Annotated in this window: 108 protein-coding genes, 3 tRNA genes and 1 pseudogene (1 of these 112 running past the window's edge); 68 read left to right on the forward strand and 44 right to left on the reverse strand. The window is 54.2% G+C overall.

Annotated elements, in window-relative coordinates:
* Positions 1–95: 95 nt before the first annotated feature.
* A pseudogene (locus tag BW958_RS20200) lies at positions 96–617 on the forward strand (ISAs1 family transposase); the annotation flags it as partial.
* 337 nt (positions 618–954) lie between these two features.
* Positions 955–2,364 carry a hypothetical protein gene (locus tag BW958_RS11855; protein WP_076575961.1) on the forward strand — a complete coding sequence of 470 codons (1,410 nt, stop codon included), beginning with the start codon at positions 955–957 and terminating at the stop codon, positions 2,362–2,364.
* A gap of 68 nt (positions 2,365–2,432) precedes the next feature.
* Here the strand turns inward: BW958_RS11855 and BW958_RS11860 are convergent, their stop codons facing one another.
* A complete protein-coding gene (locus BW958_RS11860; RefSeq protein WP_076575962.1) occupies positions 2,433–3,287 on the reverse strand; it encodes an EamA family transporter in 855 nt (284 codons plus the stop codon).
* Positions 3,288–3,411: 124 nt separating this feature from the next.
* Here BW958_RS11860 and BW958_RS11865 point away from each other — a divergent pair, with 124 nt between their 5' ends.
* A complete protein-coding gene (locus BW958_RS11865) occupies positions 3,412–3,882 on the forward strand; it encodes an Lrp/AsnC family transcriptional regulator (protein ID WP_076575963.1) in 471 nt (156 codons plus the stop codon).
* A 124-nt stretch (positions 3,883–4,006) separates the two neighbouring features.
* Here BW958_RS11865 and BW958_RS11870 read toward each other — a convergent pair whose 3' ends face one another.
* Both BW958_RS11870 and BW958_RS11875 read right to left on the reverse strand, forming a co-directional pair.
* The gene (locus BW958_RS11870; RefSeq protein ID WP_256701996.1) at positions 4,007–5,227 is read right to left on the reverse strand and encodes an MFS transporter; all 1,221 of its coding nucleotides are present in this window, start codon (positions 5,225–5,227) and stop codon (positions 4,007–4,009) included.
* Positions 5,227–6,120 carry a dihydrodipicolinate synthase family protein gene (locus tag BW958_RS11875; protein ID WP_076575964.1) on the reverse strand — a complete coding sequence of 298 codons (894 nt, stop codon included), beginning with the start codon at positions 6,118–6,120 and terminating at the stop codon, positions 5,227–5,229. Before BW958_RS11875 ends, BW958_RS11870 begins: the two co-directional genes overlap by 1 nt.
* 85 nt (positions 6,121–6,205) lie before the next feature.
* Here BW958_RS11875 and ptsJ point away from each other — a divergent pair, with 85 nt between their 5' ends.
* Entirely contained in the window at positions 6,206–7,516 is a 1,311-nt protein-coding gene (gene ptsJ, locus BW958_RS11880; protein WP_076575965.1) for a MocR-like B6 salvage transcription factor PtsJ, read from the forward strand.
* Positions 7,517–7,621: 105 nt separating this feature from the next.
* Here ptsJ and BW958_RS11885 read toward each other — a convergent pair whose 3' ends face one another.
* The 5 genes from BW958_RS11885 to BW958_RS11905 all read right to left on the reverse strand — a co-directional run bounded on the left by BW958_RS11885 (position 7,622) and on the right by BW958_RS11905 (position 16,025).
* On the reverse strand, positions 7,622–8,311 hold the full coding sequence (locus tag BW958_RS11885; RefSeq protein ID WP_076575966.1) for a B3/B4 domain-containing protein: 690 nt from the start codon (positions 8,309–8,311) through the stop codon (positions 7,622–7,624).
* 996 nt (positions 8,312–9,307) lie between these two features.
* Positions 9,308–10,633, reverse strand: coding sequence for a competence protein CoiA family protein (locus BW958_RS11890; protein ID WP_143233078.1), 1,326 nt, complete (start codon positions 10,631–10,633; stop codon positions 9,308–9,310).
* Positions 10,634–10,987: 354 nt separating this feature from the next.
* Complete coding sequence (gene gmtX / locus BW958_RS11895; protein WP_076575968.1) at positions 10,988–11,662, reverse strand: gamma-mobile-trio protein GmtX; 675 nt, start codon at positions 11,660–11,662, stop codon at positions 10,988–10,990.
* Positions 11,659–14,631 (reverse strand): VPA1269 family protein, encoded by a 2,973-nt coding sequence (locus BW958_RS11900; RefSeq protein WP_076575969.1) that lies wholly within the window; start codon positions 14,629–14,631, stop codon positions 11,659–11,661. Before BW958_RS11900 ends, gmtX begins: the two co-directional genes overlap by 4 nt.
* The gene (locus BW958_RS11905; RefSeq protein ID WP_179078851.1) at positions 14,628–16,025 is read right to left on the reverse strand and encodes a tyrosine-type recombinase/integrase; all 1,398 of its coding nucleotides are present in this window, start codon (positions 16,023–16,025) and stop codon (positions 14,628–14,630) included. Before BW958_RS11905 ends, BW958_RS11900 begins: the two co-directional genes overlap by 4 nt.
* Before the next feature lie 457 nt (positions 16,026–16,482).
* On the opposite strand from BW958_RS11905, the gene BW958_RS11910 reads away from it, so the two are divergent.
* From BW958_RS11910 to BW958_RS11930, 5 genes are all read left to right on the forward strand, one after another.
* Positions 16,483–16,558: transfer RNA gene (locus BW958_RS11910), tRNA-His, on the forward strand.
* A 41-nt stretch (positions 16,559–16,599) separates the two neighbouring features.
* Positions 16,600–16,683 (forward strand) — tRNA-Leu (locus tag BW958_RS11915).
* 96 nt (positions 16,684–16,779) lie between these two features.
* Positions 16,780–17,100: a hypothetical protein gene (locus BW958_RS11920; RefSeq protein ID WP_076575970.1), complete on the forward strand. Its 321-nt coding sequence runs from the start codon at positions 16,780–16,782 to the stop codon at positions 17,098–17,100.
* A complete protein-coding gene (locus BW958_RS11925) occupies positions 17,093–17,296 on the forward strand; it encodes a hypothetical protein (protein WP_076575971.1) in 204 nt (67 codons plus the stop codon). The genes BW958_RS11920 and BW958_RS11925 overlap by 8 nt, the downstream gene beginning before the upstream one ends.
* Before the next feature lie 67 nt (positions 17,297–17,363).
* Positions 17,364–19,097, forward strand: a complete 1,734-nt coding sequence (locus BW958_RS11930) for an SWIM zinc finger family protein (protein WP_076575972.1) — start codon at positions 17,364–17,366, stop codon at positions 19,095–19,097.
* A 564-nt stretch (positions 19,098–19,661) separates the two neighbouring features.
* Here the strand turns inward: BW958_RS11930 and BW958_RS11935 are convergent.
* Genes BW958_RS11935 through BW958_RS11945 form a run of 3 tightly spaced genes read right to left on the reverse strand, consistent with a single transcriptional unit; the run spans position 19,662 to position 20,874 of the window.
* A complete protein-coding gene (locus BW958_RS11935; protein ID WP_076575973.1) occupies positions 19,662–20,219 on the reverse strand; it encodes a recombinase family protein in 558 nt (185 codons plus the stop codon).
* Positions 20,213–20,587 (reverse strand): HepT-like ribonuclease domain-containing protein, encoded by a 375-nt coding sequence (locus BW958_RS11940; protein WP_076575974.1) that lies wholly within the window; start codon positions 20,585–20,587, stop codon positions 20,213–20,215. Before BW958_RS11940 ends, BW958_RS11935 begins: the two co-directional genes overlap by 7 nt.
* Positions 20,584–20,874, reverse strand: a complete 291-nt coding sequence (locus tag BW958_RS11945; protein WP_076575975.1) for a nucleotidyltransferase family protein — start codon at positions 20,872–20,874, stop codon at positions 20,584–20,586. The genes BW958_RS11940 and BW958_RS11945 overlap by 4 nt, the downstream gene beginning before the upstream one ends.
* 371 nt (positions 20,875–21,245) lie before the next feature.
* Here BW958_RS11945 and BW958_RS11950 point away from each other — a divergent pair, with 371 nt between their 5' ends.
* On the forward strand, positions 21,246–21,656 hold the full coding sequence (locus BW958_RS11950; RefSeq protein ID WP_256701997.1) for a hypothetical protein: 411 nt from the start codon (positions 21,246–21,248) through the stop codon (positions 21,654–21,656).
* 67 nt (positions 21,657–21,723) lie between these two features.
* Here the strand turns inward: BW958_RS11950 and BW958_RS11955 are convergent, their stop codons facing one another.
* From BW958_RS11955 to BW958_RS11965, 3 genes are all read right to left on the reverse strand, one after another.
* Entirely contained in the window at positions 21,724–24,747 is a 3,024-nt protein-coding gene (locus BW958_RS11955) for a DEAD/DEAH box helicase family protein (RefSeq protein ID WP_076575976.1), read from the reverse strand.
* A 1-nt stretch (position 24,748) separates the two neighbouring features.
* Positions 24,749–25,327 carry a class I SAM-dependent methyltransferase gene (locus tag BW958_RS11960; RefSeq protein ID WP_076575977.1) on the reverse strand — a complete coding sequence of 193 codons (579 nt, stop codon included), beginning with the start codon at positions 25,325–25,327 and terminating at the stop codon, positions 24,749–24,751.
* Positions 25,328–25,505: 178 nt separating this feature from the next.
* Positions 25,506–26,423 (reverse strand): BrxR family helix-turn-helix transcriptional regulator, encoded by a 918-nt coding sequence (locus tag BW958_RS11965; protein WP_076575978.1) that lies wholly within the window; start codon positions 26,421–26,423, stop codon positions 25,506–25,508.
* Between the two features lie 106 nt (positions 26,424–26,529).
* Between BW958_RS11965 and BW958_RS11970 the strand changes: the two genes are divergently transcribed.
* Both BW958_RS11970 and BW958_RS20675 read left to right on the forward strand, forming a co-directional pair.
* Positions 26,530–26,799 carry a DUF4258 domain-containing protein gene (locus tag BW958_RS11970; RefSeq protein WP_076575979.1) on the forward strand — a complete coding sequence of 90 codons (270 nt, stop codon included), beginning with the start codon at positions 26,530–26,532 and terminating at the stop codon, positions 26,797–26,799.
* A 6-nt stretch (positions 26,800–26,805) separates the two neighbouring features.
* On the forward strand, positions 26,806–27,405 hold the full coding sequence (locus tag BW958_RS20675) for a hypothetical protein (protein WP_256701999.1): 600 nt from the start codon (positions 26,806–26,808) through the stop codon (positions 27,403–27,405).
* A 75-nt stretch (positions 27,406–27,480) separates the two neighbouring features.
* On the opposite strand, the gene rhaD is transcribed toward BW958_RS20675, so the two are convergent.
* Both rhaD and fsa read right to left on the reverse strand, forming a co-directional pair.
* Positions 27,481–28,308, reverse strand: coding sequence for a rhamnulose-1-phosphate aldolase (rhaD, locus tag BW958_RS11980; protein ID WP_076575980.1), 828 nt, complete (start codon positions 28,306–28,308; stop codon positions 27,481–27,483).
* 684 nt (positions 28,309–28,992) lie between these two features.
* A complete protein-coding gene (fsa, locus tag BW958_RS11985) occupies positions 28,993–29,646 on the reverse strand; it encodes a fructose-6-phosphate aldolase (RefSeq protein WP_076575981.1) in 654 nt (217 codons plus the stop codon).
* Between the two features lie 125 nt (positions 29,647–29,771).
* On the opposite strand from fsa, the gene BW958_RS11990 reads away from it, so the two are divergent.
* From BW958_RS11990 to BW958_RS12060, 15 genes are all read left to right on the forward strand, one after another.
* On the forward strand, positions 29,772–30,668 hold the full coding sequence (locus BW958_RS11990; protein ID WP_076575982.1) for a glycyl-radical enzyme activating protein: 897 nt from the start codon (positions 29,772–29,774) through the stop codon (positions 30,666–30,668).
* Positions 30,669–30,672: 4 nt separating this feature from the next.
* Complete coding sequence (locus BW958_RS11995; protein ID WP_076575983.1) at positions 30,673–33,105, forward strand: formate C-acetyltransferase/glycerol dehydratase family glycyl radical enzyme; 2,433 nt, start codon at positions 30,673–30,675, stop codon at positions 33,103–33,105.
* A 71-nt stretch (positions 33,106–33,176) separates the two neighbouring features.
* Positions 33,177–33,920 (forward strand): DeoR/GlpR family DNA-binding transcription regulator, encoded by a 744-nt coding sequence (locus BW958_RS12000; protein WP_076575984.1) that lies wholly within the window; start codon positions 33,177–33,179, stop codon positions 33,918–33,920.
* A gap of 311 nt (positions 33,921–34,231) precedes the next feature.
* The gene (locus BW958_RS12005) at positions 34,232–34,936 is read left to right on the forward strand and encodes a metal ABC transporter ATP-binding protein (RefSeq protein WP_143233079.1); all 705 of its coding nucleotides are present in this window, start codon (positions 34,232–34,234) and stop codon (positions 34,934–34,936) included.
* 3 nt (positions 34,937–34,939) lie between these two features.
* The gene (locus BW958_RS12010; RefSeq protein WP_076575985.1) at positions 34,940–35,800 is read left to right on the forward strand and encodes a metal ABC transporter permease; all 861 of its coding nucleotides are present in this window, start codon (positions 34,940–34,942) and stop codon (positions 35,798–35,800) included.
* 20 nt (positions 35,801–35,820) lie between these two features.
* Positions 35,821–36,699, forward strand: a complete 879-nt coding sequence (locus BW958_RS12015; RefSeq protein WP_076575986.1) for a metal ABC transporter substrate-binding protein — start codon at positions 35,821–35,823, stop codon at positions 36,697–36,699.
* 179 nt (positions 36,700–36,878) lie between these two features.
* Positions 36,879–38,393, forward strand: coding sequence for an ABC transporter substrate-binding protein (locus tag BW958_RS12020; protein WP_076575987.1), 1,515 nt, complete (start codon positions 36,879–36,881; stop codon positions 38,391–38,393).
* The gene (locus tag BW958_RS12025; RefSeq protein ID WP_076575988.1) at positions 38,390–39,343 is read left to right on the forward strand and encodes an ABC transporter permease; all 954 of its coding nucleotides are present in this window, start codon (positions 38,390–38,392) and stop codon (positions 39,341–39,343) included. Before BW958_RS12020 ends, BW958_RS12025 begins: the two co-directional genes overlap by 4 nt.
* Positions 39,333–40,133, forward strand: a complete 801-nt coding sequence (locus BW958_RS12030; protein WP_076575989.1) for an ABC transporter permease — start codon at positions 39,333–39,335, stop codon at positions 40,131–40,133. Before BW958_RS12025 ends, BW958_RS12030 begins: the two co-directional genes overlap by 11 nt.
* The gene (locus BW958_RS12035) at positions 40,126–41,529 is read left to right on the forward strand and encodes an ABC transporter ATP-binding protein (protein ID WP_076575990.1); all 1,404 of its coding nucleotides are present in this window, start codon (positions 40,126–40,128) and stop codon (positions 41,527–41,529) included. The genes BW958_RS12030 and BW958_RS12035 overlap by 8 nt, the downstream gene beginning before the upstream one ends.
* A 254-nt stretch (positions 41,530–41,783) precedes the next feature.
* Positions 41,784–42,614: a glutathione-dependent disulfide-bond oxidoreductase gene (yghU, locus tag BW958_RS12040; protein ID WP_076575991.1), complete on the forward strand. Its 831-nt coding sequence runs from the start codon at positions 41,784–41,786 to the stop codon at positions 42,612–42,614.
* Between the two features lie 285 nt (positions 42,615–42,899).
* Positions 42,900–44,786, forward strand: coding sequence for a glucose PTS transporter subunit IIA (locus tag BW958_RS12045; RefSeq protein WP_076575992.1), 1,887 nt, complete (start codon positions 42,900–42,902; stop codon positions 44,784–44,786).
* Positions 44,787–44,800: 14 nt separating this feature from the next.
* Positions 44,801–46,240 carry a 6-phospho-beta-glucosidase gene (locus BW958_RS12050; RefSeq protein WP_076575993.1) on the forward strand — a complete coding sequence of 480 codons (1,440 nt, stop codon included), beginning with the start codon at positions 44,801–44,803 and terminating at the stop codon, positions 46,238–46,240.
* Between the two features lie 102 nt (positions 46,241–46,342).
* Positions 46,343–47,341, forward strand: coding sequence for a LacI family DNA-binding transcriptional regulator (locus BW958_RS12055; protein ID WP_076575994.1), 999 nt, complete (start codon positions 46,343–46,345; stop codon positions 47,339–47,341).
* Positions 47,342–47,437: 96 nt separating this feature from the next.
* Positions 47,438–48,616 carry an amidohydrolase gene (locus tag BW958_RS12060; protein WP_083687322.1) on the forward strand — a complete coding sequence of 393 codons (1,179 nt, stop codon included), beginning with the start codon at positions 47,438–47,440 and terminating at the stop codon, positions 48,614–48,616.
* Here BW958_RS12060 and BW958_RS12065 read toward each other — a convergent pair.
* The 13 genes from BW958_RS12065 to BW958_RS12125 form a co-directional block, all read right to left on the reverse strand.
* A complete protein-coding gene (locus BW958_RS12065; RefSeq protein WP_076575995.1) occupies positions 48,613–49,680 on the reverse strand; it encodes a protein-glutamate methylesterase/protein-glutamine glutaminase in 1,068 nt (355 codons plus the stop codon). The genes BW958_RS12060 and BW958_RS12065 overlap by 4 nt on opposite strands.
* A complete protein-coding gene (locus BW958_RS12070) occupies positions 49,677–50,195 on the reverse strand; it encodes a chemotaxis protein CheD (protein WP_076575996.1) in 519 nt (172 codons plus the stop codon). The genes BW958_RS12065 and BW958_RS12070 overlap by 4 nt, the downstream gene beginning before the upstream one ends.
* Positions 50,188–51,015 carry a CheR family methyltransferase gene (locus tag BW958_RS12075; RefSeq protein WP_256702002.1) on the reverse strand — a complete coding sequence of 276 codons (828 nt, stop codon included), beginning with the start codon at positions 51,013–51,015 and terminating at the stop codon, positions 50,188–50,190. The genes BW958_RS12070 and BW958_RS12075 overlap by 8 nt, the downstream gene beginning before the upstream one ends.
* A 32-nt stretch (positions 51,016–51,047) precedes the next feature.
* Positions 51,048–51,566: a chemotaxis protein CheW gene (locus tag BW958_RS12080; RefSeq protein WP_256702003.1), complete on the reverse strand. Its 519-nt coding sequence runs from the start codon at positions 51,564–51,566 to the stop codon at positions 51,048–51,050.
* 78 nt (positions 51,567–51,644) lie between these two features.
* Positions 51,645–53,276: a methyl-accepting chemotaxis protein gene (locus tag BW958_RS20790; protein WP_083687323.1), complete on the reverse strand. Its 1,632-nt coding sequence runs from the start codon at positions 53,274–53,276 to the stop codon at positions 51,645–51,647.
* 51 nt (positions 53,277–53,327) lie between these two features.
* Entirely contained in the window at positions 53,328–53,834 is a 507-nt protein-coding gene (locus BW958_RS12090; RefSeq protein ID WP_076576000.1) for a chemotaxis protein CheW, read from the reverse strand.
* Complete coding sequence (locus BW958_RS12095; RefSeq protein WP_076576001.1) at positions 53,831–56,053, reverse strand: chemotaxis protein CheA; 2,223 nt, start codon at positions 56,051–56,053, stop codon at positions 53,831–53,833. The genes BW958_RS12090 and BW958_RS12095 overlap by 4 nt, the downstream gene beginning before the upstream one ends.
* Complete coding sequence (locus BW958_RS12100; RefSeq protein WP_076576002.1) at positions 56,053–56,352, reverse strand: STAS domain-containing protein; 300 nt, start codon at positions 56,350–56,352, stop codon at positions 56,053–56,055. Before BW958_RS12100 ends, BW958_RS12095 begins: the two co-directional genes overlap by 1 nt.
* A gap of 14 nt (positions 56,353–56,366) precedes the next feature.
* Positions 56,367–56,735, reverse strand: a complete 369-nt coding sequence (locus BW958_RS12105) for a response regulator (RefSeq protein WP_076576003.1) — start codon at positions 56,733–56,735, stop codon at positions 56,367–56,369.
* 9 nt (positions 56,736–56,744) lie between these two features.
* Positions 56,745–58,001 (reverse strand): methyl-accepting chemotaxis protein, encoded by a 1,257-nt coding sequence (locus BW958_RS12110; protein WP_218641766.1) that lies wholly within the window; start codon positions 57,999–58,001, stop codon positions 56,745–56,747.
* Between the two features lie 87 nt (positions 58,002–58,088).
* On the reverse strand, positions 58,089–58,718 hold the full coding sequence (locus tag BW958_RS12115; RefSeq protein ID WP_076576005.1) for a response regulator: 630 nt from the start codon (positions 58,716–58,718) through the stop codon (positions 58,089–58,091).
* Positions 58,715–60,463: a sensor histidine kinase gene (locus BW958_RS12120; RefSeq protein WP_076576006.1), complete on the reverse strand. Its 1,749-nt coding sequence runs from the start codon at positions 60,461–60,463 to the stop codon at positions 58,715–58,717. The genes BW958_RS12115 and BW958_RS12120 overlap by 4 nt, the downstream gene beginning before the upstream one ends.
* A gap of 161 nt (positions 60,464–60,624) precedes the next feature.
* Entirely contained in the window at positions 60,625–61,761 is a 1,137-nt protein-coding gene (locus BW958_RS12125; RefSeq protein ID WP_076576007.1) for an HDOD domain-containing protein, read from the reverse strand.
* 146 nt (positions 61,762–61,907) lie between these two features.
* On the opposite strand from BW958_RS12125, the gene BW958_RS12130 reads away from it, so the two are divergent.
* From BW958_RS12130 to BW958_RS12150, 5 genes are all read left to right on the forward strand, one after another.
* Positions 61,908–63,224, forward strand: coding sequence for a response regulator c-di-GMP phosphodiesterase, NosR family (locus tag BW958_RS12130; protein ID WP_076576008.1), 1,317 nt, complete (start codon positions 61,908–61,910; stop codon positions 63,222–63,224).
* 36 nt (positions 63,225–63,260) lie between these two features.
* Complete coding sequence (locus BW958_RS12135) at positions 63,261–63,623, forward strand: response regulator (protein ID WP_076576009.1); 363 nt, start codon at positions 63,261–63,263, stop codon at positions 63,621–63,623.
* On the forward strand, positions 63,620–64,198 hold the full coding sequence (locus tag BW958_RS12140) for a chemotaxis protein CheC (RefSeq protein WP_076576010.1): 579 nt from the start codon (positions 63,620–63,622) through the stop codon (positions 64,196–64,198). Before BW958_RS12135 ends, BW958_RS12140 begins: the two co-directional genes overlap by 4 nt.
* Positions 64,199–64,205: 7 nt before the next feature.
* The gene (locus BW958_RS12145; protein WP_076576011.1) at positions 64,206–65,486 is read left to right on the forward strand and encodes an ATP-binding protein; all 1,281 of its coding nucleotides are present in this window, start codon (positions 64,206–64,208) and stop codon (positions 65,484–65,486) included.
* Between the two features lie 178 nt (positions 65,487–65,664).
* On the forward strand, positions 65,665–67,653 hold the full coding sequence (locus BW958_RS12150) for a putative bifunctional diguanylate cyclase/phosphodiesterase (protein WP_179078852.1): 1,989 nt from the start codon (positions 65,665–65,667) through the stop codon (positions 67,651–67,653).
* 316 nt (positions 67,654–67,969) lie between these two features.
* Here BW958_RS12150 and BW958_RS12155 read toward each other — a convergent pair.
* Positions 67,970–68,046 (reverse strand) — tRNA-Pro (locus BW958_RS12155).
* Positions 68,047–68,240: 194 nt separating this feature from the next.
* On the opposite strand from BW958_RS12155, the gene tadA reads away from it, so the two are divergent.
* Positions 68,241–68,798, forward strand: coding sequence for a tRNA adenosine(34) deaminase TadA (tadA, locus tag BW958_RS12160; protein ID WP_076576013.1), 558 nt, complete (start codon positions 68,241–68,243; stop codon positions 68,796–68,798).
* Positions 68,799–68,890: 92 nt separating this feature from the next.
* Positions 68,891–72,568, forward strand: coding sequence for a DEAD/DEAH box helicase (locus BW958_RS12165; protein ID WP_076576014.1), 3,678 nt, complete (start codon positions 68,891–68,893; stop codon positions 72,566–72,568).
* A 6-nt stretch (positions 72,569–72,574) separates the two neighbouring features.
* On the opposite strand, the gene BW958_RS12170 is transcribed toward BW958_RS12165, so the two are convergent.
* Entirely contained in the window at positions 72,575–73,480 is a 906-nt protein-coding gene (locus BW958_RS12170) for a DNA replication terminus site-binding protein (protein WP_076576015.1), read from the reverse strand.
* A gap of 330 nt (positions 73,481–73,810) precedes the next feature.
* Here BW958_RS12170 and BW958_RS12175 point away from each other — a divergent pair, with 330 nt between their 5' ends.
* The 3 genes from BW958_RS12175 to BW958_RS12185 all read left to right on the forward strand — a co-directional run bounded on the left by BW958_RS12175 (position 73,811) and on the right by BW958_RS12185 (position 75,620).
* On the forward strand, positions 73,811–74,020 hold the full coding sequence (locus tag BW958_RS12175; RefSeq protein WP_076576016.1) for a DUF1127 domain-containing protein: 210 nt from the start codon (positions 73,811–73,813) through the stop codon (positions 74,018–74,020).
* A 138-nt stretch (positions 74,021–74,158) separates the two neighbouring features.
* Positions 74,159–75,169, forward strand: a complete 1,011-nt coding sequence (gene astE / locus BW958_RS12180) for a succinylglutamate desuccinylase (protein ID WP_076576017.1) — start codon at positions 74,159–74,161, stop codon at positions 75,167–75,169.
* A 241-nt stretch (positions 75,170–75,410) separates the two neighbouring features.
* Positions 75,411–75,620, forward strand: coding sequence for a cold-shock protein (locus tag BW958_RS12185; protein WP_076576018.1), 210 nt, complete (start codon positions 75,411–75,413; stop codon positions 75,618–75,620).
* Between the two features lie 71 nt (positions 75,621–75,691).
* Here BW958_RS12185 and BW958_RS12190 read toward each other — a convergent pair whose 3' ends face one another.
* Positions 75,692–75,940 (reverse strand): TIGR02647 family protein, encoded by a 249-nt coding sequence (locus tag BW958_RS12190; RefSeq protein WP_076576019.1) that lies wholly within the window; start codon positions 75,938–75,940, stop codon positions 75,692–75,694.
* A 159-nt stretch (positions 75,941–76,099) separates the two neighbouring features.
* Between BW958_RS12190 and BW958_RS12195 the strand changes: the two genes are divergently transcribed.
* Together BW958_RS12195 and BW958_RS12200 are read left to right on the forward strand one after the other, a co-directional pair.
* Complete coding sequence (locus tag BW958_RS12195; RefSeq protein WP_076576020.1) at positions 76,100–76,648, forward strand: hypothetical protein; 549 nt, start codon at positions 76,100–76,102, stop codon at positions 76,646–76,648.
* Between the two features lie 88 nt (positions 76,649–76,736).
* Positions 76,737–77,132, forward strand: coding sequence for a DUF2750 domain-containing protein (locus tag BW958_RS12200; protein WP_076576021.1), 396 nt, complete (start codon positions 76,737–76,739; stop codon positions 77,130–77,132).
* Positions 77,133–77,202: 70 nt separating this feature from the next.
* Here BW958_RS12200 and BW958_RS12205 read toward each other — a convergent pair whose 3' ends face one another.
* Together BW958_RS12205 and BW958_RS12210 are read right to left on the reverse strand one after the other, a co-directional pair.
* Positions 77,203–79,014, reverse strand: a complete 1,812-nt coding sequence (locus tag BW958_RS12205; protein WP_076576022.1) for an extracellular solute-binding protein — start codon at positions 79,012–79,014, stop codon at positions 77,203–77,205.
* Positions 79,015–79,032: 18 nt separating this feature from the next.
* On the reverse strand, positions 79,033–79,935 hold the full coding sequence (locus BW958_RS12210; RefSeq protein ID WP_076576023.1) for an EamA family transporter: 903 nt from the start codon (positions 79,933–79,935) through the stop codon (positions 79,033–79,035).
* Between the two features lie 233 nt (positions 79,936–80,168).
* Here BW958_RS12210 and BW958_RS12215 point away from each other — a divergent pair, with 233 nt between their 5' ends.
* Positions 80,169–80,351: a hypothetical protein gene (locus BW958_RS12215; protein WP_076576024.1), complete on the forward strand. Its 183-nt coding sequence runs from the start codon at positions 80,169–80,171 to the stop codon at positions 80,349–80,351.
* On the opposite strand, the gene BW958_RS12220 is transcribed toward BW958_RS12215, so the two are convergent.
* A complete protein-coding gene (locus BW958_RS12220) occupies positions 80,348–81,520 on the reverse strand; it encodes a cyclic di-GMP phosphodiesterase (protein WP_076576025.1) in 1,173 nt (390 codons plus the stop codon). The genes BW958_RS12215 and BW958_RS12220 overlap by 4 nt on opposite strands.
* A gap of 138 nt (positions 81,521–81,658) precedes the next feature.
* Here BW958_RS12220 and rsuA point away from each other — a divergent pair, with 138 nt between their 5' ends.
* Positions 81,659–82,351 carry a 16S rRNA pseudouridine(516) synthase RsuA gene (rsuA, locus tag BW958_RS12225; protein ID WP_076576026.1) on the forward strand — a complete coding sequence of 231 codons (693 nt, stop codon included), beginning with the start codon at positions 81,659–81,661 and terminating at the stop codon, positions 82,349–82,351.
* Positions 82,352–82,381: 30 nt separating this feature from the next.
* Here the strand turns inward: rsuA and BW958_RS12230 are convergent, their stop codons facing one another.
* On the reverse strand, positions 82,382–83,272 hold the full coding sequence (locus BW958_RS12230; protein ID WP_076576027.1) for a DMT family transporter: 891 nt from the start codon (positions 83,270–83,272) through the stop codon (positions 82,382–82,384).
* A gap of 135 nt (positions 83,273–83,407) precedes the next feature.
* On the opposite strand from BW958_RS12230, the gene BW958_RS12235 reads away from it, so the two are divergent.
* Together BW958_RS12235 and yfcE are read left to right on the forward strand one after the other, a co-directional pair.
* Positions 83,408–85,021 carry a peptide ABC transporter substrate-binding protein gene (locus BW958_RS12235; RefSeq protein WP_372629680.1) on the forward strand — a complete coding sequence of 538 codons (1,614 nt, stop codon included), beginning with the start codon at positions 83,408–83,410 and terminating at the stop codon, positions 85,019–85,021.
* 8 nt (positions 85,022–85,029) lie between these two features.
* A complete protein-coding gene (gene yfcE, locus BW958_RS12240; protein WP_076576028.1) occupies positions 85,030–85,587 on the forward strand; it encodes a phosphodiesterase in 558 nt (185 codons plus the stop codon).
* Here the strand turns inward: yfcE and BW958_RS12245 are convergent.
* The 3 genes from BW958_RS12245 to flgA all read right to left on the reverse strand — a co-directional run bounded on the left by BW958_RS12245 (position 85,567) and on the right by flgA (position 87,059).
* Positions 85,567–85,977 (reverse strand): flagella synthesis protein FlgN, encoded by a 411-nt coding sequence (locus tag BW958_RS12245; RefSeq protein ID WP_076576029.1) that lies wholly within the window; start codon positions 85,975–85,977, stop codon positions 85,567–85,569. The genes yfcE and BW958_RS12245 overlap by 21 nt on opposite strands.
* A complete protein-coding gene (gene flgM, locus BW958_RS12250) occupies positions 85,974–86,300 on the reverse strand; it encodes a flagellar biosynthesis anti-sigma factor FlgM (protein ID WP_076576030.1) in 327 nt (108 codons plus the stop codon). Before flgM ends, BW958_RS12245 begins: the two co-directional genes overlap by 4 nt.
* A gap of 72 nt (positions 86,301–86,372) precedes the next feature.
* On the reverse strand, positions 86,373–87,059 hold the full coding sequence (gene flgA, locus BW958_RS12255) for a flagellar basal body P-ring formation chaperone FlgA (protein WP_076576031.1): 687 nt from the start codon (positions 87,057–87,059) through the stop codon (positions 86,373–86,375).
* A gap of 155 nt (positions 87,060–87,214) precedes the next feature.
* On the opposite strand from flgA, the gene BW958_RS12260 reads away from it, so the two are divergent.
* The 25 genes from BW958_RS12260 (at position 87,215) to BW958_RS12380 (ending at position 111,482) form a co-directional block, all read left to right on the forward strand.
* Positions 87,215–88,126, forward strand: coding sequence for a chemotaxis protein CheV (locus BW958_RS12260; protein WP_076576032.1), 912 nt, complete (start codon positions 87,215–87,217; stop codon positions 88,124–88,126).
* Positions 88,127–88,147: 21 nt separating this feature from the next.
* The gene (locus BW958_RS12265) at positions 88,148–88,972 is read left to right on the forward strand and encodes a CheR family methyltransferase (RefSeq protein WP_076576033.1); all 825 of its coding nucleotides are present in this window, start codon (positions 88,148–88,150) and stop codon (positions 88,970–88,972) included.
* A gap of 58 nt (positions 88,973–89,030) precedes the next feature.
* A complete protein-coding gene (gene flgB, locus BW958_RS12270; protein ID WP_076576034.1) occupies positions 89,031–89,429 on the forward strand; it encodes a flagellar basal body rod protein FlgB in 399 nt (132 codons plus the stop codon).
* On the forward strand, positions 89,429–89,848 hold the full coding sequence (gene flgC, locus BW958_RS12275; protein ID WP_076576035.1) for a flagellar basal body rod protein FlgC: 420 nt from the start codon (positions 89,429–89,431) through the stop codon (positions 89,846–89,848). The genes flgB and flgC overlap by 1 nt, the downstream gene beginning before the upstream one ends.
* A gap of 11 nt (positions 89,849–89,859) precedes the next feature.
* The gene (locus BW958_RS12280) at positions 89,860–90,573 is read left to right on the forward strand and encodes a flagellar hook assembly protein FlgD (protein WP_076576036.1); all 714 of its coding nucleotides are present in this window, start codon (positions 89,860–89,862) and stop codon (positions 90,571–90,573) included.
* Positions 90,574–90,593: 20 nt separating this feature from the next.
* Complete coding sequence (gene flgE, locus BW958_RS12285; RefSeq protein WP_076576037.1) at positions 90,594–91,916, forward strand: flagellar hook protein FlgE; 1,323 nt, start codon at positions 90,594–90,596, stop codon at positions 91,914–91,916.
* Positions 91,917–92,056: 140 nt separating this feature from the next.
* Positions 92,057–92,803, forward strand: coding sequence for a flagellar basal-body rod protein FlgF (flgF, locus tag BW958_RS12290; RefSeq protein WP_076576038.1), 747 nt, complete (start codon positions 92,057–92,059; stop codon positions 92,801–92,803).
* A 14-nt stretch (positions 92,804–92,817) separates the two neighbouring features.
* Complete coding sequence (gene flgG / locus BW958_RS12295) at positions 92,818–93,606, forward strand: flagellar basal-body rod protein FlgG (RefSeq protein ID WP_076576039.1); 789 nt, start codon at positions 92,818–92,820, stop codon at positions 93,604–93,606.
* A gap of 13 nt (positions 93,607–93,619) precedes the next feature.
* Positions 93,620–94,294, forward strand: a complete 675-nt coding sequence (gene flgH, locus BW958_RS12300; RefSeq protein ID WP_076576040.1) for a flagellar basal body L-ring protein FlgH — start codon at positions 93,620–93,622, stop codon at positions 94,292–94,294.
* A gap of 14 nt (positions 94,295–94,308) precedes the next feature.
* The gene (locus BW958_RS12305) at positions 94,309–95,406 is read left to right on the forward strand and encodes a flagellar basal body P-ring protein FlgI (RefSeq protein WP_076576041.1); all 1,098 of its coding nucleotides are present in this window, start codon (positions 94,309–94,311) and stop codon (positions 95,404–95,406) included.
* Between the two features lie 51 nt (positions 95,407–95,457).
* A complete protein-coding gene (gene flgJ, locus BW958_RS12310; RefSeq protein WP_076576042.1) occupies positions 95,458–96,528 on the forward strand; it encodes a flagellar assembly peptidoglycan hydrolase FlgJ in 1,071 nt (356 codons plus the stop codon).
* Positions 96,529–96,531: 3 nt separating this feature from the next.
* Positions 96,532–98,532: a flagellar hook-associated protein FlgK gene (gene flgK / locus BW958_RS12315; RefSeq protein ID WP_076576043.1), complete on the forward strand. Its 2,001-nt coding sequence runs from the start codon at positions 96,532–96,534 to the stop codon at positions 98,530–98,532.
* Between the two features lie 5 nt (positions 98,533–98,537).
* Positions 98,538–99,743 carry a flagellar hook-associated protein FlgL gene (gene flgL / locus BW958_RS12320; protein WP_076576044.1) on the forward strand — a complete coding sequence of 402 codons (1,206 nt, stop codon included), beginning with the start codon at positions 98,538–98,540 and terminating at the stop codon, positions 99,741–99,743.
* 207 nt (positions 99,744–99,950) lie between these two features.
* Positions 99,951–100,862 (forward strand): flagellin B, encoded by a 912-nt coding sequence (gene flaB, locus BW958_RS12325; RefSeq protein WP_076576045.1) that lies wholly within the window; start codon positions 99,951–99,953, stop codon positions 100,860–100,862.
* A 566-nt stretch (positions 100,863–101,428) separates the two neighbouring features.
* Positions 101,429–102,337 (forward strand): flagellin B, encoded by a 909-nt coding sequence (gene flaB / locus BW958_RS12330; RefSeq protein ID WP_076576046.1) that lies wholly within the window; start codon positions 101,429–101,431, stop codon positions 102,335–102,337.
* 39 nt (positions 102,338–102,376) lie between these two features.
* A complete protein-coding gene (locus BW958_RS12335) occupies positions 102,377–102,808 on the forward strand; it encodes a flagellar protein FlaG (protein ID WP_076576047.1) in 432 nt (143 codons plus the stop codon).
* Between the two features lie 26 nt (positions 102,809–102,834).
* Positions 102,835–104,217: a flagellar filament capping protein FliD gene (fliD, locus tag BW958_RS12340; RefSeq protein WP_076576048.1), complete on the forward strand. Its 1,383-nt coding sequence runs from the start codon at positions 102,835–102,837 to the stop codon at positions 104,215–104,217.
* 46 nt (positions 104,218–104,263) lie between these two features.
* A complete protein-coding gene (gene fliS / locus BW958_RS12345) occupies positions 104,264–104,683 on the forward strand; it encodes a flagellar export chaperone FliS (RefSeq protein ID WP_076576049.1) in 420 nt (139 codons plus the stop codon).
* The gene (locus BW958_RS12350) at positions 104,680–104,976 is read left to right on the forward strand and encodes a hypothetical protein (RefSeq protein ID WP_076576050.1); all 297 of its coding nucleotides are present in this window, start codon (positions 104,680–104,682) and stop codon (positions 104,974–104,976) included. The genes fliS and BW958_RS12350 overlap by 4 nt, the downstream gene beginning before the upstream one ends.
* Before the next feature lie 6 nt (positions 104,977–104,982).
* A complete protein-coding gene (locus BW958_RS12355; RefSeq protein WP_076576051.1) occupies positions 104,983–107,067 on the forward strand; it encodes a motility associated factor glycosyltransferase family protein in 2,085 nt (694 codons plus the stop codon).
* 89 nt (positions 107,068–107,156) lie between these two features.
* Positions 107,157–108,785 carry an HAD-IIIC family phosphatase gene (locus BW958_RS12360; RefSeq protein WP_076576052.1) on the forward strand — a complete coding sequence of 543 codons (1,629 nt, stop codon included), beginning with the start codon at positions 107,157–107,159 and terminating at the stop codon, positions 108,783–108,785.
* The gene (locus BW958_RS12365) at positions 108,778–109,011 is read left to right on the forward strand and encodes an acyl carrier protein (protein ID WP_076576053.1); all 234 of its coding nucleotides are present in this window, start codon (positions 108,778–108,780) and stop codon (positions 109,009–109,011) included. Before BW958_RS12360 ends, BW958_RS12365 begins: the two co-directional genes overlap by 8 nt.
* Positions 109,008–109,772: an AAC(3) family N-acetyltransferase gene (locus BW958_RS12370; protein WP_076576054.1), complete on the forward strand. Its 765-nt coding sequence runs from the start codon at positions 109,008–109,010 to the stop codon at positions 109,770–109,772. Before BW958_RS12365 ends, BW958_RS12370 begins: the two co-directional genes overlap by 4 nt.
* Positions 109,769–110,179, forward strand: a complete 411-nt coding sequence (locus BW958_RS12375; RefSeq protein WP_076576055.1) for a VOC family protein — start codon at positions 109,769–109,771, stop codon at positions 110,177–110,179. Before BW958_RS12370 ends, BW958_RS12375 begins: the two co-directional genes overlap by 4 nt.
* The gene (locus tag BW958_RS12380) at positions 110,154–111,482 is read left to right on the forward strand and encodes a DUF4910 domain-containing protein (RefSeq protein WP_076576056.1); all 1,329 of its coding nucleotides are present in this window, start codon (positions 110,154–110,156) and stop codon (positions 111,480–111,482) included. Before BW958_RS12375 ends, BW958_RS12380 begins: the two co-directional genes overlap by 26 nt.
* Here the strand turns inward: BW958_RS12380 and BW958_RS12385 are convergent.
* The 5 genes in view from BW958_RS12385 to pseF are tightly spaced (at most 13 nt apart) and all read right to left on the reverse strand, a layout consistent with a single transcriptional unit that may run on beyond the window.
* Positions 111,479–111,730: a hypothetical protein gene (locus BW958_RS12385; protein WP_076576057.1), complete on the reverse strand. Its 252-nt coding sequence runs from the start codon at positions 111,728–111,730 to the stop codon at positions 111,479–111,481. The genes BW958_RS12380 and BW958_RS12385 overlap by 4 nt on opposite strands.
* Complete coding sequence (locus BW958_RS12390) at positions 111,727–113,019, reverse strand: motility associated factor glycosyltransferase family protein (protein ID WP_076576058.1); 1,293 nt, start codon at positions 113,017–113,019, stop codon at positions 111,727–111,729. Before BW958_RS12390 ends, BW958_RS12385 begins: the two co-directional genes overlap by 4 nt.
* Positions 113,012–114,058: a pseudaminic acid synthase gene (gene pseI / locus BW958_RS12395; protein ID WP_076576059.1), complete on the reverse strand. Its 1,047-nt coding sequence runs from the start codon at positions 114,056–114,058 to the stop codon at positions 113,012–113,014. Before pseI ends, BW958_RS12390 begins: the two co-directional genes overlap by 8 nt.
* 13 nt (positions 114,059–114,071) lie before the next feature.
* Positions 114,072–115,322, reverse strand: coding sequence for a UDP-2,4-diacetamido-2,4,6-trideoxy-beta-L-altropyranose hydrolase (gene pseG, locus BW958_RS12400; RefSeq protein WP_076576060.1), 1,251 nt, complete (start codon positions 115,320–115,322; stop codon positions 114,072–114,074).
* Positions 115,319–115,343: the 3' portion of a pseudaminic acid cytidylyltransferase gene (gene pseF / locus BW958_RS12405; protein ID WP_076576061.1), read on the reverse strand. It continues 662 nt past the right edge of the window; the window shows 25 of its 687 coding nt (coding positions 663–687); its start codon lies off the right edge, out of view; its stop codon occupies positions 115,319–115,321. The genes pseG and pseF overlap by 4 nt, the downstream gene beginning before the upstream one ends.

Here is a 115,343-nt window from a genome sequence, read left to right on the forward strand (position 1 = left end):
GGCCGTCCAACGTTTGATTTCTTCGTCCATCGTGATGCTCATGTCTGTTATCTCCATTCATTATGACCTGAGCAGGATTTCAGTGGGTCATTACAAACCAGCCCACACTGTATAATGCAGTACGCGCAGCGCTGGACGAGTAGACCAAGAAGCCACTGAGTGAAGAAACGCTCAGTGTCGAGAAAGAGCACGGTCGCATCGATGGCAGCGAGTACCATGTGTTACCAGCCGGAGCACTATCAGAGCAATTTCCACAGTGGAAAGCACTGAAGAGTGTTGGTGTCGCAATATCCTATCGAATTGAAAATATGGAAAAAATTTCGATGGAGTTTCGCTACTTCATCAGCTCGGCTGAACTGACACCAGAGCAGTTTGCCTCAGCGGTACGAGGGCACTGGGCAATTGAAAATAGCCTGCACTGGGTTCTGGATGTCGTGATGAATGAGGATGCCTGCCAGATATATCGAGGTGATGCCCCTCAGATATTGGCCTGTGCACGACACATGGCGCAAGACATGCTGCGAGCCGAAACCAGCCGTAAGGCAAGCTTGCGGAAGAAGCAGCAATTTGCGGGCATGAGTAGCCCATATCTGGAAGAGGTACTGGATGCAGGTTAGCTAAACCGGCATCAATTTAACAATATATTCACGCTCTCGCCACAGTTATAGTGCAAACACCAATCATAAGATCTGCTAATGTTTAATGACTTGAATTAATTTTACTTATAAATAGGCTGGTGATATTAATTGATGGCTTAAACCAGAGGCATGCTTTGTATAAAGCACATAATAGTTAATCTCCAATGGAGAGTTAGCATCATTTGTGTTTCCCAACAAACTGGTGAAGAGTTCTATTGAGATACTCTTTGATGATAATATCTATTTAAGTGTAAATATAATTAAGATGCCATTTTTTATATCAGTAGCAATGTACTAAACTTCATTAGGGGAAAGTATGTTAAACAAAGATATAGCCAGTCATGAAATGGGACTGGGGAAATACTCCTGGCCGCAGGTAATAAGATGGCTCTTAATTTCTTTAGTTATCTATGCAATAGGTAGTGTATTAATAGCTAATCCATTCTCAATTTTTGTTGACCGCTACACACCAGTTGATTACTCAAGAATAATGTATTTCCATGGGCTGTCAGTCGGTCTTGCCGGTCTTACAGCCTTAATTGTAAGTCAAACTTACAATGTAGATGACAAGCTTAAACGTATAATTTTTTATTGCACTGTTGCGACAGTATTTTTTGGCATTACAGGTGGGGCAATAAACCGCTCAATGGAATTTACCAAGCTAATGCTATGGTATCAAATACTTGCATTTATTTCTCTTGATGTGATTTTGTTTGTAATGACATTTGGAATAATAGTGCTGAAAGACCGTGAGATTAGAAAATCATGCACTCACTATTTAGCCATAGCTGCATCATGTACTGCGGTAACTGCTGCGCTCATTGGTGACTTAGCTGGTTTCATTTTGGACTTTGGTGACGTGCTAGGTGCCTTTAGTTGGTACGCAGGTAAGATTGGATATACGTTGCCAGAGTGGCAAGATAGCCTACTTCGATCTCACTCTGATATGATTGTTGTCGCCGTTATTAGTCTAATCCTTTCCATCATAAGCAAAAAATATGGTCGAAACTTAATCGGTGTTGCATTAAAGCTGAAACTCCTTGGTGAATGGATGACAATCATTGGCTTGGTGCTGCTTGTCATCATTCTTGTTGTTTCAGGCTTTGGGGGTTCTGACTTACAGATCCCCCACATATTTACTGAAAAAGGATTTTTTGCCCTTCGTGGTCACAGTGTAGCGGGGATTGACCTCGCAGATTTTGTGATAGGCACCTTTATACTACATGGTGGTCTTGTCGTTGTTGGTGCAATATTGTTTGGAAATAAGGACACAGGCAATGAACTGACTAAGTCTGCCAAATATACCTTGGGCGGTATTTTCCTCACCTGGGGCTGCATACTGTTAACTGTTGCAGGCATGGGGTTCTTGGAGGAGTATAGAGCCGACCTTTATAACTCGGCCAAGGATGTACCGCTAGGAGACTTTGGCTTCGCGTTTAGAATGCTGCATCTTGATGTCAGTCTGATGCTATTCCCAGCGATTATGGTTGTCATGCTATTTGCACAGCATCTTTTAAAAGATAGCCATAATAAAACAATCCAGTTGTTGCTACGCATAGCGGTTGTGTTCTGTACAATCGGCTCACTAGTGTACATGGTTTTGAACCCAGCTCCTTTTGGTCCTGGATATTGGGTAGTGGCTGTTGGCGTTGTATTTGTAATTTCAGCTATGATTTATTTCTTCATTCATAGTGATAGTCGTGAGAAAGAAAAATTCAGTCAGTAGGACTTAATCAAGACAAGCATACCGCCGACAATGGCGGTATGCTCTAATGATTATCTGGTGCTATTTATCTAGTTTGTAGCAACAACATTACTCTTGAAGTTCATCGTTGCTCCCATACATGCAAGTGATATTAGAAAAATGCCAACCCATTGATAGAGGGTTAGCAGTTCATCCAAGATCACCATTCCTGCTAATGCACTAACTGCGGGTGATGCACTCATCAGAACACCAAATATGCTCTTGGGTACATACTTTAATGCAAAACTATCTAGTACCAGTGGAAGTGCTGTAGACATAATCGCAATTGTGCATCCAATAGTAAAAACATCTGTATTTATTTTTTCTATAACGCCACTATTGATGCCAAGTGGAACGATAAACATAGATGCAACAATAAGACCAAGTGAGAAGCCTTGACTTCCAAAGGAAGCGATCTTACTACCTGAACTAACGTACAGCCCCCAGAAAAGTGCAGATGCCCCCACATACACAACACCAAGAAGCTCTATAGACGTATTATTACCGCCAATAGGAAGAAGTGTTAGCCCGGTCACTGCAAACAAAATGGAAATTAAGTCTTTGGGTTGACGAGAGCTGAGCAGTGTAACAGCCAATGGGCCAATAACTTCCATTGAAATAGCAATACCTACAGGCATGTATTTGAAAGCCATATATATAAATAAATTCATTAAACCTAGTGTTACTCCAAAAAAGAGTATATTTACAAGTTCAGAGCAGTTACATCTTATTCTCCACGGTTTGGTGAAACAGCATAGTATTATTGCAGCGATTCCCACTCTGAGTGCAGACATTCCTTCTGGGCCTATAGTGGAAAATGCAGTCTTTGCTAAGGCCGCTCCAGTTTGTAGGGATATAATAGATAGAAGAGCGGCTCCGATTGGTAAGTATTGTGTGTGACGCATTTATATTAATTCCATGTTAGACATACAACACAAATTTATCAGATATCGACTTTTAGAATGATGCAAAGATAACCATAAATGGTATGATGTGCGCACGATAACTCCAATAAATCACTGAATTTGAATGAAAGCGTCAAAATTTATCACTGATACGATTGATAGACGGATCCTGGAGTTACTCCAACGTAATGCCAGAATGACTGTTGCTGAAATTGCCGAACAAGTTGGCTTGTCACCAACACCATGCGGTAGAAGAATCAAACAGCTTGAAGATGCAGGAATCATTGAGGGATATACGGCTAAGATATCGGAAGAAGCGTTAGGGCTAGGCATCTGCGTATTTGTATCAATTAAACTATCATTGCAGACACCAGAGGGACACTCTCAATTTCTAGATGCAATTAGAATGCGACCTGAAATCACAGAATGCATGATGGTTACTGGGGATAGTGATTATATGATCCGCCTATGGGTAAAGGATATCCCCTCACTTGCAGAGTTTATCCCGTCAGTGTTACAAGCAATACCATGTGTATCTGAAACATCAACTACTTTAATCTTGAAAAATATTGATGGGTTGAATTCCCTTACTTAACGTAGCATTCTTAATGCAATATGTATCTGCCAGCAATTACTCTGCATTTTAAAAAATACGGACATAACTTAGGGTTATGTCCGTTTGATTTGTGATGTTAACAACGTTATTAGTATGATGTTAGCTATGTTGGAATCTTTTTTTTGGCACTTGAACTCCAGGCTACTACTGCTCCTGTAACCACCAAAATAATCCCAGCGACAATAGGTATCTTCATATCCTTTTCAATTAAAATTCCAGCAATAGCTGTACCTGCCGAACCAGCAGAGATCTTCATTGCAGCCACCCACAAAAACACCTGTCCTTTTCCTTGTGCTGGAGCATATTCTGTTCGAGCAATTAGTGTTGCTGCAAAGAAGTATGAGTTGAGGATACCTGTGCACAAAAAAGCGATAGCAGAAGCAACTATAGAGGAGCAACTGATAATCGCAAACAACCCCCCACATATATAGATGGAGTAAGTTATCATGAGCTTGTCTGGATCACCGTAGAGTGGCTTCCTCATTATAAATACAGAGCCAGCCAAGTTACCGATCCCATATGCAGCTGTTAATACAGCTGCACTTGCTGCATGCTCACCTAATAAAGAGCTAACTTTTACCGCAGTTATTGGTAGTGCAGAAACAGCAAATGCAACTAGCATAGTCAAATATAGCGTCTGTCTAAGTCGAATATCTTTCAACATCACGCATATGATAGCCCATGTACTAGGAACCTTACTCAGATCCCCTCCATGTTGAGGGGGGGAGTAAGGTAACCTCATTATCAGAATCGCAGCTAAGATGGTTGAAATAGCCAGGCTGATAACAGCTATAGCAGGGGATGCATAAGCTGACATCCCCGCAACTATGGATGGCCCAATAGTCCCTCCAATGCCATATGACGCCACATCCCAGCCTTGGGAACGCCTTTGTAATTGCTGTGTTTCCCCAGCAACAGTCGATAGCCGACTACTAATTCCCCCTGTTAGTAATGGCCCACAGATACCAGCAATTGAAAATAATACTCCACTAAGAATCCATGATATATGCCCATAGCTTAATGCAGCAATTGTCATTACAACTGCATACACAAGGCATGCCAATGCAATCACTTTTCGCCCATCATCTGATGTATCAATTTTCCTGGCAACAAAGGGGCCAAGAAAGTGAGGGGCAGTGATACAGGCACCAAGAATGCCTGTAATCGCTCCTGATGCTCCATTTGACATGGCTAATAGGACAACACCGACAACCGCACCACCATCAGCGGCTCTCGCTAATGATGCAGCCAATACATAGTTTAAAAGCCCACGTACATTTTCAACTTCAGTAGATTTTCTTTGAAGCATATTGAATGACTTCATCAAGATAGGCTCAATGTACGAATTAACGACATTATCCTTTCTCGTTCATCACCTTGAATGGAATACAAAGGTAAGGGTAGACTAGGTGCCGAAACCAACCCCATCTCCTCCGCTATAGCTGCCACTACTCTTAAGCTTCCACCATTGTCTTTAAATGAATTCCATAGAGCTGTTAGGTTATCAGAAAGCTGAATAGCTAAAGCTGCATCGCCAGTACGCGCTGCTTTAGTAAGTGCCAAAGCTACATTGGGGAATATTCCACCAATTACAGAATACCAAATTTCACATCCGGCATTTAACCCAGTTGCAGCAAGAGCATCACCACTAATTCCAATTGTTACATGATTAGGTATTTTATCTCGTAGTCTCAATATCCTTTCTGATGCAGCTTTAGCATCTGTTGGGACTCCTGGGATTTTAATTGATGCAACATTAGGTAGATGAGCAATTCGTCCATGTAGTTCATCACTGAACGTAAAGTTGGTTGTACTAGGGTTGTCATAAACAACCAGGGGGACTGACAGATTGCAAGTTACTGTCTCATATAGACCAAAAACTTCATCATCTGTCAGCTTTTGATATGAGACTGGGGACAGTAGAACCCCCTTAGCTCCAGATCTTTGAGCATCTTCTGCCAACCTGAGAACATCATCAGTTCTCAAAGCGCCGATGCCAACAATGACAGGAATACCCGCTGCATTTTTGACTGCAAGGGAAGCAACCTTGGCTCTTTCCTCACGGCTGAGGTAGACATAGCTTCCTGTAGAACCCAGTGCTCCAATCGAGTCAACATTGGCTTGAGCTAATCGCTCTATCAGCTGGATATAGGCCCTGTCATCGATGCCATGATGGTTGACGGGCGTCAGGGGAAAAGCACTTAGTCCTGAGAACATCTCTCTTGCTCCTTCGTTGTGGATGAACGTTGTTCATAGTTCCCATATAATACTAAGACAATAACAATCTTTGGCATAGGACAAAATGAAGATCAAAGGTAAAACTGCATTAGAGATCTCTGATTGCATCCGAGAACTGGTCTTATGTGGGGAGATTGCACCAGGTGAAACGTTGCCTCCAGTGCGGGAACTTGCTGAAATACTTGGAGTTAATAGGAACACAGTATCTTCCGCATACCAACGACTGGTGAAAGCCAATGTAGCTACAACACAAGGCCGACTAGGCACGATTGTTAGTGAACCAAGAAAGGTTGGAGAGGTTGAAGGACTGACCCCCTCTTCATCGCTTGTAGATCTGGCTGATGGAAACCCGAATCCTGATTGGTTACCCAATCTACAGGAGGTATCTCCAGGATGTTTTCCTAAGGCTGTACTCTATGGAGAGAAAACCGTCATCCCAGAGCTGCTTGAGTTTGGTAGAAGGTGGTTTACTGAGGATTGTCCTTCTGAGTTTGAGCTTGAGTTGACCTACGGTGCTGTCGATGCAGTCGAAAGATTGGCAAACGCTCACTTAGTGTCGGGTGACAAGATTGCAGTCGAAGAACCATGTTTCCTTGGCACAATCAATGCGTTCAGACTGTCTGGCATGCAAATGCTGGGGGTTGAACTTGATGAGCATGGGATGAAGCCTGATGCTCTTGAACACGCTCTAAGTAATGGAGCCAGAGCCGTCCTCATTACTCCCCGTGCGCAAAACCCAACAGGATGCAGCTTAAGTAGACAACGAGCGTTAGAGATCAAGGCTGTACTATCATCGTATCCCAATGTACTAGTTATCATTGATGATCACTTTGCTCTTCTTTCGGAGACGCCGTACTTTTCCATTTTGCCATCCACAACAATATCTTGGGTTGTTATACGCTCTCTTTCAAAAGCACTAGGGCCGGATCTCAGATTGGCCATTGTGGCTTGTGATCAAACCACTGCTGGGCAGTTGAGAACAAGGCTTGCTCCTGGGGTAAATTGGGTGAGCCATATTATACAAAGGATTGCTTGGTCTTTGCTGTCATCAACAGAGATTGAGAAATCGTTGCATGACACCTGTATCAAATACTCTACCTTACGTAAGGGATTGATATGCGCATTGCAAGAGAATGATGTTTTCACCCCAAATATTCAGGATGGATTAAATGTCTGGATTCCACTTGATGTAGACTCAAACAATGTTGCCTATGAAATGGCAAAGAGAGGATGGTTAATCCGGCGTGGTTCTGCATTTGATATTCAAAAGAAAACTCATGCAATCCGAGTCACTATCTCAAAGCTAGATACTGTTAAAATAAAAAAAATTGCTGGTGATTTAAGAATGAGTATTGATGCTGTAAGAGTGAAATGACCACTAAGTAATAAGCAGCAATACTGTCTGGCAGTATGAATTGATAACAATTCAACCTCCTTCTAAGATGAAGGAGGTTGAACAGTCTACTAAAGCTATATTGGTTTAGGCTTTAGCTTCAACGTATGTAAATTCAATTTGCGCATCTGGCATCATTTTCTTGAGACCAGAGATGAGTTCATCACTGGCAGCCTGTAAGGCTTCAAGCGGCATTTCTGGCAGACTTTCTAAAATGAACCACATCTTTTTTGCATGTTCATCAAGTCGAGTTCTTACACCTTGACGCCAATTCCATCTACGGCAGGTTACCCCAGTTTCATCTCTCCAAATGACTTCACCTTTCTCTGGTGGCTCATTTGCTGGCTGACCTGATTTAACTGTATCAAATGCTTCTGTACCTTCAGCAATTGTTAGGTGTGGTATCCCTACATATGCTTCGTAGTTTTCACCACCCACAGGAATTGCATATTTAATGCTGATGGCATTATAGAGATCAACGATAGGATCTGCACTTGTGATCCCACCATCCTTTAGGACTCGATTACGTAAAGCCTCCGCAGAGCATGGCGTTCTTTTCGGTTTTGCGCCAAACTTCTTGAATGCCTCTCCCCATGCAGCAAGGTGCGCTTCGGCCCAAGTAGGATTATTCTCATGCACACATTTATATGAGTCTAAAAGTGCCTGAGTCGCTACATCAGAATCAATTATCTCTGATGCCAAGACAGTTATGCTTATAGCTCTAAACCCAGGGGCAATCTCAAATATCTTTGGACTAATCAAAGGTATAACTGACATGCAATGCCTCCATCTATCATTTCTTCTTCAACCCTCTCATATTATACTCTTCCTGAGCATTACCAAAATCAATAAGCTTAGAGTAAATCACCCTCCAATTCACTTTCAATTCATTGATTTTTTCTGTAATGAACTTTTGAATACTCAATCTCTTATCTCCAAGATTGCAGAGAGGCTGACGTTATCGAATGACCAATATATTGCATAAAAGTATTCATAAGCTCAAATGATTAAAACTAAGCTGTCATTAGTCAAACTTATTAAGTTTAGTTGGCATTGCTCAACCTAGTACCTAAACATCATCAAGATTTTGATTAAGTAATTGAAACCAAAGGGATTTATTTACGCATAAGCTTTTCTTATTTTTCATGATTTCGATTCATTATTCTTATACTTGGAGGGCAGCTATAGTGATTACACCATATCAACTAAAAGGGGATAAACTATGGTTCTTAAAATTAACTTTCCTTCGGGTAAAACGGTAACTCTCACAAGATATACCGATAGCATTATTAATGCTCTTAGACAGGTTGGGATATCTTATTCATTAGAAAAAAACATCCCGCCAGCTAATAGATCAAACAAATAGCCACACTCAGTTTGTCACTAAAAATACTATTCATAGTTTGAAACGATATCAGACCTATGGCACAAGGGCTTGCTCGACAAACAGCCTAGCTGTAATGGTGGGCCCCAGCCTGGTCACTCCCGAGATGCACATGACCTAGCATGCAATCTGGATTGAATGAACCGTACCGGTTGATGAGTGAAGACCTAATCATACTGATGATGGCTTTAAAGAGCTGGTCAAATAACTGGGGTGTATGCACCACCAGTGGTGCAAGCTGTGAAAATGTGTAGTAGCCACCGCAACGATAGGCTGGTTTGTTGTCGTTGTGAGTCGAAGGCACTCTTGAGGTCAAACTACACTTTGTGTACTGTTAGTTGATGACGGGATCTAACGCGATATTCAGGTTTTAAATAGACCAAGATAGGTTATGGGATTTTTATAAATGAACCATATTTTCGTCTTAAATCATCAATATCTCTAATTACCTTGTTTTTCTTCTCTTCTAGATTTTTTATATCTTTTGACCTTTCTTTTAGCAACTGTTCAAACATTACTTTAGCCTGCTCTCTTGATTTAATCTCCACGATGCTTGCCAAGTCTTTGGATCTTTCTGTTAGAGCACTCTCTCGTTCTTGCAATGAGGTGAAGCTATCATTCAGATTTTTCTGTATAAGGTCTAACGAGGCAGACCGCCTACGCACTTCCACCTCTCCGGCATCAAGCCGAGCCTCTTTGGATTTAATTGTTCTAGTTATATCATCCACTTGTGTATGAAACTCTAACTTTAGTTCATCTAACTTAATAAGTTCATCTAGTAAGTCTTGCTTTCTATCAATTTCATCTTGTATATGATAGAGACGACTTTTAAATTCAGCTTCAAGAGTTCTATATCGGTCTTGTAAGATAATGATACTCTCTTCTGCCTTCGAGATAGATATATTTTTATCTCTTATTATTTCATCCCACTTTTTAAGAATTGAACTTGCGTTATTTTCTGAATGCCGAGCCTGTTCAATTACTCGTTGCAGGTTGCTTAGTTCTGATTGATACGTAGTTTTTACTGCATTGTACTCTTCACTGAGTCTATTAATATCAGATTGATGTTTTTTACTTAAGGATGAATACTCAGACTGTAAAACTATTAACTCACGTCTATTATGAGTGTGCATCATTTCGGAGAAGTTGCCTACAGGAGATACTGATAGCCATTTTTTAGGGCAGCGTTTAAGATAACCCCTAATATCTTCCTTTGAGATCGTCTCTCCTTTCACTCGAAATCCACTCAGATCAAGTTCAACGCAGGTTGCATTCACCTTTTTTAATTCTTTAATTTTCCCTCGACCACAAAAGTGCGTAACTGCAATTTCGATGAGAACCTTCTCTCCCTCGATGAACCCAATAACATCAGGTATAACTCTGCCCTCATAAACCTCACATACCATCTCATCAAAGGCTATATTTTTATGTATTGGATTTATAGTTCCAATAGGCAGTAACAACTGCCTATCCGTTGCTAAAACCTCTTTAGCCAGGATATGTATTTCTGTTTCAGGCTTCCAGGTACAGGAGTTCTGTTCGATTGAATTAGGCTCATGAGCAAAATAATGGGCTTTAATTGGCCCTTTCATTGCCCAGACAGCTCCCTGACAACCAATGCATGTGCAATTGCATGCTTTTCCACTCACAACGTCTTTGACATCAACTATATGGCCGCTGTCATCAAGAGCACGAGTCATCAGGATTCTTGCCATCTCTATCCTACCCACAAATGGATCTATGTATCAAAGCGCATTAGTTTATTCAGTTAAATTGGATGCTTTAACTACATCAGTAGTTACAACACTTTCATGAAAAATCATACACTTACATTTGATTGTTTTGAACTTCGTCAAGTTCCAATTGGATTTAGATGTATGACCACTCCCCAGGTGAGCTCATTGGGCTTTAGAGGATGCGTAGGAGCGGGCTGGTAATCAGGGGGGGGGGGGATGGATGCAGTACGGTGGAAGGCTCTGAAATTGATACCAAAGGAAGGGCGCACGAAAGTAGCGTAAAAAAGACACCGGTTTGAGGTCGGTGTCTTGTGATAATTAGAACCTCACAAGTCATTTCTGCTTATAGTCTAAATCTTGACTGTCCAGAATTGCTTCCAACGCCTCTGCTAATCCTGGATCTGAAAGTACTGTTCCTGCTGGAATCGGCCGCTTAGCTATCAGACACCCATCATTGTTGAAAGACAAACTCGGGTTAGATTGATTGAGCAGGTTTGAGATAACTTCCCGATTCAACTCACTCAATATTGTTGCTACCAAATTAGTAGTCCCTATCTCCATAGATACAACTGGTAATTTCTCGATGTTTCTCAATGCGTCATTTTGAGCCTTTAGCGAACGGACTTGGCCAATGAATATCATCATTTTATGCTGAAGAACTGGATCACTAATTTTTGCTAGATCTTGTTCATCAATTTGGATTACTCCATTATCAATTGTCTCAGTAATCTTAACCTTCTTCGCCGCCAGAACCTCTATCCAAGCATCGATTAAAATGGGATAAGGATTTTGGCCATTACGTTTGTTGTAAATAGTTCTAGTCGAGATCTTATACCCTTGTGTTCCTAATATTTTTACTACAGATGCGGCAGAAGGCGTTGAACCCTGTTTTACCAGCTTTGCACAGACCTCATGGATATTCGCAAGCATTTTCCTTTGGTCTGCTTTTCTATTTTTTGATAATTCCTGATACAAATCCTCTACTTGGCTAATTGTTACGGGTGTCATTGATCATTTTCCTTGTGCAGAATCTGACTAGATAACTGTAGTCTTGCCATTTCACGCGGCATACTAGGGGTAAAGCCAAGCTCTTCTAGGGTCACACTACCTGATTGCAATGCTACTATTTCATCTCCTGTAGCTCTAGTTACAAGGAGTTTTGCCAGGCTATCTGCAACTCTCCGTTTTTCATCTATTGTCAGCGGTAGCATCATGAGCGGCTTATATCCGTTGTTTAGAAGGATAATATTCATCACCTCATCACGTTCTCGCTCATAGTTTTCATCACGGTCATTGATATAAATTCTGCTTGCCTGAACAACGAGATCTAGTGTTTTGAAATTGCTAGGTGACTCAGCATATTCTATATCGAAGTGGCTTTGTGAGTGCACAACAAGATCAATCCCCCCTTCAGGACTTCCATCTGGTATCTGACGAATTTTACTGATGAGATTATGAGTCGCATGAAGCGAACGGATCAGAGTATCTGTTTCATTACTAAGGCGCTCAATTATTGAGTGTAATTTGTTAATATCAGTCCTCAATTTTGCATCAGGCTTTTCTCCAGCCTTCACGGCGATTCTTAAATTAACCTGAAGTTTATTCACATTTTCTGTGGCATCTTGAGTTGCCTTTATCTTTTTCTCTATCTCAAGTAGTAATTTGTTTCCGTGTACTATCAACTCCATTTTCCAAGGAGAACCGGTGATGAAATGACGGCAATTAATACAGTCTTTATCTGAAACCGCTCCATAAGTATTAGTTTTCCCATTTTTACGAATAACTTCTCCACCATCGTAACACCTCGTACCACCGTATGGGCAAATTCCTAGATGGGTTGCATTCCAAATACCGACAATGGCAGTACAATTTCTGCTTAATGCGATTGCAGCATCTTCACTATTGTATGCTGCATATTTTTTCACCTCATCCCACGAAGAACTCTTAATCCACCGAGCAAAGTCCTCCTGTTCCCTTAGCAGGATATTGTGACTGGCCTCATTCAGTATTTCTGTGACGTGAGCTACCGAATGTTTTATGTAATAGAGGGTCATGGTCAAGCTTTTGTGCCCAGCAACAAGCTTACTAAGCACATCAATTGGAACCCCTTGTTCTGCCAGTGAGGTTAGTCCCGCAACCCTTAATCCATGAGGTGTAAAGAATACTAATTGGGGTTGTCCAACCTCATTCCAATTAAGAACAAGTTGGATATCCAGTCCCTCTTCATTAAGCTGTTTTTCCAGTTCAGCCATTGCCAGATTCCAATACTGAACTAGAGAACGCTCAGTTGGAGGGACCATGCTAGTTGCAGCACTTCGTTTCGAGTTTATGCCCGAACGGAAAAGATAAAAACGGTCAGGAATACTATCTGCGATAGCCTGATTGGCTGTTTGAGGAAATACAGAATCTGGAATTTCTCTGGCAGAGACAGGATTGTAACACGGATTATACTTTTCCTGCCATGCTCTTAACTCTGTTGCCAGACGGATTATTTCGGGATGCTTCCAAGGAATTTCATAACCAGAAAATTCACTAAACCCCACATCTTTGTCTGCTGTTTTATTGGAGTTTATGTAAAGAACCAGATTCTGGTCACTCTCTTCAAATGAGCGAGATTCTCTCAGTAAACCACGGTCATAAACTCTAGCTTTAGGATCATTTTTCCAAAAATTAGCGGTACTTGATTTATTTGCAATCCATTTATTTAACTCTGGTGAGAATTGCTTAGTATCGCCCTCTCCAGAATCACACCGTAGCAACTGGATACGCCGAACTGGAATTTCTAACATCATCAGGTAGATATATGTAACTGAAGGCAACCAGAGAGGCTCACCTAGTTCGTTTGTTAAATGGTCACTATATTCACTACTTAATGTTTTTGGCCATGCATAATCTTCTCCTGAGAGCAAATCCCTTAACCTCATTCTAAGCCATAATGGCATAACCTCCTTGGTAGAAGATCCTGGCACATCCAAATCACTTTTATGCGAATTAAAAAAAGATTTAAGTGCTTGCGGACGAACTAATGGGTATGCGGCAGAAAATTTATCACCATTTTCTTCGGTGTCAGATAAATAGGTTTCGATAAACCAGTTGGAAAAATTCGTGTTGTATCTTACAAAATCGCAGAGAGCAGCCTCACTGGAAAATAATTTTTCATGAAACTTTGCTTCCGACCATGCTATGAAATCTACTGGTGGTTGTGAGCTAAAGAACTCTTCTGGCGATGGTATTTGGGTGCCAAAATAGACATCTTCCAAGAAGATACGAAATCGATGAAATGCAGTATGATAAGTTTTTAGCGTATAGTTACGAGTTGATTCAATATAGTGGTTCCAACGCTCAACCCATGAAACAAGATGCTCAGGCGGCTTAGCCAGAAGATCCTCGCCTTTGTTGACTTTATCTGAGCGTTTTACGTGAATCGCCTTAGAGAAGTTATACCCTTCTACCATTAAAGTTAGTAGTTGAGCTACCCCCTTTAAACCTGCTTTATCATGAATGCTTAGATCATTAATATACCGGTCACCGTCGGCGGTTCTTATAGGAGCTAAAAACTCCTCCCAGTCCTCCATAGTGACGTCATTAAGGTATTCCCTTTCCATCAGAAAAAGAAGTTCACTCGCAGCAGTGATAATATTATTGACGAGAGTGGCTCTTGCTCGCTCGCTTTTTGGGCTATTAGCAACCCCATGAGAGGCTATATCCTTTTCAAGCCTATCTACTATTGACTTTGGGACAAGTAGCCTTCTTAAATTTTTGGGCATGTACGACTGCCCATATCTAGCGTAAAAAAATTCAGACGTTACCATCCATTTACACGTTTTGTAGTTTTTTATCAAACGCTCAAAAGCATTTTCAGCCTCTCTTGAAACCTTGGATGCAGCAAAAGGAGAAATGATCATATCAGATAGGGTTATTTCATCATTTTGTTCAATTGCGTTGCCATTTCTTACACTGATACCGCGCAATTTCATTTGACCATTCCTATATTGTTTAGTTGTGAGCTAAGTGTGTAACTGGCCAAGATCTTCTGAACCTTATCTGGCGGTAGTTTTTTGTATACTTCTTGGGCATCAATGGTTCGATGGTGCATTACATTCTGAATTATCTTGGGCTCAACTCCAGCTTCGGCCATTACATGTCCAACGTGGTGCCGTAACGCATGCGGATTGAGTCCATAATCTCGACCACGCGGCAACTTACGCCCAAGTTTTTTCTCCAACCGCCCTAGAGCCCTCTCAAAAGATTTATCGAATGCAGCCATTGAGTAAGGAGCACCTCGATAGCTGATGCTTGCCCCACGATCTTCACCATTAGATACAAATAAAAATGGATGTTCGGTTCCGTGATTAGCCTTGTAGCTCTCCATTAGTAATGGACGATAACGGTTCATGTAGAGCAAATACATTTCCCAAAACAAGAACGAGTACGACTCATGTATGAAATAAACAGGCGCTGACAGCGTTTTTTTATCTACGGCCAGAGATTTCCAGGTAGCATGGTGACTTTTGCTAGCACTACTCCGATTTCTAGGTAACATTGTCCTCTGTGCCAAGTACTGTTCTCTGGTTTGTTTGTTGCTTCTAAAGCCTGTTTGTGCGCCTGATGGATGAAATAAGGTAACTGTGCATCCTTTCGCTGGTTCAGGCATGACATCATTAAACCAGAGATGAAATGGCTCCCCTTTTCGAAGCCCACCGCCCGCAAGCAATATAGTGATCATTTTGGCCGTCATGTCCTCTCGTTCAAATGGATCAGTTGCATGAGGATCACGAATGAAGCCGTGTGTTATTAGCTGAGGAATTAGCTCTGAAGGGAAGTCGTTGACAGTTCGAATGTTACCTATCGATTCTCGGGGATCATTACCCAATTCCATACCAAAAAAATGTCTCGCTTTATCCAACCCTTCCGCCAGCATTTTGACGTCCTTGGTGTGATATAGCATGGATTTACTGGCTATTTTGCTAGCTGTCAGCAGCCTTCTTAGGCTAGGTGGGACTTCTTCTAAATATCGAAGGAAAACCGGATCCTCTTTCCTGCTGGTTTCATCTTTCCAAGCGATAAACCTAGTTATGCTAGAGCACATCTTTTTTTGCACAGAAAGCGAACTAGGGGCCCAATAAAGACCAGTCTTGTCTTGAAAGGTCTCTCTATCAATTGTGCCGTTAAGAAGAGATAGCGAGAATCGACGGAAAAGCTCTTGTCTTGATAAACCTAAACTGGCAACAGCAACGGAGAAATCATATAGCAGGCCCAGCGCTCTAGATGTTTGTCTGGCCCACGACAAGCTAGTATTCGGTCGAGCTTTGAGGTACTCAACGAGAGGCCAGAAAACAGAAAGCCCGTTTGGAGTAATCAAGTATAACATTGGTAGCTTCATGGTTGAGACATCAGCCAACTTCTGGATGACCACAACATGAGACCTACCTATAGGAGAATTCTCTTTCAACCTCAAAGCAACCACCATTTAACATGACATTCCATGTGTTAACTTGATGGTAAGATCTGTTAGGGGGTTGGTCAAATCAATAATCTATAAAATTTTGTTGATTTACGAGATTTATCAGCCTATCATCCGCACCATAAAGCGCTTAGTAGTAACCTGTGGTAACCTAAGTAAAGGGGTTAGAAGAGCAACGGCCTTCTAAGCCGTGGGTCACAGGTTCGAATCCTGTAGGGCGTGCCATTACAATCTGCTGTAAACTCAATGCCTTGGGTGATGTATTCTGGCCTGTGAAAAACGGGTGAAGCCCAAGGGAATCGTCAAAGTTGGCCACGTTTGGCCAACCAAAATGGCGAGAATTGAGATTCAAAAGAGTGCAATGGTGGCTATAGCTCAGTTGGTAGAGTCCCGGATTGTGATTCCGGTTGTCGTGGGTTCGAGTCCCATTAGCCACCCCATTATCTCTGCCGCGCGTCGTCGCGTGCGGCATCACTTCTTGGCGGAAGTGGCGAAATTGGTAGACGCACCAGATTTAGGTTCTGGCGCCCTAGGCGTGTGGGTTCAAGTCCCACCTTCCGCACCATGAAAAACAAACCCGGTACCACGCAAGTGGCACCGGGTTTTTTGTTTTAGTCCCCGCATATTCAGATGCCTTGGCACCGAGGCACTCAAGGTCACCATGGCTGAGTCGCTGCTAGACAACTCGAATCTTAAGGTGCTCTATCGCAAGTTGGCGATGGCGCTGCATCCCGACTGGGAGCAGGTTCTGGCTCGGCGGGAAGAGAAGACCTGGATCATGGGTGAGCTCAGCCTTGCCTGGGAAAATCGGGATCTTTTTACTCTGTTGCAGCTGGCCCACAGCTATTTGCCCGAGGCCGACAACCTGCTCAGTGAAGAAAATCTGGCTGCCATCAACCCAGCACTCTGGCAGAAGAAACGTGATCTCGAAATCTGCCTCTACCGTGGCCATGAGGGCGTCATGGGGGGCTGTCTTGCGTAAGTTCAAACAGGGCTCGAAAAAGAAGACTGAGCTTGCGTTCGAGGAGCACCAGCGGTATTTAAAGCGCGATATCAAGCAGCTGCATGCACAGCTTGCCACCATTACAACCCTGCAGACTCTCAAGCCTTATCTGGCCGAGCGCCAGCAGGCTATCTGGGACTGTGCACCAAGCTTTGATGAGATCTTCTTTCGATAAGTACGGTCACTCCTGTATGGTGCCTATCGCATCACAGACTCTAACTACACCTGAGAAGGAGAACGCCTTGGCCAATCAAGCCCCCCATTCTTCTGAACTGATTGATATTGCCGAAATTAAAGTACAAAGCGGTGAGGCCAGCTTTGCCAAGGGGATGAAGCTGGCCATTCAGGGCGCGGTGCAGCTGCTTGGCCAGGATGGCGATAGCATCACAGCCAACGTGCAAGGCGGCCATCTCTATCAGGTCAGGCTGGATTTGGGACGGTCGCTCGTGAGCCACTGCAACTGTCCCGCGGCTGACTATCAGACGCTGTGCAAACACGGGGTCGCCACCGCGCTGGCCTTCAATATGCAACTGAGCGGTGTGCGGGAGGAAAAGGGGACGTTGGCGAAGGTGCCCGATGAGCGGGCAAGGCTGCGCGATTACTTCGAGCGACAAGAAAAACCGGCGTTGATCGAGGTGCTGCTCGATGAACTAAGGCATGATCACAAGCGCTGGAGCTTCTGGTTGAGGAAAGTGGACCTGAGTGGACAGGATATCTCTCCTGCCAAACTGAAGAGTCTTATCAACAAAGCGCTGCCCAAGCGGGATGTGTGGGAGAGGCAGGCGGTGCGCGACTACTTTAGTGACGCCACCGAGCTGTTTGAGGATATCTGGGAGGGGGTCGATACCCTGCCCCTCGAGCCCCAATGGCAGCTGACCTATTACGTTCTCGAGCGCCTTAATGCGGTTCTGCTACATATCGATGACTCCGATGGCGAGCGCTTCGAGCTGGAGGCGACACTTTGCGAGCGTCTCCCCCCGCTCTTTATCCGTTTGCCCTGGCCAGAGAGTGACAAGGTCGATTGGCTCTTTACACATCTGCTAGAGCAGCCGCTGGATATCTTCCCCGAAGAGGAAGCATTCGGCGATCTTGTCCAAAGCCCGGCCTTTCTGGCTCGCTGCGAGCAAAAGCTCGCCAGCTTACAGGCGGTGCGAGAGCCGGACCATGAGTATAACTGGGCGCTGCGACGTTATGCCCGTCCCTTGCTGGATGCGGCCAGGGCCATAGGCGACTGGCGGCACGAGCTGACATTGCTGGCCAGTATTGCCAGCACCAGTCGAGATTGGCTCGATCTCTGCACATTGTGCTGCGAGCATGATGAGCCGCTGGAGGGGGAGTTTTGGTTCACCAAGGCACGCAAGCAGGCAGACTCCTCCTACGAGAAAAATGCCTGTGATGAGGCCGAAATTGCACTCGCGATCGCTCTTGGTGAGAAGGGACGGGCATGGCGTATCGCTCGCACACGGTTTGAGCAATCCCCCTTTTTTGACGGATTCCAGCGTCTGCGGCAGTTGCAACAGCAATTGGCTTGGCAGGACGAGACTTTGTTGCCTTGGGTCGAGCAGTGCTTCAAGGAGCAGGCTGCGATCAGGCAACCGTTCAATTTAGTCACGTCTCAGGATTCGCTGGTGCGCTTTTATCTCGATCAGGATCGGGTGCAGGATGCCTGCGACTGGGTAGCTACGCACAAGATAAGTCCGGAGTTATTGCTCACCTTGGCTGACAAGATTGTTTCGGACAACCCGTTGCTGGCCATCAGTTATACCTTCCGGGTCGCCGTCAGCTACGTGGAAACCGGTCAGAACTATGGCTATGAGCAAGCGCTGGCAGCGCTGCGAAAGCGAGCGTTGTCACTGGGGGATGACAAGGCGCTACAGGAAAACTTTAACCTGCAGCTTGGTGTCTTGGCCACCGAACATAAACGCAAGCGCAACTTTATGAAGCTGGTGAATCAGCATTTTTCCTCCCGCTTCTGAGTCTCGGCGCTTGGACTGCTTTTCTGGCCGCCTTCTGTCTGCTGGTTCGCAAGCGAACGAGTCAGCACGGCGGCCACGAAGAGGCTGGCATGTCTGCCTAACTTGTCGCAATTTAAACCGCACAACGTCAAACACTGGAGTCTGATCGGATTGACCCATCTACAGATGCTGCTATCTGCTACTGACGTGAATGTCATTGCGCGACTGCTGCGATCCACTGAATTTACGAGAAGCGCCTTCATTTTGGGCGGCAAAGATGTCACTTGTTAGCAGACAGATCTGTCGTCTCCCAAGCTGTCTGATAACGGGAACTTCGTCTTCCGCCAGCTAGTATGACCACTCCCTTTTGTGGGGGCCTTGTTGAACAGACACATATTCGAGTTATTTCTGGTAGATAAATCAGAGGATTTCTCTGTGCCGATTCATGTTCAAACACAGGATTGGGCCCTTCAAGCGAGTATGTTGAGTTTCACCAGAGAAATATGCTTTTCATTTCAATGCGGGGTTTGCAGGTCAGAATTGCCATAACAAGGGGTCGCCACAGAAAACGGAAAATAAAGCATGCTACGCGTGCGCAGAGGCAGGAATCCAACGGTATAGCGTAGGAACGGACACGCCGAGATTCTTGGCCACATCCTTGGGGGGCACTCCGCTGGCCAGTAGCTTCTTGGCTGACTCGATCTTGCTGTCGGTCATTTTCGGCTTGCGACCACCTTTACGACCGAGTTGCTTGGCAACGTCTAGCCCTGCCCGGGTTCGTTCGACGATCAAGTCTCGTTCCATCTCCGCGAGGCTTGCCATGACATGAAAAAAGAATCGGCCCGACGGCGTGCCGGTATCGATAGAATCGGTGAGGCTCTTGAACTGGACGTTTTGTTTGTGCAGAGCGCTGACCAGCTCTACCAGTTGTTTGACTGACCGGCCCAATCTATCCAGCTTCCAAACAACCAATGTGTCACCCTCACGCAGCATGTCGAGTGCCTTGCCCAAACCGGGCCGATCAGCACGACTACCACTGATAGTGTCTTCGAAAACCTTTTGGCATCCCGCTTTTGTCAACGCGTCTAGCTGAAGCTCCAGGTTCTGAACTTGTGTCGAGACGCGCGCATAGCCGATCAACATGATTCATCTCTCGCTTGATCTGCATTTTGGAGCACGTCGGACAACTGTTTGAGCAGTTCTGGCAGCCATTCCTGAATTGTGTTCCAGACAATATCGAGGTTAATGTCAAAATAGCCATGAGCCATTCGGTTCCGCATATTCCGCATGCTGCGCCACGGCACCTCGTTGTGCGCTTGGGTAAACGCGGTATAGCCATCCATTATCTTTGTGGCAGCCTCACCGATGATGATAAGGCTCATGATGACAGCTTGCTGAGTCCGCTTGTCAGCTAAGAAGTCTTCTTTGGCCAACCCCTCCACGAAACTGCGCGCATCGATTGCAGCCTGTTGTATGTGATCGAGATAATCGGGCAGTCGGTTCTCGTTCATACCGGCTTGGCCTCCGCAAGCACTTTGGCTCGGAACTTCAGTGGAAGATCGTCAGGGGTCAGCAAATCAACGTCAACACCGAGCAGTGATTTCAGTTCGTCCTCCAAATCCCCCAAATCTAACAGCGTTGCACCAGGTAGCGCATCGACCAGCAGGTCGAGGTCACTACCATCTAGGTCGGTGCCATACAGCACTGAACCAAAGACTCGCGGATTGGCAACACGGAAACGGCTTGCCGTCTCACGAATAATGTTTCGTTTGAGATCGAGCGCAACGGATGGCCTCATAATGGGTATCGCCTTATCAAAACTCGTTGAAATGATAGGAAACTGAGAATAATGTTTCAAGAATGATTTTCGAGAATCATAACCCCTTGATCTGCTGTTGTACCCGAGACCTCTTGGCGTTGCTCTTACATCAGTCAATTTTGGGGACAGTTGCTCCCGCCCACGAACTCTTCTCAGCCATAGGCACTGATGTGGCATTGATACCTCCATGCTCTGGGCATGACCGCGATGGTTTCGCACTGCGTTGTTCCCCGGCGCAGCGGCGCTTGGGATATATGCGTTAAAACGCGACATGTGCAGATGACCAGTATCGAGCGATTGCTCAATGATGGATATGCTGGCGCCATCGATTGCGTTTTACGGAGCGCGTTATGACTCGCACCCCATCCCTGCTTATGTTAACCGCACTGCTGCTCTGGCCACTGGCCGGCATGGCTGACTGCACTTATCGGCCGGATAGTCTGGGCAATACCCGCTATCAGTGTGACAACGGACAAAGCGGCACCCTGCATCAAGACGCCCTGGGTAATGTGCGTGATAGCGGCACTGACACTACGTGGCGCAAAGATGCTCTTGGCCATCTTCGCAGCAGTGAAGGGGACGTTTATCGCAAGGATGCACTCGGTAATCTGCGTGGCAGTGACGGCACCACTTGGCGCACCGACAGCCTCGGTAACCTGCGCTCCTCCGAGGGCACGGTTTGCCGCAAAGATGCGTTGGGCACGCTTCGATGCGATGGCGACGAAGCGCCGCCGGTGGTGTTTGAGGGCGGTAAGGAGTAACTAACGATCTCTTCTCTTTCCATTCATCAGCGCCCTGACCGCAGTAGCTGTGGTCAGGGCGCTTTCACTACTCGCCTTGGCTCTCGACAATAGCCTTGAGTCTGGCGAAGGTTCTCATCTGCTCGTTGGCCGGCATATCCGGGTACTGCGGGTTGTAGGCATGCAACAGATAACCGCCCTGGCTATTTTTGTGGACTACCCGCAGCAGATATTGCGGCTGGCCGGTCTCGTCTTCCTGTTCGATAGCCATGACATTGCCAGTGATGGAGCCGGCGCTGGTGGCCGTGACAAGTTCCAGCAAGAGCAGATCGCCGTTTTGAATTGGATGCTTGCCACCATTCATCGAGTTGCCACTGGCACGAGCAAAAAAATGGCGAGCGGGATCGAGCCCCGACCACTGCTCACTCACGGCGACCATTTCAGCATCACTGCCATCGCCATCCTTGAAGTGCCCACAGGCAATCCTGAGATTAGGAAAATAGGGCAAAGTGGTCGTGGCCGATGCGTCGCCATCGTCAGGTGGATTGATTGCGGTTGTGACGGATTTCTCGCTATACGGGCGTGTGGTTTGCTTAAGCGAGCGTTTTTGATCGAGCGATACCACCTCTGCTGGCGCAGCGGTTTGCGGCGATGTTCCAGCTTGCAGCTTACGGTGTTGGTACTGTGCCAGACGCAAGTCCAGCAACTCTTGCACCATCTGATGCAGGGTCTCCACCTCGGTGTCTTGCACAGTAAAACGAGGGTAAAAACGATCATCCCTCACTTCAAACCAGTAATCGACCTTGCTACCGGCACTGCCACTGCTGCTGTGCTTGATCGGATTGCTCTTCCAGTAGGACAACCATGCCGCACTGTCCGCAGCCAGCAGGCGTTGCTGTGCAGGCAGGTCGATGTTGATAAGCGCTGGATGGCGGTCAAACAGATAGCGCGAGTGGCTGGCGAGGGCTGCCAGTGTGGGAGGTCGGCGCAGGCCATCGATCTCCAGCAGGGCCTGCAGCAGGATCAGCTTGAAGCTTTTAACCAAACTGGTGGTTTCGACCCCTTTTAGCAGGAAGTCGACATGCCGGTTGAGCGTGGCTTGTTGCACCTCTTCCAGATCACCTTCGCCGGCCAGCATCTTGAACCAGCCGCCATAGGGTTTGCTATCAAAAACATGTCCGTTTTTTTGTGCCTCTTCCCACACCTGCAGTGCGGTGGGACGAAACGGCTGCCCGTCTTTCAACGATCGATAGATATCCACCAATGCCGGTCGTTTTGGCTGGCGGATTTGCTCCAATATAGGGAGCAAGCGCGGGTCGATATTGATATGGCACCCTTCGACCAGTACGGGGGGGCCTCGGTGACCGTTTGTTCTGTCTTGGCTGCGAGTCAGTTGTTCTTGCAGTAGTGCCGGCTTGAACAGACAGGCTTTGTGATTACCAACCAGATCGATCACCACCAGTTGCTGCTTGCCCGGATGCAGGCGCAGACCACGGCCCAGTTGCTGCAAAAATACGATGCGCGATTCTGTGGGGCGTAGCATCAGCACGGTGTCGATGATCGGCAAATCGGTGCCTTCGTTAAACAGATCGACCGAGAAAATGATCTCCAGTTTACCGGCGGCCAGTTCATTGAGCGCGACCTGACGATCTGTGGCCGACCCCGCATATACTGCCGCAGCGCGAATGCAGGCATCACGGAAATAGGCGGCCATAAACTCGGCATGATGGGTCGAGATACAGAACGCCAAGGTGCAGTGCTGGCGCAGTTGCTGCCACTGTTTCAGCGCGTGGTCGGCACGCTTGCGTGTGGCAAAGGCATTTTCCAGTGCTGTGGGGTCAAATTTACCGTTGCGCCATGGCAGGGCCGCGTAGTCCACCGTGTCATCCAGAATGCCGTGATAGGTCAACGGCACCAGCATGCGCTGCTCAATGGCATCGGCCAGCCCGCGCTCAAACACCAGATTGCCGTCACACAGCGCCAGAATGTCGGTTCGGTCGGTACGGTTCGGGGTGGCGGTCAGACCGAGCAGAAACCGTGGCTGGAAGTGATCGAGCAGCCGGCGATAAGAGGGGGCTGCTGCATGGTGAAACTCGTCCACTACGATGTAATCAAAGTGGTCGGGCGCAAAGCGCAGCAGATGATTGGCTTTGCCAATGGTCTGAATCGAGGCAAACAGCCAGTCAGCCTCATCTTGCTGCTGCCCCAGATAAATAGCGGTTTGTGCATTCGGCGCCATCTGCTCGAAGGTGGCGCGCGCCTGATGGAGGATCTCCTCGCGGTGAGCGACGAACAATAAGCGAGCCGCCTGCATGTGGCGCACGTCAAAGGCAGAAAGCCAGGTCTTGCCAAGGCCGGTCGCCATGACGACGACGCCGCGCTTGTAACCCTGATCGCGGGCGGCTTGCAGTGCCTCAAGGGCTTCTTGTTGTACCGAATGCGGAATGGGTGTTTCGCGCAGTTGTTCGGCATCCGATTGCTGGTCACCGGTGATTGCGCGTAAGGCTTGCAAAGGGCTGGTGCGGTAACGGACCAGATAAGCGTCGATCCAGTTGTGAGTCAGTGGGACCACGCGTGGATCTTGCGCCAGGAGTGCCACCTGTGCGCTCAGTTGTTCCAGACTGGCCCGACAATCAGCCGAACTGTTTGCATCGACAGTCAGTGACCAGTTCCACTCCAGCGACTCGCACAATGCCGCTTTGGAGACATTGCTGGAGCCGACAAACGCCCGACCTTGCAGCGGCGCGTCTGCCTTGTGGTTGATAAATAGATAAGACTTGAGATGGAAACCTCGATTGCCCTGACTTTGGTAGATCAGCATGTTGCTGCGTGCCGGATCAAATTTGAGCAACTCGCGCAGGGCCACGGGCTCGGTAACATCCAGATAATCCGAGGTAATCACCTGCAGATAGGCGCCGCGTTCGACTGCAAGGTGCAGCGCATCGCGAAGCAGCATAAGCCCGCTCTGGCGGATAAACGACACGCACAAATCAATGCGACTGCCGGCACCGCACTGGTCGATAGCTTGCAGCAGGTGATCTAACAGGGGGTCTGTAAAGTGGAACCGGGTGTCGTTGGCGTGGCCCCCACCAACCAGATGCAATCCTGCCACGTTATGCCTTCCTCAAAACAGCATTGAGCCAGCGCTCGGATTCACGGCCGGGTCGCACATCGCCGGTTTGCCAGGATTCAACCACCTTCAGCGGCAAGTGGTTGAGTAACTGGTTCAAGCCATCTTCATCCAGATTGGTAAAACTGCGGCCGCCTCGGCTGACTTCGCCGCGTCCGTATTTGAACGAGCAGTAGAACACTCCACCGCTAACCAGTTGTTGACTCAGTTGCCCCATCACGCTGTGTAGTTCGGACGCGGGAACATGCAGCAGGCTGGCGCAGGCCCAGATCGCATCGACCGGTGCCGGCGCAACAAACTGCTCAAAGCGGCAAACCTGTACTGGCTGACCGATTACCTTGCTGGCGATCTCAGCCAATTCGGTGCTGCCGTCAAAGGCCGTAACCACAAAGCCATGCTGCAGGAAATAGAGTGCATCGCGCCCCGAGCCACAGCCTGCGTCGACGATGTGGGCGCCGGCCGGCAGTAATGGAACAAAATGCTGATAGAGGGACTGCATGTCGACCGACAAGGTGCCTTCGACAAAGGACGCTGCATGCTGGTTGTAGTAGTCAATGGTCATGGTGATCCTGCTCGTCAGATGATTTCCCCACCACTGTCAGTGGTTATTGGAACATGGCATGGCAATGTGCCGATGATGGCGCGAAGCCCCGCTCGATATTGCCACACAGGTGGATGGTCTATCGGGGTGGTGACAACGAGCCATCCTGTGATGGCCCGAACGGCAGCGGCGGTTATTTTCAATCTTTCCCCAAATCCGCGCTTTTGAGCTTAAAGGTGCAGCCTTGCTCAATCAGTTCGCTGCGGTTTTGCAGCACCAGCGGGTGGTGTAGGGGGTGGGTCTCATGCCCTTCATCAAAGCTGACCTGCATCCGCTCGAGGGCGTAGTGCATCAGCGGGATGCGCTGGGTCAGACGCAGTTCGCCATTTTTCATGGCGTAATCGCTGGCGATGATCTCGCGCTGCTTCTCACCAAGGGCGGGGTTGGGCACCACCACGGCGGTCACCTGGGTGTTCCACTCCACATCCTCATCGCGGCCATGGCCGGAGGCATCAAGCAAGTCGGGTTCGCCACGAAAACGGCTCATCACAAAATCAAGATACTCGCCCTTCTTCTCGCAATAGGCGCGCACATGCCAGCGGATCCCGTCGTAGATCAGGGTATGGGGCACGATATTGCGGCCACTCTGCTCGGCTGAACTGAGCGACACATAATCCACATCGACCCGTAACTGGCCGCGGGCCGCCTGCACCAGGCCGCGCACCATCACCGGATCAATATGGCGGGCCGGCACATCCAGAATTTCGATATGGCCGTAGCGCAGATCCATCAGTGGCAGGGTCAGCAGCGCCTCTTGCTGGTGGCGGGCGTGCTGTTTTTCCCGGTGCAGCAGCATCAGGTATTCGTCCACCTTGCCAGTGCTAAAACGTGGTTTGAAGGCGTCAGTCGGACGGTAGCCCTTGAGCTTGGTGTCATACGCGAGCCCATCCGGCGCGAATTCGTTCTTGTAGCGGTTGATGTCTTTGGATGCCTGCTGTCGACCGATATTGAAGGCGGTGCAAAGGTGGTTGGTGGTCAGGCGCCCTTCCCACTGCAAGACAATCTCCAGCAGACGAAAGCGCAGGGTCTGATCCCAGGTCAGCTCGGTGGCGGTCATGAAAAGTGTGCTCCAAAACGCGACATGTGAATGTAACCAGTATCGGCATGACTATACAGGCTACATATACTGGCTGCATCAAAAATGTGTGCCAAAGGAGAACGTCATGTATAGCCAACATGCAGTGCTACGAATGCAGCAGCGGGGGATTTCCGAGCAGGTTGTCGAGCATCTGCTCGCCTTTGGCCGTACCAGCTATCACAAGGGGCGTGAGGTGGTCTATTTCGATCATCGAACGCTCTCCCGCCTGCAGCGGGTGGGGGAGGTCTGCCCGCAGATCTGCCAGAAACTGCGTCGCCACTATCTGGTGCTGCAGGATGGGGATGTGGTGACCGTTGGCCACCGCACCGTGCATTTCAAGCGCGATCGCCATTGAGGTGCCATGAGCTGTAACCATCATGACTGTGACGAGTGTTGTCCGCTGGCCGAGCAACCTGCCTGCCCACGTCAATCACCCCCTGAGCTAAGCCGCAGCGTTGCCACCGGGCAGGATGATAGACAGAGTGCAGATAGCCATCTGCTTACCACCTTGGCCGAAGCGGTGCTGTTTTGTGGCCAGGAGAGCCCGGCTGCCTCGTGGCTGCTGGCAAGGATCGAGCCGCTGCTACCTCGGTCACTCACGCTGGAGTGCCGCGATGCCCTGCGCCTATTTGCGCTGCTGTTGAACCGCCTGCAGCAAGGGGGGCGCGGCAGTCGGCAGGCCAAGCTCGATGCGTTAAGCGTGCCACGGGATGATGGCCAGGCGTTGGCGATGCAGTCACCCAATACGGCGGCGCTACTGCGTGGCAGCTGGCGCCGCAAGTCTCGTGGCGAGCTGGGACACGCCAGTTGGCTCGATGCGCTGGAGGCGGCGCTCTGGTGTTTTTGGCACAGCGATACGCTGCGTGATGGCCATCAGCTGGCGGTCACCTTGCTGGCTCACAACCGGCGCGCAGCACTGATCTATGGCTGGTTGGCCGGGCTGTTTTATTGCCGCCGCTAAACGGGGAGGGCAGGCCTTAAAAACAGCACGCCGCGGCAGCACAGGGCAGACCGCGGCGGGCAGGCGAGAGGGGGATTACAGACCGAAGGTCTCTTTGAGCTCTTGCATGTCGTTGGCACTGACCCCTTCGGGCTCAAAGCCGCTGGCCAGACACATCAGATGCAGCTTGGCGCCCTTGTTGGCCACGTCGATAAAATCGAAGGCTTGCAGCGCATCGACGCCGGTGGCGACCGCGCCATGTTTTTCCCAGATGGCCACATCATGATGACGCAGCTGCTCGGTGGTGCCATCGGCCATCTGCTGGCTGCCCGGCATGCAGTAGGGCACGATGCCGATACCGCGTGGCACGAAGGCGCGCACTTCCGGCAGCATCTGCCAGCAGGCGTGGGTGTAAGAGGTGCTGTCATGGGCATAGCGCGGATGGTGGGAGAGCGCGATCAGCTCAAGCGGGTGGGTGTGCACCACGCAGCGATCGGCGCGGCCGGCGCGCTGCTTGTCCATGACAATCTCGACGTGAGAGATAAATTCGCTGGTCGGCTTGTAGTCGGTCTGGCCACGGCCGCCCCACAGGATGTGATAGCCACGCGCCTGGTCATCAATGCGCAGCACGCAACCAGCCAGAGCCGGGTCACGCAGTTCGCGGATCCGCTCGCCGGTGCCCTTCACGAAGAACACATGACCGGCGCTGTCGGCCGGGAAGGCGCTGCTGCCACCGACCATCGACAGCGGGCAGTGGGGATACTGGTCAAGATTGGCGGGCGCCGGGCCAAAGATATCGGTCACGTCGACCGAGATATTGCCCCCGTTACGCTCGGCCCATTCGCGTTGCCACAGGTAGGCAGAGACCTCGACCACTTTTTCGATTTCAGCCTGCACGGCCGCGTTCAGTTCAATGTTGTGCATGACTACCTCTGCTGTGCCCAAAGGGGCAGTGCGGTTGTTATTGTGATGACTCTACAGTGATGGCTGGCCGCTCACCTCAATCTGTTTGCCATCAAATCAGGTGGGTTGGCAGAATTTTCAAGACGACCCTGTGATGAGCGGATCGCCCCGCACTCTTGGCAGGACGACACTCGTCATCAGGACCAGAGATGTTCAGAACAATCTGATAGGTTGTGGTCATCGATAATGTGCTGAGTTGGGGGTTAATGGGGCCTCATTTGCGTTCGCAGAATAAAGGTCGGTATGACCATGAAACACGTATAAGTCCCACCAGTGTAAGGAACTAAGCGTTGGGCTATGTGGGCGTTTATGCAGAGCCTTCGGGATAATGGCATTGCGCAGACCCCTCCAATGCGGGAGTCATTCTTGCGTAGGATGTATCCCAATGAAGAGTTCAAACGGGGAAATCTGTGTGAGCTCTCCTACTTCCGCCATACCGTGATCCAGAAACTACCTGCCCCAGAATAAGCCGTGCCGGTATTTTGAGGTTTCACATAGTCTGGGTTGATTGCAAACCTGCTGAATAATCAGCCAGCGTTTAGTCGTCAGCGACGACACTGATGTTTCCTTTTGCCTTTCTGAAAACAAATGGCCGACCTTTGCGATAAAGGTCGGCCATGTTGTCTTGCTGTTGTTGGATGCAACCTAGGCGGGAAACGCCTGATGCCACTCGTTTTCAAACTGTAGCAGTGCCGAACTCAAGGCTGGCATCGAGAGCAGTTGCTCGGTGACATCGAGCGGCAGGGTGATGGCGCTGCAACCGGCCAGCAGGCAATCGAGCGCCTGGCGTGGGGTGCGAAATGAGGCGGCCAGTACTTGGCAGTGCGGCGCATGCAAAGTGAGCAGGCGCTGCAACTCATCGACTGACTTGATGCCATCGCCGCCCTGAGCATCGATGCGATTGACGTAAGGGGCCACATAATCGGCGCCAGCGAGCGCCGCCAGCCACCCTTGCTGTGGGGTATAGACCGCCGTGCCCAGAGTCGGAATTCCCTCTTTTTTCAATCTTTTGATGGCAGCCAGCCCTTCGGCGCTGACCGGGATTTTGACCACCAAATTGCTATCCATGGCACGCAAGGCTCGGGCCTCGCGCACCATCTCCGGCTCTTCTCTGCCCAGCACCTGGGCAAACAGCCTGGCATCTGGCCCCAACACATCGCGTAGTGCCGGCAGCAAGGTTGCCAGCGCTGTTCCACCTTTCGCCACGATGGATGGATTGGTGGTGACGCCAGCCAGCGGCAGGATGCGCGCCCAGCGACGGACGGCGGCCACGTCGGCGGTATCAAGATAAAGCTCCATAAGGGTCTCCTTTATCACCCTGTTAACTGTCGTCATGGTGGCGCAAGCTTCGCTTTATTTAATTGATCGAAATCAAAACAACTTTCGTTCGAAAGTGAAAATAATGGCATTCATAAGGAGGTGGTATGATCTTCGATCTGCAACGTTACTCGACCCACGATGGTCCCGGTATTCGCACTCTGGTCTTTTTCAAAGGGTGTCCGCTGGCGTGCCGCTGGTGCCAAAACCCGGAAAGCCGCTCGCCCACGCCCGACCTGCTGCTTGATCGCCGCCTCTGTCTGAGCGGGTGCGAGCAGTGCCAGCGTCAGTGTCCCGGTGCCATCGGTCGCACTGAAGAGGGCATCCGTTTTTTGCGCACCCTTTCTTGCGAGGAGGTGGAGAGCCTGCGTGGCTGCTGCCCGAGCGAGGCGCTGACGGTGTGCGGCGAAGCGCGCAGTGTCGAGAGTCTGCTGGCGGCCATCTTGCGCGATCGTCCCTACTTTGCGCGAAGTGGCGGTGGCGTCACCCTCTCTGGTGGCGAGCCTTTTATGCAATCAGCGCTGGCGGCAGAGCTGCTGGCCGCGTGCAAACGTGAAGGACTGCATACGGCGGTGGAGAGCTGCCTGCACGTCCCTTGGTCCTACATTGAGCCGTCGCTGCCCCATCTCGATCTGTTACTGGCCGATCTCAAGCACGTTGATGACGTGCGCTTTTTGCAATGGACCCGCGGTCATGCCAGTCGGGTGCTGCGTAACCTGCACCGGCTGGCCGAGCGGGGCGTGCCGATGCAGATCCGGGTGCCGCTGATCCCGGGTTTTAATGCCGACCGTGAGAGCGTGCGCGCCATCATCAGTGAAGCTGCGAAGCTTGCCACCGTGCACGAGATCCATTTTCTGCCCTATCACACCCTGGGCATGGGCAAGTACGCCCTGCTCGGATTGCCTTACGAGGCGCCGCTACAACCGCTTGCCGACCCTGATCTGCTGGCCTTTGCCGATGACCTGGCTCGCCAGCACAACCTGACCCCTGTTTTGCGAGGATAACGCCATGACCGAACTCAACCTGACCCGCCTGAGCAATCGCATCCGGGCCCATAAGGAGAGCCTGATCCACATCATCCGGCCACCGGTCTGCACCGAGCGGGCGCGCCACTACACCGAGGCCTATCAGACTCACATGGCCAAACCGTTGCCGCTGCGCCGGGCGCTGGCATTGGCCCATCACCTGCGTGAGCGCACCATCTGGATCAAGCATGACGAGCTGATTGTCGGCAATCAGGCCAGCGAAGTGCGCGGGGCGCCGCTGTTTCCCGAGTACACGGTGAGCTGGATTGAAAAGGAGATTGATGAGCTGGCCGAGCGGCCGGGCGCCAGCTTTGCCGTCAGTGAGCAAGACAAGGCGATCATCCATCAGCTAACCCCGTTCTGGCGCGGCCAGACGGTGCAGGATCGCTGCTTTGGCCTGTTTACTGATGAGCAAAAAGCCCTGCTCGATAGCGGCATCATCAAGGCCGAAGGCAACATGACATCGGGCGATGCCCACCTCGCCGTCAACTACGGTTTATTGCTGACGCTAGGGTTAGAAGGATTGCAGTCCAAGGTAGCCGAGCGGCGCAGCCGGCTCGATCTGGCCGATCAGGGGGATCTGGAGCGCGAGCAGTTTTTGCATGCGGTGGCCATCACCTTTGCGGCCGTGAGCGAACATCTCGAGCGCTACAGCGAGCTGGCCACCCGCATGGCGCAAGAGGAGAGCCGGCCGTGGCGGCGCGACGAGCTGGTGCACATTGCCGCTAACTGCGCCCACATTGCCCACCGTCCGCCCGAAACCTTCTGGCAGGCGCTGCAGCTGTGCTATTTCATCCAGTTGATACTGCAGGTCGAATCGAATGGCCACTCGGTCTCGTTTGGTCGTATGGACCAGTATCTCTATCCCTGGTATCGCCGTGAGGTTGAGCTGTCGGAATCACTGCCGCGCGAACGAGCCATCGAACTGTTGCACGGCTGTTGGCTCAAGCTGCTTGAGGTCAACAAGATTCGCTCTGGCAGCCACTCCAAGGCCTCGGCCGGTAGCCCGCTCTACCAAAACGTGACCATCGGCGGGCAGTTGTGGGTTGATGGTGAGATGCGCGATGCCGTTAATGGACTCTCGTATGCCATTTTGGAGTCGTGCGGCCAGCTGCGCTCGACCCAGCCCAACCTTTCGGTACGCTATCACGCCGCCATGAGCGACGATTTTCTCGATGCCTGCGTGCAGGTGATCCGCTGCGGGTTCGGCATGCCGGCCTTTAACAACGACGAGATCGTGATCCCGGAGTTTATTCGTCTGGGGGTGAGCCCGGAGGATGCCTGCAACTACTCGGCCATCGGTTGTATCGAGACGGCGGTGCCCGGCAAATGGGGCTATCGCTGCACCGGCATGAGCTTTATCAACTTCGCCCGCATTCTGCTTGCGTCCCTTAATGGCGGGCGCGATGCCACCAGTGGCAAGGTGTTTTTGCCCGAGACGCGGCGCCTGAGTGAGGGGAACTTCGCCTCGTTTGACGAGGTGATGCAGAGCTGGGATCGGCAGGTGCGCTACTTTGCCCGCAAGTCCATCGAGATTGATTGCGTGGTCGATACCGTGCTTGAGCAGCAGGCGCACGACATTCTCTGCTCAGCGCTGGTGGATGACTGCATCGAGCGCGGTAAGACCATCAAGCAGGGGGGCGCCATTTACGATTGGGTCTCCGGTCTGCAGGTGGGCATCGCTAATCTGGGCAACAGTCTGGAAGCCATTCGTACCTTGGTGTTCGAGCGTCATGCCGTGGATCAGGCGCAATTGGCCAAGGCTCTGGAGAACGACTTTGCCGGTATCGATGGCGAGCAGCTGCGCCAGCGCCTTGATAAGGCGGCGCCCAAATATGGCAACGACAACGATGAGGTGGACCAGCTGCTGGTGCAGGCGTATCAGAGTTACATCGACGAGATTGCCGGTTTGCACAACACCCGCTTCGGGCGCGGCCCTATTGGTGGCACTTATTACGCCGGCACCTCTTCCATTTCGGCCAACGTGCCGTTTGGGGCGGCGACCATGGCGACGCCAGACGGGCGTCACGCCCATGCGCCGTTGGCAGAAGGGGCGAGCCCGTCGTCTGGCTCGGATCGTCACGGGCCGACCGCGGTGTTCAACTCGGTAGGTAAGCTGCCGACCGAGGCGATTTTGGGGGGCGTGCTGCTTAACCAGAAGCTCAATCCGGCCAGTCTCGAAAACCGGCAAGACAAGGCCAAGCTGATGGCGCTGCTGCGCACCTTCTTCGAGGTGCATCGTGGCTGGCACGTCCAGTACAACATCGTCTCGCGCGAGACGCTGCTGGCTGCCAAGGCCCATCCGGATCAGTATCGCGATCTGGTGGTGCGGGTTGCCGGTTATTCGGCATTCTTTACTGCCTTATCGCCAGATGCGCAGGATGATATCATCGCCCGAACCGAACATACCTTGTAATCAGGGTGATGCGATCCGGAACATGGCGCCTGCGGGCGCCATGTTGATTGTCCGTCTGTCGAGTTGAGCCGATGAATCCACGCCATCAATTGATCCTGACCCTGGTTCACCAGGCCCGCAAACTGAGTGTCGCCGAGCTGGCGCAGCAGACCGGCGTGTCGGAGGTGACGATGCGTAACGATCTCACCACCCTTGAAAAACAGGGATTACTCAAGCGGGTTCACGGCTCGGCCATCGCCCTTGACACTGACGATCCGGATGCGCGCATGAGCATCAATTTCCCGCTCAAAGAGCGCCTGGCCGAGCGAGCTGCTCAGCTGGTGGAGGAGGGGGAGACCGTCTTTATCGAAGGGGGCAGCGCCAACGCACTGCTGGCTCGGCGCCTGAGCCATCTGCGCCGGGTGACCATCATCACCATCAGTAGCTATATCGCCCATCTGCTCAAAGAGAGCGACACCCAGGTGGTGCTGCTCGGCGGGCTATACCAGCATCAGAGCGAGAGCGTGGTCGGCCCGTTGACCCGCCTTTGCATCGAGCAGGTGCACTTTTCCAAGGCCTTTATCGGTATTGATGGCTACCACCTCGAGGCTGGTTTTACCGGCCGCGACATGATGCGCGCCGATGTGGTCAACTGCATCCTGGCCAAGGGGGTGACCAATATCGCCATCACCGACAGCAGCAAGTTCGGGGTGATCCAATCCTGCGCCCTCGACGGTGGCCCTATTCATCAGTTGGTGACCGACGATGCCCTGCCTGCTGATTACCGCACCCGGCTGGCGGCCAGCCATACCCGGCTGCATCTGGTCACGGCCTAAGAGCGTCGGAATCAAGCGCCGGCTCTGGCGCTTTTGCCTATTTTCCCTCTTGTCAGTCATCTCCCCGCATCCAACGCTGCGGCGAACGAGTGCGCCCGATTGTTTGAACGATGAACAATTAAGGATACGTGTTTGCGGTTCTCATCGGTTGCGATGTGGTTTATGTTATAACGTATCACTTGCATTCCGAGACTTCTCATGTCGCGCTCTGTTTCATCGCTGCTGACGCACTCTGCCGTCAAGCGTCTGGTATTGGCGATGCCTCTGCTCGCCTTGCTTTGGGCTGCCATTTTCTGGGCGGTGCAGCTGCCATGATCACCTTGGAAAACCTCGTCACAGGGTATCAAGGGCAGCCGCTCACCCGGCCGCTGAGTGGTTGCTTCAAACGCGGTTCGCTCACTGCCATTGTCGGTGCCAACGGGTCGGGAAAATCGACGCTGCTGCGCACGCTAGCCGGCTTACAGCCTCCCGTTACTGGCCGCGTACAGTGTGACAGTCCACTGCTGGGTTGGTTACCGCAGCGCAGCGAGCTGGATCGCCACTTTCCCATCACCGTATCGGATGTGGTGGCCATGGGCTGCTGGCCGGCCACCGGATTGCTGCGAGGCTTGGGCTCAGCAAGGCAGCAGCGCATTAACGAGGCACTAGAGCAAGTTGGGTTGATAGAGATGGCGCACAGTGCGATTGCTCGACTCTCCGGTGGCCAGTTTCAGCGCATGCTGTTTGCCCGTCTGCTGGTGCAGGATGCGCCGCTGATGCTGCTCGATGAGCCGTTTACCGGCATCGATAGCCAGACCTGCGATGCTCTGCTGGCGATCATTGCCACTTTGCACCGCCAGGGAAAAACCCTGCTGGTGGTGCTACACAGCCAGCGCATCGTGCAGCAATGGTTTCCCGAGACGCTCTGGATCCACGAAGGGCACTACCACTGGGGGCAGACGCGCCAGGCTTTTGCACAGTTGGCGGCCACAGAGCTTGAGCCCGACCTGCTGAACTGCTCTGCGCTGGAGGCCTGACCCATGCTGCACGATATGGTGGAGGCGTTTGCCCATTTCGGATTTATGCGCCGCTCTTTGGTGGCGTGCGTGGCGCTGTCGATCAGTGTGACCCCGCTCGGGGTGTTTCTGATGCTAAGGCGCATGAGCCTGATTGGTGATGCGCTCTCGCACGCAGTATTGCCCGGTGTCGCCATCGGTTACCTGCTCTCAGGGATGTCGTTGCTGGCCATGGGGATAGGCGGTTTTGTGGCGGGGCTGTTGGTGGCGCTGCTCTCGGGTTGGGTCAGCACCAAGACCACCTTGTCAGAAGATTCCAGCTTTGCCGGTTTTTATCTCGGCTCGCTGGCGCTGGGGGTGACGCTGGTCTCCTTGCGCGGCTCGAGCGTCGATCTTCTGCATCTCTTGTTTGGCTCGATTCTGGCGGTGGACAGCCCGTCACTCCTTTTTATCGGCGTGATGACCAGCCTGACGCTGCTCACTCTGGCGCTTTGCTACCGTGCGCTGGTGATGGAAGCGTTCGATGCCACCTTTTTCCAAAGCCGCTCCCAAGGGGTAGCTCGCCTTATCCACGCCCTGTTTCTGGCGTTGCTGGTCATGAATCTGGTCGCCGGATTTCAGATCCTCGGCACCCTGATGACGGTCGGCTTGATGATGTTGCCCGCTATTGCCGCCAGTTGCTGGTCGAGCCGCTTGCCGGTGGTGTTGGTGCTGGCGGCGTTACTCGGTACGTTCAGCTCGCTACTTGGGCTCACCGGCTCCTGGTTTTTATCCCTGCCAGCTGGCCCGGCCATCGTGCTGGTGGCCACCCTGTTTTTCTTCCTTTCGGTGCTGTTCGGCACGCAAAAGGGCCTCTTTGCGGTCGGCGTTGGCCGCCGTGACTGATTCTCACACAAGGAGAAAAGATGAAACGAATCCAGATTGCTGCACTGACCTTGCTGGCGGTGTTAAGCCCAAGTGTGCTTGCTCACAACGTCAACGCGGTGGCCAGTTTTTCCGTGCTTGGCGATATCGTGAAGGCGGTGGGAGGCGAGCATGTCTCGGTCACCACGCTGGTAGGGCCGGATGGTGATCCGCACACCTTCGAGCCATCACCGCGTGAAAGTCGCCTGCTCAATCAGGCCGATCTGGTGTTTGTCAGCGGGCTAGGGCTGGAAGGGTGGATGGATCGGCTGGTCAAAAGTTCGGGGTACGCCCATCCGGTGGTGGTCGCCTCCAAGGGCGTCACCAGCCGGACCATGGAAGAAGATGGCAAGACCATCACCGATCCGCACGCCTGGAACAGTGCCCATAACGGCGCTATCTATGCGCGTAACGTGATGGACGCGCTGATCAAGGCCGACCCTGAAGATGCTGCCGCGATTCGCCAGCGTGGCGAAGCCTATATCCAGCAACTCGAGCAGCTTGACCGCTGGGCCAACACCGAGTTTGCTGCGATTGCAGCGAGCAAGCGCAAGGTGTTGACCAGTCACGATGCCTTTGGCTATTTCGGCGCAGAGTATGGTGTCCATTTCCTGGCTCCGGTTGGCTTTTCAACCGAGGCTGAGGCCAGTGCCAGCGACGTGGGCAAGCTCATTGAGCAGCTGAAAACCGAAGGCATCCGTACCTACTTTATCGAAAACCAGACCGATCCGAGATTGGTACGCCAGATCGCTGCCGCAACCGGAGCTAAATCCGGTGGTGAGCTCTACCCCGAAGCACTGAGTCAAGCGGATGGCCCGGCGCCCACCTACGTGGCCGCGTTCAAGCATAACGTTAACACCATGCTGGCCAGCATGCGTTAACCGTTGTTTATCTCATACCGGGCATCCGAAGTTGGATGCCCTTGTTGTTTATCCAGATGGATGATGGTGGTTGGCGTCGGTGTTATAAGTTGGCCCACATTGAATCTCCAATGAGAATTACTTGCATTCGATGAATAATGATGGAAAATGTTATGATATAACATAAATGGAGGTTCATCTTGATTCTGCTTCGTATCGCCAGCCTACTGCTGGCTTTTATTTTGTCCCCGTTAGCACTGGCCAAGCCGTTGCAGGTCGTGGCCCCGCTGGAAGTTAGCTCGCTTGAGCCCGACCAAAACGGCTATCTGTTTACTCGGCTGCAGGTGGCCGAAACCCTGGTCACGGTGGATCGCAGTGGCAAACTGATCCCGCAATTGGCGAGTGCTTGGACGGTTGAGAATGACGGCCTTACTTGGCGCTTTGCCATTCGAGACCACGTCGTGATGCACGATGGTTCAGCGCTGGATGCGAGCTTGGTTCAGCGCGCACTCGAACGTGCTCGCAAAGGCTCCGGCGTGCTGGCACTGGTCCCCATTTCACGCATTGATGCCAAGGGTCGTGAGGTGCTGATCCACCTATCTCGCCCGTTTGCACCGCTCGCTGCCTATCTGGCCAACTACAGCACTCAGATCCTGGCCGATAGCTCGTTTGACGCCGCAGGCAAGACCGTTGCCGTCATTGGCTCGGGGCCCTATCAGGTGAAGCAGATCAGTACGCCGCTCAAGGTAAGCATGGTGCGCTTCGAGCGTTACTGGCAGCGCCCTGCACACATCAAGGAGGTGGAGTATCTGGCTGTCGGTAAGGGCGAAACCCGCGCCCTGATGGTTCAGAGCGGACAGGCCGATCTGGTCTTTTCCTTGCTGCCGCTGTCGGTCAATGCCGTCAAGCGCGCCCCTAACGTGGCACTGGATGTGGTCACTTTGCCGCGCACTCGCCTGCTTAAACTCAATGCCGGCTCTCCTTTCTTCGCCGACGTGCGTGTGCGTCAGGCGCTGAGTCTGGCGCTGGATCGTCCTGCCTTGGCAAGTGCGATTTTGCGCAATCCCTCTCTGGCGGCTACGCAGCTGTTTCCGCCGTCGGTGGCCGCATGGCACGACAACCGCTTGCCGGGACTGACGCACGATCTTAACAAAGCGCGGTCTCTGCTGCGTGAGGCTGGCTGGCAAGCGGGCGCCGACGGCATCTTGCAAAAGGATGGTCAGCCGTTTCGGGTGACCCTGACCACCTTCTCCAGCTGGCCGGAACTGCCGGTGCTGGCTACTGCCATTCAGGCTCAGTGGCGTCAGATTGGGGTGGAACTGGCGGTGTCGGTCGGAAACAGCTCTGAGATCGTCAGCAAGCACCGTGATGGCACACTGCAGGTGGGATTGCTGTCGCGCAACTTCTCCTTGACCCCTGACCCGCTCGGTACACTCAGCAGCGATTTTGGTCCCAAGGGCGGGGATTGGGGGGCGATGAACTGGTCCAGCAGTGAGCTGACCTCCGCCCTGCAAACGTTAGAAAGCGGCAAGGCCAGTCAGAGCGACAATCAGCAGTTGCATGGGGTGATTTTGCGTCATCTGCAACAAGAGCTGCCGGTGATCCCGGTTGCCTGGTCCGAGTTGGTGGTGGCCAGCAGCAAGCGGTTGACTCATCTCTATGTCGATCCGTATGAGCTCAGTTACCACCTTGCCGAGCTGGAGTGGCAGCCATGACATTGCGATCTGGCCTCTGGCTGCCGCGATTGGTGCAACTGGTGGCGGTGTGCGTGCTGGTTACCACCCTCTGTTTTGCGCTGCTGCACGCCCTGCCGGGCGATCCGGCGATGCGGATTGCCGCTGGCCGTTATGGCCCGGATGGCATGAGTGCGTTGGCCGCCGAGCAGGTGCGCAGCGAGCTGGGACTGGATCGGCCGCTTGCAATGCAATACCTGGCCTCACTCGGGCGGTTGTTGACCCTCGATCTCGGTTACTCGCTGGTGACCGGTGAAGCTGTCAGCGCGGCGCTCACTAGCCAGCTGGGGCACAGCCTCATGCTGGCAGGCTGCGCGTGGTTGCTGTCGCTGCTGCTGGCTATTCCCTTGGGCTCGCTGAGCGGTTGGCGTCATGGCGGGGTTATCGACCGCGCCTCGCTAGCCGGTTCAGTGCTGCTGCGCAGTGTGCCACCTTTTATCGTGGCGCTGTTTTTGATGTGGCTGTTTGGCTATCAGTTGGGGTGGTTGCCGGTGGCCGGGTTTGGCTCTGCGCTGCATCTGGTGCTGCCCTCACTGACGCTGGCGTTGGGGCTCTCGGCAGTCTCATCACGGGTGATCCGCAGTGCCGTGCGCGAGGTAAAAACCAGCAGTTATCTGCGCTTCGCCCGCTACAAGGGATTGCCACTCGCGGCGCTGTTAGCTAGCCACACCGCACGTAATGGAGCGATACCGACGATTGCCTATCTTAGCGTGCAACTGGTCACCCTGATTGAAGGTGTGGTGGTGGTCGAATCCCTGTTTGCCTACCCCGGCATTGGTCATGCATTGGTGCATGCCATCATCGACCGGGATGTCCCCATGTTGCAGGGGGGCGTGCTGGTGATGAGTTTGCTGTTTGTCGCTATCTCGCTGACAACCGATTTGGCGAGTCGCTGGCTCAATCCACAGGAGGAACGTACTCATGGTGAGTAATGCCGTGACGATCACCCGCCTGCTGGGCTGGGGGGGGCTTATCGCCATAGTCGGCGCAGCTGCAATGGGGCCATATTGGCTGGCGCATGATCCGGCCACTCAGGACCTGTTTGCCATCTTATTGCCGCCCGGCAGCAGTGGCCATTGGCTCGGTACTGATCACTATGGCCGCGATGTATTAAGTCGTCTGGTGCATGGCAGTCGGCTCTCCATCAGTTTGGCGCTGCTGACGGTCGCCTGCGCGGCCGTGCCGGGGGTGGTGCTTGGAATAACCGCCGCCTGGCGCGGGGGTTGGCTGGATCGTGTGCTCGGTTACCTGACCGATACCGTGATGGCACTTCCGGGGTTGTTGCTGGTGCTGCTGGTGATGGCATTTGCGCCGGGCCAAGCACTGACGCTGTTTCTGGGCTTGTCACTGACGCTGTGGGTCGAGTTTTTTCGCGTTAGCCGCAGCCTTACCCGCACCCGCCTTGCTACCTCGCAGGTTGAGGCGGCTCGGCGATTGGGGTTTGGGCCTGTGTATCTCTTGCGCCGGATTGTGCTGCCTCATCTGCTGCCGCAGATCGCCATGCTGGCCGGATTTGCCATCACCACCGCCATTGTGGCGATCGCAACCTTGAGCGCTATCAGTGTTGGTTTGCAGCCGCCCACTGCCGAGCTGGGAACCCTGATTGCCGAAGCGATGCCCTATTACGCCGATGCCCCTTGGCTGGTGTTAGCGCCCTCTGTGGTGATCCTGCTGTTTGTGTTATCGATTCAACTGTTGTCCGGAGAGCGCCGCCATGAGTGAGTCGCTGCGTGTTGAGCACCTGACCATCCGTCACGGTGAGCGGGTGCTGGTCGATGATGTGTCATTTACCCTGCGACCGGGCCGCCCTTTTACGCTACTGGGGCGTTCGGGGGCAGGTAAATCGCTGACCCTGCAGGCGATCATGGGCTCGCTGCCGCCTTCTCTTTCTATGGAGGGGAAAATTTGGCTGGGAGAGCACTGCCTGTCGGCCTTATCCGCGGCTGAGCGCCAAGCGCTATGGGGCCGCACGCTGGCCATGTTGCCACAAGAGCCGTGGCGAGCGCTCGATCCGACGCGCCGCGCTGGGTTGCAGATCCGTGATGTATTTCGCTGGGTACGCGGCTGGCGCCGTCATGAGGCCAAGGCAGGCACCGATGCGCTGCTCGAGCGACTGGCGTTGAGCGCCCATCAGCTTAAATATCCGGCTGAGCTGTCAGGAGGCATGTGTCAGCGTATAACGGTGGCAATGGCGCAGGCCGCCGATTCTACCTTGCTGCTCGCCGATGAGCCGAGCAAAGGGCTCGATGAGTCGATGAAACAAGAGGTCGCGTCACGCTTGCTCGGTGCCTGTGGCGAAGATCGCCTGCTGCTGACCATTACCCACGATGTGGCGCTGGCCGAGGTATTGGGCGGCGAGATCGGGATCTTGCGTGAAGGAAAGTTGGTGGAGTGCGGTGAAGCCTCACAGCGACTGGCGAATCCAACCCATGATTACACCCGCACCTTGCTGCGCGCTGAGCCACGTCACTGGCCAGCTTGGCACAAACCACCGGCTCGCGCGCCTTGGCTTATCCGTGCCGAGCAGGTGAGTCATCGCATCGGTGACCAGAGCCTGTTTGAGCGGGTCAATCTCACGCTCAGTGCGGGCCAGGTCACGGCGCTCACGGGCCCAAGCGGTGGTGGCAAGACCACGTTGGGTAATCTGGTCACCGGATTTAGACCGCTGCAGTGCGGGGTGGTTACGCGTCAGTCAGGTCTTGGCGATTTGCAGATCCAAAAGCTCTATCAGGATCCGCCGGCTGCGTTTATTGCCTGTCTGCCACTGGCGGTGCAATTTGCCGATCTGCAGCAGCGGCACAACATTGATAGCGCCGCCGTGCATCACTGGCTGGAGCAACTGGGATTGCCCCCTGATCTGCTGGCCAATACGCCAGAGCAGGTGTCGGGCGGTGAACTGCAGCGCCTGGCGCTGGCGCGAGCGATGCTGCTCAAGCCCAAAGTGCTGTTTGCCGACGAGGCGACCTCGCGGCTGGATCCGGTCAGTCAGTTACAAGTGATGACGTTGCTCAAACAGTGTGTCGAGCGCGATGGGCTGTCGTTGCTGCTGGTGAGTCATGATCCGCATTTAGTGTGTCATATGGCCGATTCGGTGGTGACGGTCGGGAGCCGCCGCTAAGTAGATTGCGCACTGTTATTTAGAGGGCGCAGACATACTCTGCGCCTTTTTTATTGAGCGAGTGTTCAGGGGTATGAGCGTCGATTTGGTCCTTGGTTGCCTGAGCAGATGCCGGCATTTTTGCACCAAGAGCAATAATGAGTTGTTTTTACAGGCATTGATCGCTTCCAAATAGATCAATAAGGTGCCAAGTTACCAGCGCCGGCGGTGATGATCACCGACTGCCTTGCCCTTACATTGAACAGGAGTGTGTCATGAACAGCTATGTTCCCCCCAAGGTTTGGACTGCCCCCACTCAAGGCTCCGGCCAGTTTGCCAATATCAACCGACCGGTGTCCGGTGCCACCCATGACAAAGCTCTGCCGGTCGGCAAGCACCCGCTGCAGCTCTATTCGCTCGGCACGCCTAATGGCATCAAGGTCACTATCATGCTCGAAGAGCTGCTGGCGCTTGGGTTTAGCGGCGCGGAATATGATGCCTGGCTGGTTCGCATCGGCGAAGGTGAGCAGTTCTCCAGCGGCTTTGTCGAGGTCAATCCCAACTCCAAAATTCCGGCGCTGCTCGATGTAAGTGGCGAGCAGCCGCAGCGCGTGTTCGAGTCGGGCAATATTTTGCTCTATCTGGCCGAGAAATTTGGCGCCCTGTTGCCCCAGGATGTAGCGGGTCGCACTGAAACCTTAAACTGGCTGTTTTGGCAGATGGGTTCGGCGCCGTTTGTGGGCGGCGGCTTTGGTCACTTCTATGCCTATGCGCCGGAGAAATTCGAGTACCCCATCAACCGTTACGCCATGGAGACCAAGCGTCAGCTGGATGTGCTCGATCGCCTGCTGGCCACCCGTCCCTATGTGGCGGGTGAGGCGTACACCATCGCCGATATCGCCATCTGGCCTTGGTATGGCCAACTGGTGCGTGGTGAGCTCTATCAGGCCGGTGAGTTCCTGGCTGTGCATGAATACCCCCACCTGCAGCGCTGGGCCGAGTTGATTGCCGCCCGTCCGGCGGTCGTTCGTGGCCGCAAGGTCAACCGGGTGATGGGTGAGGGTCCCAAGGTGGCCGAGCGTCACGACGCCAGCGATCTCGATTAATCCCCACAGGACCTGTTCTCTGCTATTGGCCTCGCTGTTTAGCGAGGCCAATTTATTGGCATAGGCTTTTCGCGAACGTTTCTCTTCAGGTTGAGCGGCCTTTTACAAACACCTTGACACCATCTCTGGTGACACCCGGGTGGTCAAAATGCCAACTGTCGCACGCTTTTAAATGAAACCGGTTGCAGCAACCGGTTTCATTTTTTAATCTGCAACCGGTTTCAGGCTGTACCCGATTCAGAACGCACCCATACGACATAACAGAGATAACAAGGTGGTTGACTCATGGCTAAGGTCAGAGATTATGCCCAACTTGCCAGAGATATTCTGGCGCTGGTGGGCGGTCAGGAGAACATTGTCAGTTTTTCCCGCTGCGCAACCCGCCTGCGCTTGGTGTTGAAAAATACGCCCGAGCAGGCCGAGGCTCGTGTCAAGGGCTTACCCGGTGTCATCACAGTGGTGCTCAGTGGCGGTCAATTTCAGATCGTTATCGGTGCACACGTGGCTGATGTGTTTGATGCGCTCGGTGGCATGGTTGATGCCAATCTGCAAAAAGAGGGGGAGCACAAGGTCCGCTTGCTTGATGCCGTGATTGCCTCCATGTCTGCTATTTTTGCGCCGATCATCTTTGTGCTGGCTGCAGCCGGGATTTTACAGGGGCTGCTGATTGTCGCGCGCCACTTTGCCCCCGATTTTGCCAGCACCGGCACCCACCAGGTGCTCAACTTCATGTCGTGGACACCGTTTGTGTTCCTGCCGGTGTTTATTGCCATGACGGCGTCGCGTCATTTTCGCTGCAACCCCTTTATCGCCGTGCTCTGTAGCTGCGCGCTGATCAACCCGGACTGGGCGGCCATTGCCGGCCAGATTGCCAAGGGGGATGTGGTGACCTTCCTTGGGATCCCGCTGGCCAAGACGGTCTATACCGCTTCGGTGTTGCCACCCATCTTCATGGTGTGGGGGATGGCCTATGTCGAGCGTTATGCCAAGCGAGTGATCCCGTCGGTGGTGAGCGAGCTGTTCACGCCGCTGGTGTGCATGATTGTTATGGTGCCGCTCACCTTAATGCTGATTGGCCCCATCACCAGTGCGGCGGCTGCCACTATCGCCGGTGGCTATAACTGGCTGTTTGAAACCTTCCCACCGCTGGCGGCCGCGCTGGTTGGCGGGGTGTGGCAGATGATCGTGATTTTCGGGGTGCACTGGGGGATCACGCCCGTGGTCATGTCCAACTTCGAAATCTATGGCCGTGATTCGTTCCAGGCATTTCAGACCATTGCCGTGGTGGCCCAGATGGCAGCTGCCTTTGCCGTGGGTTTTCGCTCGCGCAATCGTCTGTTCAAGACCACTGCCTTTTCAGCCGGTGTGACCGGGGTATTTGGTATCACCGAGCCGGCGCTTTATGGCGTGACCTTGCGCCTGAAAAAGCCGTTTATCTGCGGCTGTATCGGTGGCGCGGTGGGCGCGGTGGTGACCAGCTTCTTTGGCAGCTACTACTACGCCTATGCCGGTTTGCCCGGCCTGCTGACCGTGGTCAACGCCATCAGCCCTGAGCATCCCATGTCGTTTATCGGGGAGATCACTGGAGTGGCGACCGCCATTATCACCACTACGGCACTGGTTTATCTGGTGGGCTTTGACGACCCTAAAGAGATCAGTGAGCCGGCAGCTGCAGCCGTGCAAGGCGACCCAGTACTTCAGACCAGTAACCGCGCGAGCAAGCTGATGACGCTGCTCTGCCCCCTTGCCGGCGAGCGCGTTGCGCTGGAGACGGTCAACGATCCCAGCTTTGCCCAGAAGCTGCTCGGGGATGGCATTGCGATTAAACCCTCGGAAGGGGTGGTCAAGGCGCCGTGTGATGCGGTGGTCTCGTCCGTTATCAATAGCCAGCACGCGGTCGGGTTGACCTGTGATAACGGCGCCGAGCTGCTTATCCATGTGGGTCTTGATACCGTCAATCTTAAAGGGGAACACTTCCGTACCCTGGTGGCCCTTGGGCAGCGGGTGAGCGTCGGCGATCCCCTGATCCAGTTTGACCGTCAGCCGATTGAGGCGGCGGGGTTTGATCTCACCACACCGTTTATCGTTCTCAACAGCGAGGAGTTCTCCCTGACGTTGCTGGGCGAAGAGGGTCAGGTTCATATCGGGCAACCGATGATTCAGATGTCATGAAGTAAGGAGTAAATATGAGCAACGTATTCCCTGAACACTTCCTGTGGGGCGGCGCAGTCGCCGCTCACCAGCTGGAGGGGGGTTGGGACAAAGACGGCAAGGGTGTCAGCGTCGTCGATGTATTGACCGCGGGGGCTCATGGGGTTCAGCGCCGTATCACCGACGGTGTGGTGGCGGGCGAGCAATATCCCAACCAGGTCGCCATCGATTTTCACGGCCACTTCCGTGAGGATATCAAGCTGTTTGCCGAGATGGGGTTCAAGTGTTTTCGAACCAGCATTGCCTGGACCCGGATCTTCCCGAACGGTGACGAGGCTACGCCCTGCGAGGCGGGTCTGAAGTTCTATGACGATCTGTTCGACGAGCTGCTTAAGTACAACATCGAGCCGGTGGTGACTTTAAGTCACTTCGAGATGCCCTATCACCTGGCCTGCAAACACGAAGGTTGGATGAGTCGCGCCGCCATCGACGAGTTTGTCAAATTCGCCATGACAGTCATCACGCGCTATCAGCACAAGGTCAAATACTGGATGACCTTCAACGAGATCAACAACCAGAAGAACGTCGATGCCGACATCTTCGGCTGGATGTGCTCGGGGGTGAAGTTCTCGGCCAAAGAGCGCCCGGAAGAGGCCATGTATCAGGCGGTGCACCACCAGTTTGTGGCCAGTGCTTTGGTAGTGAGCCAGGCTCATGCGCTGAACCCGGCGCTGAAAGTGGGCTGCATGTGCTCGATGGTGCCCTTCTACCCGTTCTCGAGCAGACCCGATGACGTGATGCTGGCCGCCGTGTCGATGCGCGATCGCTTCTACTTCTCCGACGTGATGATCCGTGGTCACTATCCGGCTTACGCCAAGCGCGAGTGGGAAAACAAGCAGTACCACATCGTGATGGAAGAGGGCGACGAGCAGATCCTGCGTGACGGTAAAGCCGACTATCTGGGCTTTAGCTACTACATGTCCAATACGGTCGATACCTCGGTGCATAACTCCACCGCCGAGAGCATGGACGGCAGCAGCGTTCACTCGGTGAAAAACCCCTTCCTCAAGGCCAGTGACTGGGGATGGCAGATTGACCCGGTGGGGCTGCGCTACTGCCTCTCTACCCTGTATGAGCGCTACGAAGTGCCGCTGTTTATCGTGGAAAATGGCCTCGGCGCCGTGGACAAGGTCGAAGCCGACGGCAGCATCAACGACAGCTACCGCATCGATTATCTGCGCGAACACATCCGCGAGATGAAAAAAGCGGTCACCATCGATGGTGTGGATCTGATGGGCTATACCCCGTGGGGCTGTATCGATCTGGTCTCCTTTACCACCGGCGAGATGAAAAAGCGTTACGGCTTTATCTATGTCGATAAACACGATGACGGCAGCGGCACGCTGGCGCGCAGTCGCAAGCAGTCGTTCTACTGGTATCGCGACGTGATCGCCTCCAACGGCGAAACGCTGTAACCGACCCGATAGCGGCAGCCGTGATGGCTGCCGCACCCCATGACACGGCACTTCATGTTAAGCTGTGCCACCTCAAACGGTCGGGATTAGGGAAGGGGCACAATGGTTACCATGTTGGATGTTGCCAAGCGGGCAGGGGTTTCCAAAGCGACGGTATCCCGGGTGCTCAATGGCAAGAATGTGGTCAGTGCCGAGGTGGTCGCGGCGGTCTTTAAAGCCATCGAAGAGACCGGTTATCGTCCCAATCTGCTGGCGCGTCAGTTGGCGACCCGCAAGACCCGCTTTATCGGGTTTGTGATGACCAACGCCCTCTATAACGGCCCCTATTTTTCCACCCTCGTCTATCACGCCGCCGCCTTTAGCGAGCAGCATGGCTATCAGCTGGTGATGGCCGATGGCAAGCACAGCGCCGACGATGAGCGCAGCGCCATCAACTTCCTGCTCGACATGAAGTGCGCCGGCATTCTGGTCTATCCCCAATATCTCGATGCGACAGCCCTAACCGGCATCATGGATGAGGGCGACACCCCGATTGTGGTGCTCAACCGTCAGTTGCCACACCACCAGGAGCGCAGTGTGGTGACCGATCACTACCACAGCGCGGCGCTGTTGATGGACCATCTGCTTGAGCAGGGGCATCGCGATATCGCCTTTATCTGCGGTCGTCCGGGGTCGGCCACCGGCGGACAACGTTATGCCGCCTATCAGGATCGCCTGGCGCTACATGGGATTGCGCTTGATTCAAACAAGGTGCTGCCGGGAGACTGGACGCCGGAGAGCGGCTATGACGCCGTCGAAACCCTGCTTAATCGTGGTGTGGCCTTCACCGCCGTGCTGGCTGGGAATGACGAGATGGCCTTTGGTGCCATCAAGGCGCTGCACGCCCACGGGGTACGTATTCCACAGCAGGTCTCCATCGCCGGTTTTGACAACAACAAGTTCTCGGCGTTTGTCACGCCGGGGCTGACGTCGGTGAGCGTACCGCTTGAGCAGATGGTGCAAAAGGGCATATTGCTGGTGCTGGGAGAGCAAGAAAAAGCTGCAGCGGTTAACCTGTCCGGCTCGCTGATGGTGCGTGAATCCGTGGCCCGCGCCAGTTAAGCGCAAGAAAATACGACCCTTGTCGGCGCGTCAGGCGCGGGCGTAGACTCCTGTTTTCTGCTCCGCTCGGGGCTGCTTGCAAAGGAGTGAACTGTCGTGTCTGCCGAGAGCCTGTCTTCTGATTTACAGCAATCACTGACCCTGCTGCGCCGCCAGCTGCATGCCGCGCCCGAACTCTCGGGCTGCGAGCAGCACACTGCCGCGACCTTGCTGGCCGAGCTGCAAGCCTGCTCACCCGATAGATTGTTCACCGGTGTTGGCGGGCATGGCTTGATTGCCCTGTTTGATAGCGGCCGCCCTGGCCCAACCGTGCTGCTGCGTGCTGACATGGATGCGCTGCCCATTAGCGAAAGCGGGAGCCAGGCTCACTGTTCACGTCATCCTGGCGTTGCCCATCTGTGCGGCCATGATGGCCATAGCGCAGCCCTGATGGGAGTGGCCAAGCTGCTATCTGCCGCGCGAACAGCCAGCGGGCAGGTGGCGCTGTTGTTCCAGCCGGCGGAAGAGACCGGCAGCGGCGCCCGCGCTGTGTTGGATGACCCTGCATTTGCCGCCATCAGGCCGGATCGGGTGTTTGCTTTTCACAACCTGCCAGGCTATCCCCTCGGTCAGGTGGTAGTGCGCGCGGGCTCGTTCACCGCTGCCGTGCAGAGCCTGATTATCGAGCTCGAAGGCTGCCCGACCCACGCCGCCGAGCCCGAGCATGGCCGCAATCCGGCGCAGGCGATAGCCGAGTTACTGCAACTGGCGCAGGCGCTCTCTTGCAATCATCCCGAACGTCCCGATTTTGCACTGGTCACGCCGGTTTACGCTCACCTTGGCGAGCGTGCGTATGGCACAGCCGCAGGAGAGGGGGAGGTACACTTTACCTTGCGCAGCTGGACCCAGCAGACGATGAGCGAGCTGGAATCGCGCTTGTTGTCGCAACTGGCAGCCATATGTGAGCGTGACGGTTTAAAGGCTCGTCATCGCTGGATTGAGGCGTTTGCTGCCTGTGACAACCAAGCCGATGCGGTGGCCCTTATCAGCAAGGCGGCCGCCGAGGAGGGGATGAGTTGCGTGACGCGGCCCATGCCTTTTAAATGGGGCGAGGATTTTGGCCTGTTCACCCAGCGTTTTCCCGGTGCGCTGTTTGGCATCGGCGCAGGTGAAACCCAGCCAGCGCTGCACAACAGCGACTACGACTTTCCCGACGCCATCTTGCTGCCGGCGGCGCGGCTGCTCTATCGTCTGGCGCGCTCGGTGACCGATACGCCAAACCCGAACATGGATTAGCGATCGCCTCGCAATATATAGGCCGGGATCTGCTCGAGTGATATTTCGCGCGACACCGCATCGAGCTTCCTGGCCTCTTTGGGCATGCCATAGACCACGCAGCTGGCTTCATCTTGCCCGAGCGTCAGGGCGCCCGCTTCATACATTTCCCGCAGACCCCGCGCCCCGTCATCGCCCATCCCGGTCATGATGATGCCGGTGGCATTGGCACCTGCTGCGCGGGCGGTAGAGCGAAACAGCACATCCACCGAGGGCTTGTGACGGCTGACCGGCGGGCCATCCACCACATCCACCATATATTGGGCGCCGCTGCGTTTAAGCAGCATATGGCGGCCACCCGGCGCAATCAGGGCGCGCCCGGGTATGACCCGATCGCCGTGGCGTGCTTCGCGCACTTCTATCTGGCACAGATTGTTCAATCGCTCGGCGAAGGCGGCGGTAAAGCGCTCGGGCATATGTTGCACGATCACAATGCCCGGACAGACGCGGGGCAGGGCGGTGAGCACATACTCTAGCGCTTGGGTTCCTCCCGTGGAGGTGCCAAGCGCCACCACACGCTCGGTGGTGCGGGTCATGGCCGAGCTGCTGCTGGCTGCCGGTAAAATGGCATCGGCACTGAGCTTGGGGGGGGCTGCGGGCGGCGGCGCGGCCAGTTTGCGGATCTTGGCTTGGGCGGCGGCCTTGATGGCGTTCACCAACTCCTCAGTGGCATCGACTAAAAACTGACGCAGATTACCTTGCGGCTTGGTGATGATGGCAACGGCGCCAGCAGCCATGGCTTCCATGGTGGTGGCAGCACCCTTTTCGGTCAGGGTAGAGCAGATCACCACCGGCGTCGGGCGCTCGGCCATCAGTTTTTTCAGAAATGAGATGCCATCCATACGCGGCATCTCGACATCCAGCACGATCACATCCGGCCATTCGCGGTTCATTTTATCCATGGCAAACAGTGGATCGGCGGCAGAGCCAATCACTTCAATGCCCGCGTGGCCAGAGAGGCTGCCAGTGAGAACTTGGCGCACAACGGCGGAGTCATCAACGATCATCACCTTGATGTTTTTCATGACAGGGAAGCCTCGTTACGTCGACCAGGGGTCTGCACGGGATTAACATGTCGGAGCGCAATGTGCCCACTCCAGATGTCGAAGATCAGATTACGGTGGCCTTCGCCGCCCACATGGGTTGCGTGGCAAGGAAGGCGATGGGCGGTCAGTAATGCCAGCCCGGCTTCGATATTCTGCTGGCCAATTTCATAACGTACCGGCCGACCAAACATATTGCCCCCGCCAAACAGGCTGATACGGTATTCACGGGCTTTGGTGCCGGATTCTTTGATCTCATTGAGCAGCATATAGAGCGCCTCATCAGCGTAACGACCATCCGGCTGATGGGGGGAGCCGTCATGCTGCTTTCGAGTGGGCAGCATGTAGTGACACATGCCGCCAATCAACGCTTCGCGATGCCACATCACAATCGAGACACAGGAACCGAGCAGGGTACGGATCCGCGTGTAGCGGTCGCCGAAGTAGAGCTCGCCCGGCTGCAGGAATATCTCGATGATGTGCTCGGGTTTACGCATGGGGCTTCCGGTATATCGAGGGGCGCACAGCCTGTAACTCTTCGCTGACCCCGTTGAGGCTCTCGGAATGACTGACAAAGAAGTAGCCGCCCGGTTTGAGGTGGGCGCACAATCTCTGCACCACCTGGCGCTTGGTGTCATTGTCAAAATAGATCATGACGTTGCGCAGAAAAATCACGTCGAATATCCCCACTTCCGGCAGTGGTTGGTTGAGGTTGATCTGACGAAATTGCACCCGCCGCTTGAGAGACGGCGCCAGGGTAAACTGCCCGTCGTGTTGTCCGGTACCCTTGAGGCAGTGCTTGTGCAAAATGGTGCGTGGAATGCCTTCGGCATCATCCAGCGGGTAGCAGCCCTCGCGGGCTTTATCGAGAATACGGGTGCTGATGTCGGAGGCGAGGATCTCCCATGGCCGTGCCTGCAAGGCGTCAGCCAGCAGCAGGGCCAAGGTGTAGGGCTCTTCGCCACTGGAGCAGGCCGCGCTCCAGATGCGTAGGGCTGAGCTACCGGAGCGCAGATCCCCTTGCAGTTTTTCACGCAAAAAATCGAAGTGCTTGGGTTCGCGAAAGAAGTAGGTCTCGTTGGTGGTCAGCAGATCCACGGCGGTTTGCAGCTCGCCGCGATCTTTCATCAGCAGCTGAAAATAGTCGCCGTAGTTGCCTAGTCCATAATGGCGCAGCCGTTTGCTTAGCCGACCGGCGATCAGCTGGCGCTTGGCATCGGACATGGCGATACCGGCAATCCGGTAGATCAGGTCCCGAAATTGCTGAAATTCCCGATTCGTTAGCGCAACGGCGTTCATACCCGAGTCCTTCTTCATGGGGCTCAATCCCTGTCCCGCGACCTAATCCATCAGCTGGCTAAGCCGAGCTCCGGGTTGTGACTGTTCTCGGCCAGCCACCGCATCTCTTCGAGTGACAGCACCCGGCCGATATCGAGCAGGACCACCAACTCCCCATCAATCTTGCCCATGCCGCGAATAAAATCAGTGCGGATATGGGAGCCAAAATCGGGGGCTGGCTCGACATCGTGCGGCGGGATCTCCCGCACTGCATTGACTGCCTCGACCACGATCCCCATCGTTTGGCGCTGCTGGCCGCGCTCGACCTCCAAGATGACGATGCAGCTGCGCCGACCAATCTGGGTTTGTCCGCCCCCAAAGCGTTGGCAGAGATCCATGATTGGGACGACTCCGCCACGCAGATTGATCACTCCCAGCACGCTCGGTGGCATCATGGGGATGGGTGTCAAGCGGCCATACTCGATGATCTCCCGCACGTTACTGGTGCCCACAGCGAAGGTTTCGCTGCCCAGCGAGAAGGTCAGATACTGCTCGGTGCTGGCCTGGTTGCTGTCAGTGAATCTGTTCATGAGAGTGGACATGCTGGTTCGCTCCCTCGGGCGCCTGGCGGCGCCCGTTTAGCTAATGACCCGTGGTGATTCTGTCTGTCAGTGTTCGAAGCGGACAAATCCACTGGGTACACTCTCATCACCCTCTTCCGGCAGCACCTCCTGACGGCGTGGGGCCTTACGGGAAGGCGCGAGCGGGCTGCGTTGACTGGCACTATGAATTGATTTGCTGCCACCGGAGACCTTGAAGAAATCCATCAGGTTTTGCAGTTGCTCGGCCTGACCGCTCATCTCTTCAGCCGTGGCTGCCAACTCTTCTGCCGCCGAGGCCGACTGCTGGGTAATGTCGCTCAGCTGGGTCATGGCGGTGTTAATTTGGCTGACACCGGTGGTTTGCTCTTCGGACGCAGCGGCAATCTCTTGTACCAAATCAGAGGTCTTGGCGATGGAGGGCACCATCTGATCGAGCAAGGTGCCTGCACGCTCGGCCAGTGAGACGCTGCTCTTGGCCACTTCGCTGATCTCTTGCGCTGCCACCTGGCTGCGCTCAGCCAGCTTGCGCACTTCGGCTGCGACCACGGCAAACCCTTTGCCATGTTCCCCGGCGCGGGCGGCTTCGATGGCGGCGTTGAGTGCCAGCAGGTTGGTCTGGTAGGCGATGTCATCGACAATGCTGATCTTCTCGGCGATGGTCTTCATCGCAGCGACCGTGTCTTTCACTGCCTGGCCACCTTCATCGGCTTCACGGGCCGCTTTGCTGGCCATGCCGTCAGTCACCTTGGCGTTTTCCGTGTTCTGGGCAATCGAGGCGGACATCTGCTCCATGGAGGCGCTGGTCTCTTCCACCGAGGCGGCTTGCTCAGAGGCACCCTGGCTCATGCTCTGGGCCGTCGAGGAGATCTGCTCGGAGGCGCTAGTGAGCGAGTCAGCATTAGTGCGTACTTCGGCAATGATCTGCGAGAGCTTCTCCACCATCAGCTTGATGGCGGCCAGCATACTGCTGTTATCACCTGGCTTGGTCTCAACGCGAAGGGTGAGATCCCCTTCAGCAATACGACTGACCACATCGGCCGCATAGCTCGGCTCACCACCCAGTTGACGCAGCAGGCTGCGCGTTATCAAACCACCAAACAGACCAATGACAAGCAGGGTGAAAAAGGAGACAACGAACGAGATCAGGGTTGCCTGCTGGCGGGTGGCTTCAGCCAGAACGCCGCCATCAGTGGCCATCTTGATGTTGTAGTCACGGTGCTTGCTCAGCGATGCGTTGAGCTGCGCAATGGCTCGGCTTTGTAGCACGATCATGGCGTCACGAGCCTGTTCGTTCTGGTTGTTCCGTGAGAGGGCCAGGACCGCTTCAGCGCCTTGCTGGTAGTCATTAATGTCTTTGCGATCGGCATCGAGTAGTTGGCGGTCCTGCTCGTCGGAGACCAGCTTGGCATATTCATCAAGGGCCATCTGAATGTCACCGCGGTTGGTGACGATGGCTGCATCAATGTTGGCCATGGTTTGGGCATCGGTACTCAGTACATGGCTGTAAATCAGCTGGATCTGGGTATTGAGAGCATTACGCAGCTTGTTGATAGCTACGATGCTGGGCACCGAGTTGACGTTGGCGTAGTTGGCGGCGTTATAGACCTGGTTCATCTGATAATACGACACCCCCGAGAGCAGGAGGATGCCGAGCAGGGCCGACATCACCAGGAGGATCATTTTTTTGCTGATGGTCATTTTCAGGACTCCTGTACGCATATGCGCAATCAAATTAGGTACGGTCGGGGATTAACCAGCGAGCGACGCGATTTGGTCGACGTTCAACACCTGCTCCATGCGAAGCAGAGTGAGAAACTGTTCGTCCACACGTGCCAGGTCTTCGATATATTCGCTACGGATACGACTGCCGAAGGCCGGCGCCTGACGTAAGGCAGCGGGTTCGATCTCGGCAACGGCGCTGACGGCATCGACCAATGCGCCCATCAGATAGGTTTCCTCCTCATCCTGTATCTCGACGATGACGATGCAGGTCCGGGCGCTGAGTGCACTGCGCCCTTCACCAAAACGTTCTGCCAAATCGATGATGGGCACCACGGCTCCGCGCAGGTTGATGACCCCGCGCACCAGTGCCGGCATCATGGGCACATGGGTAACCTCATCGTATTCAAGAATCTCGCGCACATAGCGGGTGGCCACGGCATACATGTCGTTGCCAACCCGGAAAGTCAGATATTGCTGCAGTTCGCCGTCATCGCTCTTGCTTTCCAGCGCCTGTTTCAGCGTTTCATTGTTCATTGCAGGCTGCTCCTTGCGTTGCTGATGCTGACCGGCTGGTTGGCTGCAGTGGTGCCGGCTTGCCCGCGATAACTGTTCTGAATCACCTGGGCGAGCAGCCCGGGGATATCCAGGATCAGGGCCACGGCGCCGCTGCCCAGAATGGTAAATCCGCTCAGGCCCGGCACCTGGCAGAACACCTTGCCAAGCGGCTTGATGACGGTCTGGAACTCACCGAGCAGCTGATCGACCACCAGTCCGGCGCGGGTGCCGGCGTAGTTGACGACCACCACGTTTTCACGGCGCGGCGGCTGGCTGTGCTCTTCAAAGAGTTGACGCAAGCGGATGAAGGGCAGCACGTCACCGCGCAGGTCCAGATGCTCGCGCCCATCAAGCTCGCGAGTGGGCAGCTCGATACACTCTTCGACCATATCGAGTGGGATGACATAGCTGGCGTGACCGATGCTGATAAGAAAGCCGTCGATGATGGCCAAGGTCAGCGGCAGCCGAATCCGCACGCAGGTGCCTTGGCCGAGCACGCTGTCGAGATCGACCGTGCCACGCAGAGCCGTAATATTGCGCTTAACCACGTCCATGCCGACACCGCGACCAGACAGGTTGCTGATCTGATCGGCTGTTGAGAAACCGGGCTCGAAGATGAGGTTGAAGATCTCTTTTTCGGTCAGTGGCTGGCCTTCAGCCACCAAACCTCGTTGCTGCGCCTTAGCGAGAATTTTCTGCGGGTTGAGCCCACCGCCATCATCAATGACCTCAATGACGATACCGCCGGCTTCGTGGTAGGCGTTCAGGCGTACCACCCCTTGCACCGGCTTGCCGTTCGTCTGACGCAGTTCAGCCGACTCAATACCGTGGTCCATGGCGTTGCGCACCAGATGGGTCAGGGGATCGCCGATTTTTTCGATGACAGTCTTGTCGAGCTCTGTGTCGCCGCCACTTATCTGTAGCACGATGTCCTTACCCAGCTCGCGTGACACATCACGCACCACGCGCTGGAAGCGGTTGAAGGTGGCGCCGATTTGCACCATGCGCAGGGTCAGTGCCGAGTCACGTACCTCTTCGACCAGCCGTGACAGGGTTTCTGCTGACTCGCTCATGTCCACCAGACCACTGCGCTGGGCCAGCATGCGGGTATTGGCGCCGGCGATGATGAGCTCACCGACCAAATTGATCAGTTGATCGAGCTTGGTGGCATCGACCCGGATCAAGTTGGCATCGTTATTACCACGTTGCCCATCTTTGCTGCTCTTAGCGGCACTGCTGCTGGTAGAGCCTGCAGCTGGTTCACCCGGCATGGCCTCGGCTTGCGCTGCCGTCGCCGGCTCTTCGCTGTCAGCGTCACTGTTAGTGGGCGGGTTTTTCAGTGCGTCCAGCTCACTCTCGGTCAGGCTCTGGCAGCGCAGCAGGCGGGACTCCTGGGCACTGCCTTCTGCTGCGCGCAGGCCCAGCAGTTCGCCATAGCGGGTCAACGGTGCGCTCGGGGCAATGATCTCGATGCTGCTGTCATCACGGACAAACTCAAATGCCCCTTCGATGGCGGCAAGTTCAACGTCACTGACAAACGCCACTTCCAGTCCGAGGTAGCAACTCTCCGGATCCATCTCTTCCAGCGTTGGTAGCGTCTCCAGCACTGGCTCGATGTGGCACAGTTCGCCGAAAGTGGCGAGGTAGCGTAAAAATGAGAGTGGATCCATGCCGCTTCGAAGCGTATCAATCCCAAAGCGCAGGGAGAGATGCCAATGGGCGCAGCTTGCGCTGGCGCTATTGATAACGGCTGCGGGCGGGGCAACCTCGGCATCGTTCTGCTCGGCCTTTTCAGCCGATGCATTGAGATAGTGGCCAAGCAGGCGAATAAGCTCTGCTTCAGTCGCGCGGCTGCTGTCAGGCAAACTCGCCAGATCCTGGCCCGCCGACAGATGGTTGATCATCGTGGCCAGATGGTCGCCCACCCGTAGCATCAGTGCGATCAGATCGTTATTAAATGCCACTTCACCGGCACGAACCCGATCAAGTACGCTTTCGGCCACATGGGTAAAGGCGACAATGGAGTCAAAACCGAACAATCCGGAGGAGCCCTTGATGGTATGCGCTGCCCGGAAGATGGCGTTGATGAGCTCCGGATCTTCAGGTGACTGCTCAATTTGCAGCAGCGCATCTTCCATCTGTTGCAGGAGTTCCCGACTCTCGGCCAGGAATGTCTCGATCACGCTGTCGAGGTTCATCAGTGAGCTCCTTCCAGAGGCAACAGCACACTGATTCCCAGTTGCTGCAGCAGGGCCGATACCGGTGGGGTGACGCCTTCAAGATGCAGGGCTATCTGGTGACGGCGAGCCTCGATGCTGGTGGCCAGCAGGAGCTGCAGTCCAGCGCAATCGATCTCTTCCACGGCGCTTAAATCCAGGTGCACTTCCAGCGCACCGTGCAACGCAGCCAGTAACTGCAAGCGGGTGTCGGCGGCGGTGTAGATGGTCAGTGCGCTGTCGAGCATCAGTTGCCGGCTCTGATCCGGTGAATCAGTCATAGCGCCTCCCGCGTTCAGGGCAGAATCAATTTGGAAACGGCATTAAGCATCTGGGCCGGCTGGAAGGGTTTGACCACCCAGGCCTTGGCGCCGGCAGACTGCCCTTCGGATTTCTTGTTGTCGCCGGCTTCGGTCGTCAACATGATCACCGGGGTGAACTTGTAGGCTGGCATCTGCTTGACCTGTTTGAGGAAGGTCAACCCGTCCATGTTGGGCATGTTGACGTCGCTGATGATGAGGTGGATCTTGCGCCCATCGAGCTTGGTCAGGGCATCGACGCCGTCAACGCCTTCGATCACCTCGTAACCGGCGTTTTTCAAGGTCATGCCCACGACCTGACGAATGGAAGTGGAGTCATCGACAATGAGTATGGTCTTGGCCATGTTCGCTCCTCAGAAGAAGGTGATGTCGGAATCAGCGCCGCTGCTGTCATTGGCGCGGCCGTGATGGATATTGTGTTGCTCGGGGGTGGTGTAGGTTTGCGACAGCTCGTCCAGCCAGCTGCGGGCATCTAATCCGCTGCTTCTGGGCTGCTCCAGATGCTGCCCCAGTTTGTTGATATCGCTGCTTACATGGCCCAGCATCTGGCCAACCCGGTCCTGAAACTGCAGGGCCACCAGAACCTCGGCAATCTCGTAACCCAGCGCCATGTTCTCGTTCTGCATTCCTTGGCTGCGCTCGACCAGTCGGGTGGCACCACTGCGAAATCCAGCCACCACGTCATGAATCACCTGGCTGGCGTTTTCCAAGGTGCCGGCATCGCGCTTGGCGTGGTCATTGGAAAGCGCCAAGGTGTGTTCGATGGCACTGCTGACGGTTTCGATGGTCTCGCCGATGCGACGGCCGGTCTGCTCGGAGAGGGTCGAGAGTTTACGTACCTCGTCGGCCACCACTGCAAAGCCGCGGCCGGCTTCCCCGGCTCGGGCGGCTTCGATGGCGGCGTTGAGTGCCAGCAGGTTAGTTTGCTTGGCTACATCGCCGACCTCTTTGGCCATGGTGCGCAGCTGGGTGGTATGAGCATTGAGCTTTTCAACTTCAGCCAGCAGGCTCTCTTTGCTGGTCAGTGCTTCGCGCAGTTGGCCGACGATTTCTTGCAGATCCTGTTCACTGCGAGAGAGCAGCGCGACCAGATCGTCGCTGTCTCCCTGCATACCGTTTGCAACGGCGGATTGAAGCCGCTCGGCCAGCAGTTGGAAGCGGCTGCTCAGTGATTCGATGGCACCCTGAGTTTGCTGACGCACGTTATCAATGTGTTGGGCCCAGATGGGCGTGATGGCTTGGCACAGCTCTGGCAGCCCTTTGAGGTGGGAAATATCGTTGTCCGCTTGCCCTTTTGCTTCACCTTGCGCGAAGGCCTCTTTGAGCGCCTGTTGCTGCCGAGCGCCTTGGTGTTGTAACCAGATGCCGGCGACAACGCCCGGGACCAAGGCCGCACTCAGCCAATAGAGAGACGGGGACGCGATGACACACCAGATAATGGCCAGCATTGACAGCGTCAGGAGCAGGGCGGGAAGCCAGACGGGGCAAACAGTTGAAGTTGTTCGGGTCACAGTGTTACTCCACCGGTGCGTCTTCACAGAAAACGTAGCCACAGATGGAATGAGCATGGTCGAGTAACCCAGAATGGGCCCATCGTAGGATTCTGACATTGCTGTCAGAATTTACGCTCTCAGGGGTAGGATTATTCTTACTGACTTAATTGGATCTGCTTGCTCGGTGGGGCGTGACCAATCAGATTATTCCGCCAGATCGTGCGTTATCGCGAATTTGACCAGATCGGCAGTGGAGCTAAACCCCATCTTCTCCATCAGTCGGGTCTTGTGGGTGCTGACGGTTTTGTTACTGATAACCAGTTGCTCTGCCACCTGATTAACACTCAAGCCCTGCGCAAGCATGCGCATAACCTGAAATTCCCGGTCGGTGAGTTGATCCAGTTCGCTGCTATCTGGCTCGGCGCTGGCAAAGGCCAGCAATTCGGCCATGCGCGGGTCGAGGTAACGCCCGCCTGATGCAACCTTAGCGATAGCTGAGAGTAATGTTTCGGGGTTGTGGTCCTTGGTCAGATAGCCATTAGCGCCGGCGCGCAAGGCGCGTTGGGCGATTTGAGGCTCGTTGTGCATGCTCAAGATGAGAATTGGCAGTGACGGGTAACGACTGCGTATCCGAGTGATCAAGTCTTCACCACAAATGCCGGGCATGCGCATGTCGAGCAGCAGTAAATCGAACTGACCGGCGCGTAGCAAATCCAGCACTTGAGCACCATGTTCGGCTTCGGCGATCACTTTTAGCTGTTTATCAAATTCAATCAGTTGCTTAAGGCCACTGCGAACAATGGCATGGTCGTCTGCGATCAGAATGCGAATCATGAAGACTCCTGACTTTCGTTAGCGGGGAACGTCACTTGTACCGTGGTGCCTTGGCCCGGGTGGCTGAAAATGACCAGCTCCCCGCCTAGGCAAATGCCACGCTCACGCATCCCGGTCAGTCCCAGCGAATGCTTGCCGACATCGTCGGGAATAAATCCACGGCCGTTGTCGGTGATATCCAAAATATAGTTCTCGTCGAGTTGTTCTAGGCTCACCACGGCGCGAGTGGCTCCGGAGTGGCGAGCGATATTGGTCAAGGCTTCCTGCACGATACGAAATGCAGTGGACGCTTGTGCGTCACTGAGTTTTGGCTCACCGCTATGGGCCACAAATTCGCAGGCGATCTGGGGGTGATCAGTACAAAACTGGTTGATGAGCCACTCCAGCGCAGGATAGAGCCCCATATTGAGCGCGGCGGGTCGCAGGCTGGTTGCAATGGAGCGAACGACTTGAATGGTGCGATCGCACAGCCCCATCAACCGCTCAACTTGCTCTGCCAAACCTGGATTGTGTTCACCAAATTGCAGGCGAACCAGAGAGACCCCCATGCGTAGTGCGGTCAAATGCTGACCCAGTTCATCGTGGATCTCGCAGGCCATCAACTTGCGCTCTTGTTCACGCACGCTCTCACGCCGATTGGTCAAGGCTCGCAGTTGGCGGTTACTGTTGGCGAGCCGCCGTTCGGCTTTGCGGATTTCGGTGATATCACGCCCCATTGAGATGACGCTGATGACTCTCCCTGCGTGATCCCGCTCTGGAACCAGCTGGATCAGGAAGTGGCGTTGCTCCTTAGCAGGGCTATCGATGCCATGGATCAGCTCCTCTTCCATCGGCTCACCGGAGCGGGCTACTTCGTGGACCAAGTCTGCCAGAATATCAATCTGGGCATTGTCACCAAACGCCTCGCGGGCCGGGCGGCCACGCGCTTCAACCAAGGGGAGCCGACAAAGTGCCTGCAGGGCCGGATTGGCATAGATCAGCCTGAAATCAGGCGTCAGGCGGCCAATTGCATCAGGGATATTTTCAATAAGCGCGCGAAATTGTTCCTCATGCCGAGCTGGTGCGCCCGATGGCAGCTGGCCAAAACATAACAGTAATGGGTCATCGCCAGGGTTGCACAGGCAGCGCCATGAGAGGGTTTGCTGCGCGTCAGCATCGCGTATCAGCACGCCAGATACATCATCTGAAAAAGAGTGACATCCCAACCATCCGGCCCGGGCAAGCGCATCTGCAAGGGGGCTGCCTAGCAACGCTTGGGGGGGGAGGCCAAGCAGCCGCTCTGCTTCGCGGTTGAGCGCTGTGATCTGTTCCTGCCGATCAATGAGAAATAGAGGGCTCTGACACTCATCCACCAGGGCAGCTATCATCTCTGGCCCTAACCTCGCCCAGCTAATCGGCTTGAACATCCAGAGTAGCTCTTCGTTGCCAGAGGCGTTATTAGCGAGATGTTGTACCGTTACGTTACAGGGTCGCAGCTGACCCTTGTTAAGGGACAGTGTGAGTGACGTTTGGATGGCACAATCGGGGGGCCGCCGTAATGCCGTGATGAGCTGTGCCAGCAGATGTCGCTCGCTATTGATAACAAGAGAGGACAGATGCAGCGAGTCGTGGTGCTTAGAAAGTGGCAAGCGTTGCTGCATTGCGTGGCTGGCCATCAGGATTGCACCGTCACAGTCGGTTATCAGCAATTCATCCGCGGTGAGGGACAACCATTGCTGCAGTACGTTGTGGTCCTGATATGGCATTCAAGAACTTCCTTGTTCACGAATCAGAAGATAGCAACATCTGGTAACTAGTGTAGATCTCCCGCAGAAAGGGATACGTATCCAAATGAAAATAGCTGGCGAAGGTCACATCGCTTGCTCAAGGGGAATGGGAGAGTGCAACAGGTTCGCTCGGGGTGACACTAGAGTGCCGCGATCTTGTCGATGATGGGCGTACTGGTACCGGGTAGATGGTTCTGCCACTCGGGAGGGAGGGGCTCACCTTTTGATTTGCAGTAGAGCCCGAACAGGATGATGGCGGATTGCGACTGTAGATGGTGTTCTAGCAGATCGCTGGGGTGAGTCATCATAGAGATCAGATGACATATGTCATGGGGCAGTCCCCACAACGTCATGACATAGGCGCATAATTGCCACTCATCTTGGGCTTTGAGCAGCGTAACAAACTCTTCGTTGGCGACTAAATCTTTGCTATCGATGGCTTTAATATATTTTCCTATACCGGTAAATAACGCGGCAAGAAAGAGTGATTCGATGGTTGTCTTGCTCAATCCCAACTCTTGTGCAACTGACTGGCAGTGCATGGCAAAGTCGAAAGCGCGGTGATTGATGGTTTGCTGCTCATTAATACTGATACGCTTGGCATAGGCATTTTCTGCCGTGCTGGCTAACACAATCGCATGTGTTAATTTGACCCCTACTCGTTTTATCGCATCAGTCAGTGATACCACTTGATTGTGGTATCCAAGAAATGATGAGTTGGCTAATGTGACTATTCGGCTGGCGGTGGCGGGGTCTTCTGCAATCAGGTCTGCTAATTGTTCAATTTGATAATCTTCAGAACTAAGCAGGCGATTTATCTTTTCGACAATTTCAGGAAGCGGAATGAGATAATTGATATATCCCAAAAAATATTTAATCCGTTCATGGAGTGGGATCGAAGCTAAATATTCTGAACGTTTAAAGATATCCTCGAGCTCTAGGTCAGAGAATGGTTTGCTGAGAATGTAATGAGCAAGCCGGCTCTGCTTAACGAACACGTCGCTGCTGGTTTGCCCGGTCAGTAACACTCTAATGGCACGTGGATAGACGACCATTGCCTGCTCAAGAACCTGATCGCCATTCATGAAGGGCATCAGGTAATCGGAGATGATGATGTCAGGTTGTGGTCCGTTATCCAGCGGTTCGGACCAGGCCATTGGGCTGTCCGTGTGGTAGTAGTGCCAGTCTGGACGCAGACGACGCGAAGCTCGCACCAGCGCTTTGAGCATGCTGGCCTCGTCATCCACAAACAGAACGGTTTGTTGCTGGACACTCATTATGGAACCGCCCAAGAAAACACAACACTGACTATAAAATAAATACTACTCGCTTTACTCTCTCTGTCAAACGGCCAACTTGCGCAAATAGGGGTTATGAATTACTTTTAATTAAGGTTTGTCGGATATAATGGTTTGGGTGAGCAATGACTAGCAATGAATCACTAGATGAACACCCCGTAATCCTGTGTGTGGATGACGAGCAAAGTATCCTCAAATCACTGACAAGATTATTTGCAAGCAAAGAGTATCACGTTATTAGTGCTGAGTCGGGGGCCATAGCTCTTGATATCATGGAGCAGCAGACTGTGAATCTGATCGTGTCTGACATGCGGATGCCACAGATGACCGGTGCTGAATTTCTTGGATTTGCTGCGCAAAAGCAACCGGATGCGTATCGTATTTTGATGACGGGTTATGCCGATCTTACCTCAACCATTTCTGCTATTAATAATGGTAAAATACACCGTTATATTCAAAAGCCTTGGGATAATCAATTGTTAGTCGAGTATGTAGAAGAGGGGCTTTCCTTATATCGGCTAACTAGGGCTAATAAACTCCTCACTAAGAAGTTGAATGTTCAAAATAAACAATTGAAAGAGTTGAATGGTAACCTTGAGAAAATTGTGCAACAGCGAACTGCCGCCTTGCAAAAAGCCATGCAAGGTCTAAATGGCATGCTGCGCAAGCGTGAAGAAGAGCAGCGAGCTACGCTGGAGGTATTGTATAACATTATTAACAGTCACCCTTATCTGAGCGGAGATTTCGCTATCAAAGTGGGTGAGTCGTGTTACGATTTGGCTATCAAGCTCAATTTACCACCCCATATTGCGGCCATGATTGGAAAAGCTGGGCAGTTTTCTGAAATTGGTAAGGTATGTTTGACCAGTGGCGAATTAACAAGGTCTTTTGAAAAGCTTAATAATAATGAACGCGCGCACTACTATCAGCATGCCCAGTTTGCTGAGGATATATTGTCACCTGCTATTCATCTTCATGATATGGGGAAAATGATTGCCCAGCAATATACCCGTTACAGTAGTGATCCGTTCCCCTTGGATGATGAGCACTATATTCAAACTGGCGCCCAGATCCTCTCCGTCTGTCGTGACTACTGGATGTTGACTCATGGTGATAAGACGGATATTGCCACCGACCAAAATAGTGTCGTCGGCGAGCTGAGAAAATATACCGGTACCAAATATCATCCCGACATCCTGGCGGTGTTTATCGAACTGCTCGTTGAGCAGCGGGGAGCTAAAAAACGTCAATTTGTGGAAGGGTTTACGATCGGTCAGTTGAAGTCGGGAATGGTGCTCAAGAGAAACGTCTATAGTAGCAAGATGATGCTGCTGTTACCGAAAGGGCACATGCTGACTGCTCATACCATCGAAAAACTGAATCATTATCAGCGGTGTCAGATAGAGCCAATCTTGGTGGATATCGAGCCGCAGACAGACTGACCGCAGTACCAAGCCACTCAAGGGAGGCAGGCCACAATGACCAGGATAACGATTGCAGACGACTCGATGCTGTCGAGGAAAGCACTCAGGAAAGCATTGCCCCCCGAGTGGGAAGTCGATATCTCTGAAGCCTGTAATGGTAAGGAGGCGTTGGCGGCCGTTGAGGATGGTCGCGCTGAAGTGCTGTTTCTTGATTTGACTATGCCTGAGCTCGATGGCTTTGAAGTGCTCAAGTTTCTCCACGACGTGCACTCCAAGACCGTGGTGATTGTAGTCAGTGCCGATATTCAACCCGAGGCCAGAAAGCTGGTGGATCAGTACGGCGCTTTTCGTTTTTTGCAAAAGCCAGCCAATGCCGAAGTGCTGCGTGAAACACTGTTCGACATGGGGTTGATATGAACTCTCTGGTGAATGAATATCAGCGCGACGCACTGCAAGAGCTGCTTAATATCTCTATGGGGCAGGCGGCAGATGCCTTGGCACGATTGATTGATGCCAAAATCAAACTATCCATTCCGAGGATCTCATCGGTCTCGCCGGAAGATTTCATTGCCATGATCCATGATGATCATAACTGGCGAACCCGACAGTCGTTCAATGGTGTTATCACTGGTGAAGTAATTAGTTTATTATCTAGAACTGGCTGTGAAGATATTGCTGAATTAATGGGGTATAGCGTGCCATTAAACAGTGTCACGTTGGAGGAGTTGTTACTCGAAGTCTCCAATATTCTGGCTGGGGCATGCCTGCGCGGATTTGCCGATCAGCTTGATATTGATACCAATCTCAGCATGCCCACCATGTTCAAGGCTGATAAATATCTCTGTATTGATAACTATCAATGGTCGACCACCTTGATGATGGAGGTGGATTTCAAGGTCGAACTGAGACAATTCGACTCCAAGATCATGATTTGCCTCGATACCAACTCGATTGCGCCCCTGATTGAGAGAATCAATCATCTGTTGGAGTAGTGCTCTCATGGATGCGGTATTGCAACAACAGATTATGGATGAGCTTCCCCTAGGTGTGTGCGTAGTGGACGAGGCATCATGTGTGGTGTTCATGAACAAGTTTTTCCTAGGTCATCTGGGTAAGAGCAGTGAAGAGGTGCTTAACCGCGATATCAAGGAGATGTTTCCGGAGGCGGCCTCCATTCTCAGCAAGAAAATTCGCAGCGTACTGGTTCTTGGCAACTCGACGTTCTCCTATTGGGAGCATAATCCCCACGTTTTTGATTTCGCCAGCAGTCGACCTATTACAGGACGAGATCATCAGCTTTTTCAGAATATCGAATTTCGCCCTTTCAAGATTGATTCCAGCAAGGTCAATGCGGTCTGTATTCTGGTTCATGATGTCACCGAGTTGGCCGGTATTTACAACGACCGTAGTGAATTGACCGAGCGGCTGGAGCGTGAACATGCTGCGTTGCAAGAGCTAAACAAGAAACTGGAAAATGCGCAGAACCAGTTGCTGCAGAACGAAAAAATGGCAGCAATAGGTCAGTTGGCAGCTGGCGTTGCGCATGAAATCAACAATCCGATCGGCTTTGTCAATTCGAACCTGCAGTCCTTAAATGATTACCTTAAGAAGATCATGCAATTGCTGGTTTTTTATCACAAGGTTGTTAGTAAGGGTGAGGAGAAGTATCAGGCGCTGGAAGTCGATATGCGAAAAAAAATGCAATTCGACTTCATTGAAAATGACATTATGGAGCTTCTTTCTGAATCCATTGAAGGTATTGAGCGAGTTGCTGCGATTGTCTCAAATTTAAAAGCCTTCTCTCACGTTGATAACAGTGAATGGAAATTCAACAGCGTTGTCGATGGAATGGAAAATACCATCAAGATTGCCATGAATCAGATTAAAAACAAAGCCCAGATTCACCGTGATTATCAGGATGGCATTCCGGAAGTGTACTGCCAGGTGATGCAGATTAATCAGGTGTTTCTGAATGTATTGATCAACGCAGTGCAGGCTATTGAAGGCTATGGTGATATCTTCATCCGGATCTATCAAGAAGATCAGCATGTCTGTATCGCTGTCCGCGATACCGGTTGTGGCATTGACTCCGACAACTTGAACCGGATCTTTGAGCCCTTTTTCACGACTAAACCGGTCGGAACGGGTACCGGACTTGGTCTTTCACTCTCTTACAGCATTATCAAAAAGCATCACGGCGATATTCGGGTGACCTCCGAGCCGGGTGTGGGCACCACCTTTACCATCGAGTTGCCTGTCGAAGCGCCAGCCGCACCCTGACCTGACTCTGTTGCCTGTTTGAATATCGACGAGCTATAGGTCTAACTTATTGATATTAAAGTTTATATATCTTTGGTCGTTAAGTAGTAGTCAGTCACTCGGTCTGGTTCTGTATGGCCCTGAGCCGATGGCCCGTGCTGTGAAAACAGGTCTGGTGTATCGGCTAAGGGAAGAGCATATGTCGTCAAACGAGCTCGAGTTGTGGCGAGAGGCATTACGTAACCATCCCAAGGGATTGATGGTTAATGTCGGAGCGACACTGGGCGTCGGGGTAATACTGAGCAAGGCACCAACTTGCTGGGTGTGGGCATGGCTGCTGGTCTCTCTGTCGCTGACCGTATTGCGTTTTACCGGTTATCTGGTTTTCTGGCGCGCACTGAACCGTAATGCGGTTACCAGGTGGCATCAGCCATTAATGGAAATCGGGGTGCTGACATCAGGATTTATCTGGGCTTCTCTGGCATGGTGGGGGATCCCTTATTTCCAAGGGGATGAGCAGTTTACCATTCTGGTGATTCTCTCCGCGCTGGCTGGCGGAGCTACGGGAACCTTGGCTCCCTTGGCGCTCACCGGCACGCTGTATACCTTGCTGATGATCATTCCGGCCTGTCTGCAGCTGGTATTTATCGGAGGCACCGACAATCTCAGCCTCGCTATCCTCGGTGCCATTTTTGCTTGGGTGATGGCCAGTACCCATCGCAGCAACCATGAGCTGCTGGCCCGCACCATCTCGCTGGCCCGTGATAAACAAGATCTGATTGAAGAGCTCTCCAGCTCGACCGACAAACTGACCAGAGCCAATGTGAATCTTGAAGAGCGGGTGGAAGAGCGCACCAAGGCGTTGGCCCATTCGGCCAATCATGACCTGCTGACCGGGCTGCTCAACCGTCGGGGCGTCTTGCAAGAGGAGGAGCGGTCAGCGCAGCCGGGTGAGCACTCCCTGCTGGTGCTTTTTATCGATCTGGATCGCTTCAAGCAAATTAATGATGGACTGGGCCACGATTGGGGTGATGTAGCGTTGCAAGCGGTCGCGTCGCGGCTGCAAGAGTGTGTCAGCCAATTGGCACTCACCTGCGCGCCAGTGCATTGCCGGATTGGTCGCTGGGGTGGTGATGAATTTCTGTTGGTGTTGACCGGCCCGTTTGATGAGCAGCCGGTATGCGCCGAATGGATTGAGTCGTTGCAAAGGCGTCTTTGCGAGCCTTATGAAGCACAGGGCCGCATACTCTCGCTCGGTGCTTGTATCGGCGTCGCCCAGACGCCTTTTGGCAGCCAGCTTCCTCTGAATCAGACTATTGCCTGGGCAGACATGGCGGCGGGGGAGGCCAAACGGCAAGGGCGTGGTCGGATTGTGCACTTTAGCGACACCCTGTTGCAGCGCCAGCGCCGCAAACTCAACCTGCTGGGACAGCTGGCCCATGCCCATCAGGATGGCAGCTTACAGCTGCTATTTCAGCCGCTGGTGGATGCCAAAACCCGTCTGGTGGTGTCCTATGAGGCGTTGCTGCGCTGGAACTGCCCCGGGCTTGGCCCCATCTCGCCTGCCGAGTTTATCCCTCTGGCCGAAGAGTCTGACCACATTCTATTACTGGGCGAGTGGGCACTGCAGGCTGCCTGCATGCAGGCAGCCAGTTGGCCCGGTGCACATCCACCCAAGGTGGCGGTGAATACCTCGCTACGCCAATTGGTGGAAACAGATCGCTTCTGCCGCTTTCTGGATAATCTGTTGGCCCAGAGCCAGTTGCCTGCTTCCCGTCTGGTTATTGAAGTGACGGAGAGTATTTTTGATGAGCACAATCTGACCAGAACGCTGGAGACCTTGCGTTATCTGCGTCAGCGCGGAATTGAAATCCATCTGGATGATTTTGGGACCGGTTATTCGTCGTTGGCTCGGTTACACGACTTTCCACTGCATGCGATCAAGATAGACAAACACTTTGTCTGGTCACGCGATGAGCGTTCGGTGGCGGTCATTGAAGGGGCACTACTGATTGCTCACCGTTTTGGGCTGCGGGTTATTGCAGAAGGAATTGAGCAGCTGGAGCAAGCTGATCGGTTGGCGACATTAGGAGTGGATGAGCTGCAGGGATACTACTTTGGTTACCCTCGTCCGGAACTGGTCCATAACGAGTTGACCCTGCAGCTGGAGGGCACGAGTCGCAGCTAATCGTCGAGCGGCTCGGAGAGATCGACGATATCCAGATGCACTTCTGCCAAGGATTCGTCTTGGTCAGCGGTGTTGTCATCAGCGGCTACGGGTGTCATTTGCTGTTGCATGTGAGCTTGCCTCATTACTGAAACGGAGCAAGCCGGTGGGAGAATCCATGTTCCATCGGGCCATCCTGAGGCCCATTCCGGCAAAAAGTGCGCGAAGGGTAATGAACGGAGCTTAAAGAGTCAACTGATACTGTATGAAAAACACACTGGTTTGACCACAAACAAAAAAGCCTTGTCGTGAGACAAGGCTTTTAAGCGGGGAATAATGGTCGGCGTGAGAGGATTTGAACCTCCGACCCCTGACACCCCATGACAGTGCGCTACCTGGCTGCGCTACACGCCGACAACGTCAGACTGAGCTGACGGGAGGCAGTCTAATGAGGGCAGCCAGGCACTGCAAGTCCTTTTTTATCAGCATGATGCCGTTTGCTTCTTTATTGCGCAGCCACCGCAGGGCTGGGGAAACGCGGGCTTCTTTGCCATAATCGCAAGCCTTGGTGGCCATCTGGCCTGCACTGTTTTATGACCGGTACTGTGATGAATGAGATAACGCCAGCAACCCCTGATCACACCGACAAGGATGAACACTGGATTCGCCATGCCATGCAATTAGCATCGCGCGCCGAGGCGTGCGGTGAGGTGCCGGTGGGGGCGGTCGTGGTTCTCGGTGACGAGATCATTGGCGAAGGGTGGAATCTTTCCATCTCATCGCACGATGCCTGTGCCCATGCCGAAGTGATGGCGCTGCGTGCCGCCGGCGCCAAGGTCGGCAACTATCGTCTGATCGGTGCCACGTTATATGTGACGCTCGAGCCCTGCTGCATGTGCGCAGGCGCCATTATCCACAGCCGAGTTGCGCGCGTTGTCTATGGGGCGGCAGATGCCAAGACCGGCGCCGATGCATCGGTCTTTGCGCTGTTGCAAGACGGGCGGCATAACCACAAGGTTGAGGTGCAAGGCGGCGTGTTGGCGGCGGTGTGCGCTGCCCAGATATCAGGCTTTTTTCAACGTCGCCGCGCCGAGAAAAAAGCCCTGCGTGCCTGCCTGGTTGCATCGGCGGCCGAGGGGGCTGACGCTTCCACAGCGAAAGAGTGAGTCCGTTTTTTTCTCTTAAATGACAACAAGGGTCGAGTCGCGCCGCCTTTACCGCTAAAATAGTTCCTTTTACGAAGTCTGGATCCTGATTCGTGTCACGCCTCTCCTCACTGCAATACGACATCCTGACCACCCTGCTGGTGCGCCGCCCTCTCTCCACGACCCGTCTGGTTGGCCTGTTTCCGGGCTGCGCAGACGCTTTGGCCGAGTTGGTTGAACTCGAACTGGTGCGTGAGCGCGGAGAAGGGGTGTGGGCGATTGCTGCAGAGGGCGTGCTTGTTTTGGTGCTGGCAATTCGCGCCGGACGTCTGAGCGCGCCGGCCTGGCCCGAGTCACTGGATTGGCTGGCCAGCCTGCTGTCACCGGTGATGGCTATTCCGGCCAATCTGCCTCATACCCTGCTCGAGTTACTCGAGGTGCCACAAGCCATGCAGTTGCTGGCCGGCTCTTCTAGCGATTGGCAGCTGTTGATGATTGATTACTGGTCTGCCATGGCGCTGTTGGAAGGACACGCACCCGAGATTGACAGTGCGCTGTTGGATGCGTCCGCCAGCGCCCGTCTGGCGCTTTGGCAGTCAGAGGCCCAGTGGTGGCTCGGCAATGCGCCATCGCTTGGTCACTGGGATGCGTTTTCGCGTCTGTGGCAGCCCGAGCAGCTCTCATTGGAAGGTGTGCTCACCATCGGACAATCGCAGCCTGCCGATGTCATCTTCTCCACCTTGGTTTGGTTGGGGATTGTGCAGCAGCACGATCCGGCCTTGGCCGCCCGCGAGCGGAAAAATCTGTTGCGAAGCTGCCGGCATCAGGCCGCGCTGGCCGATGCGCTGCGCCAATGGGATGGCGAGCGCCACTCGGTGGGCCTGTTCGAGATGCTGCAATTGCCGGCTGATGAAGTTTTTTGGGGACATCTGTGGATTGATCTGTGCGCCCTCAGTCGCCACGGCGATAGCAGCGCGGCGCTGCAGACCCTGCGGCGCTGGTCCCTTGATGAGTGGCTCGATAGCGCTCCCCGTCATCGTCTGATGGCGCTGTGCCAGGACCTGCTGCGTCTGTTGGTGGGACGGCCGGTGGTCCATGGCCCACTGGCCGGGCTGGAAACATGGCAAGATGATGAGGAGCCGGCCAAGCCGGCAGGTTGGCTCAACTGGCTGCAAGGGCTTGGGCGCAGTGCCAATGCTGGGAAAATTAAAGAGCGGCTGATCTGGGGTTTGCAAGCTGACGGTCCGCTGCTGGAGTGCCGCATTCAGAAACTCGGGGTTAAAGGCGAGTGGACCGCAGGGCGGCGCATTGATGTGGCGCTGGTGGCCACTCAGTTTCCGACCCTGCTTGATGAGCAGGATTGGGCACTGCTCAAGCAATATGGCAAAGAGTCGCGCGACTGGTCACACGCATTCTGGTCGCAGCTCGCCGCCCATCCACGACTGTTCAATCATCAGGGGCAACGTCTGCAGTTAGCGCTGACCCAGCCGCTGCTCTATCTGGGGGCAACCGGTGAGATCAAGCTGTATCCCGAAGTGAGCGATGCCGCGCGCATCGTGCCGCTGACGTCAGATCTTTGGCAGGTGGTGCGCTTGCCCGAGACCCTGGCTGAGCTGTTGCCGCCCGAGCGCCACTGTGAACCGGCTGCGTTGCCGGCACTGGCTGCCCGCCTTGGTGAGATGGCCGATGTGCACTGGTGCGCTGAACTGGCATCTTTGGGTGGCAATGCCCGACTCGCGCCCTGGCCGGGGCAACCCGGTGTGCAACTGGATTGGCGCAAGGGAGAGCTGACCCTCTCGTTTGTCACCCTGGGTGAGGGGACGCCGAACCTGCCTTTGGCGCATGGGGATGCGGTGGTGCGTCAGGATGTTCGCAGCGCCGATTACTGGCAGCGTGACCTGCTCGCCGAGCGTGAGGCGTGGCGTGATATGTGCGGCCGTCTGGGACTCGACACGCTGCAGCTTAGCTGGCGTCTGGAAGAGGCGCCTGCGCTGGAGTTTTTAAGCCAGCTACCGCATTGGGTTGCGCTTGGTATCCACATCTATTGGCATGAAGAGAGCCAGCGGCTGCGCTCGCTCGATGAGGCGACGCTGAGCCTGCGTATTGAGCAGCGGCAGGAGTGGTTTGCCCTGGAAGGCTCGGTCGCACTGGATGAGCATCAGGTGCTCGACCTGCGTCTATTGTTGCGTCAATTTCGGCCCGGTCAGAAGACGGTGCTGCTCGACGAGCAGACCAGCGTCATCATCAGTGACAAGCTCTCCGAGCGTCTTACCCTGCTTGGCGCCATGCTCGATGAAGAGCAGCGCATTTCACGGCGCTTGGCCTATCCGCTGATGCGCCTGCTTGGTGCCATCTCGACCGAGGGTGATGATGCCTGGCACCACCTTGAGCAGGAGTGGCAGCAGAAGATTGAATGCCCTGCCGAGCTGATGGCGGGGCTGCGTGACTATCAGCGCGATGGCGTTAACTGGATGGCGACCCTGGCCCAGCATGGCTTTGGTGCCTGCCTGGCCGATGACATGGGACTCGGTAAAACCCTGCAAGCTCTGACGGTATTACGCCTGCGGGCCTCGCAAGGGCCTGCATTGGTGGTGGTGCCCAAGTCAGTGCTCACCAACTGGCAGGAAGAGGCCCAACGCTTTGCGCCAGAGCTTGAGGTTGTCACCCTCGATCAGGCTTATGGCTGCGCACAGCGGATCCGCGATGCGCGAGCGGGTCAGCTGGTGCTGATCAACTACGGCTTGCTGCCAAGTTTGTCAGAGGCCCTCAAAACGGTGACCTGGACTTCGCTGGTGATCGATGAGGCCCAGCAGATAAAAAATGCCGGTACTCAGCGCGCCAAGATCCTGACCCAGCTCGACGGCCAATTTCGTCTCGCGCTCTCCGGCACGCCGGTGGAGAACCACCTCGGTGAGCTGTGGAGCCTGTTTGCCTTTATCAACCCGGGCATGCTTGGCAGTCAGCGGGATTTCAAGCGCCGCTTTGGCCGCGCCAGCCGCGAGCCGCAGCATATGGCCATGCTGCGTTCGGTGATCCATCCCTTCGTGTTGCGCCGCCTCAAGCAGGAGGTGCTGGCCGAGTTGCCCGAGAAGACCGAGATCGTGCATCACATCAATCTCTCGCAGGCCGAGCGTGAGCTCTATGAAGCGACCCGCCGCGAGGTGGTGCAGCAAATTCAGAGCAGCGACGGTCGCACCCTGATGCACGTATTGAGCGGCCTGACCCGCTTGCGTCGTCTCTGCTGCTCGCCGAGTCTGGTGCTGCCCGAGTGGCAGGAGTCGTGCAGTAAGCTCGACGAAGCCATGAGCCTGCTCGAAGAGGCGATTGATGGCGGTCACCGGGTGCTGGTCTTTAGCCAGTTTGTTGACTTGCTGACCTTGCTGCGTGGGCGTTTGCAACAGCGTGGTTGGGATTATTGCTACCTCGATGGCGCCTGCTCAATGAAAGAGCGGCAGCAGGCGATTGCCCGCTTCCGCGAGCAAGCCGTGCCGCTGTTTCTCATCAGCCTCAAGGCGGGCGGTACCGGTCTGAACCTGACCCAGGCCGACACTGTGTTGCACCTTGACCCTTGGTGGAACCCGGCGGTGGAAGATCAGGCCAGTGATCGTGCGCACCGTATGGGGCAGACTCAGCCGGTGACCGTGTATCGGTTGGTGTGCGAGCAGACGGTCGAAGAGAAAATTGTGGCGCTGCACAGTGAAAAACGCGCCTTGGCTGACAGCTTGCTCAGTGGGCAATCCGAAGCCGGACCGCTGGATCTGGAGAGCCTGCGCAATTTGCTGATGAGTTAAGCGGCGTTACACGTCCCGCACAAAAATGTGCATCCGCTCGATCAGCAGGCGATCACTGCCACGGCGATCGCTGCGGATCTGCCGCATCTTGGTTGGATAGTGTCCCAGCGCTTTGGCGCGCGGCACGCCGTCACTACAGACGATCAGCGGCAGGCTCGCCTTGACCTGCTGTTTGTCGGGCAGGCGATCGCCCCAGCGCAAGTTGGCCATGGGATGGGTTTTAACGGCGCGCCGGATGCGAAGCTCAGTGTCTGGCCCGAGCCTGCGCACATCGATCATCTCTTGCTCCACTCTAGCCTGCCACTCCTCCCTGTGCATCAGTGCCGGAACATACCCCTTGCTGCGCTCTAGCATGGCCATGGCTTCTTCTTTGCTTATCTTGCGAATGGCCTGTTTGTCTGCCCAGGTAAAGCCGATAGCCAACAGCTCTCCGACATGCAGCGCCAGCTGACGATACACTTGCAGCGTGATGGTGCCGGGCAGGGCGTCGTGCACCAGATCAAATTTCTCATCGCGACCACCGGCTTGCTGCACTTCCTGTTTGAACTGGATTTTGAGTTCGTTCACTCGACTTACCAGAGGGGCCAATCGGGTGTGGCTGGCGGCAGGAAAGTGTAACCAGCCGGGCAGGCGAAACGTGGCCTTGCTTGAACAACCTGGGCGCAAGGTGTATTCACTAAAAGCGGCAATGGCCGCCTCACGGGCCGCATCGCCTTCCAGCGTGGCGACGTTAATTCGCACGATGGGCTGTTCTTCACACCCTTCGGCCACGTCTGGCAAGGGGTGTACTCTGGCAAAGCGCAGCGGTTCGTTTTGCAGCGCGGATGCAAGCTCACGGTGGGCGACATCCAACTCATTCATGATGGCCCGAATTCTGGCGCGCGGCGTAAAGGTCAATTCAGGTTCGTTCATGCGCCCTCCAGGTTATTAATGTGTTAAATGCATGTTTTAAGTGTAAATTTACGTCTGTGTAATCCATGAGTTCAGGGTCTTTCCCCATGGTATATTTGCATACAAGAGCATGCGGTTTGCATAGTTAACCGTCATCAGCTCAGCATAAAATACCGTGCGATTCCATCTTCCACATGTTATTCATATTTATCCTTTAAATTCAAAGGATTAATATGTGAGGTCGGTCCACTTTGACCATTAGATTTACTAATGGATTGTATTAAAATTCGTCAATTGTGGCAGTTGATTGACTCTCCTACACTTTGCGCAAATCAACAGAGGAGAGACATCATGGCTGACATCACCTACGTAGAAGCGCATCGCGAGCTTAAAGGCGAACAGTCCTTGGTGGCCCGTATCAAGTTCATGATGATGACTTGGATTGAACGCAGTCGCAGTCGTCGTCAACTGGCTGAAATGCCTGAGTACCTGTTGCGTGACATCGGGCTGAACGAAGCGGATCGCTATCAGGAAACCAATAAACCGTTTTGGCGCGGTTGATTGGCAGGGCACGGATGCCTGCTTACCTCCCGGCTTGGCGCCGGTAATGTATGGTTAATGTTTGTTTTTCTTGAATAAGTTGTGATGCCTCCGGCGCCGAACCTATAATCGGACTCACTGGTGTTGAGTGAGGTAGGCATGATTCCCCATCACGATTTTCTGGCCCTGAGCCGAGCCCATGAGTGGCAGCTTGAGCCCTTCTCCTTTTCCTTGCCTCACGGCGATCGCGTCGAGGTATGGGACACCGGCGTTCTGCTGATTGATCCTCTGCACGCAGGTCATCGCGCCCAAATCATCTCTTGCGGTATTCACGGTAACGAAACGGCGCCTATCGAGCTTTGCAATCAACTGCTTGGTCGGTTGCTCGCTGGTGAGCTGCGCGCTTGCCACAAAACCCTCTTTATCTTTGGTAATCCTGCGGCCATGAACTTGGCCGTGCGTGAAGTCGAAGAGAACCTCAACCGTTTGTTCAGTGGCGCGCACAGTCGCGGCGCCGGGCACCATAACCGGGAGCGGCAACGGGCAGCGCGCCTTGAACAGTATGTAGAGCGCTTCTTTGCTGGCGAATCGCGCGAGCGCTGCCATTATGACCTGCATACCGCTATCCGTGATTCACGCTACGAGAAATTTGCAGTTTATCCATATCTTGGTGAAGCGCGTAGCTACAGCCAGGAGCAGGTCCGTTTTCTGGCCGCGTGCGGCGTGCGTACCTTCTTGCTCTCGGCCTCACCGACGACCACGTTCAGCTATTTCAGCTCGTCACGTTGCCAGGCGCACGGCTTTACCGTCGAGCTTGGTAAGGTGCGTCCATTTGGTGAAAACGACATGAGCCGTTTTGCCGATACCTACGCTGCACTCGAAGCACTGGTCACCGAAGATGCGTTACCGGCTGCGCCGTGGCAACGCGACGAGTACCGCTTCTTTGCCATAGCGCGGGTGCTAAACAAGCACAGTGACGCATTTCGTTTTCTGTTTGATGACGATGTGGCCAACTTTACGGCTTTCTCCCGTGGCACTGTGCTGGCAGAGGATGGCGACCTGCGCTATCAGGTGGAAGCCGAGGCGGAGGCGGTCGTGTTCCCCAATGCCAAGGTGGCGATAGGGCAGCGAACAGTGCTGTTGGTGGTTCCCACCACCCTGTGGCAATGACCCGCAACGGGGGATTCGTTTCGACATTTTTTAGAAATGGTGTAAAGAGTGATCTGCGTCTATGAGAATTCGTTTGCTAATCAGACAACTCAACGTATAATCATTCGAGCTAGAAAACGGCGTTATTTATGTCAATCAGTTTGATGTCTTGCATCTTCCCCTGTTGTTCATAAGTCACTCCCACTTTCAAGCTTTGTCCGCCGAAAGGCACGAGTAATTTTTGAATACAGGTTTATAAAATATGTCTAACGTAATCACCGGTACCGTCAAGTTCTTCAACGAAACCAAGGGCTTCGGCTTCATCCAGCAAGAAAACGGCCCGGATGTGTTCGTTCACTTCAGCGCCATCCAAGGTAACGGTTTCCGTACCCTGGCTGAAGGTCAGAAGGTACAATTCTCCGTGACCCAAGGCCAAAAGGGTCCGCAAGCTGAGAACGTAACTGCCCTGTAATAGGCAACCGATTCTGAAAAAGCCGCTGCACTGCAGCGGCTTTTTGTTTTTGGTGTTTGTGAAAAATGCGCTCACTCCAGTCTGAGCGCGGTCAGCAGATGTTGCAGATGTTCTACCTGGGTGCGGCCAAAGGCAGTCAGATAGCCGCCATCCTGCTCTTCGATCAGACCTCGTTGATGCAGACGCAGTGCGGCTGCATGCAAACCGGCGGGACTCTCCTTATGAAGCTTGATCCCCTGATGCAGATTGGCGCTATCAAAGCAGGCCAGCACCTTGAGTTCGTCGATAAAATCCTGGGTGATGGGAGTGGTTCCCGGCATGTTGCTACTCCTTGGGTCGGGGAAATGGTGACACCTTACCACTCCTGAAAGGCCATGAATGGGGCCTGCCTCAAACTCTGAGCGCCTGGCGCCACGGCTTTCGTTCATCAATGCGGCTTCGTGCTAAGATGGCAACCTCTTCGTCCCCTGGAGTCTTTCATGCCTCGTATTGTGCTGGTTTCCCTGCTGCATCGTCATGCTGCGCGCTTTCCTGTCTATCCGGTCGCTCAGTTATGCTCCTTGCTAAGCGCTCATCCCGGCAAGGTGTGGCTACCACCGTGCGAGGGGGAAGAGATCGCTGCGCTGACCCGCGCTGCAGCAGATCGCCCGCTTGGCCAGTTGGCCTCACTGGCGCAAGGGTGGTGTGAGCTTGGGATCCAACCCCGCGACGGTGACAAGGCTGGATTGGCGCTGGCTCAATACGATGAAGAGCTGCTGGATAACCTGGCCCACTACTGGAGTTCGGCCGAGCGGATTAACCGCCCGATCACCGATAACCTGTTTGAGCTGCGTCGGGAGGTGGTGGACGAGGCGCTCGGTAGTTCCCTGAGGCAAGGCTGGCTCAAGGGGCAGCAGGCCCGCTTGAAACAGCTGCTTACCAATGGTGAGGAGCCGCAGATTGCCTTTGTTGAGGTGGAAGCCTGCTACTGGTTACGTGCGCAGCTTGCCGAACAGCGCGGTGTCGAACTGATCTGGCCCGAGCTATGAGCCGTGCTTGTCGGCACTGGACAAGGTGGCGGCAAGATGTGACCATAGCGCCCCAATTTATGCCCCTTTACCCCAAGGAATGCCCATCATGAGCTACACCCTGACCGATACCGAGCGCAACGCCGCCCTGCAACTCAATGCCGATTATCGCTACGAACATTTCGTCAGCAAGCTGGTCGAGCACGGTGAGCTCTATGTGCTGACCGACGAGCACGGCGTCATGATGCTGACCACCGATGATGAAGATTGCATCCCGGTATGGCCGCATCCGGAATATGCCCAAGCTTGGGCGCACGGTGATTGGGAAGCTTGCCAGCCGCAGGCTGTGACGCTCAAGGTGTGGCTGGAGCGCTGGATTGATGGCATGGAAGAAGACGAGCTGTGCGTTGCCGTCTTCCCGACGCCGGATCAAGAAGGCATTGTGGTCGAGCCGCGTGAGCTGGCCGATGCCATCGCCAAGAAGCAGGCCAAACGTCAGGGCTGATCTGCGCCCTGAGTTAGCCTCAAAAAAATCCCGCCGTCATGGCGGGATTTTTGTTTCAGCGTGGGTCACATCAGTGCGGCTTATAGGTCTCATCAACCCGAGTGATCACCTCAAAACGGGCGCCGGATTTTAACGCCGCCCGGGTTTCGCGCTTTCTGGCCTCGTCAATCCAGAACAAGCCGCCATAACTGAAGCCTGAGTTAAAGCCATCAAGCGGCCAGTAGAGGGTGTCACTCTGTGGCGTACCCGGTACTGAGGGTAGGCGTATCCAGCGCCACGCGCCTTCACGGGTGTAGGGCACCTGATAGGCAGGTACAAAGCTTGCCAATTCGAATAGCCGCGCCTGGATCTGGCGTGACAGCTCGGCCTTTTTGGCAAAGTCGAACTCCTTGTCAAACTGCTCAACTAATCCGGTCATGGCATCATCATCGATGTTCATGATGTTGTTGGTTTGCGGCTTGTTGGCATTGGCCTTGTGGAAGAATTCCCAGTAGGCAGGGTAACGGCCGCCCGCCCACGCCATCCAGGCGCTTTGGTGTTTTTTCTCCAGCATGGCTTTAAAGCCGGCCGAGGCATCCATCAGGTTGAGCTGCAGATCCAGCCCGGCTTTTTTCGCCTCTTCCCGCAGTAGCGACAGGCGCTGGGTATGCTCGGCTGTGGTGTAGGTGACCGTCAGTTGCAACGGTTGATTGGCACTGTTGCGTAATATCCCGTCCGCGCCCTGAGTGGTAAACCCGGCTTTGGCAAATTCGGCACGGGCCTGTGTGGGGTCAAACGGGCGGGCTTTGATATCGCTGTTGGTAAACTCCCCCTGACCACTGCCAAACGTATTCAGGCGCTGATAGTCACCGCGCAGCAATTTGCTGAGCATCAGATCAACGTTCAGGGAATACTGGATCCCCAACCGTACATGCAGATCCTTGAGCAGCGGATCTGCATTATTGAGATAGAGCCCCATGGGCGGCTGCGGGGTCTGATTGTAAAACCAGGTGCGCTCAATCAGTCCCCGTTCAAATTCCGGGGTTTTGGTCTTGTCATGCCACCAGTTGGGCATCACCAGCGGGAAAGTGTCGAGATCGCCTTTGAGGAAATGTTGCCAGGCGATGTTGAGATCGCGCAGCACCAGAATGCGGATGCGATCCACATTAAAGCGGTGCTGGAAGTAGCGCTCATCCTGTCCCCACCAGTTTTTTACCTTGGTCAACGTCACCGATTTGCCCATTTTGATATCAGTCACTTGATAAGGACCGGTGACCGGCAAAATGGTCCAATTTTCCCGTTTTACCCAATCTGGCCCCAGCGTGATCGCATGGCTGGGCTCGGGGGCAAAGGGCAGTGTATCGAGCAGGTCTTGCCGGCTTTTGGGATAACCACTGGTCACAGACAAGGTGCGATCATCGTACTTGGTCACATCGACAATCTGGGTGGTGTAGAAGTTGTTATACCAGGGCGCGTTGATCTCTTTGCTACGCATCATCTTGAGCGTAAACAGAAAATCATCGGCTGTGACCGGCACACCATCAGACCAGGTTGCGTTGGGATTAAGGCGAAAATAGAGGGTTTTGTGATCCTGACCAAAGGCCCACTGGTTGGCCAGCATTGGCATGGGTTTTCCGGTCAACGGATGCGTAGCCAGCAGCGGCAACCGGTTTTCCCGCATATAGGCGGCAAAGCCACCATTGGAATCGGGCCCATAGGTGCGCAGTGTCAGTGGAAAACTGGTCATAAAGGTCGTGAAGATGCCGCCCGGTTGTGCTGCCGGATCAGCAAAAACCGGATCGTCGTTGTTGCTCTCCCACACCAGATCGGAGGGGAGGGTGGCGCTCAGCGCCACGGCGCTCCAACAGAAAAATAGAGCAGTCAAAAAACGCGGGATGGGCATGGGAATGCCTCCTTGCTATCAATCGGCAGATGCTTGGGAAACACGGCGCTGTGGCAGTAGCCGAGGACCTAGCAGATGGATCACAAAACCGGTGAGCACCAGTGCAGAGCCCAGCCACTGCCACGGGCCAGGGTATTCACCTAACAGTAAGCTGGCCGCCACCATACCAACGCACGGTACTAATAGGGTCAGTGGCGCCACCTGTGCCACCGGATAGCGGCCGAGAAGTCTTGCCCAGATACCGTAGCCAAACCAGGTCGCCACATAGGCGAGGTAAGCCACGCACAGCAGGGTATTGATAGTCATGCTGGCCAGCCCTTCACTGATACGGGTCGGCCCTTCAAACAACCAAGAGAGTGCCAGAAATGGCAGGATGGGAATGAGCGCGCTCCAGGCGACCAGACTCGGCAGGGCGACACGAAACGCCATGCCAATGCGCCGGTTGACTACATTACCAAGGCCCCAGCTAGCGGCCGCGCAGAGAGTGAGTACAAACCCCAACAGGGTCATGTTCCCTTGCGCATGAGCGGCGATGAGATAGAGCCCTAATGCCGCAATGGGCAGTGCGATGGCCTGATGCAGGCGCCAGCGCTCACCAAGCCAGAACATGGCAAACAGCAAGGTAAACAGCACCTGGGATTGCAGCACCAAAGATGCGATACCGGCCGGCATCCCCAAATACATGGCGCAAAACAGGAAGGCAAACTGCCCGAGGCTGATAGTGCCGCCATAGGCGAGCAGCCAGCGCAGCGGCAGCGCAGGTCTTGGAATAAAGAACACGGCGGGAAAAGCGACCGCCAGAAAACGCAGGGCGCCCAGCAGCAGCGGTGGCACCTTGTCGAGCCCCCAGCGGATGACGACGAAGTTGAGACCCCAACAGACAACGACCAGCGCTGCCAACAACTTGTCCTGATTTTTCATTGTCTTCTCTATCCTTGTGACAAGCGGCCAGCATATCGCGGCGAGGCGGGGAGGCGTCAACCCCGCCGGCGCAATGAGAGCAGCGTTGCGGTGCTTTTTATTACTCGCCGATAAACGCGCGGCAACACAAGGAGTTGTGGCTGGTCACATTCGCTCAACAAAGCCCATGCAATGAGTAAAAGGGTAGATTAAGATGTGATTAATATATGGCTTTGGCATGAGGGAGAACCGTCATGAGTGAACACAAACTGCTTCCCCATGGTGAGGACCTGCGCCGTGCAGTGCGCTGGCTGAGTGAACAGCACCGTTATGACAGTCATGCCATTGAAGAGGCCAGCCAGCGTTTTTGCCTGTCACCGCTTGATGAGGAATTTCTGCTGCAGCACTGGTTGCAACGTTCTGAAGAGGGGCGTTAGCCGATGAACGGTTCGAGCTCAATGCCGTAATCGCGCGGCTCGACCACACTTTCAATGGTATCGCTGCAGCCGGCCTTGGCCAGATCAAGCACCTTAACGTCCAGATAGTGGCGGGCGGTTGCGTGATAAAACACCTTCACTTTGGGCTTGAGTGGCTGCTCGGCATTACGCTCAATCACCAATGCCAATCGTTGGTTGGACAGTAGCACCAGCGTGCCCACCGGATAGACTCCCAGACACTTGATAAACTGGTTCACCAGTATGCCGTCAAAATGGTCGGCCGCGCCTTTGAGCAGGATACGAAACGCCTGAGTCGGCTGCAGCCCCTGTTTATAAACCCGATCGGCTGTCACCGCATCGTACACGTCGACGATGGCACTCATCCGGCTATAGAGCGAGAGTTGATCCCCCGAGAGCCCCAGCGGATAGCCAGAGCCATCCATCCGCTCATGATGATGGGAAGCCACTTCCAGCATCACTGGCGTAATACCGGGCGTCTGCCCGAGGATCTCGCGGCTGTGCACTACATGCTCGCGCATGATGGCGAACTCTTCGTCGGTCAGTTTGCCCGGCTTATTGAGAATGGCGTTGGGCGTCATAATTTTGCCCACATCGTGCAGCAGCCCACCCAGGGTGAGCTCTTTAAGAATGGCGCGCTCGATACCCAGATAACGGCCAAAGTTGGCCAGCAAAATGGCCACATTCATGGAGTGTTCCATGAGATAGGCATCTTTGGCGCGGATCCGGGCCAGGCAGAGCATGGCATCGCCATGGGTGAACATGGTGTCGACCATCTCTTCGGCCACTTCAGCCAGTGGGCCCACGTCGATGGGTTCACCCTGCTTGAGCTGGCTGAGCAGTTTTTCTTGCAGTTCGCGCGCCTCGCTGTAAAGGCGTTTGATCTTGAGGGTGTTGCCTTCGCTGCGGCACTTTTCCTGCGGGCTATCCTCACTGGCAACCTGTTGCTCGGTGCTCTTGCGGCTGCGCGTCGGGCAGATCTGCACCGTCTGGACGCCCATAGCGACCAGCTCGGCAATCTGCTGCTCGCTGTTAAGGTAACCGCTGGTGGCGACCTCTTTCTGGCCGAGTTGGCGAACGATGGCGAGCACAAACATGCCGGGACGAAGGGCACTGACGGGGAGAGTTAAAACAGAGGCGGTGCGTGACATCGAAACCCATGGCAAACAACTCAAGGTTGGCAGAGCTTAACACGAAGCCAATGGGATGCGAAAAGGACTCACTGTTCTTGTGCGCCAGGCCCCGTATAATGGCCGCCTTTATCAGTATGACGACTGCAAGGGGGGCCTGTGCGTCTCGACAAATTTCTCTGTGACTGTTCGGATCTGACTCGCACCATGGCGGGTAAGCTGATCCGTCAAGGGGAGGTCTTGGTAGATGGGGTAGTCATCAAACAGCCGGCCTTTCATATCAATGAGCAAAACGAAGTGGAGTTCGACGGCGTGGTGCTGACACTCACCCCGGGACACCGCTACTTTATGTTGCACAAACCGCAGGGGTATGTCTGCTCGAACGATGATCCGGACCATCCCACCGTCTTCTTCCTGCTCGATGAACCTTCGCCGGCCAAGCTGCACGTGGTTGGGCGGCTCGATCTCGATACCACGGGATTGGTGCTCATCACCGACGATGGCCAGTGGTCGCACCGGGTCACATCGCCGCGCCACGAATGTGCCAAGACCTATCATGTCTGGCTGGCCGACCCGATTGCGCCAGAGACTGCTGAGCTGTTTGCCGAAGGCATTCTGCTGCGCTCCGAGCGGGATAAGACCCGTCCGGCCAAGCTGGAGGTACTTGGTGAATGTGAAGCGCGCCTGACCATTCACGAAGGTAAATATCATCAGGTTAAGCGGATGTTTGCCGCCGTGGGCAATAAGGTCATTGGCCTGCACCGTGAGCAGGTGGGTGATCTGGTGCTGGATGAGGCGTTGGCCCCCGGTGAATACCGTGAGCTGACGGCCGAAGAGATAGCGGCATTTTGATACGAGAAGGGCCCGTGTGGGCCCTTTGCATTAGGCGCTGAGTACCAGCGCCGTCCCGGTGGTTGCCAGTAAGGCGCCGATCCAGGCCGGCAGAGTCGGACGTGAGCCGGTATGCCACCACAACAAGGGCAGCAGGATAACTGGCGTGGTGGATGAAAGAATCGAGACCATCCCGACGTCCCCGAAGCGCAAGGCGACCAGGATCAGTGTCATGCCGAGCGCCATCGCCAGAAAGCCGTTGACGCTGATCAGGGCGAGGATCTCCCGGTTGATTGGTCGCTCTGGCAGCGACAGCGGCATACGGGTTAATCGCAGCAGGGAGTGCGCCAAGAGCGCAGCCGCCATGCGTACTCCCGAGGCGGTAACGGGATCCACGGCCGGATTGGCCATCACTGGCTTGGCAATCACGGCGCCAAGACTTTGGCACAAAGCGGCCAGGAGCCCCAACCCCACACCAACCCAGAGCGTGCCGCGTACGGTTTCCCAGTCGTGGTCCTGGCTGCGCCGCCCAAAAGCAATGGCCAGCCAGACGCCGCTTAATACCAGCATGGCGCCCCACAGCCGTTGCCCCGAGAGCGCTTCGCCAAACAGCCAAAGTCCGAGCAGGGCCGAAAACAGTGCGTGACAGGAGAACAGCAGTCCGCTGCGCCGTGGCCCCAGCCGGTTCATGCAGGCAAACAGGGCGGTATCGCCGATAAAAATACCCACCAGCCCGGAGAGAGCCAGTGTCGGCCAAGCACTGAAGGGAAGTTGTTGCCAACCGCCGGTAAACAGGCTGCCGGTGGCCAGCATCAAGGTGACCATCAGCATCCGCCAGCGGCTGTATGCAAAAGCGCCAAGATGACGGGCTGGTTTGACAGAAATGAGGGCTGCAACCGCCCAAAGGGTGGCCGCAATCAGGGCACACCACTCGAACCCCATAAAAAACTCCTGAAAAAAGCCCGAAAGGCTCCATCTTCTCTGGAAGGTCGTTACAATACGGGCCGATTGTCAGGAGAACAAGCGCCAACGCTTTTCCACGGCGCAATAGATAAAGGTATTCAAGAGGTAGTTACGGTGCGTTATTCCCGTTTTTTCTGGCTGGCATACTGTCTTGCCGGCTCACTGCAAGCATCCGATGCAGTTGTCACCGCACCTTCGCCTGCCCAGGTGATTCAGACTCTGGTCAAGAGCAACGGCGATGAGCCCGAATCGCTCGACCCGGCCAGAGTGCGTTCCGGTTTTTCCGAAGAGGCCATTTTGACCGATCTGTTTGAAGGTCTGGTCAATGAAAATGGCGCCGGGGAAGTGGTCCCCGCTAACGCACTGCGCTGGGAGCGCAGCAACGACGGTTTGGTCTGGCGCTTTTTCCTGCGGCCCAATCTGCGCTGGTCCAACAATACGCCGCTAAAAGCAAGTGATTATGTCTATGCGTGGCGCCGTTTGATTGACCCGGCCACGGCATCTCCCGCATCGTCGCTGGTGATGGCGGCGGGGATCAACAACGCATCTTCCATCTATGCCGGCGCGCTGGATGTCAAAGAGCTGGGGGTCGAGGCCGAATCGGACCATATCCTGCGGGTCACCCTGGAGCATCCGGTGCCCTATTTCCTGCGCCTAGTCAGCCAGCGCCCGTTTGTGCCGCTCTATGAGCCGTCGGTGAGCGATGATCCGACCTGGATGAACGCCGGCAATCTGGTCAGTAACGGCGCCTATCAATTGACCCATTGGGTTGCGCATCAGCGTATCGAACTCGGTCGCAATCCCAACTATTGGGACAATGCACACACCCGTATCGATCAGGTGGTCTATCTGCCCAAGCTCTCTGCTGCGGCAGAGCGTGAAGGTTACGATGCCGGTGATATTCAGATGACCAACCGCATTCAACCCGATTACTACCAGACCATCAAGCAGAGTGAGCCAGAGCGGGTGTGGGGCTTGCCGTTACTCGGCACTGCAGTGTTCAGTTTTAACCTGCAGCAGCGCGAAGTGGCGGATGTGCGCGTTCGTCAGGCGCTCTCGATGGCCATCGATCGGGAAGTACTGACCCAGACGGTGACCAGGTTGGGTGAGCCGATCGCTTGGTCGCTTCTGCCGGCGTTGCCGGGCTATCAGCCCTATCAGCCCGGTGAGTCGGCCTTGCCGCGTAGCGAACGTCTGGCGCGCGCTGCCGAGCTGCTCAAGGCGGTCGGTGTTGGGCCCGATCACCCTCTGCATCTGGTGATTACTTACAACACCTCGGGTAATCACAAGCGTCTGGCTGAAGCGATTGCCCTGATGTGGCAGCCGCTGGGGATTGAGACTGAGCTGCGTAATCTCAGCTGGGGTGATTACCAGTCGGCCAAATCGGCAGGGGATTTCACGGTGGCGCGATCGTTTGTCTTTGGCGATTATGCCGAGCCGTCTGCGGTGTTGAACCAGTTTCGTTGCGGCGATCCGCAAAACGAGAGCGGCTATTGCGATCCCCAGTTTGATCGCCTGTTGACCGATGCAGCCAATACACTCGATGAGTCCCTGCGTAATCAGTTTTATCAGCAGGCTGAGCAGTTGATGATGTCGGCCCAGCCGGTCATTCCGCTGTTCCATTACAGCCAAATGAGATTGATCTCCCCGCAGCTGCGTGGGTTGCCGACCCAGAATGTGCGCGGCGTGATTGCCAGCAAGGATCTCTATTTCGCTCAGCAGCAGTGAGGTAAGTGATGAAAATTGCCCTGATTGCCGATATTCATGGCTGTTTGCCGGCACTTGAGCGTGTGCTGGCGCAGCTTGAGGTGCTCAAACCGGATCATCTGCTGCTACTTGGTGATCTGCTCAACCACGGACCGCGCAATCCGGTGCCTGACGGTTATCAACCGGCGCAGGTCGCCGAGCGGCTCAATACGATGGCCGAGCGTATTATGGCGGTTCGCGGCAACTGTGATTCGGAAGTGGACCAGATGCTGCTGACATTTCCCTGCACGGCGCCTTACAACCAGTTGCTGGTGGACGGGCGTCGCTGGTTTGTCACTCATGGGCATCTCTATCAGCCGCAAGAGGTGCCGCTGCCGGCGCAATCACTGTTTGTGAGCGGACACACTCATGTGCCGGTGTTAGAGCACAAAGAGAGGCGGGTGTGGGTCAATCCTGGCTCGGTGACGTTTCCGCGGCAGGGATGGCAAGCCAGCTTTGGCTGGTACGAGGGCGAGGTGATGCAGATCAGGGCGTGCGCGGATGGCGCAGTTTTCAACGAGATGCGGTTAGGCTTTGATGCTGCGTGAGCGGGTGCCTGAACGGGTATGGCCGCGGGCATCGTAGGTCAGGGAGTTGCGATCACGCAGTTGCGCCAGCAAACCGGCAAGACGTCGGTTGGCGGTGATGGAGAGCTCCAGCAGTTTGCCATTGATGTCATTTTGTTCTTGGCAGGCTTGCAACAGGCTGGTGATCTCTTTGACTTGCGGTTGATGCTGTGACGCGGCAGCGGCATCAAAGCTGGCAATCTGTTCGTCAAGTGACTGAATGTCGCCAACCAGTGTCTGTTTACGCTGGGCCAGCTCGGGAAGGGAAAGAGCCTGACGCTGCTCAATGAGGAAAAATTCCTCTTGTAGCAGCGCCAGCATGTCCGCCAGATGTGCGTGTTGCCGATTCAGCAGAGAAGGAAGGTCGTTCATCCGAGCAGCTTGTCCAGTTGTCCTTCGAAGGCGGACATTTTTTTTGCCACCCGCTCGCTGTCTACCTTGTATTCACCGGAGGCAATCGCCTTCTTCAGGCTCTCAACACGGCTTTCGTTACCGGTAGTGGAAGCGGAGAGGCTTTTTTGCATCTGCTGCAACTGTTGGGCCTCGTTAGTCAGGGAGACAGAATCGGTCTTGGCGGCGGTTGCACGGCCATCAGTGGCAGCCACATCACTTCCGGTCTTGCCGGCAACAGACTGACTCGAACCGCTGTTTTGCAGGCGGTTGTTAGCCATGTTGTTGATATTGTTGATAGCCATATCGTTATCCTTCATCTGCTAGGGTCTTGCTTACCCCATGTATCGGCAAGCGTTAGCGAAGCTTTAGCAAAATTACTGCATATTGATCACGGCACTGCCGACACCCGAGACCTTGGCACTGACCTCCCTGCCAGACTGCAGGTTGGTGACGCGGATCATGTCTCCGAAACTACCATCTTGCAAGGCGCGTACCATCGATTTTATTTGTAAATTGGATGTTTGAGCAATCAGGGTGATCTGGTCGCCTTTACAAATTACACAGATCTGACTGGCTCGGATGGGCTGACCCGGTCTGATGTCTCGCTTGCTGCGAGAGCCGACCAAAGACGCCGGATCGACCAGAAAGTCGCCGCGCATCATTTGTTCGTCCTGATAGGCAAGCGTCAACTTGTCGGCGCTGAGCAAGTCACCCTTGGCCACGATGTCGGTGACGGTCACAAAAGGTTTTTGCAGGCTGACTCTGACCGGCAAGTAGACATTCCAACCGGGAGACTCCTGGCAGGTCAGTAAGACGGTTGTATTACGACGAATCGTCATGTTGCCTGGCAGGGTAATTTGCAGCTTGTCCTGGCAGGTAGTGAGGGGAAGCCGGCTATCGATGGGGCCGGCAGTGACCAGCACTCGGGTGGCCGGATCGGCGTCGATCTGGCTTAACACGAAGCTTTCGGCGGCTTCACGCAGGGTATTGCGAGTTTCATCGCTGACCTGTGCTATCGCCCCGAAAGGGATTAGGAGTAACAACAGAAGCTTGCTAATCATTTGAAACGGCTGGCCGATAAAGAAATTGTTAACCTACATCAGATCAAATTAACTATGCTTGCTTCAAAGACGGACCTCCGTACTTTGACATCAAGCAGCACACAACAGCGCATGCATGAATGGTGCCAAGCGTCTTTTATTGAGGGAGCATTTTTATGGCCAGTATTCTGGACTCGGTCAACCAGAGAACCCAGTTGGTGGGGCAGAACAGACTAGAATTGCTGCTGTTTCGCTTGAACGGCCGCCAGCGCTTTGGCATCAACGTATTCAAGGTCAGGGAAGTTCTGCAATGTCCTCCGCTGACCATCATGCCAAAAATCCATCGCTGTATCCGTGGTGTTGCCCATATTCGCGGCCAAACCATCTCTGTCATCGACATGAGCATGGCTACCGGTGGTCGCCAGATTAATGACCTCTCCAAGTGCTTCCTGATCATTGCCGAATATAACCGCTCGGTTCAGGGGTTTCTGGTCAACTCGGTTGAGCGCATCATTAATATGAACTGGGAGTCGATTCTGCCGCCGCCAAAAGGTGCGGGCCGCATCAACTACATGACTGCGGTGACTGAGGTAGACGGCGAGCTGGTCGAAATCCTCGACGTGGAAAAGATTCTCAACGAAATCTCGCCGATCCCGACTGATGTGAGTGAAGAGGTGCGTGAGGCCAGCATCGCTCATCCGCCTGCTGACCGCCCGGTTCTGGTGGCCGATGACTCCTCTGTCGCCCGTAAGCAGGTTCAGCGTGCTCTTGAGGCGATCGGTATTCAGTGCATCTTGGCCAAAGATGGCCGCGAAGCACTCAATATGCTGCTCGAAATGGCGCAGAAGGGGTCGGTCAGGGATCAGATCGCTCTGGTCATCTCCGACATCGAGATGCCCGAGATGGATGGGTATACCTTCACGGCAGAAATTCGTAGTAATCCAGCGCTTAAGGATTTGCATGTTATCCTGCACACTTCCTTGAGCGGGGTGTTCAACCAGGCCATGGTTCAGAAGGTTGGCGCCAATGACTTTATTGCCAAGTTCCAGCCTGATGTGCTGGCCAAGGCAGTTCAGAACGCCCTCTAGACAGAAGAAGAACGACGCTGAATGAAGACACTGTCAGACGATGTATACAAGCAGTTCAGTACCTTTCTGGAAAATCAGAGCGGTATTGTGCTGGGCGATAACAAGCAGTATCTGGTTAAGAGCCGGTTGTCGCCCCTGCTGACCCAGTTTGGCGCGGCCAGCCTCGATGATCTGATTGCTCGTTCAATGAATGTGCGCGAGCGGGATCTCAAGATGGCTGTGGTCGATGCCATGACCACCAATGAAACGCTCTGGTTTCGTGATACCTATCCGTTCCAGATGCTGACAGACAAATTGTTTCCCGAACTTGGTAAAAGTGGCCGAGCAGTCAAGATATGGTCTGCGGCTTCATCGTCCGGGCAAGAGCCCTACTCGATTGCCATGACGTCCATCGAGCACCAGATGAAAAAGCCGGGCACTCTGCCTGGCGGCGTACAGATAGTAGGTACTGATATATCTACCTCCATGCTCAATCAGTGCAAGGAAGGGGTATATGACAATCTGGCGTTGGCCCGCGGTCTATCTCCTGAGCGCAAGAAGATGTTCTTCGAGCCCCACGGCGACAACAAAATGCGGGTGGTGGAGCGAGTCAGAAAATTGACATCGTTCCGCCAGATCAACTTGCTGGAAAGCTACAGTCTGCTGGGCAAGTTTGACATCATCTTTTGCCGCAACGTGCTTATCTACTTTGCTCCTGAGGTGAAATCCAAAATCCTCAATCAGTTTGCAGGCAGCCTCAATCCAGGTGGCTACCTGATGCTGGGCGCTTCAGAATCTCTGGCTGGTCTGACCGAGCGGTTTGAGATGATTCGCTGTAACCCCGGCATTGTTTACAAAGTTAAGTAATCCCTCCTAAATTCCTGGCACACCCCTTGCTTATATTCGGTTAAGCAGGAGGTGTGTCATGGCTCTTTCGTTTGACAAGGCGTTCGGTGTTCATCAATACACGCTGGGAGTTCGTGCTCGGCGTGCAGAGGTGCTCGCCGGTAATATCGCCAACGCAGATACCCCGGGCTATAAGGCCAAAGATGTGGATTTTTCCCAAGCGCTAAAAGACGCCCAGAGCGGTCAGGGCTTTGGCTTGTCCACAACAAATGAACGGCATTTTGCTCTCAATCTGGGAGGCAGCGGGGATGTGAAGTATCGCAATCCTCTTCAACCGGATACGGGTGATGGCAACACGGTAGACCTGCAGCAAGAGCGCAAGGATTTCATGCAAAACAGCCTTGAGTACCAGACATCGCTGGAGTTTATGAACAGCAAGATCTCCGGTCTGCTCAAGGCGCTCAAAGGAGAGCAGTAATGAGCTTGTTCAATGTATTTGACATCTCGGGCTCGGCCATGAGCGCACAGTCAGTTCGCCTCAATACGGTAGCCAGTAACATGGCCAACGCTGACAGTGTCAGCTCGAGTGTGGACAAAACTTACCGGGCGCGGCGGCCGATCTTTGCCGCCCAGCTTGAACAGGCGGTGTCAGACCGGCAAGCGGGGGTGGGGGTTGATGTTAAGGGTATCGTCGAGAGCGATGCGCCTCTGCTCAAGGAGTACAACCCCAATCATCCGCTGGCTGACAAAGACGGTTTTATCTACAAGCCCAACGTCAACATGGTTGAAGAGATGACTGACATGATCAGTGCTTCGCGCAGTTATCAGACCAACGTACAAGTTGCCGATGCCGCGAAGAAGATGCTGCAGCAGACGCTCAGCATGGGCAAGGGTTAAGGAGCTGAGCGATGGCCGATAGTATCAGCAATCTCTCGTCGACGACGAGCAGCAGCTCGAGCAGCACGACCACCACAGCGAAGAAGACGCTGGATCAGGAGTCGTTCTTCAAGCTGATGACCATGCAGTTGTCCTATCAGGATCCGTTCAAGCCGGTCGAGAACTCGGAGATGCTCTCCCAGATGACCTCGATGTCCACGGCAGAGGGGATCTCGAACCTGACGAGTCAGATGACCAACCTCAATACGGTCATGACATCCAGCCAAGCCCTGCAGGCCTCTGCATTGGTTGGGCAGGATGTCCTGATTGGTTCCAACAAGGGATACCTTGAATCAGGTGGTTCCATGAACGGCACCCTGATCATGGGTGACGGTGCCAGCAACGTGACGGTCACGGTCGAAGATGCCAATGGCCAGGTGATTCGTCAGGTCAAGCTGGACGGCACTCAGAAGGGCAACGTTGCCTTTACTTGGGACGGCAAGGACAACAGTGGTAATGCGGTCAAGGAGGGCAACTACCAGCTCAAGGTGTCCGGTACGGTCAATGGCAAGAATGAAACCTTTAACGGTCTGGTTTACAACCGGGTTGAAAGTGTGACCTTGGGAACCAGCACCAATCCGACCACGGTCAAGCTCAAGGGGATCGGTGCCGTTTACCTGACCGATATCCTGGAAATAGCAGGTAGTAAAAGCAATACGTCCAGCGGGACGGGCTCCAGCACTTAAGGCGATGAAAGGAGAATACCATGTCATTTAACAACGCCCTGAGCGGAGTCAACGCCGCTCAAAAAGATTTGAACGTTACGGCCAACAACATCGCCAACGTTAACACCACTGGCTTTAAAGAGTCCCGTGCCGAGTTTGCCGATGTGTATGCCAACTCCATCTTTGTCAATGCCAAGACTCAGGTCGGTAATGGTGTGGCAACCGGCGCTGTTGCCCAGCAGTTTCACCAGGGGGCGTTGCAGTACACCAACAACCCGTTTGACATGGCGATTCAAGGAAATGGTTTTTTTGTGCTCTCCGATGGGTTGAGCAACCTAGATCGAACCTTTACCCGCGCTGGCGCATTCAAGCTCAATGAGAGCAGCTATATCGTTAACAATCAGGGAAAGTACCTGCAAGGCTATGAAATCAACCAGGATGGCACGCCCAAGGCGGTGAGTCTCAACGCCACCAAGCCAATCCAGATTCCGGATAAGGCTGGCGAGCCAAAGATGACCGAAAAGGTTGAGGCCAGCTTCAACCTGAGCAGTACCAATGATACGACAGCAATGGATCCGGCTAACTTTGACCCGACCAACAATAAGACCTTTAACCATTCCACTTCGGTCGTTGTCTATGACTCGCTGGGGTCACCTCACACCATGACTATGTACTTCGTCCGTCAGCAGGGGGCGACGGCTGGTGTGCCGCTCGATCCTCCAACTTGGCAGATGTATTTGTATGAAGGAAGCAATGCTATTGATGTTACCGGTGGTACCTCCCCGGGCGGTACTGTGCCGCTGGGGGTAACGTTGGAATTTACCTCTGGTGGTAAACTCAACACCACCACACCCGCCACCATCACGACTGAAGCGCTGGGTACGCCGGGTGCTGGTATTATCACCAATGGTGCCGACCAGACTCAAACCATTACGATGGAACTTGAGGATGTAACACAATATGCATCTGCTTTTGAAGTCAACAAACTGACGCAGGATGGCGCCACGGTCGGTCGTCTGACCAAGGTGGAGATCACCGACGACGGTATCGTCTCGGCCACTTATAGCAACGCAACCACCGTCAAGGTCGCCATGGTCGCCATGGCTAAGTTTGCCAACTCACAAGGGCTGACCCAGGTGGGGGATACTTCATGGCAATCTTCGCTGCTCTCCGGCGATGCTTTGCCGGGTTCCCCGAATTCCGGTTCATTCGGCAGTATCAAATCGTCGGCGTTGGAGCAGTCCAACGTGGATTTGACCACCCAGTTGGTTAACCTCATCACGGCGCAGCGAAACTTTCAGGCCAACTCACGGGCGCTAGAAGTCAACAGCACCCTGATGCAGAGCATCCTGCAGATCCGGTAAGCCGTCATAAAGCTGACGCGAGGGACGCAATGCGTCCCTTTTTTATTTTATAAAACATGAGGTTATGTTCTTATTTTGGGCTTTGGCACTGCTTTTGCAGAAATGATGGCAGCAAGTCATGACCGTCAGTGAGGAGAGCCATGGACCATCTGCTTTACATCGCCATGTCGGGGGCCAAGGAGAACATGAACAGCCTGGCTGTTCGCAGTAACAACCTGGCTAATGCCAACACCGTTGGCTTCAAATCCGACTTTGAGCAGGCACGCAGCATGCAAGCTTTTGGTGAAGGGCTGGCAAGCCGGGTGTTTGCCAAGACCGAGCGACCCGGGCAAAACCTCGAGCACGGCATGCTGATGACCACAGGACGGGATCTTGACGTGGCTCTTGATGGCCAAGGCTGGATTGCCGTACAGGATCCCAAAGGGGGAGAGGCGTTTACTCGCATGGGCAATTTGCAGCTCAGTGCCACTGGCAACCTGCAAACCTCCACGGGCCTCAATGTGGTCGACGATGCCGGTAACCCGATTATTTTGCCGCTGCCGGTCGAGAAAATTTCTATCAACCGTGACGGGACCATCTCGGGCCGTCCGGAAGGGGCTGCCCCCAACCTGTCAGAGAACTTTCAACGTATCAAGCTGGTCCGTCCGGCCAATGACGCGGTGGAGAAGGGGGAGGATGGTCTGTTTCGACGCAAGGACAAGCAAGCCGAGCCGGCGTCGGCCACAGTGGGACTTATCTCTGGCGCACTGGAGGGAAGTAATGTGAATCCTGTGGAAGAGATGACCAACCTTATCCGTCTGCAACGGCAGTTTGAAACCCAGATCAAAATGATGAAAACAGCGGAAGAAAATGATGAAGCCCAGACTCAACTGCTGCGTATCAGCTAACCAAGGAGTATGAGATGAATCCTGCACTCTGGATAAGCAAGACCGGACTGGACGCACAGCAGGTCAATATCAGTGTCACCTCCAACAACTTGGCGAACGCCAGCACGGTGGGATACAAAAAAGGCCGGGCGATTTTCGAAGATCTGCTCTATCAGAACATCAATCAGCCAGGCGGACGCTCTTCGGCTGATACCACCATGCCCTCCGGTCTGATGTTGGGTGCTGGTGCCAAGGTGGTGGCCACCCAAAAGAACCACAGCCAGGGTAACGTGCAGACGACCGACAACTCGCTCGACATGATGATAAGTGGTCGCGGCTATTTTGAGGTGCAACTGCCCGATGGTAGCGCCGCTTACACCCGTAATGGCCAGTTCACCCTCAATGACGAGGGAACCATCGTGACCCCCGGTAACGGCTATCCGCTGCAGCCCGAAATTCAGATCCCGGAGAACGCCCAGAGCGTCACTATCGGCACTGACGGTCAGGTATCGGTGCAGCTGGCAGGTCAGAGTGACAGCCAGGTGGTTGGCCAGATCAATATCTCCGATTTCGTCAACCCGAGCGGCTTGCAGCCGATGGGTGAGAACATGTTTTTAGAAACCCAATCCAGTGGCGCCCCAATCCAGGGGACGGCCGGTGCCGATGGGCTTGGTGTGATCAAGCAGGGGATGCTGGAAACGTCCAACGTCAACGTGACCGAAGAGCTGGTGGACTTGATCCAGGCACAGCGGGTTTACGAGATGAACTCCAAGGTGATTTCAGCCGTTGACTCGATGATGTCCTATCTGACACAGCGGGTGTAACAGGAGTGCTGTCATGAAAACCGTCTGGATGCTGGGTTGCTTGTTGCTGGCTGGATGCAGCAGCACCCCCTATACACCGCGACCCGACGATCCCGATTACTCACCGGTCTATCCGGATAGCGAATCGGTGTCGGTGCGCCCAACCGGGGCTATTTTCCAGCCCGATCAGATCAACAGCATCTATTCGGACATCAAGGCGCACAAGGTCGGTGACCTCATCACTATCGAGTTGGCGGAATCGACCTCCGCCACCAAGAAGGCGAACACTCAGACCGGCAAAGACAACAGCTTTACGCTCAATCCCGTCAAGGTGGGTGGAGTCGCGGTCACGGCGGGGGGGTATTACGATCTCTCTGCATCGGCAGATCAACAGGCCGCCTTTAAAGGGCAGGCCAAAGCCGACCAGAGCAACAGCCTGCAGGGCAATATTTCGGTCAGTGTCTATAAGGTGTTGCCCAACGGCAATCTGATGGTTCGCGGCGAAAAGTGGATCATGCTGAATAACGGTAATGAATACATCCGGATCACCGGCGTGATTCGCCCCGAGGATGTCACCTCAGATAACTCGGTGTCGTCACAGCGCGTCGGTAATGCCCGGATCTATTACGGTGGAACCGGTGACTTGGCCAATACCCAGGAGCAGGGATGGCTGACCAGTTTCTTCAACGGTCCCTGGTGGCCCCTGTAGTGGTTGGAGGCTTTATGCGTGTTTATCACCTCTTGATGCTGAGTGTCTGTCTGTTGCTCCCGCTGGGCGCACAGGCGACCCGTATCAAGGACATTAGCTCGGTGGAAGGGGTTCGCAATAACCAGCTGCTCGGTTATGGCTTGGTTGTGGGCCTGCCGGGGACTGGCGAGAAGAGTAACGCATTCACCGAGCAGACGTTTCGCACCATGCTGAACAACTTTGGCATCAAGGTGCCGGAAAATCTCAAGCCGAAGATCAAGGACGTGGCTCCGGTGGCTGTGCATGCCGACCTGCCACCGTTTTCCAAGCCTGGCCAAACCATTGATATCACGGTATCTGCAATTGGCGAGGCCAAGAGCCTGCGCGGTGGCACCTTGCTGCAAACCTTTTTGAAGGGGCTTGATGGCCGGGTCTATGCGGTGGCGCAAGGTAGTCTGGTGGTCGGTGGTTTGGGCGCTGAAGGGGCGGATGGCTCCAAGGTGGTCATTAACACCCCGACCGTAGGCCGAATTGCCAACGGCGCCACGGTTGAGCGCGAGGTGCCCAACGCATTTAGCCAGGGCGATACGATTACGTTCAACTTGCAGCGAGCTGACTTTACGACGGCTCGCCGCGTCTCCGAGGCGATTAACTCACTGGTTGGCCCGAACACGGCGCAGGCGATGGATGCAACGTCAGTCAAGGTGTATGCACCGCGCGATCCGGCGCAGCGCGTTTCCTATCTCTCGACGCTGGAGAATCTGGAAGTCGATCCTGCTGATGAGGCCGCCAAAATTATTGTGAACTCGCGCACTGGTACCATCGTTATCGGCCGTGAAGTGAAGCTCAAACCGGCGGCCATCAGCCACGGTGGGCTGACCGTGACCATCGCCGAAAACCAGCAGGCTTCTCAGCCTAATCCTTTGTCACAAGGGCAGACCGCGGTCACCAACAATTCGACTATCAATGTGCAGCAACAAAATGGCCGGATGTTCAAGTTTGATACCGGCGCATCTTTGGATGATCTGGTTCGAGCTGTCAATCAGGTCGGCGTGGCACCAGGGGATTTGATGGCGATTCTGGAAGCGTTGCAACAGGCGGGCGCGATTCAGGGTGAGCTGGTCATTCTTTAATCAGGGTGGCAATGGGTTGCCACCTGCGGCAAGAAGTGAAGTGAGGCAAGTATGGCAGGCATCGATAACCAAGGGGTCAATCTGGGCTTGGTCAACGATGTCCAGAATCTGGACAAGTTGCGTCAGCTCGGTCGAACCCAACAGGGTGAGCAGCAAGCACTGCGTGCGGCGGCTAACCAGTTTGAAGCGCTATTTAGCCAAACTCTGTTTCAGGGTATGCGCAAGGCGGGAGCCGAGCTGACCAAAGACAACCCGATGAACAGCAGTTATACCGAGTTTTACGAAGGTATGCTCGATCAGCAGCGGGTGTCTGACATGGCCAATAAGGGAGGGCTGGGGATCGCCGACATGGTGGTCAAACAGCTCTCACCGCGCACCTTTCAGCATAGCGATGGTCGCACGCTGCGTATGCCGGAGCGAACCGAGCGGGTTTATAAGCCCTATGCCGAACATCTTGCCGAACAAAAGCAACTTGCTGAAAAACTTGGCAAAGAAATTGCTGACACTGGTAGTGAGGGTCAGCAGGAGCCGCTGCAGGCGAGTCAGGGGCACCGTCATAGCCGTACCATTCCCCCGATGGGAAAACTTCAGACTCAGGCCAAGTCGCAAGACGACTACCAGGATGATGGTACGCCGGCATTCGATTCCCCCCGTGAGTTTGTCAATCGGCTGATGCCGCTGGCGAAAAAAGCGGCGGAGAAGCTGGGACTGGATCCGGCGGTGTTGGTGGCTCAGGCCGCACTCGAAAGTGGCTGGGGCAAGCGGGTCATTCGTAATGGTGATGGTGAAGTGACCCATAATCTGTTTGGTATCAAGGCTGACTCTCGCTGGGATGGACAAAAAGCCGTTGTCAGTACCCTGGAATATGAAAAGGGCGTGGCGTCACGGCAGAAGGCTGCGTTTCGGTCGTATGAATCGTTCGAAGAGAGTTTCAACGACTACGTGGATTTTCTGACCTCAGGCAAGCGCTACCAGCGCGCTTTGTCCAGTGTGGATACCCCGGAGCGTTACTTTGACGCCTTGCAGGCGGCCGGTTATGCCACCGACCCTCACTACGCCAGGAAGCTCAAGCAAGTCCTGCACAGTGATGCTATCAGTCAATACACGGAAATGGAGACCTGATTCATGGCGTTCGATCTACTGGGAATTGGCACCACTGGCGTGCTGTCGCACCAGAAAATGTTGCAGACGACCAGTAACAACATCGTCAACGTCAACAGTGCTGGCTATGTGCGCGAGAAGACCGTCCTTTATACCAACAGCATTGGTTACGGGGTCGGTGAGTCGGTGACCTCCCGGGTGATCAACCAGTACATCCTTGGCGAATATCGTCGGGATACCTCGGCGTTGGGCTATGCCAACGGCCGCTATGATCAGCTCAGTTATGTCGATAGCCTGGTGAGTGACAGCTCCAACAGCGTCGGCAATACCATCATGTCTTACTTCAACGGCATTCACAGTGCCAACGAATCTCCGTCAGAGCTGGCCGCCCGTACCCGACTGCTTAGTGAGATGGATACCATGGTCAGCCGCTACCACACACTGGCTGGCAAGCTGGAAGATCAGACCACCTCGATCAATAACCGACTCACGGACGGGGTGAAGAAGATCAACGGATACATCAGTAGCATCAATGAGCTCAACGAGTCCATTCTCAAGACCCGGGGTACCGAGGAAGAGAACCTGATGCTCTATGACCAACGGGATGAGGCGATTCGTCAGCTCTCGGAGATGATGGATATTCGCACCGTGGATCAGGGTAATGGTGCCGTGTCGGTCAACTTGGCCAATGGCCAATCGCTAGTGTTGGCGGGTACCTATGCGCAGTTGGCGGTCACCACCGGAGACCCAGACACCAAGCAGACCCAGTTGCAGTGGAAGCTGGGCACCAGTACCACCAATGTGGATACCGATAACGTTGGTGGCACCTTGGGCGGCCTCTATCAAGCGCGCAAAGATCTCGAGCCCGCCAAGCGCCAGCTTGGTCAACTGGCCGTTGCTATGGCCGATTCCATGAACCAGCAAAACAAGATGGGGATGGATCTCGATAACGAGATCGGTTCGGATCTGTTTTCCATCAGCAGTTCATCTGCGCTGGCCTATCAAAAAAATACCGGTACGCCGAGCGGTACCGTTAACTTTGTTGCCGGTAAAGGTGGCGAAGTGACCACCTATGACTATGAGGTCCATTTTTCCAGTGCGACGGGTTATGAGGTGTTCTCTGTTGATGCCGACGGGAATGCCACGTCGGTGCTCACTGGTAGCACACCGCCAGCCACCTTTGAGGTGCCTGGGCATGGAATTGAGCTCACGCTGGGCGGCTCTCCAGCCAGCGGTGACAAACTTCTGTTCCAACCCACCAAGGAGTCTGCGGTTCAGCTTAAAAAAGTGATCACCCGCGGTGAGGATCTGGCGCTGGCTGCCCCTCTCAAGACAGACAAGAATTCACAGAACCTGGGCAATGGCGTGATATCGCTTAACGGTATCTATAACACCAGCACCGGCTCTGGCTTTTCCGGAAACAGCTTGTCCGCCACCGCGCCTCAGATCGTCAAGATCAATGCCAGCGGTGACTACGAGGTCTATCAGTCTAACGGTACTACCCTGATCGGTACGGCGGCAGCCTCGACCAAGGGACAAAACCTGATGGCGAATCTGGAAAATCCGGCGGGTTCGGGGACCAAGGTCTATACCGACCCGACCCAATCGCCAGGCTATGAATTCAGTATCACCGGGCAAGTAAAAGAGAACGATAGCTTCTCGCTGGGCTATAACAGCAATGGTTTTGCCGATAACTATAACGGTTTGTTAATGGCTGATTTGCAAACCCAGGATTTGGTTCGCAAGCCCAGCAGTAGCACCAGTGACGATAAAATGACTTTCTCTGAAGCCTATACGGCGATGGTGGTCGATATCGGTAACAAGACCAGCTCGGCCAAGACGTCGGTGGCGGCGGCAACGGCTAAACTTGAGCAAAGCTCCGGTATTTTTGAAAGCACCGCCGGAGTCAATTTGGAAGAAGAGGCGGCCAACCTTATCCGCTACCAGCAAGCCTATTCGGCATCAGCTCAGGTGGTCAGCACAGCCAAGTCCCTGTTTGATACTCTGCTCTCTTCAGTGAGGTAACCGGTATGCGCATCACGACCAACATGATCTACAACCGTAACCTCAATGCACTGTCGGGCATCAACGAGCGGCAAAATGTGGCCTATGACCAGCTGATGACCGGCGAGCGGTTCAAAACATCCGGGCAGGACCCATCCGGGATGGGGCAAAAGCTCGAACTGACCAATGAAATCGATCTGTTTAAGCAGTACACGGTCAACGGTGGGTTACTGCAAAACAGTTTGAGCCATGAAGAGACCATTATCAGCTCGCTGAACGATGCGATGATGAGTGCCACTACGCTGATCCAAAAATCCAACAGTGGCGCCATTAGCCAGGATGAACGCGAAGCGATTGCCAACGAGTTGACGGGTCTGCAAAAGCAGATGTATGACCTGATTAACTCGAAAAACTCACAGGGTGAGTACATCTTCGGTGGCAATAAGAACATGATTCCTCCTTATGTGCGTGATGCCTCGGGGAATTATGTGTTCCAGGGCGATACCGGTCAGCGGCAACTGCAGGTATCCCCAAGTGTCAAAATTGCGGCCAGTGACAGCGGCATGGATCTGTTCGAGTCAATTCCCACCCGCCGCACAGCTACGCCATCAAGTGCCAACCTAGCGATCACCGTCAAGGAGCAGTCGCAATTCGACAGTTACTACTCCAGCGTCTACCAGCCTTCGGGTAGTAACAGTTATACGGTGAGCACCACGGCTGGCTCACCGGATACTTACCAGATCGTTGACTCAGGTGGCACTGTGCTACAGACCGGGGACTATGTCAGTGGCGAGAGTATCGCTTTTAACGGACTGGAGTTAACGGTGAATACTCCGGCGGGCGGCACGGCGCAGACCTTTGCGCTGGATCCGGCCACCAATGATAACATCCTCAACGGGATGGAGACCTTTATCAATAAACTCAAAGATCCCACTATCACGCCAGACGATTTTCAGGCCGCGGTGGCGGATGCGTCGGTGCACATGAGTAATGCCCGTTCGCGGACCGATCGCGCCCTGGGCGATATCGGGGCACGCATGAACAGCCTGGATCAGGCGCAGGATTCCAATAGTGCTATCGATACCTTTAACCAGGAAGTGCGTGCCAAAGTCTCCGAGGCGGATATGTATGAAGTGGTCTCGGCACTAGCCAAAGAAGATGCCGCTTTGTCAGCCGCCCAGCTGTCGTTTAGCAAGATAAGCAAGCTCACGTTGTTCGACTATCTGCGCTAATCCCTGTTTGCCAGAAAAAACCGCCCTTGAGGCGGTTTTTTCATATTTATCCTAAAGCACCCAGCGTGGTTGCCGATAACTAGTTAGGCCGGAGATGAAGCAGGCAGCGAATAAAAAAATGCTAAAGCTTTGCTCGGCAAGACCGATAAACAAGTAGGCGCAAAAAACAATAAAAGCCTATTTATACAAACGCTTAGGAGAAAAATCATGGCAATGTATATCAACACTAACGTGTCGTCGCTGAACGCTCAGCGCAACATGAACAACGCCACCAAGGCGCTGGACACATCCTATACCCGTCTTGCTTCCGGCCTGCGTATCAACAGCGCAAAAGATGATGCCGCCGGTCTGCAGATATCCAACCGTTTGACCTCCCAGATCAACGGCCTGGATCAAGGGAACCGTAACGCCAACGATGGTATTTCGGTGGCTCAGACTGCCGAAGGTGCAATGGATGAAGTGACTTCCATGCTGCAGCGCATGCGCACCCTGGCCCAGCAGTCATCTAACGGCTCTAACAATACTGATGACCGTACTGCACTTCAGCAGGAGTACGATCAACTGATGACCGAAATCAACCGTGTCGCCACTGACACCACATTCGGTGGTCAGAAGTTGCTTAACGGTGGATATAAAGGAACATTCCAAGTCGGTGCTGATGCAGGTCAAACCATTACCTTCAAGATGACGGCAGCCTTTACCATTAAGGGCATCTCATCCGCCACGAAGGGCAGCGCGACCATCACCACTAACGCAAGCGGTGAGCCTTATACCATTACTGCACAAAATGGTACTGCGGTCACCACGACCAGTCTGCAGAGTATCAAGTCTGCCAGTGCTGCCCAGACTGCGATGGCTAACCTGGACTATATGATCAAGGCGGTGGATAGCAAGCGAGCTGAGCTGGGTGCCGTACAAAACCGGTTTGATTCGACTATCCGTAACCAGACCAACGTATCTGAGAACGTCAACTCAGCACGAGCTCGGATCCGTGATGCAGATTTCGCGGTGGAAACAGCGAACCTGACCAAGCAGAACATTCTGCAACAGGCAGCCTCCACCATTCTGGCGCAAGCCAACCAACGTCCGCAGTCGGCACTTTCCCTGCTGCAGGGCTAATATAAAAAGGTGCAGGGCGGTTGTTCAGGCCGCCCTGCGAGGATGGAACAAAGGGGTGTTCGGATCGCACTTTGTTCTATCGGGAAGAGTTACACGTCTTCTTATGACAAATCCAAGTGTCGTTCAGTATTCAGCTACTGTCACGCCTTGGTGCTAATCTCCTGAGCGTAAGCTCTTTTAGGCCGGTTTACCGGCCTTTTTTTGTTGTGTCGATAACCCGACACTTACTTCCCATATGCACTATGTGTGCCAACAAAAATCCCCCGCGATATCCCTTCTAAAAATGCTCAGGTGACGAACAGAGGCTCTCTTTGTCCAAAACAAGCGGAGAAAAGTTGCCGCCTTGGGCAATAATTTTCCTAAAGGATTCTTTTACCCCGCCGTTACAGAGAATGAGCAAATCGAGGGGTGTTCGGAAACCACAAAGTTTGCACTGCTGCGGGTCATCTGTCCGTTCAACAGATACCCGCCAGGGGAGGAAGGACCGTTCAACCTGACTCCCCGATCGGTGGGACGCCGTTTGGCTGGCGCAACCCGCAGTTGACAGTTCATCGGGAGAATTTCTTATGGCCATGTATATCAATACCAATACGTCATCACTGAACGCCCAGCGTAACTTGATGAATACCAACAAATCCTTGGACACGTCTTATACCCGTTTGGCTTCAGGCCTGCGGATTAACAGTGCCAAGGATGACGCTGCCGGTTTGCAGATCTCCAACCGTTTGACTTCTCAGATCAGCGGTCTGGATCAAGGTAACCGTAACGCGAATGATGGTATCTCGGTTGCCCAAACGGCCGAAGGTGCGATGGAAGAAGTCACCAGCATGCTGCAACGCATGCGTACTCTGGCTCAGCAATCTGCCAACGGCTCCAACAACACGGATGACCGTAGTGCACTGCAGCAGGAATACGATCAACTGACGACTGAAATAAACCGTATTTCCAGCGACACCACCTTTGGTGGCCAGAAGCTGCTGGATGGTAAGTACAAGGGTAACTTCCAGGTTGGTGCTGATGCAGGTCAAACCATTACCTTCAAGATGACCTCTGCCTTTACCATCAAGGGCATCGCTTCTGCTACCAAGGGCAGTGCAACTATCACCACTAACGCAAGTGGCGAGCCGTATACCATCACAGCACAAAATGGTACTGCTGTTACTACTACCAGTGTTCAGAGCATCAAGACTGCCAGTGCGGCACAAACTGCGATGGCTAACCTTGACTACATGATAAAGGCCGTAGACAGCAAGCGTGCGGAGCTGGGTGCGGTGCAGAACCGTTTCGATTCGACCATCCGTAACCAGTCCAACGTATCCGAGAACCTGAGCTCTGCACGTTCCCGTATCCGTGATGCAGACTTCGCAATGGAAACTGCCAACCTGACCAAGCAGAACATTCTGCAACAGGCTGCCTCCAGCGTGCTGTCCCAGGCTAACCAGAGACCGCAGTCCGCACTCTCCCTGCTGGGTTAATCCGGTAGATAGAGTAACGACCAAGAGAGGAGCGACATGATGAACAGTGAATTATCTGTGCAGACATCCGTCACTCCCTCTCCTCTGCAGACCAGTAACAAGAGCGGCCAGCAGGCCGCTCCGTTGCTATCAGCCGGGTCTGAAGAGCAGCGGGTGATTGATGCCAAAAGTGATAGCCGTAAAGGGGAAAATCCCCCTAGCTCACCCATGAGCGTTACGGATATGGAAAATGAGGTACAGAAATTGCAGGAGTTTGGCCAGTTACAGGGCTGGACTGTCAATTTCAGCCTGGAGAAAGATCTTAACCAGGTAGTTATCAAGGTGGTGGACGCTGACACCAAGTCAATGATTCGCCAGATCCCATCGGAAGAGCTGTTGGCTATCAGCAAGCGAATCCGTGCCTATCAGGAAGAGGGGATGAACGGTACGAGTGGTTCGCGCACCGGCCTGCTGCTTGATAACGAAATCTGAGCACCGAAGTTGGAAGGAGTGGGAAAATGGCAACCATTACGTCAGCGGGGGCAGGGTCGGGTCTGGATTTGGAATCGGTGATTTCTTCCAGCGTGGCCGCCAAAAAAACTCAGCTGCAGCAACCGATCACGACCAAACGAACCAACACCCAGATTACCCTCTCTGGCATCGGGCAGCTCAAGTCTGCGATCTCCTCTTATGTCTCCACCTTGCAGGCCATGTCGAAGGACGGGGCGTTCAATAAGCGCTCGGTGGCTGTAACCCAAGACAAAGATAACCCGGTACTCAAGGTAGAAACCAAGAGTGGGGCATCTAACGGCCAATACAACATCACCGTCAACAAACTGGCGACGACCAGCAAATTTGAGGGAACTTTCAACAATTCCACCGACTCTTTGGTGACCGAAGATGGAACACTGACTTTCAAGGCTGGTGACAAAACCTTTTCGGTTGATGTGAAGGCGGGTGATTCACTGCAATCGATCCGCAAGCGCATCAATAATGATGGTGATAACTTCGGGTTGACCGCCAATATCCTGACGACCTCGGATGGTAAAGCCAAACTGGTGATGGATTCGGGCGTAAGTGGTACCGGTAATGATCTGCAAATCAGCGGTAGCACAACAGGGCTCACAAGTTTCGCCTCTTCTCTGAGTAAGACTCAGTCAGCGGGTAGCGCAGAGATCTCGGTTGACGGTAATACCTTGACCAGCGCGACCAATACCTTTGATGACACGATTGTGGGCCTCAAGGTGACGGTACTGAGAACCTCCGATAAAGATACCGATGGCAGTGCCAAATCGAACAAGGTTGATATCACCACCGACAAGGCTGGTATCAAGGATATGATCAAGAGCTTTGTCGATGGGTACAATTCGCTGGTGTCCAAAAGTACAGCGCTGGGAAAGCGTAATACGGTGACTGCAGGAAAAAGTCAGGATGATGGTGGTGCATTGGCCGGGGATTCGGTTACTCGCGCGGTCACCAACCTGATGAGTGGCACGATTACCGAACCGTCAAAAAACTCATCAACTTTTTCAACTATTTTCCAGCTCGGTGTCAAGATGGATAACAAGGGTGTGTTATCTATTGATGATGAAAAGCTCACAGATGCCATCGATAAAAACTTCGATCAAGTGGTTGCCATTTTTGGTGGCGAAAATGGTGTTGCCGGAAAACTGGCTGATCAGTTGGATGACTATTCCAAGACGGGGGGTCTGCTGGCTCAGCGCGAAAATAGCCTAAATGATGACCTTCGAGAATTGAGTCGGAAGGAATCTGATGCCACGACTCAGTTGACCAAGTATGAAGAATCACTTCGGGCCCGGTATGGTAGCCTCGACACGCTGCTATCCAAACTGAAACAGTCCTCTTCGTATTTGTCGCTGCTCAACACAAGTAGTAGCTGACAAAAACCATCATCAAGACGTTAATGGTTAATGCGGACTCATCGCTATGTACAGAAAAAATATCAAAGCCTATACCACGCATAATCTTCAGTCAGAACTGGCTGTCGCTGATCCTCATCGTGTCATCCAATTGCTGATGCAAGGCTGTTTGGAGCGCCTAGCTCAAGCCAAAGGGGCGATTGAACGCAAGGATTTGGAAGCGAAGGCAGAGTCTATTTCGAAGTCGATGGCTATTATCAATGGCCTACAAGATTCGCTCGACATGTCGTTTGGTGAGGTTCCACAAAATCTGGCATCGCTCTATGACTACATGAAAGAGCGGTTGATGGATGCCAGTCGCCATCTCGATATCAGTGCCATTGATGAAGTTATGCAACTGATGATTACCATCAAGAGTGGCTGGGATGCCATTCCTGTTGAAGAGCGTGAGCGGGCCTTTAGCGAACAAAAAAGCAGGGCAGTATGACCACACTGCCTGATGAGGTCTTGGCACTTGGCGAGAGGATGTTAAGTGCTCTGAATACTGACCAATTAGAACTACTCGATGAACACGCCAATGACTATCTGCAGATGGTTGATGAGTTATTTGTCCATCGTGAATTATCGCAAGCATTGTCGCCAGATCTCACCGCTGTCTTGCAGCAGTACGCCCGTATTATTGAGCGAGTGAGCACAATGCGGGATGCTGTCTCTGGTGAGTTGCAGCGTGTTGCCCAACTGGACCGGGTCGCCAGTTTTTACCGAAAACACAGTGGATGATGTCGGATGGATATTGAAAAAACTCTGGGTAGCGTTGAACAAGAGCTTCGCCGGCTCACTTCCCAACATGAGCAGGAAGTGGCGATGCACGCTGTGCTGCCGCAGCGTTTTGCCATGAATATGGCCACCTTTGAGCGGTTGATGCCGGATATTCATGACTACTTCAAAGACTATCAACCAAGTCGCCCATTTCGTTTTTTCTGCAATGAGAACGGAGAGCCCAACCTGCTTTGGCTGGATGAGCAGGTCGCGCTTTATGGGCAGAATCCTTATGGTGATGCAAGAGATCAGGTTCGCGATGTGATCGACAACGCTGAACTGAACTGCATCGATTTTATTGCCCAGTGGTTTATTGATGGGCAGATCCACATTAAATACAACAATGACATCTCCAATCTCAAGAACAAGAGCGATCTTGAAGGTTTGCGCTTATCTGATGCCCTTGATTGTGAGATCCCGCTAGCGTTGATGTACGGTGTTGGCTTGGGATATCAACTCGGTTATCTGTATGAGCAGTGCCGGGTTAAGCACCTGTTTGCCTTTGAGCCAGACGTTGACATGTTCTATGCGTCCTTGTTCTGTTTTGACTGGCACGCCTTGCTAACTTACATGGAGCAGGAGTCGTTAAGCCTCCACCTGTTTATTGGTGTGGATGAGCAAACGCTGGTCAGTGACATGATGGAGGCTCTGCATCGTAAAGGTGCTTTCTGGTCAGCTTCTTATTTCTCCTTCTTCCACTATCACAGCGAAAAGATTCACCGTTTGATTGAGAAGGTTGAGCATGAGTTTTATCTGCTCAAAACTGGTTGGGGATTTTTTGACGACAACATCTATGCACTGGCACATAGCCACCATAACCTGACCAGCGGCACCCCGTTTTTGCTTAAAAAACGAGCTAACCATTACAGTGATACGCCGGTTTTTGTTGTAGGGAATGGGCCGTCACTGGATGGAACCATCGAGTTTATTCGTCAGCACCAGCACCAGGCGGTCATTATTGCCTGTGGCACCGCGGTGAGTGCGCTTTACAAGGCAGACATCAAGCCGGATATCTATGTGGCAGTTGAGCGCACCAAGAGTTCAGCCGATTTTCTTGAAATCCTTAATGCTCATGATTTCCTCAAGGATGTCACTTTCCTGAGTGTTGATGTGATTCACCCTGAATGTCAGCGATTCTTCCGTCAGACAGGGTTGGCTTTAAAGCCAAATGAGCCTATGTATTCCATGCTGTTCGATGCTTGCCATGGTGAGCTGGTGCATGACTTAATTGAGTATCCCAATCCCTTTGTGGGCAATACGGGCCTCAATTATGCGGCGTTGCTCGGATTTAAACGTGCCTATCTGTTCGGTATCGATAACGGCTTTCGTGATGCGCACAAGCACCACTCTTCGCTGAGTCTCTATTACAACGATAAGAAAGAGACCAAGATGGTGAATGAGACTCACGATACCTTCCCAGCTCGCGCCAACTTTGGTGGGGAAGTGCGGATTAACCATCTGTTTGGCCTCTCTATCCACAATATGGAGTGTGTGCTGCGCAAAAGTGAGATGGTCTGCTTTAACTGCAGTGACGGTGCTTATATAGATGGTGCACGTCCCACTCCGGTTGATACCATCACCTTGACCGGGCCTGCCATTGACAAGTCCCAATTGATGCAAAACTTGATGAAGGATAATTTTGCCCCCTTCGATCTTTCTCGCATCGATTTTGACGCTGCACTGGATTCGCGCTTTTTTAGTGAGATGATAGAAAAATGTCGGGCGGATTGGCGCGATGTTGAGCCTGAATATAACGCTGTGTTGACAGTGATGCAGCGTCATCACGACTATCTGCTCTATCTGCTGATGAGTACCAATAAACGTCACTTTTATCGCGTGTTGATTGGCTCTATCAACTATTTCTACGCCAACATCATCAGCGTCATGATGGCCCATCTCAAAGCTCCGGCCGATGTCCTAGCTGACAAAATAAAAGCAGCGTTGAGCATTCTCGATGCGTTTTTTGAGGACGCACAGGTTATCTATGCTGATGCGTTTGAGCGCCATGATGCCACCTATTTCAGTGGGTTGGATGTGTTCAAGCACGCATAGAAACTGCGCTTATCAATATGATGGCGCTACTCATGCCCGATGGGCATGAGTACAATGCGGCGGTGAATAAACCTTGTCTGAGGAATGCGGTGCCTACCATCACCCTGGCTTCCAATGTGTTTCTGATGCCCGGCAATGCGGCTTGGTATCCTCTTACTCTGATGGGGACGCTGGAGCATGCCCCGCAGGGTGTTTGGCAGGCTACAAGCGATGAGCATATCGTCATTTGGTGTTGGGATGATCTGATTGACCATGATTGTCGCTGTCACTGGTCTTTACTGGATGACTCATCGCGCAAGCTTGCGATTGACGAGTGGCTGCAAGCCTTGCTGGCGCCGATGCGCCGTGAGGTTGGCGATGGGTTGATGCTTATCGGCGGCTGTTTTGTTCATGCCAATGCACTGTCGGGTCCTGTGTATGAGTGGCAAACTGAGTTTGAGCAGGCCTTTACCCGTCAATTAGAGGCTCACGACTTTCATGCGCTTCACCTTGATCACTGGCTCGCTGAGAAGGGGAGATCGCAGTGTGTGGACTCCCGCAATCGCTACCTGTTCTCCTGTCCCTTCTCCATGTCCGGACTAGCGTCGCTGGCAAGCTGGATTGCAGCTCGTTTGCAGGCCTTGCGAGCCCCAGCCCGTAAAGTATTAGTGCTTGATTGTGATAACACCTTGTGGGGCGGGGTGATTGGCGAGGAGGGGCTCCATGGCCTGAAGCTGGGTCAGGATGGCGTCGGCAAGCTCTTCCAAGCGTTTCAGCGCGCCGCTGACTACTGGTATCAGCGTGGTGTTCTGTTGGCGCTGTGTTCTAAAAATCATCCTGATGACGTGTGGCAGGTGTTCGAGCATCATGCCGCTATGTGTCTTGGCCGTGCGCACATTGCCGCCAGTGCTATCTCGTGGGAGAGCAAGTCGGCCGGGTTGGTGCACATTGCCCAGCAGCTCAATCTGGGACTTGATGCCCTGTTGTTTTGGGATGACTCGCCCACCGAGCGCGCCGAAGTGCGGGCCAATTGTCCGCAAGTTGAGGTGGTGGAGCCCCCGACCGAGATCTGGTCCTGGCCGGATGCACTATTAACCCACCCATCATTGCGATCTCGAACGCTCACACGGGAAGATGTCCTGCGCCAGCACTCTTATCAGGCGCTCAAAGAGAGCGAAGCATGGAGACAGCAAAGCCGCAGTGACTCTGATTTTCTGGCCAGTTTGCAGCTGCAGGCGGGTTTGCATCCTCTGGGACCGGATAATCTTGGCCGGGCTGAGCAATTAGCCTTGAAAACCAATCAGTTCAACCTTTCATGCCAGCGTTACGATAAAGCGGCGCTGCAACATATTGCCGCCACCGGCCAGGTTTGGCTTGCTTCCTTGACGGACCGATTTGCCGATCATGGATTGGTGGGATTGTGCATCGTGCGCCCCATCGATAAACACTGCGCGCTGCTGGACTCACTGGCGCTCAGTTGCCGGGTTCTCTCACGCGGTATGGAATACTGGTTGCTTGCGCAGATCATCGCCGAGTTGCGCAAAGTTGGTGTGACTCGGCTGTTGATTGCGGCCAGTCACTGCGAACGTAATCAACCCGCCTGGCAGTGGCTATTGACCTTGCCTGTGGTGGAGGTGCCTAATCCGGATCCGGCCGTTTTTTCTCAGCAACATTTTCTGGCAATGTCTCTCGATGACGCGGTGACCTTGCCTTGTCTGGAGTATTACCACCATGTCTGATCTCAACGCCCTGCTGGTGCAGCAGTTTCCTTCGGTAGAGATAATGGCCGTCAATGATGGCTGGGGTATTGGCTCGTTTAGCCAATGGGATTCCCTGGCCCATTTCAATTTCCTGCTGCTGGTTGAGCAGCATTTCAATGTGCGTTTCGAGCCAGAAGAGCTCGCCAGTATGAAAACGCTCGGCCAGATCCGTGCTGCACTCTCTTCACGCGGGTTGACGGTGTGAAGCAGGTGCTATTAACCGCACTGGATGCGCTTGGATTGGCGCCCGGCGATAGCATCATGGTGCACAGTGATGCCATGGTGGTGGCACAGTTTCCGGGACAGGGAAATGCTGAGGGGATTGCCGCATTCTGGTCTGGCTGGCAATCCTGGCTCGGCCATCAGGGCACGTTACTGGTGCCCACGTTTACCTATAGCCTGACCCGCGGGGAGTGTTTCGACCCCATGGCATCGCCAAGTCAGGTCGGCTTGATGACCGACATTTTTCGCACTTTGCCTGGTGTTGTGCGCACTCACGATCCCCTGTTTAGCGTGGCGCTAGCCGGCGCCGGGAGTGACAGCGTGCTGGCGGCATGTCCGAGTGATAACAGCTTCGGGCCGCGCAGTGTCTTTGCCTGGCTGGAAGAGCAGGATGGCTGGTTGGTTGGCATGGGATGTCATCCTGATCGCATTACCTTCACCCATTATGTTGAGCAGCAAGGCGGCGTCTCTTATCGCTATATGAAGCGTTTTGTCGGTGAGAGACGCGAGGCGGGACACGTCGTTGCGTGCCACTGCGATTATTTTGTCCGCGATCTGTCACTGGCCAGCGAGATTGACCTCACCCGCCTAGTGGCAGCACTACGTACCGCCAATGTGTGGCGCGAGAGCTTGCTGGGCCGTATTCCGGTTTGGGCAGTACGCTGCCGTGATTTCAGCGCTCAAGCGCTAGCGCTTCTTGCACAAAACCCCTACGCACTGATCCGGCAAGGCGCACTGACATGAAGCTTCATCATATTGGTCTGGTCGTGCAAACGCTGGCGCCGGGCGTTGCTTACTGCCGAGATGTGCTAGGCATCAGTCGCTTTTCAGACGCGGTGCATGATCCTCTGCAGCAGGTGTGGGTGCAGTTTGCCTATGCCGACGAGGGTGTGACCTATGAGCTGGTGGCGCCCGCCAGTGATGATAGTCCGGTCTCTCAGGCGCTTAACACCCGTCATAATTTGCTTAATCACCTTGCCTATGCAGTGCCGGATTTGGCGCTTGCTGCTGCGACGCTACGTCACCAGCGTCATATGCCACTTGGTGTTGCCAAACCGGCGATCGCCTTTGACGGCGCACTGGTTCAGTTTTTCCTAAGCCCACTAGGGCATCTTGTCGAGCTTGTTGAAATTGCCGAGTCACATTCCTGATTTACCCCATGACTGGAACGAACCGTCCCAGATTGGTGAGGCGCTCTACGCCCTGGCCTGCGCCCTGTATCCTATCAACCGTAGCCTGACAGGGGACGGCGTGCGCCAGAGTCTGGCTATGCTCAGGCACTATTTGCCTGGGTTGCAGACTCATGAAATGGCCAGTGGCACCCAGTGTTTTGACTGGACCGTGCCCGATGAATGGAACGTGCGTGAGGCATATATCATCGGTCCTGATGGTAGCAAGGTCGTGGATTTTGCCCAGCATAACCTGCACCTGGTGGGCTATTCCGAGCCGGTAGACGTGACCTTGTCGCTCGATGAGCTACAGGCGCATTTGCACTCTTTACCTGCCCAGCCTGATGCGATTCCGTATGTGACGTCATATTACCGGCGCCGCTGGGGATTTTGCCTGCCCCATCGCCAGCGCGAGCAGCTACCCGCCGGGCAATACCGCGTGGTGATCGATGCGACGTTGGCGCCTGGTTCGATGACATATGGCGACTTGCTACTCCCAGGCGACAGTCAGGAAGAGGTGCTGCTTTCAAGCTACCTGTGCCACCCGTCGATGGCTAATAACGAGCTCTCCGGGCCGCTGGTGGGGGTGTTTCTGATGGCTTGGCTGGCCAGCTTGCCGCAGCGCCGCTATAGCTATCGCCTGATGCTGGTGCCGGAAACGTTGGGGGCAATTGCCTATCTGTCGCGCCACTTAGACCATCTCAAATTGCACACAATTGCGGGTTTTAATCTCTCGTGTCTGGGTGATGAGCGCGCCTACTCCTATCTGCCATCGCGTAAGGGTAATACGCTCGCTGACCGTGTTCTGGTGCATGTGCTGCGTCATACCGACCCGGCCTATCACCACTACAGTTTCCTCGATCGCGGCTCTAACGAGCGGCAATTGTGCGCGCCTGGCGTGGATCTGCCGGTGGCCTCGATGATGCGCAGCAAATATGGCTGCTTTCCGGAGTACCACACTTCCCTTGATGATCTCTCCCTGATCACGCCTGCAGGTTTGGCTGGCAGTTTTATGGCACTGCGCCGGGCTATTGAGTGTATTGAGCTCGAAGGCCGCTACTGTGTCACCGTGATGGGGGAGCCACAGCTGGGTAAGCGTGGCCTCTATCCGGATCTGTCGACCAGCCACTCCGGCTGGCAGGTGCGCGATATGATGAATCTCTTGGCGTACTCTGACGGCGAGCTCACGCTATTCGAGATTGCCGAAACCATCGCCATCCCGTTTTGGAAGGCGCGCCAGCTGGCAGACCTGTTACTCGAGCACGATGTGCTGCGGGCCGTTTAGTCGAGACGCTCGAGCAGGGCGACCATCTCGCCCTCCAGCCAATCCGCAAGGCCTATCCAGTCTTGGCGCTCCTGGCAGGTGAGCAGGGCGGCGACAATGGCGCCAAACTCGCTCTGCTGCTGTGATGGCAAGTGCCCCATGGCCTGCTCCAGCAAAGCGGGCAATTCCATGACGGCAGCAGCAGACTGGCCGAGTCGAAATTGGTGGGCCAGCGCCACGAAGTGGTGAGTGAGATCGCGCTGAGTCATACACAAAACTCCGGGTGATAAGCACACCCCTGCACAGCCGCGCCGCGCCGACTGGTATTCCAAAATTGCACCTCTGGATGAGCCTGTATATAGCGCTCCAGCTCAATCTGATAGGTGGTGAAATTAGGGTTGGTCGCCACGCGGCGCCCTTGGCCATCGAGTGTCCAGCTTAAGGCGTGGCTGGCGGCTGGGCCCAGCTCGCCACTTTGCCAACCGCTGTGGGTTTGCCCTTCGATAAACGCAAAATCGCAGCCCAGCAGGATCACCTCGCTGGCCCCCATCTTGACGGCCAGATCAACCGTTGGGTGCAGCACGCTGCCGCCGTGGTGCAATATGCCCTTGGGATGTTGTTGCCGCAGCGCCGCAAACATCGGACTGCTCGAATAGGCGGTCAAGCGTGGCCCGGGCCAGCTGTCGAGCACCGGTCCCGGCACCAGCGGAAAATAGACCAGTGGCAACGGCGCAACACCGTCTACCGAGAGGCGCTGACTGGTCATGGCATCATCGATGCTGACCACCAGCGTCGGCATGATCCCCGCGCGCTTGAGAAAGGCGAGTGCTGTATCCACGCACAGCAGTAGCGTGTGCGGAAACCGTTCAAGATAGACCTTGAGGGCTGGCAATGACCACTGCAGTGAGGGGCCACTGGCCACCACCAGTGCGGCGGCGCCGGGGTAGCTGCCAAAGAGCGCTGCAACATCACCGTCTTGCTCAATACGCGGGCGATTATCGGCCAACCGGTCGCGAATGGCGGGGCTATCCGGGTCAAAGCGCTGCCGGGTATACCTGGCGAGGTTTTCGCTCACCAGTCGTCCGCGAATGGCCACCGCCTGCTCTTCCACCAGTTGCAATTCGGCGGGTAAGGCAAAGAAGGGGAGATCAATCTCCGATTCATCGGCGGCGAGGGTCAGTGTGACGCGTGGATCATCCAGCCAGTCCTGTTGCTCCAGCACGGTGAGCACCAGTACAAACAGGTGACGGTTGAGAATATGCACCTGTAGCTGGCGCAGCCGGGAGCGTGACAGTAGCGCCCGTTGCAGGTCACCGAGCCCGGTGCCATAGACATGCAGGGTTGGGTGATCTGGCAGGCTGGCAGCTTGCAGCATCGCTTCAGCCTCCCGGTCATGACGGCTGGTGAGCTGAATGCCGTTGACCAGCAGGGTGCTACCGGCACCTTCGCACAGCGCGACCTCAAGCTCGTTTGGATTGGCGGCTGTCAGCGCGATGGCAATCTTCGGCCAGCGCCGCGTGATGATGGCTAGGTGCAAAGAGAGCAGTTCATCATTCATCGCGTTCAATCCATTGCCAACTGAGCGGCTGGCCGGCGGCTTTCGTCTCGGTCACGCGCCGGCCAAGCAGCGCATCATAATCCGCCGGAGGCAGGCCCAGTGCCGGGCGAACCGATTGAATATGGGCGGCCGTCAGTGGCTCGCCGGCGTGAATATCTTCGACCAGATAGAGGGAGCGGCGAAAATCGCGATTGCTGCGCTCACTCGGCGCCAGTTCAAAGCTGGGTTGACCTAGCGCAGCATGGGCGGTGTTGACGGACTCTATCAGCGCTTTTAGTTCATGCGGCTCCATCGAGAAGGCGCAATCCGGGCCGCCTTCGGCCCGTGAGCGGGTAAAGTGTTTTTCAATCAAGGTGGCACCGAGTGCTGTCGCGGCGATGGCCGTGGCCGAGCCGAGGGTGTGATCCGACAATCCCACTTCCAGCCCAAAACGCTGGCGCAGTAGCGACAGGGTGCGCAGGTGATAGTCGGCCGCGGGCGCCGGATAGCCGCTGACGCAATGCAGCAGCGCCACGTCTCCGTTGCCATGTTTAAGCGCTGTGTCGACGGCGGCGCTGATCTCCTGCTCATTCGCCATGCCCGTTGACATCACCAGTGGTTTGCCGGTTTGGGCGGCGTAACGGATAAGCGGCAGATCAACCAACTCAAACGAGGCGATCTTGTAAGCCGGGCAGTCGAGGGACTCGAGCAAATCGACGGCAGTGGCATCAAACGGGCTACTAAACACCGTAATGCCAAGCTCTTTTCCCAGCGCGAACAGTTCGCTGTGCCACTCCCAGGGGGTGTGAGCCCATTGGTAGAGATCAAACAGGGTATGGCCATCCCACAACCCGCCATGAATGCGAAACTCGGGGCGATCGCTTTGTAGCGTGATGGTTTCGGGCTTGTAGGTTTGCAGCTTGATGGCGCTGGCCCCGCTTTCGTGAGCCAGTTTCATGATGGCAAGCGCCTGATCCAGGCTGCCATTGTGATTGGCTGACAACTCTGCAATGACATAGGGGACAACATCAGGGCCGATAGGGCGCTGCGCGATCAACATTCAGACGATCCTTTTATGATGGGCGAGTCAGCCGCCAGCCCTGTTCATCACGCTGCCACGGGGCAGGGAGTGACCAGGCGCTGTCGGTCACCAGCAAAAATGCACTATCCGGGATGAAATAAAGCAAGGCATGTGCCAGCTCTTGCCACTCGCTGGGGGCTAGCGGCTCACCTTGCACCAGCCAGTGGTCTGCTTGTGGGCTGAGGGTCACGCTTTGACCCGATTCGCCCTGCCAGCGCCACCGGTTGCCAACGGGTTGTAGGCCGTGCTTGTCGCCCGCAAGTAGCAGGCATGCCAAGCGACTAAGACCGCGCCCATCCACCATGGCCTGTGCTCGCAGTCGGTAGTTATCTTGCTTTTCTTCCAGCTCGGTGAGGGCCGCCGCCAGCGTGGCTGGTTGAGTCAGCTCGGTCAATGACAGACTGGCGGCCAGTTGATAGTGGGCAATCACCTCGGCGTTGAAAACCTGATTATCGACGATGGCCACGGCCAGGGTAGGCAGACCGATGCAAGCGCGCTCCCAGGTCATGCCACCGGCGGCGCCGATAGCCATATCTTGCCCCGCCATCAACTCGGGCATGTTATCGCTGTGCGCGAGCAAGGTAATGGCAAGGGAGGAGTGGGCGGCGAGCCAGGTTTGCAATGCGGGAAGCTGCGGATTGGCGCTACCGGCCACCACAGTCCATTGCAATCGCGCTGCCCAACCGGTAGCGGCAAGGCTTTGCAGCGTGGTCAGGCAGGCTCCGGCCGGATCGGCGCCGCCAAAGCAGATAAGCCCTTTTTGCCACGGGGCGAGCGATGTTTTTGCCTTGGCGCGAAATGCTGGACGCAGCAGGGCGTAGTCGGTACCCAGCAGTAACTGGCCATCAGTCGGAATCAGGTCGGCGTAGTCGTGTGCACTGCGCAGCGGCCCTTGATCGAGCAGCAGTTGGCAGTGGTGTGGCCGATCTGCCAGATCGTCGATAACCAGGATATGGCGGCAATGCTCTGCGGCAAGCTGCTCCCAGTAGCGGTCCAGATGATAGTGATCAATCACCAGCCAACGGGGTTGCAAGGCGGCCAAAGGGCCGAGGCTCTCTTTGTCTGGCAGTGGGTGATGCTGATGGGGGAAAAGTCGAGCGGCCTGCGCGGCGGGTAACTGCCAGGTCAGAAAATGGCACACAGCGCCACGCTCGGCGAGAAAATCAGCGATAGCAAGGCAGCGCATCAAGTGGCCGAGCCCGATGTCCGCCGAGGCATCCAGGCGAAAGGCAATACAGGTCATGCCGGTTGGCCGCTGGCGAGG

The organism is Aeromonas sp. RU39B, from assembly GCF_900156095.1.
GTDB lineage: Bacteria > Pseudomonadota > Gammaproteobacteria > Enterobacterales > Aeromonadaceae > Aeromonas.

Coding starts and splice junctions, on each gene's coding strand:
- BW958_RS11855 (WP_076575961.1), top strand. CDS start 955: ATGTTAAACAAAGATATAGCCAGTCATGAAATGGGACTGGGGAAATAC.
- BW958_RS11860 (WP_076575962.1), bottom strand. CDS start 3,287: ATGCGTCACACACAATACTTACCAATCGGAGCCGCTCTTCTATCTATT.
- BW958_RS11865 (WP_076575963.1), top strand. CDS start 3,412: ATGAAAGCGTCAAAATTTATCACTGATACGATTGATAGACGGATCCTG.
- BW958_RS11870 (WP_256701996.1), bottom strand. CDS start 5,227: ATGAAGTCATTCAATATGCTTCAAAGAAAATCTACTGAAGTTGAAAAT.
- BW958_RS11875 (WP_076575964.1), bottom strand. CDS start 6,120: ATGTTCTCAGGACTAAGTGCTTTTCCCCTGACGCCCGTCAACCATCAT.
- ptsJ (WP_076575965.1), top strand. CDS start 6,206: ATGAAGATCAAAGGTAAAACTGCATTAGAGATCTCTGATTGCATCCGA.
- BW958_RS11885 (WP_076575966.1), bottom strand. CDS start 8,311: ATGTCAGTTATACCTTTGATTAGTCCAAAGATATTTGAGATTGCCCCT.
- BW958_RS11890 (WP_143233078.1), bottom strand. CDS start 10,633: ATGGCAAGAATCCTGATGACTCGTGCTCTTGATGACAGCGGCCATATA.
- gmtX (WP_076575968.1), bottom strand. CDS start 11,662: ATGACACCCGTAACAATTAGCCAAGTAGAGGATTTGTATCAGGAATTA.
- BW958_RS11900 (WP_076575969.1), bottom strand. CDS start 14,631: ATGAAATTGCGCGGTATCAGTGTAAGAAATGGCAACGCAATTGAACAA.
- BW958_RS11905 (WP_179078851.1), bottom strand. CDS start 16,025: ATGTTATACTTGATTACTCCAAACGGGCTTTCTGTTTTCTGGCCTCTC.
- BW958_RS11920 (WP_076575970.1), top strand. CDS start 16,780: ATGGCTGAGTCGCTGCTAGACAACTCGAATCTTAAGGTGCTCTATCGC.
- BW958_RS11935 (WP_076575973.1), bottom strand. CDS start 20,219: ATGTTGATCGGCTATGCGCGCGTCTCGACACAAGTTCAGAACCTGGAG.
- BW958_RS11940 (WP_076575974.1), bottom strand. CDS start 20,587: ATGAACGAGAACCGACTGCCCGATTATCTCGATCACATACAACAGGCT.
- BW958_RS11945 (WP_076575975.1), bottom strand. CDS start 20,874: ATGAGGCCATCCGTTGCGCTCGATCTCAAACGAAACATTATTCGTGAG.
- BW958_RS11950 (WP_256701997.1), top strand. CDS start 21,246: ATGACTCGCACCCCATCCCTGCTTATGTTAACCGCACTGCTGCTCTGG.
- BW958_RS11960 (WP_076575977.1), bottom strand. CDS start 25,327: ATGACCATTGACTACTACAACCAGCATGCAGCGTCCTTTGTCGAAGGC.
- BW958_RS11965 (WP_076575978.1), bottom strand. CDS start 26,423: ATGACCGCCACCGAGCTGACCTGGGATCAGACCCTGCGCTTTCGTCTG.
- BW958_RS11970 (WP_076575979.1), top strand. CDS start 26,530: ATGTATAGCCAACATGCAGTGCTACGAATGCAGCAGCGGGGGATTTCC.
- BW958_RS20675 (WP_256701999.1), top strand. CDS start 26,806: ATGAGCTGTAACCATCATGACTGTGACGAGTGTTGTCCGCTGGCCGAG.
- rhaD (WP_076575980.1), bottom strand. CDS start 28,308: ATGCACAACATTGAACTGAACGCGGCCGTGCAGGCTGAAATCGAAAAA.
- fsa (WP_076575981.1), bottom strand. CDS start 29,646: ATGGAGCTTTATCTTGATACCGCCGACGTGGCCGCCGTCCGTCGCTGG.
- BW958_RS11990 (WP_076575982.1), top strand. CDS start 29,772: ATGATCTTCGATCTGCAACGTTACTCGACCCACGATGGTCCCGGTATT.
- BW958_RS11995 (WP_076575983.1), top strand. CDS start 30,673: ATGACCGAACTCAACCTGACCCGCCTGAGCAATCGCATCCGGGCCCAT.
- BW958_RS12000 (WP_076575984.1), top strand. CDS start 33,177: ATGAATCCACGCCATCAATTGATCCTGACCCTGGTTCACCAGGCCCGC.
- BW958_RS12005 (WP_143233079.1), top strand. CDS start 34,232: ATGATCACCTTGGAAAACCTCGTCACAGGGTATCAAGGGCAGCCGCTC.
- BW958_RS12010 (WP_076575985.1), top strand. CDS start 34,940: ATGCTGCACGATATGGTGGAGGCGTTTGCCCATTTCGGATTTATGCGC.
- BW958_RS12015 (WP_076575986.1), top strand. CDS start 35,821: ATGAAACGAATCCAGATTGCTGCACTGACCTTGCTGGCGGTGTTAAGC.
- BW958_RS12025 (WP_076575988.1), top strand. CDS start 38,390: ATGACATTGCGATCTGGCCTCTGGCTGCCGCGATTGGTGCAACTGGTG.
- BW958_RS12030 (WP_076575989.1), top strand. CDS start 39,333: ATGGTGAGTAATGCCGTGACGATCACCCGCCTGCTGGGCTGGGGGGGG.
- BW958_RS12035 (WP_076575990.1), top strand. CDS start 40,126: ATGAGTGAGTCGCTGCGTGTTGAGCACCTGACCATCCGTCACGGTGAG.
- yghU (WP_076575991.1), top strand. CDS start 41,784: ATGAACAGCTATGTTCCCCCCAAGGTTTGGACTGCCCCCACTCAAGGC.
- BW958_RS12045 (WP_076575992.1), top strand. CDS start 42,900: ATGGCTAAGGTCAGAGATTATGCCCAACTTGCCAGAGATATTCTGGCG.
- BW958_RS12050 (WP_076575993.1), top strand. CDS start 44,801: ATGAGCAACGTATTCCCTGAACACTTCCTGTGGGGCGGCGCAGTCGCC.
- BW958_RS12055 (WP_076575994.1), top strand. CDS start 46,343: ATGGTTACCATGTTGGATGTTGCCAAGCGGGCAGGGGTTTCCAAAGCG.
- BW958_RS12065 (WP_076575995.1), bottom strand. CDS start 49,680: ATGAAAAACATCAAGGTGATGATCGTTGATGACTCCGCCGTTGTGCGC.
- BW958_RS12070 (WP_076575996.1), bottom strand. CDS start 50,195: ATGCGTAAACCCGAGCACATCATCGAGATATTCCTGCAGCCGGGCGAG.
- BW958_RS12075 (WP_256702002.1), bottom strand. CDS start 51,015: ATGAAGAAGGACTCGGGTATGAACGCCGTTGCGCTAACGAATCGGGAA.
- BW958_RS12080 (WP_256702003.1), bottom strand. CDS start 51,566: ATGAACAGATTCACTGACAGCAACCAGGCCAGCACCGAGCAGTATCTG.
- BW958_RS20790 (WP_083687323.1), bottom strand. CDS start 53,276: ATGACCATCAGCAAAAAAATGATCCTCCTGGTGATGTCGGCCCTGCTC.
- BW958_RS12090 (WP_076576000.1), bottom strand. CDS start 53,834: ATGAACAATGAAACGCTGAAACAGGCGCTGGAAAGCAAGAGCGATGAC.
- BW958_RS12095 (WP_076576001.1), bottom strand. CDS start 56,053: ATGAACCTCGACAGCGTGATCGAGACATTCCTGGCCGAGAGTCGGGAA.
- BW958_RS12100 (WP_076576002.1), bottom strand. CDS start 56,352: ATGACTGATTCACCGGATCAGAGCCGGCAACTGATGCTCGACAGCGCA.
- BW958_RS12105 (WP_076576003.1), bottom strand. CDS start 56,735: ATGGCCAAGACCATACTCATTGTCGATGACTCCACTTCCATTCGTCAG.
- BW958_RS12110 (WP_218641766.1), bottom strand. CDS start 58,001: ATGTCAGAATCCTACGATGGGCCCATTCTGGGTTACTCGACCATGCTC.
- BW958_RS12115 (WP_076576005.1), bottom strand. CDS start 58,718: ATGATTCGCATTCTGATCGCAGACGACCATGCCATTGTTCGCAGTGGC.
- BW958_RS12120 (WP_076576006.1), bottom strand. CDS start 60,463: ATGCCATATCAGGACCACAACGTACTGCAGCAATGGTTGTCCCTCACC.
- BW958_RS12125 (WP_076576007.1), bottom strand. CDS start 61,761: ATGAGTGTCCAGCAACAAACCGTTCTGTTTGTGGATGACGAGGCCAGC.
- BW958_RS12130 (WP_076576008.1), top strand. CDS start 61,908: ATGACTAGCAATGAATCACTAGATGAACACCCCGTAATCCTGTGTGTG.
- BW958_RS12135 (WP_076576009.1), top strand. CDS start 63,261: ATGACCAGGATAACGATTGCAGACGACTCGATGCTGTCGAGGAAAGCA.
- BW958_RS12140 (WP_076576010.1), top strand. CDS start 63,620: ATGAACTCTCTGGTGAATGAATATCAGCGCGACGCACTGCAAGAGCTG.
- BW958_RS12145 (WP_076576011.1), top strand. CDS start 64,206: ATGGATGCGGTATTGCAACAACAGATTATGGATGAGCTTCCCCTAGGT.
- BW958_RS12150 (WP_179078852.1), top strand. CDS start 65,665: ATGTCGTCAAACGAGCTCGAGTTGTGGCGAGAGGCATTACGTAACCAT.
- tadA (WP_076576013.1), top strand. CDS start 68,241: ATGAATGAGATAACGCCAGCAACCCCTGATCACACCGACAAGGATGAA.
- BW958_RS12170 (WP_076576015.1), bottom strand. CDS start 73,480: ATGAACGAACCTGAATTGACCTTTACGCCGCGCGCCAGAATTCGGGCC.
- BW958_RS12175 (WP_076576016.1), top strand. CDS start 73,811: ATGGCTGACATCACCTACGTAGAAGCGCATCGCGAGCTTAAAGGCGAA.
- astE (WP_076576017.1), top strand. CDS start 74,159: ATGATTCCCCATCACGATTTTCTGGCCCTGAGCCGAGCCCATGAGTGG.
- BW958_RS12185 (WP_076576018.1), top strand. CDS start 75,411: ATGTCTAACGTAATCACCGGTACCGTCAAGTTCTTCAACGAAACCAAG.
- BW958_RS12190 (WP_076576019.1), bottom strand. CDS start 75,940: ATGCCGGGAACCACTCCCATCACCCAGGATTTTATCGACGAACTCAAG.
- BW958_RS12195 (WP_076576020.1), top strand. CDS start 76,100: ATGCCTCGTATTGTGCTGGTTTCCCTGCTGCATCGTCATGCTGCGCGC.
- BW958_RS12200 (WP_076576021.1), top strand. CDS start 76,737: ATGAGCTACACCCTGACCGATACCGAGCGCAACGCCGCCCTGCAACTC.
- BW958_RS12205 (WP_076576022.1), bottom strand. CDS start 79,014: ATGCCCATCCCGCGTTTTTTGACTGCTCTATTTTTCTGTTGGAGCGCC.
- BW958_RS12210 (WP_076576023.1), bottom strand. CDS start 79,935: ATGAAAAATCAGGACAAGTTGTTGGCAGCGCTGGTCGTTGTCTGTTGG.
- BW958_RS12215 (WP_076576024.1), top strand. CDS start 80,169: ATGAGTGAACACAAACTGCTTCCCCATGGTGAGGACCTGCGCCGTGCA.
- BW958_RS12220 (WP_076576025.1), bottom strand. CDS start 81,520: ATGTCACGCACCGCCTCTGTTTTAACTCTCCCCGTCAGTGCCCTTCGT.
- BW958_RS12230 (WP_076576027.1), bottom strand. CDS start 83,272: ATGGGGTTCGAGTGGTGTGCCCTGATTGCGGCCACCCTTTGGGCGGTT.
- yfcE (WP_076576028.1), top strand. CDS start 85,030: ATGAAAATTGCCCTGATTGCCGATATTCATGGCTGTTTGCCGGCACTT.
- BW958_RS12245 (WP_076576029.1), bottom strand. CDS start 85,977: ATGAACGACCTTCCTTCTCTGCTGAATCGGCAACACGCACATCTGGCG.
- flgM (WP_076576030.1), bottom strand. CDS start 86,300: ATGGCTATCAACAATATCAACAACATGGCTAACAACCGCCTGCAAAAC.
- flgA (WP_076576031.1), bottom strand. CDS start 87,059: ATGATTAGCAAGCTTCTGTTGTTACTCCTAATCCCTTTCGGGGCGATA.
- BW958_RS12260 (WP_076576032.1), top strand. CDS start 87,215: ATGGCCAGTATTCTGGACTCGGTCAACCAGAGAACCCAGTTGGTGGGG.
- BW958_RS12265 (WP_076576033.1), top strand. CDS start 88,148: ATGAAGACACTGTCAGACGATGTATACAAGCAGTTCAGTACCTTTCTG.
- flgB (WP_076576034.1), top strand. CDS start 89,031: ATGGCTCTTTCGTTTGACAAGGCGTTCGGTGTTCATCAATACACGCTG.
- flgC (WP_076576035.1), top strand. CDS start 89,429: ATGAGCTTGTTCAATGTATTTGACATCTCGGGCTCGGCCATGAGCGCA.
- BW958_RS12280 (WP_076576036.1), top strand. CDS start 89,860: ATGGCCGATAGTATCAGCAATCTCTCGTCGACGACGAGCAGCAGCTCG.
- flgE (WP_076576037.1), top strand. CDS start 90,594: ATGTCATTTAACAACGCCCTGAGCGGAGTCAACGCCGCTCAAAAAGAT.
- flgF (WP_076576038.1), top strand. CDS start 92,057: ATGGACCATCTGCTTTACATCGCCATGTCGGGGGCCAAGGAGAACATG.
- flgG (WP_076576039.1), top strand. CDS start 92,818: ATGAATCCTGCACTCTGGATAAGCAAGACCGGACTGGACGCACAGCAG.
- flgH (WP_076576040.1), top strand. CDS start 93,620: ATGAAAACCGTCTGGATGCTGGGTTGCTTGTTGCTGGCTGGATGCAGC.
- BW958_RS12305 (WP_076576041.1), top strand. CDS start 94,309: ATGCGTGTTTATCACCTCTTGATGCTGAGTGTCTGTCTGTTGCTCCCG.
- flgJ (WP_076576042.1), top strand. CDS start 95,458: ATGGCAGGCATCGATAACCAAGGGGTCAATCTGGGCTTGGTCAACGAT.
- flgK (WP_076576043.1), top strand. CDS start 96,532: ATGGCGTTCGATCTACTGGGAATTGGCACCACTGGCGTGCTGTCGCAC.
- flgL (WP_076576044.1), top strand. CDS start 98,538: ATGCGCATCACGACCAACATGATCTACAACCGTAACCTCAATGCACTG.
- flaB (WP_076576045.1), top strand. CDS start 99,951: ATGGCAATGTATATCAACACTAACGTGTCGTCGCTGAACGCTCAGCGC.
- flaB (WP_076576046.1), top strand. CDS start 101,429: ATGGCCATGTATATCAATACCAATACGTCATCACTGAACGCCCAGCGT.
- BW958_RS12335 (WP_076576047.1), top strand. CDS start 102,377: ATGAACAGTGAATTATCTGTGCAGACATCCGTCACTCCCTCTCCTCTG.
- fliD (WP_076576048.1), top strand. CDS start 102,835: ATGGCAACCATTACGTCAGCGGGGGCAGGGTCGGGTCTGGATTTGGAA.
- fliS (WP_076576049.1), top strand. CDS start 104,264: ATGTACAGAAAAAATATCAAAGCCTATACCACGCATAATCTTCAGTCA.
- BW958_RS12350 (WP_076576050.1), top strand. CDS start 104,680: ATGACCACACTGCCTGATGAGGTCTTGGCACTTGGCGAGAGGATGTTA.
- BW958_RS12355 (WP_076576051.1), top strand. CDS start 104,983: ATGGATATTGAAAAAACTCTGGGTAGCGTTGAACAAGAGCTTCGCCGG.
- BW958_RS12365 (WP_076576053.1), top strand. CDS start 108,778: ATGTCTGATCTCAACGCCCTGCTGGTGCAGCAGTTTCCTTCGGTAGAG.
- BW958_RS12375 (WP_076576055.1), top strand. CDS start 109,769: ATGAAGCTTCATCATATTGGTCTGGTCGTGCAAACGCTGGCGCCGGGC.
- BW958_RS12385 (WP_076576057.1), bottom strand. CDS start 111,730: ATGACTCAGCGCGATCTCACTCACCACTTCGTGGCGCTGGCCCACCAA.
- BW958_RS12390 (WP_076576058.1), bottom strand. CDS start 113,019: ATGAATGATGAACTGCTCTCTTTGCACCTAGCCATCATCACGCGGCGC.
- pseI (WP_076576059.1), bottom strand. CDS start 114,058: ATGTTGATCGCGCAGCGCCCTATCGGCCCTGATGTTGTCCCCTATGTC.
- pseG (WP_076576060.1), bottom strand. CDS start 115,322: ATGACCTGTATTGCCTTTCGCCTGGATGCCTCGGCGGACATCGGGCTC.